Genomic DNA, 113,382 nt, shown 5'->3' on the forward strand with positions numbered 1-113,382 from the left:
CCAGGGCCAGTACGACGGCCATGCCGAGCGACCCGATGCCCTGGACCCGGCCCGTCCGCTCGGCGGTGACGATGCCCGCGTCGGCGGCGGCACGGGAGGCGTCGCGGTACTGCTCGGCCGCCCAGCGCTCCCCGCCCCCGGCCTTGAGCACGCGCAGACCCGTCATGATGTCGGTGGCGCGGCTGCTCGCCATGCCGATGGCCGTCTGCTGGGCGGTGCTGTGCCGGGAGATGACGCGGCTGGGCAGCGCCACCAGCACCAGACTCAACGGGACGCCGATCAGGACGATCAGCCCCACTAATAGATCGGTCCACAGCAGGTAGGCCGAGATGCCCACGATGCCGATGAGCGCGGACCCGCCCAGGGCGATCTGGCGGAACACCAGGGCCGCGACGTCGGCGTCGGCCGAACACACGGACAGCACGTCACCCGAGCTCGCGTCGTCCATGGCGCGGCGCCTGGTCAGCGGCACCCGGGTGGCCTCCACCCGCAGATCGTGCGCCTCGTCCTGCAGGGCCCGGTTGCTGAGCCTGGCGCCGAAGCGATAGCTCAGGCTCAGCACCGTGAACAAGGCGATGAGCCCGAGGACCGACCACAGCATCGCGGTCGCGTCGAGAGGGATGATCGCCCGGTCGACGATCACGCCGATCGCGATGGGTACCAGCGCCTCGCAGAGCTGCCACATCGTCATGAGCACCAGCCCGGGGCCCACGAGGCGCTTTCGACGGCCGATCGCCCGGAGCAGGAGCCCGTTCGCGGTCGACGGGATGCCTGTGTCCTGCCGGCGCGTCGATGTGGGTGCTGACATGCGTGTGGGGCTCCCGCCGATGGTGAAGGGCGTCTGTGGGTCTCGCCGACTCACGACACTAGTTCCACCCGGGAACCCGGCGGTCTACGGTCCCTTCCGGCTGCGGCCTACGCTTCCCCCTACGGCGCCGTGGTCCCCACCGAGTACGCCGCCGCGGAGTCGCGCACATCCATCACGTACTCCCGCGACGCGTTGTAGGCCAGCACGGCCCGCTGCCAGTTCTCGGCAACCGAGAGGTCTCCCCCGTTCTCGCACAGCAACCGGGCGGCGGCCACGGCGGCGTCGTCGATCTGGTTGGGGTCGGCCCGCCCGTCGCCGTTGGCGTCAACTCCGTACTTGCGCCACGACTCGGGGATGAACTGCATGGGCCCCACGGCACGGTCGAACTCCTGGTCTCCGTCCAGTTCCCCGCCGTCGGTGTCCGGGATGTTGGCGAATCCGGGCGAGCCGTCCAACTGGATACCGATGATCGGCGGCAGCGCGTAGCCGTCGTCGTTCAGGGAGGCTCCCCGGTAGCGGCCGTGCCGGGTCTCCACGTGCCCGATCCCGGCGAGGGTCGTCCACGCCAGGTTGCACTCGGGCCGGGTCTGCCGCATGGTCTCGGCGGCGTTGCCGTAGGCGGCCAGGGCGGCGACCGGGATGTTCATCTGCTCGTTGATCCCCTGCGCCCAGGGCCGCAGCTGATCGGAGGTCCGGCCGGGGGCATTGATGTCGACGGCAGGGACGGGAGCTCCGGCGGCGGGTGGGATGCCGGGCGGGATGGCGACCGGGGCTTCACGGGTGGGCCCGTACGAACAGGCTGATGCCACCACGGCCGCGGCGAGGGACAGGGCCACAGCGCAGCCGCGGCGGGGGCGAATAGTCATTGAGTGCCATTCTGCCGAAAACTCGCCACGGCCCGCCTCGGGGGATTCCCTGATCTCACCCGCACCTGCCCTGATCTCACCCGCGCGGGCCGTACCCCCCGGCCAGGGCGGTGAACTCGTCCAACAGGGCCTCCCGGGTGATCCGGGGTTGATCCAGCACCCAGCGCACGGCCACGTTCTCCACTGCCATCACGATCACCCACGCGCGCGCGGCGGGGTCACCGGCCGTGACCCCCGACGCGGAGAGGTAGACGGCGAGGAGTTCACGCACCCGGAGCTCGAGTGCGTGCTGCGCGGCCCGGTGACGCACGGCGGGCAGTTCCTCCCACACGATCCGCAGCAGCCCGGCGTCCACCTCCAGCGCGGTCAGCAGGGCGTCGGCGATGGAGCGGACCGTGCCGGGGTTCTGGACGTCGACTGGACCGGCGCCGGCGAGCGAGGCGGCAACCCGGTCGGAGATCTCCGCCGACCATCGGTCCATGACCTCGGTGACCAGGGCCGATTTGTCCGGGAAGTACTGGTACAGCGAGCCCGGGCTGACCCGGGCCTCGTCGGCGACGCGGTTGGTGGTGAACGAGTCGTAGCCGTCGCGCACGAGCACGACGCGAGCCGCCTCCACGATCCGCTCGACCATCGCCCGGGAACGTGCCTGCTGGGGGACCTTTCTCATGAACGCGAATTGTATGCGAGTAATTACTCGCGTCATAGTTGCACCATGACCACAGCGCCTGAGCGTGACACCGTGACCTCCCCGTACCCCACCCGATACCGCGAGGCCGAGGACCGCTCCCGCCGCATGGGTCGCGCCCTCAAGCACATCGCCCGCGTGGACCAGATCGACGAGCAGCTCATGGACCGCCTGGGCCGCGGATACCTGGAGAAGGACGAGCCCGGCGCCCGCCTGGCCCGCGCCATGCGGCTGCGGTCCGGCGAGCCCGGGGCCGTGAGCCGGCGGCAGCTCGACGAGGCCCTCACGAGCGGCTCGGCGGGTCTGCCCGACGACGCCCCCGAGGTGCTCCGCGAGTACATCGCCCTCCTCGAGGACACCCCGGACTGGGTCGACTGGGACCAGATCGCCCACGGCCAGAAGGTGTACCTGCGCCTGGGCCAGAACGCCGCGGACATCCTGCTCCAACTCTCGCTGATCGGCGGCTACCGCTTCGGCGGACCCACCGACCTCCTGGTGGCCACCGGCGGCCTGACCGGCAACACGACGCTGCGTCGCCTGGCCGAGACCAGCCACTGGACCATGTCCCTCTCGATCCCCGACGGGCTGCGGCCGGGCGGCGAGTCGTGGCGCCTGACCGGGCACGTGCGGGCCATGCACGCCGTGGTCAACGAGGCGATGGAGCCGCGCTGGGACACCGGACGGTGGGGACTGCCCATCAGCCAGAGCGACCTGGCCGCCACCCTCGGCCTCTTCGACGCCGTTGTCCTGCTGGGCGTGCGCACCCTGGGCGTGCCGATGTCCCGCCGGGACTCCGACGCCGTGATGCACGTGTGGCGCTACGTGGGATGGCTGATGGGGGTCGACGACGACTTCCTGGTCAGCCGCGAGAGGGACCGGCACCGGATCAACTATCACATCCTGCTGGCCCAGGCAGGGCTCAGCGAGGCTGGACCGCAACTGACCCAGGCCCTGGTCGCGGCGCAGCGTCAGCGCAAGCGCAGCGGGCCGCTCCCCGGCGTGCAGGCGTGGGTGGGGCACGAGCGACTGCTGAGCATGCTCACGGTGTTACTCGGCCGCGAGTCCATGCGCGAGTTCGGCCTGCCCGTCCGGCCGCCGTGGGCGCATGCCTACCTCGTGACGCTCAACGGCCTGCGATACCGCACCCCGTGGGGCCGCGCCCGGCTCGACTCGTGGGGCGAGAAGGTCCGCGACCGCGAGCGCAAGCAGACCTTCGGCGACGCGGCCGCGGACATCGGCAGGCCGGTCACCACCTGAGGCCCACGAGCCTTAGTCGCCCCCATTAGGCGCTTTCGGCTAATTCGCTGAAATTAGGCATATTCACCTCATGTCGTGCAGATGTGGCAGGATCGCCTCATGTACGTGGTGACGATCGACCAGCGCGGCAGCCGGGTCGCCGAGGACCTGGTGCCGGGCCTGCTCGAAGCCCTCGCGGATATCCCCTGCGCGGCCGCCTTCGAACGCACGGCCGGCGACGAGGTCCAGGGCCTGGTCACGGACCCCGCCGCGGTGCGTTCCGCACTTCTCGTGGCCCTCCGCGGCGGCGAATGGCACTGCGGCGTGGGAGCCGGGGAGGTCGACGACGACTCCTACGCCTCCGGAACACGGGCCGGCCGCGGGCCCGCCTATCTCGCCGCGCGGGACGCCGTCGAGGCGGCCAAGGGACTGAGCAGCTCGGTCGCGGTGCGCGTCCCGGCAGGCGTAGGAGCAGGCGCAGGTACAGGAACCGAATCCGGAGCCGGAACCGGGGCCACGCTTGCGCCCAGGTCTCGGCCCGGGGCTGACGCTGCGGCCTGGGCCGCCGACTGCGAGGCCGTGTGGGGGCTCACCGCCCCCCTCATCCTCGACCGAACCGAGGCGCAGTGGCGGGTGGTGGACGCCGTCGACCGCTCCCACACCCAGGCGGCGGCCGCACTCGAGCTGGACATCACCCCGGCCTCGGTCAACGGCGCGCTGCGGCTCTCACGGATCCGCGAGGAGCGGGCCGCGTACCCCGCGCTCGACCGTCTCCTCGCCGGCGCGCACGCCGCGGCGACGGGGGGCGCACGATGAGTACCTGGCCCGAGTGGATCCCCATCACGATCGTGGTGGTGCTCAGCCTGCTCGCCTCGGCGGGGCTCGGATCGCCGATCGCCTCCCTGGTCCTGAGGTCCGCGCACGTGCCCGACCCGCCGACAGTAGAGGTCAGCGGGGATTCCCGCAGCCCGGTGGTGCAGCGGCGCGAGAATTCCGAACCGCAGGTCCGCGAGGTACTGCGGGGCGGGATGTGGATCGGGATCCTGGAACGCGTCGGGCTCACGGCCGCGATCCTGGCCGGTCGCTTCGAGCTGGCCGCCGTGGTGGTGGCCATCAAGGCCCTGGGCCGCTATCCGGAGATCCGCGAGAACCCCGCGGTGAGCGAGCGGTTCATCATCGGCACGCTCACCTCACTCCTCGTGGCGGCGGCGTGCGGGGCGGCCGGCCTGGTGGTCCTCCACGCCCTCGCTTGACCTCGCCCGCAGCCCTCTGCGCGTCCGAACCCTCAGTACGCTCGCCGGTATGACGTCTGACTTCGCGACCTCCCCCGCAGGCCCCCACGGCGACGCCGCCGACGAATTGGCTGGACATGCCGGCGTCGACGAATCGGCTGGACATGTCGGCGTCGAGCCGGAGGACACCGCCCCCGGCCGGGCTCGCCAGAACGTCATCTACCGGGCGGGCGTCTCGGGAATCACTCCGAAGGTACCGACCAGCGCGGAGAAGCTCGAGGCCGCCGCGCGCCGCGCGCTCATGCGACGGCCCGGCGGCAGACGGGCCTGGGCCTACGTCTACGGCGGAGCCGGCTCCGGGGTGACCATGAGCGGCAATCGCGACGCGCTGGACCGGCGCCAACTGGTCCCCCGCGTCCTGCGCAGCACCGACCGGCGCGACCTCTCGACCGAGGTACTCGGGCAGAGGCTCCCGGCACCGGTGCTGGTCGCTCCGATCGGCGCCGCCGGACTGGTACGTCGTGACGCCGACGTCCACATCGGCCGTGCCGCGGCCGAGCGCGGGTTGCCGTACATCCTGTCCTCGCAGGGTTCGTCGCCCATGGAATCCACTGCCGACGCCATGAAGGACGGCCCACGCTGGTTCCAGCTGTACTGGAGCAGGGACGAGCAGCTGGTCGACAGCTTCATCTCCCGTGCGGAGGACATCGGCGCCGGGGCGCTGGTCGTCACCCTGGACACCACGACTCTGGGATGGAGGCCGTGGGATCTCGACCTCGGTTCGTTGCCGTTCACGCGGGGGGTCGGGATCGCGCAGTACACGTCGGATCCGCGTTTCTCCGAGATGGTGGCCGAGCGGGTCGCACAGGACGCCGGTGCCGCGTCCGGCACCCAGTCCGATTCCGTCAAGGTCACACCGAAGGCGGTTCAGACGCTGTTCGAGATGGCGCGGAATCATCCGGGCGGGTTGCGCAGGAACCTGAGTGCTCCGGAGACCCGCGCCGCCGTCCAGACCTTCCTCGACACGTTCTCGAATCCGGCACTGAACTGGGACCACATCGCGACGCTGCGGGATCGGACGCGACTGCCGGTCGTCCTCAAGGGCGTCCTGCACCCGGAGGACGCCCAGCGGGCCTTCGACATGGGCGTCGATGCGGTGATGGTCTCGAACCACGGAGGCCGCCAGGTGGACGGATCGATCGGCACGCTCGACGCCCTCGTACGGATCCGCGCCGCCGTCGGTCCGGAGCCGACGCTGCTGTTCGACTCGGGAATCCGCAACGGCACGGACGTGGTCAAGGCCATGGCGTGCGGGGCGGACGCCGTGACGATCGGGCGGCCACACATCTACGGCCTGGCCATCGCCGGCCAACAGGGGGTCGGCGAGGTGCTCGACAACCTGCTGGCCGAGATCGATCTCACGATGTCGCTCTGCGGCGCGAGCTCATGGGACGAGGTGGACGCCTCGCTCCTGGCGTGACGCTCCGGGCCGACCCCGTCGCGGCGCCGCCCCGCGGTGTCGTTGGTCACAGTGCGGCACCGGGTTTCGCGGTCGACCAACTCTCCCGTTACGGTAGGTTTCTAACCCTCCCGTAACGGGAGAGTGCGTATTGGCCCTCCGCGGACAGGACACCCCTTCGTGACAGCACCCACCCACGCCGGCTCGCCCGGATCGACCAACCCCGAGCCGACCAACGATGACGACCTGGCCCCGGTCGGCGTTCTCGCCTCGTTCAGGTACGCCTTCTCGTCCCCGAGGCGACTGCGGACCGAGGTGCTGGCCGGGCTGGTGGTCGCGCTCGCGCTGATCCCCGAGGCCATCTCGTTCTCCATCCTCGCCGGAGTGGACCCGAGGGTCGGGTTGTTCGCCTCGTTCACCATGGCCGTGACGATCGCCTTCACCGGCGGACGGCCCGCGATGATCTCCGCCGCGACCGGCGCGATAGCCCTGGTCATCGCACCCGTGGCGCGCGAGTACGGGCTGGACTACTTCATCGCCACCGTGCTGTTGGCGGGCATCATCCAGGTGGTCCTCAGTCTGATCGGCGTGGGCAGACTCATGCGGTTCATCCCCCGGTCGGTGATGGTCGGGTTCGTCAACGCCCTGGCCATCCTCATCTTCACCGCCCAGATCCCCCACCTGCTGGGTGTGCCGTGGCTGGTCTACCCGATGGTGGCGGCCGGGATCGCCATCATGGTGTTCTTCCCCAGGCTGTCCGCCGCGGTGCCCGCCCCACTGATCGCGATCGTGGCGCTCACCGCCCTCGTGGTGCTGTTCGGCTGGAGCATGCCCGACGTCAGCGACCAGGGCGAGCTGCCCGGCTCGCTGCCGTCGCTGTTCATCCCCGACGTCCCGTGGACCCTGGAGACGCTGCAGATCATCGCGCCCTACGCCTTTGCCATGGCGCTGGTCGGGCTCATGGAGTCGATGATGACCGCCAAACTCGTCGACGACATCACCGAAGTGCGCACCGACAAGACCCGTGAGGGATGGGGCCAGGGCGTGGCCAACATCGTCACCAGCTTCTTCGGCGGCATGGGTGGCTGCGCGATGATCGGCCAGACCATGATCAACGTCAAGCAGTCCGGTGCCCGCACCCGGCTGTCCACCCTGCTGGCCGGCGTCTTCCTGCTCATCCTCGTGGTGGCGTTGGGCGACATCGTCGGCCTGATCCCCATGGCCGCGCTTGTCGCGGTGATGATCATGGTCTCGGTGGCCACCATGGACTGGCACTCCATCCATCCCCGCACCCTGCGGTTGATGCCCGTCAGCGAGACCGTCGTCATGGTGGTCACCGTGGCCGCCACCGTGATCACCCACAACCTGGCGATCGGCGTGATCCTCGGTGTCCTCACCGCGATGGTCATGTTCGCCCGCCGTGTGGCACACATGACCAGCCTGGAGAAGGTCTCCGAGCTCGATTCGAACCACGACGGCACCATCGACATCCGCACCTACCGGGTTCGTGGCGAGCTGTTCTGGGCCTCCAGCAACGACCTGGTCTACCAGTTCGACTACACCGGCGATCCCCAGCACGTGGTCATCGACCTGACCGACGCCGACATCTGGGACGCCTCCACCGTGGCCACCCTGGACGCGATCACCCACAAGTACGCAGCCAAGGGCAAGACCGTCGAGATCATCGGCCTGGACGGCTCCAGCCAGGAGCGTCTGGACAAGCTCTCGGGGAACCTCGGCGACGGCCACTGACGATGAGCCGACCCACCACCACGACCCGCGGGCTCAGTGTGGCCGCGGGCCTGACGCTGAGCGTGGCGGTGACTGTCGTGGTCATGACGCAGACGCTGACCGGGTTCATGCTGGACCTGCAGGTGTTCCAGGACGCCGGGAAGGCCATGCTGGCGGGGCGGGACCTGTACTCGGAGGACTTCCCCACCCGCTCGGGGTTCAGGTTCATCTATCCCCCCTTCGCCGCTATCGCCTTCATCCCGCTGGCACCCCTGGCCGCCACGGCCGCCCAGGTCGCCTGGACCGCCGCGACGATCGCGGCGGTGTGGGCGATCCTGGCCATGGTCGCCACCCGCCTGCGACTACACGGGGCCATGGCCCTGGCGCTCGCGCTGACCGGTGTGGCGCTGCTGCTCGAGCCGATCCGCGCGAACCTGGGCTTCGGCCAGATCAACGTCTTCCTGGTCCTGATGGTGACCGCCGACGTCCTGGGGTTCACCCCCCGCCGCGTCCGCGGTGTCCTGGTGGGCCTGGCCGCCGGGGTCAAACTCACCCCGGCCGCGTTCGCCCTGATGTTCCTCGCCCGAAAGGACTGGGCGTCCCTCGTGCGGGCTCTCGGCGCGGCTGTGACCACGATCGTGCTGGGTCACCTCGTCCGCCCGGCCGATTCGGCGTACTTCTGGACCACCGAGTTCTTCCTCACCGACCGCGGTGGGCCACCCGAGTTCGTCCCCAATCAGGCCCTGAGCGGCCTCCTGGCCCGCGCCGGCCTGACCGGTGCCCCGCTGGACCTTGCCGTCTACGGGTTCTTCCTGCTCACGGCCGCCGCGGCGGCCTGGGGCGCCTGTCTGCTGATCCGCGATGACCGTCCCGTGGACGCGTTGATGCTGGTCTCCCTCGGCGTCTTCATCGCCTCGCCGGTGGCCGTAACCCACCACTGGTCCGGGATGTTCATCGCCCTTCCGCTCCTCCTGGCTTCCCGCCGCCTCCCGGTGCGACTGGCGCTGGCGGCCCTCGTGGTGGCGCACCTGATCGGCACCCACCTCGCCTACTCCTTGACACCCCTCGACCCCGCGGCCCACCTGCTGCAGTGGCTGGTCGGAAACGCCCAGGGTCTGACCGGCATCGCCGCATTCGGGATACTTCTCGCAGACGCCGCCAGACAACCCACTCCTACTCGACCCGATCCCGAGGACCCCGATGCGTGACACCGAACTGACCGTCCTGCTCACCGTGTATCACGCAATCGCGCCCTCGCAGCTCCGCGACGCCCTGGACAGCGTGCGGGCTCAGACCGTTCACCCGGCCGAGGTGATCGTCGTGGAGGACGGCCCCCTGCCCGACGCGCTGCGCGAGGTCCTGGACTCCACCGCGGGCCTGCGCCGGTTCGCCCTGCCCCACAACCTCGGGGCCGCCGCGGCCTCGCAACGAGGGTTCGACGAGGTCCGCACCAGCTGGGTAGCCCGTCAGGATGCCGACGACATCTCCCTGCCCGAGCGGTTCGAGCGGCAACTCGACGCCGCACGCACCCTCGGGGTGGATGTCCTGGGTTCGGCGATGCTGGAGTTCGACACCGACCCGGAACACCCGAAGGCCGTACGCGCCCTCCCCACCGACCACGAGGACATCGCCCGGTACGCCCGCATCAACAACCCCGTCAACAACCCGTCGCTGCTGGCCCGCACCGACGCCATCCGTGCCGTCGGCGGCTACCGCCACGTCCCCTATCAGGAGGACTACGACCTGATGATCCGGCTCCTCGGCGCCGGCTACCGCTTCCACAACCTGCCCGAACCGCTGGTGAAGTTCCGCGTCACGCAGGCGCAGTTCTCCCGTAGGAAGAGCCGCGAGCTCACCGCGTCCGAACGCACCATCCAGCGCACCCTCGTCGACGCCGGGATGGTCTCCCGCCCCCGCGCGGTGGCCAACTACCTCATCCGCAATACCTACCGAAGGCTGCCCGCCGCCGCCATGAACGCGGCGTACCGACGGATCTTTCACGGTTGAGGGGCGGCGGTTGAGGAGCCACGGTCGAGGGTCACGGTTGAGGGGCGACGGTTGAGGGGCGCCGGTTGAGCGGTCTCGGCTATGGGCCACGGTTATGGGCCACGGTTGAGCCTGCTCCCGCTGAACGGCAGCGGCCCCGGCCGACCGCGTAAAGCAGCCGGCCGGGGCCGATGTCGAGCTTCTCCCGCCGCCGGGCCTTCTGCTCGGCGGGGGCAGTTCTAGATGATCGGCACGCCATCACGCTTGGCCTCGGCGGCCTCCTTGATGAAGGCGCCCACCAGGACGGCGAGGACGCCGGCCACGATCACGGGCCAGACGAGCACATAGATCGTCAGAAGTATCGGTGTCATGTGCGGTTCCTCTCCTAGACGCGGACGACGTCGTCGTCGTCATCGTTGTTGTTCTCGGCCTTGTTCTGGGCGTCAGCGTCGGCGAGCTCCTGCGCCACCTCGTCGGTGTCGTAGTCGGCGGTGGCCAGCGCGATCTGGTCGAAGTCGTAGTCCATCGAACTGCGGTACGACATGGCCACGCAGACGATCGTGCTGACCGCGTACGCGACGAGCGAGGCCGTGAGCGTGTCGTAGTCACGCAGGAAGCCGAGGATGAACGGCGCGCTGCCGAGTGCCGCGATCACGGCCACGACGAGCGCCGGCCTGAGGCCCAGGAAGCCGAAGACCATCAGGCCCAGGACCACGCCCACGCCCACCACGGCGAGCGCCTCGACGGCGTATGCCAGCACACCGGAGTCCGGGATCAGCCCGAATCGGGTGGGCAGGAAGACCGCCAGGGCAACCAGGACGGAGACGGTGAAGGCGCTGTTGGTGACCTTCTTCCAGTAGAAGCTCGCGATCACCGGGAAGACCAACGCTCCCCACAGTGCGCCAACGAACACCAACAGGTCGAGGATGTTGAACCGGATGTTGGCGAAGAACAACGCGGCCACCGTGGCCAGGACCATGGTGATGCGGCCGACGATGAGCATCACGCGGGGGTTGGGCACCTTGCCGCGGCCGCGCATGCCCTGGCCGTACAGGTCGCTCATCGCGATCGACGACATGGCGGACAGGTCCGAGTCCGCGGTCGAGGAGAGCGAACCGATGATCATGATGAAGAACACCGCCACCAGGACACCGGGCAGGTACTCGGCCGCCACCTGGGGAAGCACGTTGTTCGGGTCGCCGTCGACGGGATCGATTCCGGCGTAGAGGGCGAGCACGCCGACCATGCCGATGCCGATGATCGTGGCGCCGTATCCGATGGTCGCCGTGATGAAGGTCGGCCTGATCAGGTCCTCCCGGACCGCGAACAGACGCTGCGCGATGGTCTGGTTGCCGATCGCGTAGGCGAGGACGGCCGCGATGTACGGAGCACCCTGGTTGAGGAAGGCATCCGACGAGAAGAATGACTGCTGCTGCGGGGTCAGGTTCTGGGCGCCGGTGGTGAACAGCTCGACTCCGCCGAGGAAGAAGAACATCGACGGCACGATGATGATCACCGCGCCGAGCATGGCCAGCACCTGCGCGAAGTCGGTGAGCACCGAGGCGCGGAAACCGGACCACAGGGTGTAGAGCAGGACTCCCGCGGCGATCACGATCACGCCCTGGATGAAGCTGAACGGGCTGAGCATGGAGATCAGCGCGCCGCCGGCGATGAAGTTCGACGTCAACGAGATGACGGAACCCAGGATGTTGGATCCGGCCAGCATGAACTGGGAGGACCTACCGTGGCGGGCGAACATGACCTCGGCCAGGGTGTGCGCCTGCGGGGCGACCTTGCGGATGCGTTTACCGAAGGGATAGATGAACAGGATCATCAGGGCTCCCCAGAAACCGTAGTGGATCGGCCCCGAAATACCGTAGAGGTATCCGGAGTTGACCGAGGCGTACATGGAGGACGCCCAGATCCAGGTGGCGGTCATCGACGCCGCCGAGATCCCGAACCCGATCTTGTGGCCGGCGGTCATGAAGCTGTCGGCGTTCTCTTTCCTCTTCGCGATCCGCGATGACATGAACATGGTGCCGCCGTAGAACAACACCAGAAGTAGAACCACGGCCGTTGCACTCAACGCTGTAGAGCCCAGCAAATCTGCCCCTTTCCCTCTTCTTTTGTCATGTGAACACGCTGAGCCTAGTGAATGCACCGCCTTAACGAAGGATCGATGCGGGGCCGACGTTGTGCGGATGGCCAATCAGCTGGGCCGATATGCACGCTCTTCTGGTGGGTGACCAGGCTTTCGCTGGAGGGAAGCCCCAAACGGCTGAGAGGCACCTTTGAGACAGGGCCCGGTGGGTTCGGCGGACCAGGCGGCGGGGCGACGCGGGGGCAAGCGGGCCAGCGGTCAGCTGGGCCAGGCCGCGCGCCAGTCGGGCCAGCGGTCAGCTGGGCCAGGCCGGGCAGGCGGGCCAGCGGTCAGCTGGGCCAGGCCGGGCAGGCGGGCCAGCGGTCAGCTGGGCCAGGCCGCGCGCCAGTCGGCCGCGGTGGCGTCGGTGGCGGGGACGGGAAGCCGCGACTCGGCCTCGCGGAGATCGCGGGCAAAGCTCCGGACCACCTGCCGGTACGCCACTTCGGCGGACCCGGAACCGGTCCCGTCCTCGCGGCCAGAGCCGTTCTCGCGGCCCGAGGCATCCCCACCGCCAGGGCTGTCCTCGCGGCCAGAGTCGTTCTCACCGCCGGAGCAGTCCTCGCGGCCAGACCCATCATCCCGGCCGCCGGCGGCATGCTCGCGGAACAGGCCCACCGGGTCCACACGGACCACCCTCATCTCCGCGGGAACCAGCTCGTCGGGGACTCCCGCCGAGCTGGCGCGGGCCAGCACCTTCTGCCCCAGGGCGAGGGCCGGCATGTCCCACGGGATGCCGTCGACCACCCCGCGCGGCGGGCGACCGGCGCGTTCGGCGGCCTTGGCCACCTGCCACAGGCGGTCCTGCTCGGCTGCATCGAGGTGAGCTGAACCAACTCCGGCTGAGCCGTCCGGGGTGAACCAGTACGGCGCGCGCCGACGCAGCTTGTCCAACAGTGCGGCGGCAACATCCTGGATGTCGAACGACCCCTCGGCCCGCTCCGCGCCGATCGCGGCGTGGAACAGCACCTGCAGTAGCAGGTCGCCGAGCTCGGAGACCAGCTCGTCGCGGTCGCCGTCGGCCACGGCGTCGACCAGCTCCCACGACTCCTCCAGCAGGTACGGCAGCAGCGAGGCGTGAGTCTGGGCGGACTCCCAGTCACCGTCTCGCCGGATGCGGGCCATCACCTCGACGGCCTCGGCGAGCCGGTCGCCGCCCAGCCGGTCCCCCGCTCCCGTCGAGAAGAGCGTTTCGGACACATCGGCCGAGTGGACTTGTGCGGAACGCTCTTCTCGACGGGGGTCGGGCTCGGGCCGACGGGGGTCCGGGTCGGGTCGACGGGGGTCCGGGTCGGGGCCCGCGCTCATGCCGCCCGCCTCATCCCACGTCCCTCGTCACGCCGAGACCATCTCCGGCTGGATCACCGGGTGCGTGCCCTGCGGATCCCCGGCCATTGCGGTGAGGAAGTCGGCGGCGTACTGCAGCATCTCGTCGTCGCGCGCCTTCTCGGAGCCCGCACCGGCGCGCGCGCCGGCGGCCTTGGGCAGCGGGAGCAGCACGGTCTTCTGCGTTGCCCGGTACTGCGCGGCCGGGTACATGCGCTTGAGGCGGATCTGCTGGGAGTCCAACAGATCGAGCGGGCCCACGCGCAGGCGCGAGCCGGCCAGCACGACCTCGCGGACCTTGTACTTCTGGCACACCAGCCGCAGCCGCGACACGGACACCACCCGCCGGGCCTCGACCGGCATCGGTCCGTAGCGGTCCACCAGTTCCTCGACCACCGCGTCGATGTCCTCGGGCGCCCGCGCCTGCGACAGCTTGCGGTAGGCCTCGAGCCGCAGCCGGTCGCCGTCGACGTACTCGACCGGAATGTAGGCGTCGACGGGCAGCTCGATCCGGATCTCGCCCTGTTCCTCCTCGACCTCTACGGTCTCGCCGTCGGCGATCGCGCGGTACGCCTCCACGGCCTCGCCCACCAGACGGATGTAGAGGTCAAAGCCGACGCCGGCGATGTGCCCGGACTGCTCGGCACCCAGCACGTTGCCGGCCCCGCGCAGCTCGAGGTCCTTCATGGCCACGGCCATGCCGGCGCCCAGGTCGTTGTTCTGGGCGATGGTGGCCAGCCGGTCGTAGGCGGTCTCGGTGAGCGGCTTCTCGGGGTCGTAGAGGAAGTAGGCGTAGCCGCGCTCGCGGGAACGGCCCACGCGTCCGCGCAGCTGGTGCATCTGGGACAGGCCCAGCTGGTCGGAGCGGTCCACGATCAGGGTGTTGGCGTTGGAGATGTCCAGGCCGGTCTCGACAATGGTCGTGCACACCAGCACGTCGTAGTCGCGGTTCCAGAATCCGCCGACGGTCTGCTCGAGTTGCTCCTCCCCCATCTGCCCGTGGGCCACCACCACGCGCGCCTCGGGTACCAGGTCGCGGATCCTCGCGGCGGTGGCGTCGATGGTCCGCACCCGGTTGTGCACGTAGAACACCTGGCCCTCGCGCAGCAGCTCGCGGCGGATGGCGGCCGCGACGTGCTTGTCCGAGTGCGCGCCCACGTAGGTCAGCACGGGCAGCCGCTCCTCGGGCGGGGTGAGGATCTGACTCATCTCGCGGATGCCGGCCAGCGACATCTCCAGCGTGCGCGGGATGGGCGTGGCGGACATGGTCAACACGTCCACGTGGGTGCGGAGCGAGGTGATGTGCTCCTTGTGCTCCACGCCGAAGCGCTGCTCCTCGTCCACCACCACCAGGCCGAGGTTCTTCCAGTGCACCGCGGTGGCCAGCAACCGGTGGGTGCCGATCACCACGTCCACGGTCCCGTCTGCCAGCCCCTTGAGAACCTCCTTCGCCTCGGCGTCGGAGGTGAACCGGCTGAGCCCCTTCACTGTCACAGGGAACCCGGTCATCCGCTCGACGAAGGTCGCCTGGTGCTGCTGCGCGAGCAAAGTGGTGGGCACCAGCACGGCCACCTGGGTGCCGTCCTGCACGGCCTTGAACGCCGCCCGCACGGCCACCTCGGTCTTGCCGTAGCCCACGTCGCCCACCACCACGCGGTCCATGGGGGCGGTCTTCTCCATGTCCCCCTTGACCTCCTCGATCGCCGTCAGCTGATCGACGGTCTCGGTGAACGGGAACGCGTCCTCCATCTCCCGCTGCCACGGGGTGTCGGGTCCGAAGGCACGGCCCGGCGCGGATTGGCGCTTGGCGTAGAGCTGCACCAGCTCGGTGGCGATCTCGCGGACCGCCTTGCGCGCCTTACGCTTGGTGTTCTGCCAGTCGGCGCCGCCCATCTTGCTGAGCGTCGGGGCCTCGCCGCCGACGTAGCGGCTGAGCTGCCCGAGGGATTCCATCGGCACGAACAGGCGGTCGGCGGCGCCACCGCGCTTGCCGGCCGCGTACTCGATCACCACGTACTCGCGGCGACTCGACCCGTCCCCGCCGCGGACCTGCCGCTCGACCATCTCCACGAAGCGGCCGATGCCGTGCTGGTCGTGCACCACCCAGTCGCCGGCCTTGAGGGCCAGCGGGTCCACCTGGTTGCGGCGCTTGGCGTGGCGCGCCTTGGGGCGCGCGGTGGCGCCCAGTCGGTTGCCGGTGAGGTCGGTCTCGGAGACGACGACGAGGTGGTCCGCCTGCTCCCCGGAGTCCGAGGCCAGCGCGAACCCACCGTGCAGGATCGCCTCGTACACCGACACCACACCGGCGGCGGGCTCGGATCCCGCCGGTGCGGCCGTGGCCGGGACCTCCGCCTCGGACAGGCGTTCCAGGACGCGGTCGACGGTGCCGTGGCCCGGGACCACCACCGCGGCCCGGCCGCCGGAGGACATGAGCGTGCGCAACCGGGAGAACATGGCCTGCATCTCCGAGTCCTTGCCACGCGGGGCGGGCGGGTCGCCGGCGGGGGCGTCCACCACCAGGCCGTCCTCGGGGTCCGTCAAGAATCCCGGAGGGACCAGCTGCCACCAGGGCACGCCGGCGGTGGTGGCCTCCTCGCGGACGGTGGAGAAGGTGCGGTAGCCCGAGCCCGACAGGTCCAGGGTCTCGCTGTCCACGGGGGCGTCGCCGCCCATCGTCGCCGCGGTCCACGAGGCCTCGAGGAACTCTCGCCCCGCCTGGGCCAGGTCGGCGGCGCGGCGGCGGACCTTGTCCGGGTCGCACACCACCACGCGGGTCCCGGCCGGCATGAGCATGGGCAGCGTGGCCATCTCCTCCGGGACCAGCACCGAGGTCAGTGCCTCCATGCCGTCGCGGGGGATGCCCTCGGCCAGCGAGTCCAGCAGCTCCGCGAGGGTCGGGTTCTCGCGGTGTACCCGGGCCAGACGCTGCGCGCGCTCGCGGACCTCGTCGTCGAGCAGCAGCTCCCGGCACGGGAACAGCACGGCCGACCCGACCTCGCCCTCGGGTAGTGAGCGCTGGTCGGCCACGGAGAACTCGCGGATCTCGGCGATCTGGTCGCCGTCGAACTCCACGCGCAGCGGATGGTCGGCCGTGGTGGGGAACACGTCAACGATGCCGCCGCGCACCGCCACGTCACCACGACGGGCCACCATGTCCTCGCGGCTGTAGGCGAACTCGGTCAGGGTGGCCAGGAGATCGGACGGGTCGAGCTCGGCGCCGCGGGTCAGCCGGATCGGCTCCCGGCGGGCCGCCCCCGGGGAGATGGGCTGCACCACCGAACGCGCCGCCGCCACCACGATCCTCGGGGCCTGTCCCGCCATCACCGAGTTCAGGACCTGCAGACGGCGGCCGATCGTGTCGGAGGCCGGCGACAGACGCTCGTGCGGCAACGTCTCCCAACTGGGGAACTGCGCCACGGCGCCGTGTGGCAGGCCTGGGCCGTCGAACAGTCCCGCAAGCTCGTCGGCCAGCTCCTCACACTCGCGCTCGGTGGCCGTGACCACCAGCAGCGGCGCGTGCTCGGCCAGGGTCGACACCAGGAACGGTCGCAGCGACTCCGCCGACCGGACCACCGCCGCGTCCCGGTCCAGGCCCGCCCGCAGATCGGCCAGCGCCGGGTTCGCTGCAACCGCACCGGCCAGGCCGGACAGGGCTGCGGTGGTGGGGCTGCTGACAGTGGTGGTCACGCGTGTGGGTCCTCCGGGTGGGGTGAGCGCGGCGGATGTGGCCGCACGGAAAGCACCAGTGTAATCCGCATCCGGCGGCGGAGCGCGGGCGCGACTCACAGGGCCGGGCGGGGCAGGTCCTGGGCCTCCCCAGCGCCGCCCCGGGACCGACCCTGAGCCGACCCAGGGCCGATCAGGGCGGTGACGCCGGATGGCGTGTTACGGCGGCGCCGTTCGCATTTTTCCAATCGCAACCACCCGGTAACGGACCGACACGCAGCGGTAACGCCGCGGGCGTGTACTCGCTGCCATGTCATCGGAACCCCTCCGGTGACCCCTTCCCCCGAGGAGTCCACAGTGCCCGAGTTCGACGCCACCATCACCGAGAACATCGCCACGTCACTCACGGAGATCCCCCACCCGTCGCTGCCCAAGGGCACGAACATCTACGGCGGCACCAAGATCTTCCCGGACTACAAGGCCGAGGAGGGCGAGTCGTACTTCACGCTCGTGCACGGCATCGCGCACGAGTCCTCCGTCTCCTTCGTCGCGGTCCTGCAGGCCACCCGCGCCCTGCGGAAGGGATTCGAGTCGGCCATCTACTTCTACGGGCCCGGCGCGATCAACTGCCTGGCCACTCGTGGCTTCCCGACCACCGGGGACTCCGGCTTCCCCGGCGAGCAGAACATCAACGAGTCCCTCGAGTCGTTCATCTCCGAGGGCGGGACCGTGTTCTGCTGCCGCTTCGGGCTCGGACTTCACGGCGGTCGCGAGGAGGACCTGATCGAGGGCGTGATCCCCGCGCATCCGCTGGACGTCCAGGACGCCCTGATCCACTACGCCCGTAAGGGCGCGATCATCAACTCCACCTACATGGTCTGACGCCATGACCACCATCGGATCGGTCGCGGCCAACTTCACCCGCGACCTCGAGGAGAACTACCGGACCATCGCCCGCTACGCGGAGCTCGCCCGCGAGAGCGGCGTGGACTTCCTGGTCTTTCCCGAGGCGGCCATCGGAGGTTACCTCTCCAGCCTGGGCAATCATGGGGACACCGTGTCCACCGCCGGCTCACTGCCCCCCGCGATCAGGCTCGACGGCCCCGAGATCGCGCGCGTGCAGGAGATCGTCGGTGACCTGGTGGTGGCCATCGGGTTCTGTGAGCTCGACGACGACGGGGTGAGCCGCTACAACGCCGCCGCGGTCCTCGACGGGCACCGCGTCTACGGCACCTACCGCAAGGTGCACCAGCCCCTCGGGGAGAACATGTCCTACGCGTCGGGCGGCGACTACCGGGTGTTCGACACCCCGGTCGGGCGGGTGGGCCTGCAGATCTGTTACGACAAGGCCTTCCCGGAGGCCGCGCGCGTCATGGCCCTGCAGGGGGCCGAGATCATCGCCTCCCTGTCCGCGTGGCCGGCGGCGCGGACCGCGACCGCGGCCAACCTCCAGGAGGACCGCTGGACCTACCGGTTCAACCTCTTCGACTCCGCCCGGGCGCTGGACAACCAGGTGTTCTGGGTCGCCTCCAACCAGGCGGGGACGTTCGGGTCCCTGCGGTATGTCGGCAACGCCAAGATCGTCGACCCCGGCGGGAACGTCCTGGCCACCACCACCCTCGACGAGGGCCTGGCCGTGGCCGAGGTCGACGTGGCGGGGACATTCGCGGCCATGCGCGCCGGGATGTTCCACCTGCGCGACCGACGCCCCGACGTGTACGGGTCGCTGGTCGAGGTCAGCGATCCGGCCGACGAGAGGACTCTCGCCAGTGCCTGAGATGAGCTTCGCCGTCCGGTGGCCCGACGGGACGGTTCGGGACTACTACTCCCCCAGCCTGGTGATCCACGACCACCTGACCGTGGGCGAGCGGCTCAGCGTCACCGAGTTCCACCGCCGGGCCACCGACGCGCTCACCGAGGCCGGCGAGCGGGTCCGCGCCCGATACGGGTTCCTGTGCAGCTCCGCCGCCGACACGGCCGCGCAGGTGGACTCGGCGAGCCGGGCCCACCCCGGGGCCGCCCTCGTCGAGGTCGTCTCCATGCACCCCCCGCTGCCCTCTGCGTCCCAGCCCTCTGCGTCCCAGCCCTCTGCGTCCCAGCCCTCCGCGTCCCCACCCCCCGCGCAGGCCTCCCCCGCCCCGGACCCCCAGGAGAACCCATGAGCACCACGCAGGTCTCCCCCAGCACCCACGTCCCGGTGCTCGTCATCGGCGGTGGGCAGGCCGGGTTGTCGGTGAGCCACCACCTCGGCCGCGCGGGCGTCGACCACCTCGTGGTGGAGAAGCAGACCGCCGTCCACGCCTGGTCCGACACCCGGTGGGATTCGTTCACGCTCGTCACGCCGAACTGGCACTGCCAACTGCCCGGCTACCACTACGAAGGCCCCGACCCCGACGGCTTCATGACCCGCGACCAGGTGGTCGAGTGGCTGCACGGGTGGCTCGACACCTTCGACCCGCCGCTCGCCGAGCACACGGCGGCCACCCGGTTGCGACGGACCGGGACGGGTTTCGAGGTGACTCTCGCCGGCCCGGTCGGCGAGCGGACCGTCACGGCCGACGAGGTGGTCATCGCCACCGGCGGTTACCCGATCCCCGTGATGCCGTCCTACGCCCAGTTCCTCGATCCGCGCGTTGCGCAGCTCCACTCCGAGCAGTACCGCAACCCCGACCAGCTGGCCGAGGGCGCCGTCCTGGTGGTGGGGTCGGGGCAGTCCGGCGCGCAGATCGCCGAGGACCTGCACCTGGCCGGGCGCCGGGTCCACCTGGCCGTGGGCAACGCCCCGCGGGTCGCGCGGTTCTACCGGGGCAGGGACTGCATGACGTGGCTCGCGGACATGGGCCTGTACGACACCCCCGCGCAGCAGTACCCCGGAGGCAAGGCCGCGCAGGAGAAGACCAACCACTACGTCACCGGCCGCGACGGCGGCCGGGATGTGGACCTGCGGCGCTTCGCGGCCGAGGGCATGCGGCTGTACGGGACACTGACCGCCGGAGAGGGCACGGAACTGCGGTTCGACCCCTCACTCACCGAGGCGTTGGACTCCGCAGACCGGGTGTACAACTCGATCTGCGCCGACATCGACCGGCACATCGCAGCGCACGGGATCGACGCCCCTCCGGCCTCGAGGTACGAACCGGTATGGGCGCCCGGGGCCGACCCGACGTCACTCGACCTCGCGGCGGAGGGGATCACCACGATCATCTGGGCGATCGGCTACCGGCCCGACTACCGCTGGATCGAGGCGAGCGCGTTCGACGGCGCCGGCCACCCCATGCAGACCCGCGGCGTGACGGAGGTCCCCGGCCTGTCGTTCGTGGGCCTGCCCTGGATGCACACCTGGGGCTCCGGCCGGTTCCTCGGCATCGACCGCGACGCCAGGTACCTCGCCGAGGGCATCATCGCCCGCCGTCACACCGCTCGAGAGGAACGGGCATCATGACCACCTCCACCACCGGGGCGTCCACCTCGACCCGGGTCGACCTCGCACTGCTCGGCATCCGGGGCACCCCTCCGCTGCACCGCAGCGGGGGCGCGGGCCCCAGCGACGACGGCCACCTGGTCGTCTCCGGTCGCGACGCGGCGATCCCCCGCAACGCCGACAGCCCCTTCGTCTTCGACGGCGACCGGGTCCTGCGCGACGGCGTCGACACCGGCCTGGAGATCTCCGCGATCGGCCGGCCCCGGTTCTACGACCGCCAGACCTCCGACGGGGTGCCCTACGAGAAGATCGCGCGGCTCCACGGCCGGGGCGTCCTGGCCACGACGGTGGTGCAGACCTGCATCCGCTACCGTCGCGACGAGCGCTGCCGGTTCTGTTCGATCGAGGAGTCGCTGCGCGCCGGCACGACCGTTCCGGTCAAGCAGCCGGAGCAGCTGGCCGAGGTCGCCCGCGCCGCCGTGGACCTCGACGGGATCACCCAGATGGTCATGACCACCGGGACCTCGGCGGGCCCCGACCGCGGAGCCGCCCACCTGGCCCGCTGCGTGCGTGCCGTCAAGAAGGCGGTCCCCGAACTGCCGATCCAGGTCCAGTGCGAACCGCCGGCCGACCTGGCGGTCCTCACCGATCTGCGCGACGCCGGTGCCGACGCGATCGGCATCCACGTCGAGTCGCTCGACGAGGACGCCCGCCGACGGTGGATGCCCGGCAAGTCGACGGTGCCCCTCGCGGAGTACCGGGCCGCGTGGGACGAGGCGGTCCGCGTGTTCGGGCGCAACCAGGTCTCGACCTACCTGCTCGTGGGCCTCGGCGAGGACCCCGACGAGATGATCGCCGGGGCCAGGGAGCTGGCCGAGTCGGGGGTCTACCCGTTCATCGTCCCGTACCGCCCCCAGTCGGGGACGCTGGCCGTCGACGTCGACGGGGCCCCCGCCCCGGAACAGCGGCGCGTGGAGTACATCAGCCGCGAGGTGGGCGCGCACCTGGAGCGCATCGGGATGGCCGGGGCCGACCAGCGCGCCGGCTGCGCGGCGTGCGGGGCGTGCAGCGTGCTGCAGTCGGTCGGGGGCTGAGTCGATGCTCGACATCCGCGATCTCACCGGTCCCGCCCTTCCGGGCCGGACCCGCACGGCGGAGTCAGTCCTGGGGGCGGAGTCCGTCCTGGGCTCAGCCGCCGCGTCCCTCCTCGCCGGCGGGCGCCGCGCAGAGCCGGGCCCGGTGGTGCGGATCGCCGAGGATCCACGTACCGTCGCCGCCTACCACCGGCTCCGGCACGAGGAGTTCGTGCTCCGCCAGGGACTGTTCCCGGGCAGCGACCTCGACGACGTGGACGACGACACCCGCACGGTGGTGCTCGTCTCCGTCGCCCCCGACGGCACCGTTCTCGGCGGTGTCCGGATCGCCCCGTGCGCGCAGCCGGACATCGGGTGGTGGTCCGGCAGCCGACTCGTCGTGGCCGACACGGCCCACTCCGGCGGCATCGGCCCGGCCCTGATCCGCTCCGCCTGCGCGCACGTGGAGGCCCGGGGTGTGCTGCGTTTCGACGCCACCGTCCAGGACCGCTACTCGCCGCTGTTCACCTCCCTGGGGTGGGTCGACACCGGGGCGGGGCCGGTCGTCGCCGGTCGCGCCCACCGCCGGATGCGGTGGCCGGTCGACCGGATCCAACGCCTGGCGGACTCCACCAAGTCCCTGCTGTCCGGACTCCTGTCCCCGTTCGCCGGGCAGTCCGGGGGCCTCGGTGCGACCGGGTTCCGCGGTGACGACGGGGCGCCGGTTCCGGGCACCGATCTCGTCGCGGCGTGCGACGCCATCCTGCCCTCGATGGTCGAGCGTGACCCCGAGTGGGCAGGCTGGTGCTCCGTCCTGGTGAACATCGGCGACCTCTCGGCCATGGGCGCCGACCCGGTGGGCTTGCTGGACGCCGTGGCCGCGCCGACCACCTCCCATCTCGAGAGGATCGTCAGGGGCGTGGCCGCGGCCGCCGCGGCCTGGGGTGTCCCCGTTCTCGGGGGCCACACCCAGGTCGGCGTGCCGTCGGCGCTGTCGGTGACCGCGCTCGGGCGGACCACGCGGCCGGTGCCCGCCGGGGGCGGCCGCGTGGGCCATACCCTGTCACTGACCGCGGACCTCGGCGGATCCTGGCGACCGGGCTACCACGAGCGGCAGTGGGACTCCTCCAGCAGCCGGACCTCCGAGGAGCTGCGCCTGCTGGCCGGACACGTTGCGGAGATCGCCCCCGCCGCGGCCAAGGACGTGAGCATGGCGGGGATCGTCGGCACGGCGGGAATGCTGGCCGAGGCCTCCGGGACCGGTGCCCAACTCGACGTCGCGGCGATTCCGCGCCCCCAGGGGGCGAGCGTCGGCGCCTGGCTCACCTGCTTCCCGGGCTACGCCATGCTCACCGCAGACCGGGGCCCCGCCCCGGAACCCGCGGGGCCGGCGGTCAGCGCGGCGTGCGGGCGCCTCACCGCCGAGCCCGGGGTGAGGCTGCGGTGGCCCGACGGCGAGGTGACCGTCGCCGTCGCCGGCACCGTCACCGGGTTCGGCCCCGCCTGATGCCCACGGTGACCCTGGGGGCGCTGGCCGGGAACTTCGGAAGGGACCTCCCGCGATGCGTCGACAAGGCCGTCGGCATCATCGACGCCGCTGCCCGCGACGGCGTGGATCTCCTCGTCTTCCCCCATGCGACCCTCGGCGGCTACCTCGGCGCCCTGCGTGACCCCTCCCCCGAGACCCTCCCGCCGGCGCTCGATCCCGACGGCCCGGAACTGGCCGCCATCGCCGCCGCGGCGGGAGACATGACCCTCTGCATCGGGTACACCGAGGCCGTCGACGGGACGCGGTACAACACCGCGGTCTGCCTCAGCGGCGACGGAGTCCTCGGGGTCCACAGGAAGGTCCATCAACCCGTGGACGAGGGGATCCACTACGGCGCGGGGGACTCGTTCCGCGCATTCGACACCCCGGTCGGACGTCTGGGGATGCTCATCGACTACGACAAGACCTTCCCCGAGTCGGCGCGGTCACTCGCCCTCGACGGCGCCCAGGTGGTGGCCGCGCTGTCGGCCTGGCCCGCCAGTGTGACCGACCGCGCCGCCCGGCTCCCCTCGGACCGCCAGTCCCGACTGTTCGATCTCTACGACTGCGCACGAGCCGCCGAGAACCAGGTGTTCGTGGTGGCCTCCAACCAGACCGGCGTCATGGGGTCCCTCCGGTTCCTCGGCCAGGCCAAAGTCGTGGGGCCCGGTGGCGAGGTCCTCGCGGCCACCCGGTCCAAGGGCGGCCTCGCCAGGGCCGAGGTCGACATCGACACCGAGCTCGCGCGCTCGAGAAGAGTCCTCGACCACCTCCGGGAGCGCCGGCCCGAGACCTACGCGACGGAACCGACACGGTCACCAGCACCGAGAGGGGGTCCACCGTGCGCATAGCCCTGCTCACCTACTCGACCCGACCGCGCGGGGGCGTGGTCCACACCCTGCACCTGGCAGAGGCACTCGCGCGGGCCGGAGCCGCCGTGACGGTGTACTCACTGGCCCGCGGCGCGGACGCCGGCTTCTTTCGCGAGGTCGACCCCGCCGTCACGGTCCGTCTCGCGCCCTTCCCGGATCGTGCCGGGGAGTCCGTCACGGACCGGATCGTGAGGTCGATCGAGACGCTGCGGGCTTTCGTTGATCCGGACGGGTTCGACATCGTCCACGCCCAGGACTGCATCAGCGCCAACGCCGTCGACCGGTGCATCCGCACGATCCACCATCTCGACGACTTCACCACCCCCGTGCTGGTGGACTGTCACGAGAAGGCGATCGCCTCTCCCTACGCCCACGTGTGCGTCTCCCGGGCCGTCGCCTCCGAGGTGCAGCAGGGATGGGGGCTGGCCCCCACGGTGATCCCCAACGGCGTGGACCACGCCCGCTTCGCCGAGGCCGCCGGACCGGGCACGGCGCCCGCCTCCGCCCGCGAGCGGTGGCGCCGTGAACTCTTTCCGTACGTGCTGGCGGTGGGCGGGATCGAACCGCGAAAGGGCAGCATCGACCTCCTCGAGGCGTTCGCGCTGACGCGCCGTACCCGTCCGGATCTTTCCCTGGTCTTCGCCGGCGGTGAGACCCTCTTCGACTACCGCGACTACCGGGCACGGTTCGACCGCCGGTGCGCGGAGCTGGGGATCGACCCCGTCGTCCTCGGCGTTGTCGCGGAGGACGACCTTCCGAGCCTGGTCGCCGCGTGCGACGTCTTCGCGTTCCCCTCCACCAAGGAGGGCTTCGGGTTGGCGGCGATGGAGGCACTCGCCGCGGGCCGGCCGGTGGTCGCGCGCGAACTGCCGATCCTCAGGGAGGTGTTCGGCTCGTCCGTGGAGTACGCCGCCTCGATCCCGGAGCTCGCCGAGCGCCTGGAGTCGGCACTCGTCGCCGATCCCGCGCGGGCCCGGGACGGCAGGGCCCTGGCCGCCTCGCTCACCTGGGACGCCGCGGCAGTGGCCCACCTGGAGTTCTACGCCGAGCATCCCCGCGGCCGTCTCCCATAGCCACCACCGGCACGGTCAGGCCGGGGCGGATCCGCCATCGGTACGCTTACCGCATGCGCGAGACCACAGACGCCGAGAACGTCGACCCCGCGGGCGCCCCCGCCGAGCCGGTGACGATCGCCCCCGCCGCGAGCACCGACGCCGACGCCCACTCCGGCATCGGTTCGCGGGTGTTCAGCGACCGGTGGATCGGCGTGCTGTTGACCCTCGGTTCGGTCATCGCGCTGGTGGCGTCGTTCCAGCTCAGCCTGGACAAGATCCGGCTCCTGGAGAACCCGGACTACACGCCGGCCTGCAACTTCTCCATCCTCATGAGCTGCAAGAGCGTCATCAACTCCGAGCAGGGCGCGGTCTTCGGCTTCCCCAACCCGTTCATCGGGCTGGTGGGCTACGCCGTCCTCATCGCGATCGGCGTCGCCGCCGCCTCCGGCGTGCGCTTCCCGCGCTGGTACTGGGTGGGTGCACTGCTGGGACTGACCTTCGCCGTCGGGATGGTGCACTGGCTGGCCTACCAGTCCATCTTCTCCATCCAGGTGCTGTGCCCGTGGTGCATGGTCGTGTGGGCCGCCACCATCCCGATGTTCTGGTACACCCTGCTGCACGTGCTGGCCAAGCTCACCGGCGCCGGCTGGGTCCGGGCGCTCCAGCGGTGGCACCTGGTCCCGGTGGTCGTGTGGTTCCTGGCCCTGGCCGCGGTCATCCTCTGGGCCTTCTGGGACTTCTACTGGGCGGACTTCTTCGGCAACCTCTGACGGGGGACACCTCGGACGGGAGTGACCTCTGACGAGCGGGGACCGTCGGCCGGCCCACGGCGCGCCCCACCCACCGGCACCGCCCCACCCACCGGCACCGCCCCACCCACCGGCACCGCCCCGCGACCTGAAGGGAGCCCGATGCGCTTCGTGGGAATCGATGTGGTGATCCCGGCCCACGACGAGCAGGAACTGCTCCCCTGGTGCCTGGACTCTCTCGCGGAGTGCGCCGACGCCACCCCGGTGCCGGTGACCGTGACCGTGGTGCTCGATTCCTGCACCGATTCCTCCGCGGACGTCGCACTCGGCCGGGCCCGGATCGTGCGGACCGACGTGCGCAACGTCGGCGCCGCGCGGGCCGTGGGGTTCGACTCCCTCCCCCGCCCCGCCTCGACCCCGCAGGTCGGACAACGCTGGTACGCCACCACCGACGCCGACTCCCGAGTGCCCCGCACCTGGCTGGTCGACCAGCTGGCCCGGGCGCTCGACGGCGCCGACGTGGTCGCCGGGCTGGTCGAGGTGACCGACTGGTCCGGGTGGGACCCGGCCACGCGGGTGCGCTACCTCGAGGGCTACCAGGCCGGTTCCGACCACCGGCACATCCACGGCGCCAACATCGGCATCTCGGCCCGCGCCTACCGCTCCCTGGGCGGTTTCGAGCCATTGCCGGTCCACGAGGACGTGCGCCTGGTGCACCGCGCCGAGGAGGCCGGTCTGGCGATCGCCTGGTCCACGGCGGCGCCCGTGACCACCTCCGCCCGTCGGCACTCCCGCACCCCCGGTGGATTCGCGGGGCACCTGGCTCTGACGGAGCTGGAAGACACCCGTAGCGAGGTCACCCCATGAGCACGGCAGATCGCCCCCGCGGCGCCGACCTCGCCCGCGAATGGCTCCGCGCGGGGAGCGCCGACCTGCCACTGCCCGGCCACGGGGCCACCCGCGCCCGCTGGTCCGGGCTCACCGAGATGTGCGCCCACGACGTCTCGGCGGGCCGCCTGGTCGAGGCCCACGCCGACGCTGATGCGATCCTCGCCGAGATCGAGGGCACCCGCGTTGCGCCCGGCGAGTTCTGGGGCGTGTGGGCCGCCGAGCCGCCGATGCCACGGGTCACCGCCCGGCGCTCCGTGGCCGGCGGCAAGGGGTGGGTGCTCGACGGGGTCAAGGCCTGGTGCTCCGGTGCGGCGGTGTGCACGCACGCCCTGGTCACGGCCCTCGACGACGACGAGCCGCGCCTGTTCGCAGTGGACCTGCGTCACCCCGGTGTGTCAGCCCGGGCAGACGGCTGGGCGCACCCGGGGATGGCGGAGACCGGCACCACCGCCGTGGAGTTCCGGGATGTGCCGGCGCGCACGGTCGGCGACCGGCGCTCATACCTGGACCGGCCCGGGTTCTGGCACGGGGGTATCGGGGTGGCGGCCTGCTGGCTGGGCGCCGGGATCGCCGTGGCCCGGCCGCTCCTGGCCCGCTCGAGCAGGCCCGACGCGGACGAACACGCGCTGGCCCACCTCGGCGCGGTCGACGTGGCGCTCGGCGGGGCGGTGTGGGCGCTCGACGCCGCCGCGCGTGAGATCGACGGCGCGGGCTCGGGCACCGGATCGGACCCGGCTACCGCCTCAGCAGCCGACCCGGCCGATGCCGCCGACCCGGCCGATGCCTCCGACCCGGTCGATGCCTCCGACCCGGTCGCTGTCACCGGCGCCGATCTCGTCGCCGCTCGTCACCGGGCCGTCCGAGTCCGGGCGATCGTGGAGGCCGCGGTCGACGACACCCTCCGCCGGGTCGGACGGGCACTGGGTGCCGGCCCGCTCGCGATGGACCCGCACCACGCACAGGCCGTCCTCGACGCGAGCGTGTACATCCGGCAGTTCCACGCCGAACGCGATCTGGTCGGCCTCGGCCGGACCGCCCGCACCTACGGCGGTTGGGCCCGTGGGTGACGCGCAGATGAACGAGCCAGCGAGCTGGGCAGGCATCGGACCCGGCGACCGCGGCACCCCGGCCGCGGACTGGGCCCGGTGGCTGGCCGAGCGCGCTCCCGATCCGGAGTTCACCGTCCCGGACGGGTGCCGACGGCTCGTCGTCGTCGCTCCCCACCCCGACGACGAGATCCTCGGCGTCGGCATCACCGCCTCCAGGTTCGCGGCCGCGGGCGTGGACGTCACCGTGGTGGCGGTGACCGACGGCGACGCCTCGCACCCCGACTCCCCCACCCTCACCCCGCAGCGGCTTGCCGAGCTGCGGGTCGAGGAGAGTCGGCGCGCGTGCACACTGCTCGGGCTCCCCGAGCCCGTCCGACTGGGACTGCCGGACGGGCGCGTCCGCGAGCACCGGGCCCGCCTCACCGACGCACTCGTCGGGGCCGTCGGCGACCCTGGCCACGACACGCTCGTCCTCACGACGTGGCGCGGGGACGGCCACCCCGATCACGAGGCCAGCGGACGGGCGGCCGCCGACGCCTGCGCCGCCACCGGGGCCCGGCTGGTCGAGTACCCGGTGTGGACCTGGCACTGGGCCCCACCCGGCGACCCGCGGGTGCCGTGGGGACGCCGCCGCCGGGTGGTGCTCACCGATGTCGAGCTCGCCGCCAAGCGGGCTGCGGTGGCCGAGTTCGTCACGCAGGTCGCGCCGCTGTCGGCACTGCCCGGGGACGAGGCGATCCTGCCCGACTGGATCGTCGACCGGCTGGTCACACGAGAGGAGACGGTGTTCTGGTGAGCACTCCCGGCCACTACTTCGAGTCGATGTACGCGGACTCACCGGACCCCTGGGACTTCGCGACGGCCTGGTACGAGCTGCGCCGCTACGGGCTCCTGGTGGCGTCGCTGCCCGAGCAGCGGTACCGGGTGTGCTTCGAGCCCGCGTGCTCGGTGGGCGTGCTCACCGGGATGCTGGCGGCGCGCTGCGACGAGGTCCATGCCGTGGACGTGGTCGACGCGGCCACCGAGCAGGCCCGCCTGCGGATCTCCCGCGCGGGCCTGACCAACGCGCATATCCGTACCGCCGACGCGCTCGACCCGTGGCCGCACGCCACCTGCGACCTCCTGGTCCTCTCCGAGTTCCTCTACTACACGCCGGCCTCGGAGCTGGATGATCTCCTCAGCGATCTGCTGCCACTGGTCGAGCCCGGCGGGACGGTGGTGGCCTGCCACTGGCTGGGCCGATCGTCCGACCACGCCTGCACCGGGGAGGACGTCCACGCCGCGCTCGCCGAGCGCCGGGACCTCACCCTGCTGTCACACCACCGCGAAGAGGGCTTCCTCCTCGAGGTATTCCGCCGCTGACCCCACGATCGCTCGTCTCGCCGCGCCCTCCGATCAGGACCCCGCGGCCTCCGCCTGCTCCACCAGGTGGACGATCGCCTCCGCGTGAAGCCTGAACAGCGCCGCCACGTCGGCGTCGCCGGTCAACGACGCGAGGAAGATCCCGTCGCCCCCGCCCAGTGCGTACGTGGCCAGGAGCCGGGCGTCCGCACCCGCGAGCCCTGGCCGCACCTTCTCGAGCTCCGCCGCGATCCGTTCGATCGCCTCACCCCGCAGCCGGAGGTAGATCTCTCGGGCCACCGGTTCCACGGGACGCCGTTCCAGCGCCAGCATCAGGACCAGCCGCAGGAAATCCGGCGACTCGCGGAACGTCCGGGCCACCCCCAGGCAAAGTTCGGTCACCCGCTCCTCGAGCGACTCCCCTTCGCCCCGGGTCACCTGACCCAGCCACAGTTCGATGCTCTCCTCCACCACCGCCGCCAGGAGCGCGTCCTTGTCGGCGAAATGCCAGTAGATCGAACTGGCGGGAAGCCCACTGACCTTGCTGACCTGAGCGATGGTCGTCCCCTCGTAGCCGCGCTCTCCCGCCACTGTCGCGGCGGCCTCGGTGATCTTCCGTCTGGACTCGCGGCCCCTCGCGCGGGTCCTCCGATCAGTCGTCTCCCCAGCGCCCTGGGTCCTCTCACGCTCTGCCATGCGACCTCCCCGGTCCTGTGTCCAGCGCCTCATTGCCCGGGCACACCCCCGAGACTTACTGTAGTGATCACTACAGTAGCGCGCGTCGGCGAGATGCCGGCGCCCGAAAGGTGGAAGAAATGATCGAATCCCTCACCCGCAACTGGTGGGTGCAGTTGATCCGCGGTGGACTGGCGGCGGCGCTGGGCGCCACCGCGATCGCCGCTCCCGCTTCCGGTATGACGCTCGCCGTGTTCCTCGTGGCCGCGTTCGCGATCGGTGACGGCGCCATGACCGTCACCACCGGGTTGACCCTGCCGGGCGACCAATGGGGGCGGGGCGGTCTGATCGCCACCGGTGCCGGCTTCATCGTGCTCGGCATGGTCGTGCTGTTCTGGCCCGGGCTGTCCGCGACCGCACTCACGGTGCTGTTCGCCGCCTGGCTCGTGGCCTCCGGGGCGCTCGTGGCCTACGGCGCCCAGACTCTGCGTCCGGCCATCTCAGACTCGTGGATCATGGGAGTGCTGGGAGCGGTGCTCATCGCACTCGGCTTCGGCCTCGGGCTGTACGGCCCCTCGTCCATCGACACGTTCGTGACCTTCGCCGGCTGGTTCGGGCTGGCCGTGGGCGCCGTCATGGTCGCGGTCGCGTTCCGGCTGCGAGCCGATGTCGAACGACTACCCGCGCCGGCCGTGGCATGAGCGTGGCGCCGACCGAGATCTGAATCCCGCGCCGGCCGTGGGATGGCGGCGGCACCGGCCGCGCCCCGAGGACGCGTCCGTGTCCCAGTCCGTGTCGGTGTACGGGACCGTGTCGGTGTACGGGTCCGGGTCCGGGTACGGGTCCGGGTCCGGGGACGCTACGGACGACCCGGCCCCGGACGCATATCGCGGCCCACCAACGCGCCCTCCGGGCTGCTCGGGCCGGTGTACTTCTCCCGCACGTCCGCCTCGAGGGTCGGCCTCGGGTCGAGGTGTGAGAGCCCGTTGAAGCACAGGTTGACGATGTGCGCGGCCACCTCCTCCTTGGGCGGGGTGCGCACGTCCAGCCACCACTGGGCGGTACCGGACACCATTCCCACCAGCGCCTGGGCGTACACGCTCGCGGTGACGGGGTCGAAGCCGCGGTTCACGAACTCCTCTTCGAGGATGTACGTCACGCTCGCCGTGGCGTCGTTGAGCAGGGTCGAGTACGACCCCCCGGCGGCCGTCGATGACTCGCGGACCAGGATCCGGAAACCGTCGGTGCGTTCCTCGACGTAGCGCAGCAACGCCATGGCCGCGCGCTCGATCCGCCGACGCGACCCCTCACCCTGGAGGGACTCGGTGATCTCGGCACCCAGATACGCCAGCTCGCGGTCGCACACCACGGCGTAGAGCCCCTCTTTGCCGCCGAAGTGCTCGTAGACCACAGGTTTGGAGACCCCCGCCACGGCCGCGATCTCCTCGACCGTCGCGGAATCGTAGCCGTATTCGGCGAAGATCCGGCGGCCCACCTCGATCAACTGCTGCCGTCGCTTGGCGGCCGTCATTCTGGTCCTCGGAGCCGGAATGCCCTCGCCCGTCATCATCAACCCTTTCGCCGGTCCCCTCCGAGACTAGACGTCCGGATCCCGCACCCCCGACCGCCGCCCCTTCCCCACCGGACGCCCCTTCCCCGCCGGACCGGAACGGGGCCTCACCGGTGCGAGCAGGTCTGCACCAACGGGCCCCGTGTCGTATGCCAGACTATTACCGACCCGGACAGGGTCGTTCCCCCGTGGTGTAATCGGCAACACTTCTGATTTTGGTTCAGATATTCCAGGTTCGAGTCCTGGCGGGGGAGCCACCGTCGATCGCGTACGGGCTCAGCCCATGCCGCCGGAGATCGCAAGCGCCAGGACGAGCAGCAGGATCGCCACTGTCGCCAGGACGGCGAGCACGGGCTGGCGGCGGTTGCGCGGGGGGCGGACCTCTTCCTCCTCCCCCTGTCGGGTCGCGGACTGCGGGTCGGGCTCGTTCGCTCCGGTCATGTGAACCTCTCCTCCTCGATGCGGGCGTACTCCTCCAGCAGTACCAACCCGTGGCCGCCCGCGTCGCCCTCGGCGCGCAGTCCCTCGCGCATGGCGCCCAGCAGCTGTCGGCCGTGGGGGAAGGGCGGCAGTAGCGGGATGTCGGGGTCGGTGACCGCCGCTATCACCGTGGGTCGGTCCGCCGAGAACGCGTCCTCCAGCGCCGCGTCGAGCTGCTCGAGATCCTCCACCCGCACCCCGCGCAACCCCAGCAGCCGGGCGTAGCCGGCCATGTCGAACTCCGGGACGTCCTGCGAGGGCGCGAACCGCGGGGCAGCCTCGGTCTCCCGTTGTTCCCAGCTCACCTCGGCCAGATCGCCGTTGCACAGCACCACCACGACCATCGTGGGGTCCGCCCAGCCGGGCCACGCCTCGGAGACGGTGATCAACTCGTTGATCCCCAGCATCTGCACGGCGCCATCGCCGGCCAGCACCACCACGGGCGTGGTCGGAGCCGTGGCCTTGGCGGCGATCGCGTACGGGATTCCGCACCCCATCGATCCCAGCGTCGACGACAGGTGTGCCCGGACGGAGGTGGGCAGGTCCATCTGCCGGGCGTAGTGGTACACCGAGCTACCCACGTCCACGGCGAGCCGGGAGTCGTGCGGCATGTGCCGACTGAGCCGGCGGGCCACCAGCTCCGGGTTGAGGCCCCGGGCCGGGACCTCGGCGCGCTCGCGCGAGATGTCCCGCCACTGCCCGACCCATTTCTCCACGTCCCCGCGCCACGCGGACCGGTCGCGTTGCGCCACCCGCCCGGTCAGCGCGCGCAGGGCGTTCGCCGCGTCGGAGACCAGACCCACCTCGACCGGGTAGCGGTTGGCCAGGTGCGCCGGGTCCAGGTCGATCTGCACGGCCCGTGCCTGCCCGGGCACCGGGTAGAACTCCGTCCAGGGGTCGTTCGATCCCACGATCAGGAGGGTGTCGCAGTTCTGCAGGATCCGCGCGCTCGCCGTGGTCCCCAGATGGCCCATCGTGCCGCCCACCAGCGCGTGTGACTCGTCGACGTACGGTTTGCCCAGCAGACTCATCGTCACACCGGCGTCCAGGCGCTCGGCCAGGTCCATCAGTTCCTGCTGCGCACCGGCCATGCCGCGCCCGGCAAGGATCGCCACGCGCTCCCCCGCGTCCAGCACCTCCACGGCGCGCGCCAGGTCGCTGTCGCGCGGTGTCACCACCCCGTGGGTCCACTCGGGGGCGGTCACCACCACCCCGTGCTCCTGAAACCCGTGCTCCTGGCCCAGGTCGGGGGCAGGGGCGTTCTGTACGTCGTGGGGGATGACCACGACGACGGGGGTCCGGTGCGTCAGGGCGGTGCGGAACGCCCGGTCGATCACCATGGGCATCTGCTCGGCCGCGGCGACGGTCTGCATGAAGGCCCCGGCGACATCGCCGAAGACGCTGCTCAGGTCGATCTCCTGCTGGTAGCCCGACCCGAGCACGCTCGTGTGCTGCTGCGCGACCAGCGCCACCACGGGCACGCTGTCCAGCTTGGCGTCGTACAGGCCGTTGAGCAGGTGCACGGCGCCCGGCCCCTGCGTGGAGTTGACCACCCCGACCCCGCCCGAGTACTTGGCGTCGGCCACCGCCATGAACGCCGCCGACTCCTCGTGCCGCGCCCGCATGAACCGTGGGGCCACCTCGGATCGCTGCAGCGCGCCGAGCAGCGGGTTGTTGCCGTCCCCGGCGTATCCGTAGATCCGTTCGACGTCCCAGGCCACCAGTCGTTCGACGACGAGGTCGGCCACCGTCTTGTCGTGGGTCATCTGTGTCCCCTCTCCGATGGACGGCCCTCTCGGTGGGCCCCACCGTAGGGGCCGTACCGGCGGGCCTCCACCGGTACCGCGTAAGGACGTGCTCTCGGTCAGACCCACCCCTTATCCTTTCGGGGACGGTCCGCTCGCCGGACGTGTACCTGACACCGGCACCCACGCCGCCATAGGAGACTTGATGACGACACCCGACACCGACCGCGCGCACACCGCGGTGATCGTTCTGGCCGCCGGTTCCGGCACTCGGATGAAGAGCGCGACCCCCAAGATGCTGCACCGGGTGTGCGGGCGGACCATGCTCGGTCACGCGTTGCACGCCGCGGCCGGGATCCGGCCGGAGTCGATCGTGGTGGTGGTGGGTCATCAGCGTGAGCAGGTCGGTGCCGCGGTCGCCGACCTCGCCGTCGACCTGGGTGTCCCGGTGACCACCGCTGTGCAGGAACAGCAGAACGGCACCGGCGACGCCGTGGCCGCCGGTATGGCGGCGCTGCCCGCGGACTTCGTGGGCACCGTGCTCGTCACCACCTCCGACATCCCCCTGCTGGACGCCGACACGCTCCGCGAGGTGGTCACGCGCCACGACATGCGCCCGCGCGCGGCGGTCACCGTCCTGACCTCCACGGCCCCCGACCCCACGGGGTACGGGCGGATCGTGCGGAACGACGACGGAGAGGTGCTGCGGATCGTCGAGCACAAGGACGCCTCGGACGACGAGCGTGCGATCGACGAGGTCAACTCCGGCATCTACGCCTTCGACGCCCGTGTCCTGCGGGAGAAGCTGGGCGAGCTGGGCACCAACAACTCGCAGGGCGAGCTCTACCTGACCGACGTCATCCAGCTCGCCCGGCAGTCCAACGGGCTCATCCGCGGCCACCGCATCGAGGACCCCGATCTGGTGGCCGGGGTCAACGACCGCGTCCAGCTCGCCGGTCTGGCCGCCGAGATGAACCGTCGCCTGTGCGAGAAGGCCATGCGCGGCGGCGCGACGATCGTCGACCCCGGCAGCACCTGGGTGGACGTGGACGTCCGAATGGGCCGGGACGTGACCGTCCTGCCGGGGACCCACCTGACCGGGTCCACGGTGATCGGCGACGGCGCGACCGTCGGGCCGGACACCACCCTGCAGGACACCACGGTGGGCGAGGGCGCGACCGTCGTGCGCACCCACGCCGTCGGCGCCAGCGTCGGGCCCGGGGCCGAGGTCGGCCCGTTCGCCTACCTGCGCCCGCAGGCGGAACTGGGCGAACGCAGCAAGATCGGCACGTTCGTGGAGGTGAAGAAGTCCACGATCGGGGCGCACACCAAGGTGCCGCACCTGACCTATGTAGGCGACGCGACGATCGGCGAGCACACCAATATCGGGGCATCCAGCGTCTTCGTCAATTACGACGGGGTGAACAAGAACCGTACAGTGATCGGCGATCACTGCCGCACCGGTTCGGACACCATGTTCGTCGCGCCGGTGACCGTCGGAGACGGGGCCTATTCGGGCGCGGGTACCGTGATCAAGAACGACGTCCCGCCCGGGGCCCTGGCGGTGTCCGGCGGACGACAGAGGAACATCGACGACTGGGTGATCGAGAACCGGCCGGATTCCGGCTCGGCCGAGGCCGCCCTTCGTACCCGGAACGACTCCTAGAAGGACGGACTCACCGAGTGAGCGAGTGGATCGACAACCAGAAGAACCTGATGTTTTTCGCGGGGCGCGCGCACCCCGAGCTATCTGAGCAGGTCGCCGCCGAGCTGGGGATCGAGGTCACCCCCCAGACCGCACGCGACTTCGCCAACGGCGAGATCTTCGTTCGCTTCGAGCAGTCCGTCCGCGGTTGCGACGCGTTCGTGCTCCAGAGCGCCCCGGCGCCGGTGAACAAGTGGATCATGGAACAGCTCATCATGATCGACGCGCTCAAGCGCGGCAGCGCCAAGCGCATCACGGCCGTCCTGCCCTTCTATCCGTACGCGCGCCAGGACAAGAAGCACCGCGGCCGCGAGCCCATCTCGGCCCGCCTGATCGCGGACCTGCTCAAGACCGCGGGCGCGGACCGCATCATCACGGTGGACCTGCACACCGACCAGATCCAGGGCTTCTTCGACGGCCCGGTCGACCACATGCACGCCCAGGGCCAGCTGTCGGACTACGTGCGTGAGCACTACGGCACGGACAACATCTGCGTGGTCTCCCCCGACGCCGGCCGCGTCAAGGTGGGCGAGAAGTGGGCCGACGCCCTCGACGGCGCCCCCCTGGCCTTCGTCCACAAGACCCGCGACCCCAACGTTCCCAACCAGGTCAAGTCCAACCGGGTGGTCGGTGACGTCGAGGGACGCACCTGCGTGTTGATGGACGACATGATCGACACCGGTGGCACCATCGCCGGCGCCGTCAAGGTCCTCAAGGACGCCGGTGCCGGCGACGTGATCATCGCCTGCACCCACGGCATCTTCTCCGACCCGGCCGCCGAGCGACTGGCCACGTGCGGCGCCAAGGAGGTCATCACCACCGACACCCTGCCGATCCCGCCGGAGAAGCGGTTCGACAACCTCACCGTGCTGTCCATCGCGCCGCTGCTGGCCCGGACCATCCACGAGGTCTTCGAGAACGGCTCGGTGACCAGCCTGTTCAACGGGAACGCCTGACATGTCCGCGGACCCCGCGGGCCGCGCCACGATCTACCACAACCCACGCTGTTCGAAGTCGCGGCAGGCGCTCGAACTGCTCCGGGAGCGGGGGGTCGAGCCGACGGTGGTCAAGTATCTCGACACCCCTCCCACGGTCGAGGAGCTGCGCACCCTCATCTGCGACGCCGGGTTGACGGTGCGGCAGGCCGTGCGGGTCAAGGAGACCGAGTTCACCGAACTCGGGCTGCTCGAGGCCTCGGACGAGGAACTGCTCGCGGCGATGGTGGCCCACCCCCGGCTCATCGAGCGGCCCTTCGTCGTCACCGACAAGGGGACCCGCCTGGCGCGGCCCACCTCCGCCGTCGAGGAGATCCTCTGACGGTCGCGGGGCCCGGCCTGATTTTCTGGTGCCCAGCCTGATTTTCTGGTGCCCGGCATGATTTGGGGCCGGGCCTGATTTGGGGGCCGGGCTCCGCGCCGCTAGGCTGATCGGGTCATCTCGGCGAGGGAGGACCCTGCACGGGTCACTCCGTTATCGACGCGATCATTGTCGGTGTGGTCCCGGTGGACCGCCCCGGGCGATCGTCTCGGTCGCCGGGGAGGTCTCCCGCCCGCAGCGCGCACGCGCGCTCCCCACCGACAGAAGGTTCACCATGGCCAAGGAAATCAACAACCTCAAGACCTCCATCCGCACCGAGTTCGGCAAGGGCTCCGCCCGCCGCGCCCGTCGCGAGGGCCAGGTCCCCGCGGTGCTCTACGGCCACCACACCGAGCCGCGCCACCTGCTCCTGAACTCCCTCGAGTTCGCTGCGGTCCTCCGTGCCCACGGCACCAACTCGCTGCTCACGCTCGACATCGAGGGCGAGGAGCAGCTCGCCCTGCCCAAGCAGATCGACGTGCACCCGCTGACCCGCATCATCGAGCACACCGACCTGCTCGTCGTGCGCAAGGGCGAGAAGGTCACGGTCGAGGTCTCCGTCACGGTCGTCGGCGACGCCTCCCCGGGCACCCTCGTGACCCAGGACGCCAGCTACGTCGAGATCGAGGCCGACGCGACCCTCCTCCCCGAGGGCCTGGAGGTGTCGGTCGAGGACGCCGAGGCCGGCCTGCAGATCACCGCCGCGGACATCGATCTCCCCGCCGGCAGCACCCTGATCTCCGACCCGGAGACGCTGATCGTCAACGTCATCGAGGCGCCGTCCGAGGCCGACCTCGAGGCCGAGGAGGAGGCAGCACCCCAGGGTGAGGCCGCCGAGGACGCCGCTCAGGCCGCCGAAGAGGCGTGATTCCTCGCGCCGCGGCCTGAGCTGCGGTGACCCCGGCCGCGGGCCCGGTTCGACCACTGCGTCGGACCGGGCCCGCGGTCATTGGGAGGAGCCCCAACCGCACAGGAACCCTATCCGTGGAGGAGCCCTATCCGCGGATGAGGCCGACGGCCAGGGCGACCATCATCACGGCGATCCCCGCGTCCAGCACCCGCCACGCCCCGGGCCTGGCGAACACTCCGCGCAGCGCCCTTCCACCGAAGCCGATCAGCATGAACCACGCCGTGCCGGCCAGGAACGCCCCGGCCGCGAACACCCAGCGCAGGTCCCCCGCCTGCTGGTTGGCGAGGGTGCCGAGGAAGACCACGCTGTCGAGGTAGGCGTGGGGGTTGAGCCAGGTGAACGCCGCGCACGCCGCGACCGCGCCCAGGGTCGAGGGGATGCGGGCGTCGTCGTCCACCGCCAACCCGCCGCCGGGGCGGATAGCGCGGGTCGCGGCGACGGCACCATAGGCCAGCAGGAACACCACGCCGAACCACGTCATCACCGTGATCGCGGCGGGCGCGGACTCGACCAGTACCCCCACCCCTGCCACCCCGAGCAGGATCAGGATCGCCTCCGAGAGGATGCAGAACATCACGATCGGCACCATCGCCACGTCGCCTCGGATCGAGCGTTGGAGGATGTAGGCGTTCTGTGCGCCGACGGCGGCGATGAGCCCGAGGCCCATGCCGGCGCCCATGAGAAGGGTGGAAGTGGTGGTCACGCCCTCACGCTAGGTCCGCCGCGTCAGTAGTGCGACTACAGTTTGTCCGCTAGCATTAGATCTACTTATGCATGCACTTCACCTGGACCAGCTGCGGACCCTCGCCGCCGTCGTGGACCTCGGTTCGTTCGACGCCGCCGCCACCCAGCTGCACATCACCCAGTCGGCGGTGTCCCAGCGCATCCGCGCACTGGAGGACTCGGCCGGCCGCATCCTGGTCCGCCGGGACCGCCCGGTCACGGCGACCGAGTCCGGCGAGACGGTCCTCAGGACCGCGCGGCAGATGCTCCACCTGGAGGAGTCACTGTCCCGCGAGTTCGACGGTCCGGACACCCCGGCCGGGCACGTGGTCCTGGCGGTGGCGTGCAACTCCGACTCGCTGGCCACCTGGTTCCTCGACGCGATGACCGAAGTCCACTCCTCCGGCCGGGTGGTCTTCGACCTCCGCCGCGAGGACGAGTCGTTGTCCTCCGATCTCCTCCGGCGGGGCGAGGTGATGGCGGCGGTGACCAGCGAGTCCCGACCCGTCCAGGGGTGCCGGTCGCTACCCCTGGGGTCGATGAGGTACCTGGCCTGCGCCAGTCCCGGGTTCGTGGCCAGGCACCTGAGGGACGGCTCGCCCACGACCGCGCTGGGCCGAGCCCCCATCGTGGACTTCGACCGAAGCGACGCCCACCAGAACCACCACTATCGACGGCTGGCCCGACGCGAACCGACCGGACCCCGCCACTTCGTGCCCAGCTCCCACGACCACGTCAGGGCGATCGCCGCGGGGTTGGGCTGGGGCCTGGTCCCCGAGCGGCTGGCCACCCCCTGGTTGGTCTCCGGTGAGCTCGCCCAGGTCTCCCCCGACCACCCGCTCGACGTCCCCCTGTTCTGGCAGCACTGGAGACTCCAGTCCCCCGACCTCGACTCCCTCACCGCCGCGGTGCTCGAGACGGCCCGGGCGGAACTGCAGGCCCGATAACCCGAGTGTCAGCGGTGTCCGGCTGGACCGGCGACCGGTGTCCGGCGGGAACGGAGACCGGCGGTCCGACGGTCCGGCGGCCGACCCGGTCTGGGACCATGAGTCCGTGAGTACCGCTGACGCCCCCGGACCCAGACTCGTCGTGGGCCTGGCCAACCCCGGTCCCGACTACGAGGGCACGCGCCACAACATCGGCTGGGACGTACTGGTCGAGCTCGCGTCCCGCGCCCTGCCCATGCCGGCGAGCTTCCAGTCGCACAAACGGACCAACTGCGAGGTCGCGCAGACGCGGCTCGCCGACCAGCCCGTGATCCTGGCCCGGCCGCGCAGCTACATGAACCTGTCCGGCGGCCCCGTCGCGGCGGTGGCCAAGTACTTCTCCGTGGCACCCACCGACGTGATCGTGGTGCACGACGAGATCGACATCGACTTCGGCCAGGTCCGCCTCAAGCGCGGTGGCGGCGAGGGCGGGCACAACGGCCTGCGCTCGGTGACCAGCGCCCTCGGCACCCGCGACTACATCCGCGTCCGCGCGGGAGTCGGCCGCCCGCCCGGACGGATGGCGGTGGCGGACTACGTCCTCAAGCGCTTCTCCAAGCTCGAGCAGCCCGACGTGCCGTTCCTGATCCAGGACGCCGCCGACGCCGTCGAACTGCTGCTCAAGCATGGCCTCGACACCGCCCAGAACCAGGTTCACACGACGTGAGTCGGGCAGGACGCACGCGCAGGTTCACGCGCGAGGCCGTCCTGGGCAGCGGGCGGGATCTGCTCGAGCGGGCCGGTGAGGACCTGATGAACTGGGAGATGCACCGACGCGCGGGCCTCGTCGTCGTCGTGGATGGTGGGGTCGCCGTCGGTCGCCGGGTGCGGCTCAGGCCGCGCACCGGACCGGCCGCCTGGCTCCGGCTCACCGCTCCCTGCGAGGTCACCGACGTCGTCCACACCGCGCAGGCCAGGGGCTTCACCTATCGGGCCCTTCCCGGCCACCCCGAGCGCGGCACCGAGACCTTCCTCGTGCACCGCGACCCGGGCACCGACGTGGTCCGACTGCGGATCGACGCCGAATCCGCACCCGCGACGCTACTCGCCACGCTGGGCGCGCCCATCGCCCGCGCAGAACAGGACCGGATCACCCGCCGGTACCTCGCCGCGCTCGGTGGCATGGAACTCGGTGGCAGGGAACTCGGCGGCAGGCAGTAGAGGTCACCAGCTCTGCCGTCCGGCGACGAGCCCGCGCCCCTCCCGGTTCACCGGAAGGGGCGCGGTCGGCTCAGGTGGTGCGGTCCGTTCGCGTCAGCGCACCGGGGCGGGCGCGGTGGCGCCAGCCGTGACGGGCACCGTGATGACGGTCCCCGTGTCGGTAGTGATCGTCAACGCCGTCTCCCCGGCAGGGGTGCCCGCAGGGATCGTCACGGTGATGTCGACGCGGCCGTCGAGCGGGGTGACATGGGCGGCCGGCCCGAAGGTCACGTCATCGATCCCGGACACCGCGTCGAAGGTTCCGAGCGAGGCCCCGCCCAGCTCCACCGTGGCGGTCCGGGTGGTGGGCGCGCCGAGCGAGGTCAGGTCGAGATCGCTGAGGGTGAACGAGTACTCCTGCCCCGCCTGGACCGTGCCGGGCAGGTTCGAGGCGGCCACCGCACTGCGGGCGAAGTCGGGATCGATGCCCTCGACGCGGCGCTCGGCCAGGTAGCCCTGCCACGCCTCCGAGTCCACCAGGCCGGTGTCCCGCACGTCGGTGCCCTCGGCGAACTCCGTGAAGTTGTCGCCACCCGCGGCGAGGAAGCTGGCCGCGGCCACCCGGTAGCTCGCGGCCGGGTCCACGGGGGCGCCGTCGATGGTGATCGAGGTGATCCGGTCGCCCGCGGGACTGGTCGGGTCGAACGTCCACGTGAGGTTGTCCGAGGTCCCCAACGCGAGGAACGGTCGGGACGAGCCCGCAGGCTGCCACTGCTGCTCGAGGACGTTGCGGACCTGCTCACCCGTCAGCGACATGGTGACCAGGGTGTTGGCGAACGGCAGGACCTCGTTGGCCTCGGCCAGAGTGATGTTGCCGTCCTGGTCGGCCGGGTCGTTGAAGAGCTCCGCCCGCAGTCCGCCCGAGTTCATGAAGCCGATGTCCGCGCCGCCGCGGTCTGCCACGGCGTCCTTGACGAACTGGCCCACGAGGTTGCCCAGGGCCGACTCCGAGAGCCGATCGTCGCGGGTGCCGTTCCGGTAGGCCGTGGTGATGTCGCCGGTGACGGTGCCGACGGGCTGGCTGCCCACGATCTCGGCATCCGCCAGGGTGGCGTCGACGATCTGCTTGACGTCGGCCACGACCGGGTTGGACAGGTCGGCACCGGCGGCCGACGAGGGCACCGCCACGTTCTCCTGGGTGAAGCCGATGACCTCGCGCGTCTCCGGGTCGACATCGAACGTCACCCGGCCGATGTGACCGCCGTAGGACCCGGCCTGGAGCACCGGTCGGGTCGTCGGGCCCCCGGTCTCGGTGCCGCCGAGTGACCCGGTGAGCGACCCGAGCGAGCCCCCCGCCAGGCCGGTGCGGTCGACCGAGCCGACCAGGCCGGTGCGCTCACCGGCCGGCTTCTCGCCCTCCCAGGCGAAGAGCTGGTGGCTGTGACCGGTGAAGATCGCATCCACGCTGCCGGCGGTGCGGGTGACGATGTCGTCGAACACCTCGGACTGGGCGCGCGCGACCTCGATCGACCCCGCGGCAGGGGCGCCCTCGTGGTACTCGGCCACGATGATGTCGGCCTCGCCGTTGGAATCGTCGCCGTCGGTCAGCTGGTCGGCGACACGGTTGACCGCGTCCACCGGGTCACTGAACTGGACGCCCACCATGCCACTCGGGCTGACGAGGGTCGGCGTCTCCTCGGTGACCACACCGATCACGCCGACGGTCAGCCCGCTGACCTCGTGGAGCGAGTACTCCTTCATGCCCACGCCGTCGACGGTCACGTTGGCGGCCAGGTAGTCCCAGTCCGCGGCGGGCTCGATGCGCCCCTGGAAGTCCTCGACGCCCCGGTCGAACTCGTGGTTGCCCACGGCCGAGGAGGCGAGCCCCAGCGCGTTGAGCACGTCGATGGTCGGTTGGTCGTCCCTGAACGCCGAGGCGAACAGCGACCCGCCCACGTTGTCGCCCGCGGACAGCAGCAGGCTCGAGTCCGCCCCGGCCTCGGCGCGCAGCGACTCGATCGTGTCCGCGAAGGCCACCGTGGACGGCTGAGCGGCCGAGATGCGTCCGTGGTAATCCGTGATGTTGAGCAGGGTGACCTTGTCGGTCGCGGAGCCATCAGCGGTCTGCGCTGCGACGACGGGCGCGGAGACGAGCGCGCCGGTCGCGAGGGTGCAGACCACGGTCGCGGCGATGTGCCGGGACGTGAGCGAGAACACGTGGATTGTCCGTTCGTCGTAGTTCCGGCACGCCCTTCTGGCAGACCGGTGCGGCACCCACGGTGCCCACGCGGCCGCACGAAACCAATAGTGGCCCTCAGGAGTTAGCGAGCTTGTCGCCCCCGCGTACCGGGTGTCCGCACCCTGTTTGACCTCGACTTTCCATCTGCCACTCCAGCCCCGGGCGTCACACGGCCGGATTGGGAGGTGGAGCGGGAACGCACGTACTCTGAGAAGACGACGGCAAGGGCCGCCGGAGCACCGAGGAGGACGCGTGACCGAGACCGCCGAGGACACCGGGACGACCGGACGGCAGGCAGGTCCCGATGCGTCACGACACGTCGCCGCGGAGGTCTCGCGCCGCCGCACCTTCGCCGTGATCGCCCACCCCGATGCCGGCAAGTCCACGCTCACCGAGGCGCTCGCACTCCACGCGCGGGTCATCACCGAGGCCGGTGCCGTCCACGGCAAATCCGGTCGTCGGGCCACCGTCTCGGACTGGATGGAGATGGAGAAGGCCCGCGGCATCTCCGTCAGCTCCACGGCGTTGCAGTTCACCTACAAGCCGGCCGGGTCGCCGGAGGACGACGACCCCTACGTCATCAACCTCGTCGACACCCCCGGTCACGCCGACTTCTCCGAGGACACCTACCGGGTCCTCACCGCCGTGGACGCAGCGGTCATGCTCATCGACGCCGCCAAGGGCCTCGAGCCGCAGACGCTCAAACTGTTCCGGGTGTGCAAGCACAACGGCCTGCCCATCATCACGGTCATCAACAAGTGGGACCGACCGGGGCAGGCGCCGCTGGAACTGTTGGACGAGATCACCGAGCAGATCGGCCTGGTCCCCACCCCGCTGTTCATGCCGGTGGGCATCGCCGGCGACTACCGGGGCCTGCTCCGCCGCGGCGACGACGGGGCGCCCGAGGAGTACATCCACTTCACCCGCACCGCCGGTGGCTCGACCATCGCCCCGGAGGAGCACTACGACCCGGCCACAGCCGCCGAGCGTGAGGGCGATGTCTGGGAGACCGCCGTCGAGGAGTCCGAGCTGCTCTCGGCCATGGGGCAGGACCACGATCAGGAGCTGTATCTGGCCGGCGAGACCAGCCCGGTGATCTTCGCCTCGGCGATGCTCAACTTCGGCGTCCACCAGATCCTCGACGCACTGGTCGAGCTCGCCCCGCCGCCGCACGCGTGGGACACCGTCTCCGGCGTCCCGCGCGAGACCTCGGACCCGTTCTCCGCCGTCGTGTTCAAGGTGCAGGCCGGAATGGACGCCGCGCACCGCGACCGGCTCGCGTTCATGCGCGTGGTCTCGGGCGAGTTCGAGCGCGGCATGGTGGTCACGCACGCACAGTCCGCCAAGCCGTTCACCACCAAGTACGCGCTCACCGTCTTCGGCCGCGACCGCACCACCGTCGAGACCGCCTACCCGGGAGACGTCGTAGGCCTGGTCAACGCCACCGCCCTGGCCCCCGGCGACACCCTCTACACCGGTAAGAAGGTGCAATTCCCCCCGATCCCCCAGTTCGCACCCGAGCACTTCGCCGTGGTCCGCGCGCAGTCGCTGGGCAAGTACAAGCAGTTCCGCAAGGCGATCGACCAGCTGGCCGCCGAGGGCGTGGTGCAGGTCCTGCGCAACGACATCCGCGGCGACGCCAACCCCGTCATGGCGGCGGTCGGTCCGATGCAGTTCGAGGTGGTCACCGCCCGCATGAAGACCGAGTTCAACGTCGAGGTGGTGGTCGACAATCTGCCGTACTCGATCGCCCGCCGCACCGACGCGGCCTCCGCGGACGAGCTCGGCCGCCAGCGCGGGGTCGAGGTGTTCCAGCGCACCGACGGCGAGCTGCTGGCACTGTTCGGCGACAAATGGCGCCTGCAGTACATCAGCAAGGAGATGGAGCACCTCACCATCGAGCCACTCGTCGCCGACACCGCCTGACACTCGCGCCACCCAGGCCCCATCGGCCCCGAAAGAGCTCTGAACAGCTGTCCAGAAATAGCCGGGATAGGCCCTGCGACGGCCGGTTCGTGGTTAAGCTCCCTTTCACGCCGACGCCCCCGCCGACCCACGGCGGGTGCCGTCTGAGAGGGGCACGGGCATGGGACGCAGCAGGTCGACCGCGGGGAGAACGATCACAGGCGAGTGGCCGCGCGCAGCGTTGGCCCTGTTCATGGCAGTGATGGTGGTTGTTCCACTGACCGCCGCACCGACCCGCGCCGCCGCCCCCATCAGAGGCATGGTGGACGCCCACGCCCACATCGCCGCGTCCCAGGCGTTCGGCGGCGCGCTGCGGTGCGGTGAGCCGTTCGCCCCCGGCGGGATGGCGCAGGCCTTGGCGGACTGCCCCACCCACTCGGACTTCGGTCACTTCTCGCTGCTCGAGTCGATCCTCGGCGGTACCCCGGTCCCCGGCGGCACGCAGGGCTACCCCACCTTCGCGCAGTGGCCGGCCCACGATTCGCAGCTCCACGAGCAGGCCTATTACACCGGCATCGAGCGGGCGTGGCGGGGCGGACTGCGGGTGCTCAACAACCACCTGGTGGCCAACCGAGTGCTGTGTGAGGCGCTGATCGGCTCGCCGAACCCGTGCGACGAGATGGACCAACTACGCCGGCAGGTCGACTACATGAACCGGATGGAGGCCCACATCGACGCCGAGCACGGCGGTCCCGGCCAGGGGTGGTTCCGGATCGCGCGGTCTCCCGGGGAGGTTCGTGCGGTCGCGGCGCAGGGCAAGCTCGCGGTGACGCTGGGCGTGGAGGCGTCCGAACCGTTCGGGTGCCGGATGGTGAACGACGTGCCGCTCTGTTCGGCCGAGGACATCGACCGCGGCCTGGACGAGTTCGCCTCGTGGGGCGTGTCCACCGTGTTCCCGGTCCACAAGTTCGACAACGCCCTCGGGGGCGCCCGCATGGACGAGGACCTGGCGGGCCTGGCCGTGAACATCGGCAACAAGATCGGGACCCAGCGATTCTGGGAGACCGAGCCGTGTACGGGCCCCGACGCGGACCACGAGCAGCCGATCGCCAGCACCGCGGTCGCGGACGGACTGGGTGCGGCGTCGTCGGGTGCGCCCGCGGGAGCAGCGCTGCCCGTGTACCCCGAGGCGCCCCTGTGCAACGTCCGCGGCTTGACCCCGCTCGGCGAGCACGCGGTCCGCGGGATGATGGCGCGCGGCATGGTGATCAACATCGACCACATGGGTGTCAAGACCGCGAACCGCACGCTCGACATCGCCGCGGAGACGCGGTATACGGGCCTGGTCGTGGATCACACCTGGGCCACCCCGGGCATCACGCGCCGCGTGCACGAACAGGGCGGGTTCGTGGCCGCGTTCGCCTGGCCCGCCGACCCCACCGAGAACTTCGAGACCAGTTTCCTCGAGGCGTGGCGGGCCAACACCGCCGGCGCGACCCGGCCGTTCGACGGCTACGGCTTCGGCTCCGACGTCAACGGCCTGGCCCCGCTCGCGGACCCCCGTCCCAGCGCGGCCACCGACCCGCTGGTCTACCCGTTCACCGCGCTCAGCGGCGAGGTGATGGACCGCTGGCAATTCGGTGACCGGGTTTACGATCTCAACGTCGACGGCGTCGCCCACTACGGCCTCTACGCGGACTGGGCGGCCGACCTGCTGCACCGGGCCGGACCGGACCGCCCCGAGCTGGAGCGCCAACTCATGGGCGGCGCCGAGGCGTGGACGGCCAACTGGGAACGCGTGCGGTGACCCGACCCGCCGACCGCGTCGGCCCGCTGTGGATCCTGGCGCTCACACTCGGCGTCGTGGCGGTGTTCGCCTCGTGGTTCGGCCCGCTGCAGATCCTCCTGCCCGTACAGACCGACAGGATCGGCGGGCCGGGAGGACGGGAGGCGCTACTCGGACTGGTCGTCGGTGTCGGGGCGGCCGTCGCCCTGGTGGCCAACCCGATCTGGGGACTGATCTCCGACCGGTGCCGTGCGAGGCTCGGCACCCGCATGCCGGTGGTGTACGTGGGCACGGCGATCGGTGTGGCGGGCCAGGTGGTTCTCCTGACCGCCGACTCCGGCCCGGCCACTGTCGCGGGGTGGGTCCTCGTGCAGTTGGGGTTCAACGGACCGTTCGCGGTGCTGGCCGCCCTGATGGCCGACCGCGTGCCCGAGCAGCAGCGGGGCGTGGTGGGGTCACTGTTCGGGGTGGGCCAGATCGTCGGCGTGATCAGCGGCGTCGTGGTGGCGGAGTCCGTCGGTGGTAGCGCGATCGGATACCTGGTGCTCGCGGTGCTCACGCCGGCGCTGCTCTCGGCGATCGTGGTGGCGGGGCGTGCGGCACCGGTCGCGTCCCCGGCCCACGCGGTCACAGGTGGTGGCGGGGTCGGCGATGACGCGGGAGCCGGGGCCGGAACGGGAGTCGACGGCCAGGCGGGAACCGACGCCGTCGCACGTTCCAGGGTCGCCCTCGCGGACTTCCGTCCGACCCGTCAGTACGCGTGGGCGTGGCTGCTGCGGTTCCTCATGAACCTCACCAACGCCATCCTGCTGGTGTACCTGTTCTTCTTCCTCGACTCCGTGGTGGGGGCGCCCGACCCCGGCAGTTCTGTCCTCGTGGTCACCGTCATCACGCTCGTCCTCTCCGCGGTCTGTGCGGCGATGGCCGGGTCGTTCTCCGACCGGCTCCACCGGCGCCGCGAGTTCGCCGCGGCCGGGGCCCTGATCACCGCCGGCGGATTGCTCGGCCTCGCGGCGTCGACCACCATGCCCGCCGTGCTGGCCGCCGCAGCCGTGCTCGGCGTGGGCTGGGGACTGTTCATCGCGGTCGACATGGCGATCATCACCGGCTCCCTGGCGACTTCCGGCACCGCGGGCACCCTGCTGGGCGTGGCCAACATCGCCACCTCATTGCCGCAGGTGGTCGCACCCGCGATCGCCGTGCCGCTGGTCACCTCGGCGGCCGGTTACCCCGCCCTCTACTGGGCGGGAGCCGGCATCGCCGTCGCCGCCGCCCTGTGCACCCTGCCGCTCCGCGGCGTCCGCTAGCACCCACCTGGAAGGACCCCTTAGTTGCGCTCCCGAGACCCGATCCTGCCCCCCGGATTCCGCCTGGGCACGGCCACCGCCGCCGCCCAGATCGAGGGCGGGGCCGACGCCGACGGGCGCGGCCCGAGCATCTGGGACACCTTCGCCGCCGAGCCCGGCCGCATCCGCGGCGGCGACACCCCGGCCGTGGCGTGCGATCACTACCACCGTCATGCCGAGGACGTCCGCGACCTGGCCGACCTGGGCGTCGACGACTACCGGTTCTCGATCTCCTGGTCGCGGATCCTGCCCACTGGGCGCGGGCAGGTCAACGGGCCCGGCCTGGACTTCTACTCACGGCTCGTCGACGACCTCCTGGCGGCCGGCATCCGCCCGGTGCCCACCCTCTACCACTGGGACCTGCCGCAGGCCCTGCAGGACGAGGGCGGCTGGCTGGCGCGGGACACCTCGCAGGCTCTGGCGGACTACGCCGCCGTGGTGGTGGAGGCCCTGGGCGACCGCGTCACCCGCTGGCTCACGCTCAACGAGATGAACGTCCACACCCTCTACGGCCACGGACTCACCGATCACGCGCCCGCCCTCGGGTTGGGGTTGGACTGCCTGCCCGTGGCCCACAACCTGCTCCGCGCACACGGGCTGGCGGTCCGGGCGATCCGCGCCGCCGGCCCCCATCACGAGGTGGGGGTGGTGCAACAGCACTTTCCCGTCACGGCCGCCACCGACGCCCCCGAGGACGTGGAGGCCGCCGACCTCTTCCGCATCCTGACCAACTGGCTGTTCTCCGATCCCGTCCTCCGCGGCGCCTATCCGCAGGACTGGGTGGCCGAGCTCGTCATGAACTCCGCGGGCCTGACCCCCGCGCAGCTCGAGCAGGACCTCGTCGTCATCGCGAGCCCCCTCGACCACTACGGCGTGAACTACTACGAACCCACGGTGATCGAATCCCCCCGACCGGACACGGACTATTCCGGGGTGCTCGAGGTGGACTTCCCGGAGGACATGCCGTTCCGCCCGGTGCGTACCGAGGGCGTCGAGCGGACCGACTTCGACTGGCCCGTCGTGCCGTCGGGACTCACCGACATCCTCGTGGCGCTCCACGAGCGCTACCCGGGGCTGCCGCCGGTGACGGTCACCGAGAACGGGTGCTCGTACCACGACAGCCCCGGTGCGGACGGCGCGGTCCACGACGAACGTCGGATCGACTACCTGCGCGCGCACCTGGCCGCCGTCGCGGACGCCGTCGACGCCGGCGTGGACGTGCGCGGGTACTACGTGTGGTCGGCGATGGACAACTTCGAATGGGCCGCCGGGTACGCCGAGCGCTTCGGCCTGGTCCACGTAGACCACACCACCCAGACGCGGACCCGCAAGGACTCCTGGTACTGGTACCGCGACCTCATCGCCAGGCATCGGAACCGGGGCGCCGGGTTTGGTCCGACACGGGCCTCCGGGGCGCATCCGGCGGACTAAGCTGGGCGGATGACCACCGATTCGACCCCCGGGCGCCGTCGAACTCTGGGCATCCTCAGCGTGTGCGCGTCCGTCGCGCTCCTCGGTTCGGCGTGCGGGACGCCGGTGGCCACGCCCGGGCCCGACGAGAGCCCGGCCGCCTACTCGGGGCTCGAGGTCAACGAGGACCGGATCGACTACGCGGTCGGGAAGGTCACCGACATCGTCGAGCAGGAACTGGAGGCCTCCGGCATCCCGGGCGCGGCCGTGGCCGTGGTGCACGGCGGCGAGGTGGTCCTCGCGGAGGGTTTCGGCGTCCGCGACACCGCGACCGGCGCGGCGGTGGACGAGCGCACCGTCTTCCCGCTGGCCTCGATCTCCAAGTCGGTCAGCGCCACGGTGGTGGCGGCGGAGAGCGCGAACGGCGAGGTCGACTGGTCCACGCCCGTCACCGAGTACCTGCCGTGGTTCGAGCTCTCCGATCCCCGGTTGTCGCCCTTCGTGACCGTCGGCGACGTCTTCTCGCACCGCTCCGGGTTGCCCGAGCACGCCGGTGACGACCTCGAGGACCTGGGTTACGACCGGCCGGCGGTCCTGCACGGACTGCGTCATCTGCCGCTGACGCCGTTCCGCGCCTCGTACGCGTACACCAACTTCGGGTTGACCGCCGGCGCCGAGGCGGTGGCGGTCGCGGCGGGGACGCCGTGGGACGAGCTCGGCCGCGAGCGGATATTCGACCCGCTCGGCATGGACGACACCTCCTTCTCCCACGCCGAGCTGCTCGAGCGGGACAACCGGGCGGTCGGCCACGTCCACGCCGACGCCGATCAGGGCGATCCGAACGGGGACTGGGTGCCGGCCGACCCGCAGCGCGACCCCGACCCCCAGGCCCCGGCGGGTGGCCTGAGTTCGTCGGTGACCGACATGGCCGGGTGGATGGCGATGGTGCTGGACGACGGCAAGGGGCCCGACGGCTCGCAGATCGTCCCCGTCGAGGCGCTGCGCGAGGCCCTCACCCCGCAGATCGTCTCCTCGCCGCCGCAGGCCGCGGTGGACCGCCCCGGCTCATACGGCTACGGGTTCAACATCGGCACCAGTTCCTCGGGGCGGGTCCAGTGGAGCCATTCGGGGGCCTTCGCGCTGGGCGCGGGCACGGCGATGCTCATGATGCCCTCGCTCGACGTCGGGATCATCACGCTCACCAACGCCTCGCCGAGCGGGGTGGCGGAGACGATCAACGCCCGCTTCGCCGACTACGCCCAGTACGGGGACCCCACGCTGGACTGGCGGGAGCTGTTCGGCGGGGCGTTCGCACCACTACTCGATCCCGTCGGCGACCTGGTGGACGCGCGGCAGCCCGCCGATCCGGCTCCGCCGCGGGACCCGGCCGAGCTCATCGGGACCTACCGCAACGACTACTTCGGGACCATCGAGGTGCGCGGTTCAGGGGACTCGCTGGAACTGTCTGTGGGCCGCGGCGCCGCCCCCTGGCCGCTCGAGCACTGGGATGGCGACACGTTCGCCGTCGAACCGGTCAGCGAGAACTGGCCGCCGGGCTCTCGGGGTTCCGTGACGTTCGACGACGACGAGGTCACCGTCGAACTCCTGGACGGCAACGGTCTCGGGACCTTCACCCGCGCGCCCGCCGACGACGAACCCGGTGCCACCGCGGACACCGACGAACCCGGCCCGACCGGCGCCTGACCTCCCCCGCCCCTGCATTCGGACCGCGGGGCGTTCAGGCCGCCCTGCGTCCGGACCGCGGGGCGTTCGGGCCGCCCTGTGTTCGGGCCGCCCTGCGTTCGGACCGCGCTGCGTTCGGACCGCGCGGTGCGTCAGTCCGGCGCCGGCAGCTTGCCGGCGCGCCGCCGGTCGCGCTTGGTGTCGGCGTCGGGGGTGGTCAAGAAGGTCGAGAACCACCGCATCCGCGGGTCGGCGTCCACCAGGAAGGCCTTGACGGCGAGCGTCAGCGGCACCGCCAGGATCGCGCCCAGCGCGCCCGCCACCGAGGCCCAGAACACCAACGACAGGAACGTGACGGTAGGGGTGAGCCCCACGGCATCGCCGGTGAACTTGGGCTGGATGAAGCTCTGGATGACCAGGTTGACCACGCTGTAGATCACCACCACCCAGATGGCGTCGACCGGTCCCCCGGTCAGCAACGCGAAGAGCACCGGCGGTACGAGGCCCAGGACGAAGCCGATGTTGGGGATGTAGTTGGTGACAAAGGCGAGGACGCCCCACACCAGCGCCAGCGGCACCCCGATGATCAGCAGCGCCACCACGTCGATGACCGCCACGATGAGACCGAAGATCGTCGAGACGATCCAGTACGACTTCACGCCATGGGTGAACGAGCTGAGGGCGTCCGCCAGGCGGGGCCGCTGGCGGGCGATCACGGCCCGACGACGGGCGATGCCGGGGATATCGAACACCAGGAAGGTCAGCGCGATCACCAGGACGGTGAGCTGGCCGCCCGCCGAGGACAGTTGCCCCGCCACGTTCTGGACGGTGCCGATGATCGTGCCGGGGTCCACTCCGGCCAGGCTCGAGGAGACCTGGTCCTCATTCACCCCGAACCGGCCGAGGAACTCGATGGTCTGGTTGTACAGCTCGACGAACCTGTCCTGGTACTGCGGGATCTCCTCGGCGGCGATCCACAACGCCCACACGAGCATGCCGACGAGCGCTGCCAGCAGGAGATAGAGCACCAGCAGGACGATGATCATCCCGCCCCACCTCGGCATGCCTGCGCGATCGAGCAGCCGCTGGAGCGGCTGGGCGGCGATCACCAGGTTGAGGGCGAGGAAGGCGGGCATGACCATGTTCGCGTGTTGGGAGATCCCCCAGAGCACCACGAACGCGGCGGCCACCGACACCACGGTGACGGCGGCGATCCCCCAGCTCTTGGGCTCTTCGTGCGGGGCGACCAGATCGGGTTCGCGCTCGCCGTCACCGGTGGTGGTCATGGTCCCTCCTCGACCCGCGCCCCGTGCGCTGGACGCGGATCAGAGTAGACCCTGTCAGCTCCCGGTCAGAGCCGAACGGATGGCGTCGACGTGAACGTCGTCGAGGTCGGACGGATCCCAGGTGGGATTGCGGTCCTTGTCGATCACCACGGCCCGCACACCCTCGACGAAGTCCGGGCGGGCGGTGATCCATCCACCCAGTGCCAACTCGTTGTCCAGGCACTCACGCAGATCGGCCGCCGCGGCCCCCGCGCGGAGCAGCTCGATGGTCGCGATGACCGACGTCGGGCAGTGCGACCGCAGCATCTCCAGGGTCGCGGTGGCCCACTCGTCCTGCTCACCGGATTCCAGGGCTGCGACCATCTCCTGCACGGTCCCGCGGGAGAAGACGTCCTCGATCCGGTCGATGTGGTGCTCCACGGCGGACTCCCCCGCCGCCGAGTGCTCGAGGCCGAACCGGTCGAGGGCGGCGTCCAGGCCGACCTCGCCGATGGCGGTGACGAAGGCGTCGCGGTCCTCGTCGTCGATCAGGTGGGTGGCCAGACCCGTGTACAGCGCGTCGGCGGAGTTCATCCTGACCCCCGTGGTGCCCAGGTAGATGCCCACCGCGAGGCCCCGGGTCCCTCCGCCGCACAGGCGGGGCAGGAAGTGGCTGGCGCCGACGTCGGGGATGAACCCGATGGCCGTCTCCGGCATGGCCATCATGACCTTCTTGGTGACCACGCGATGCGAACCGTTGATGGAGACCCCGAGCCCGCCGCCCATCGCGACGCCGTGGATCACGGCGACCGTCGGCACGCGGTGCGTGTGGTACGCGAGATCCATCGCGTACTCCTCGGAGAAGAACTCCCGGTTGGTCTGGTGCTCCCCCGCGGCCGCGGCGTCGCGCAGCGCGCGGATGTCGCCGCCCGCACAGAACGCCTTCTCCGAGGTGCTGGTGGTGACGACGGCCTCCACGCCCGCGTCCTCCGCGGCGGCATCCAGGGCGGAGTGCAGGGCCCGGCACATGGGGAGGTCGAGGGAGTTCAGGGCCTTGGGGCGGTCCAGGACGATGTGCTGCATCCGGCCTTCTCGCCGGGTGGTGACGAATTCGCTCATGTTCCCAGTGTGTCAGGCCGGCCTGACACCGTCGCCCGGATACTAGGAATTCCTACCTAGACCGCCCCCGCAATCGGGCCGCGCCCCACCTCTCGTCAGAGCAGCTCCGACGCCACGTCCGGCACGTACTTGAACTCCTCGCGCGGCGGCCGCTCGTAGCTGGCGCCCTCGGGCCGCTCCGGGATGTCGAACGACGGCGGCTCCAACTTCTCCCACGGCACGGTGGAGAGCAGGTGCGAGATCACGTTGATCCGCGATCGCTTCTTGTCCTCCGACTCGACCGTGTACCAGGGCGCCTCGGGGATGTCGGTGTGGATGAACATCTCATCCTTGGCCCGGCTGTACGCCTCCCACCGATTGATGGACTCCAGGTCCATCGGCGAGAGCTTCCATCGACGCATGGGATCGGAATGGCGGTCCCGGAAGCGGCGCTCCTGCTCCTCGTCGGAGACGGAGAACCAGTACTTGCGCAACATGATCCCGTCCTCCACCAGCAGGCGCTCGAAGATCGGCGCCTGGTGCAGGAAGCGGCGGTACTCGTCGGTGGTGCAGAAGCCCATCACGCGCTCCACGCCGGCCCGGTTGTACCAGGAGCGGTCGAAGATCACGATCTCCCCGGCCGCGGGCAGGTGCTCGATGTAGCGCTGGAAGTACCACTGGGTCTTGTGCACCTCGTTCGGCGCGGGCAGCGCGACCACACGGGCGTGCCGGGGGTTGAGGTACTGGGTCATGCGTTTGATCGCCGAGCCCTTGCCGGCGGCGTCCCGGCCCTCGAACACCACCACCAGCCGGTTGCCGGTCTCCTTGAGCCAGGCCTGCATCTCCACGAGCTCGGCCTGCAACCGCTCGAGTTCGGCCTCGTAGGCCTTCTTGGGCAGTTTCTCCAGGCCGCTGGGGAGCACGTCCTTCTTCTTGGACCCGCTCTTGCCGCCGCTTCCCGAGGACTTGCTCTTGCCGCCCTTCGGGGTGGCCTTCTTGTCGTCCTTCTTGCCGCTCATGGTCGCGATCCTACGGCCCCGGGCGCACCCACCCGGGCCGATCCGGGTGCAGCCGGCACCCGGCTCGCGCGACAATGGCGTGCGTGAGGTCCCGAGACGCCATCCTGGAAGCCACCCGATCGGTGATCGGGGAGGTCGGCTTCGACGGGGTGAACATCGCGGCCGTGGCCAAGCGGGCCGGGGTGAGCCGGCAGACGGTGTACTCGATCTTCGGCACCCGCGAGGACCTGGTCTCCCAGGCCGTCTCCGACCGGTTGACCACGCTGAACGGTGCCTTCACGGACTTACTCGAGTCGGCCGCCACCCCGCTGGAACTGTTGGTGGAGATCATCGTCCAGGCCCGCCACCGCATCCTGGGCGACCCGATGCTGCGTGTCCTCACGCTGTCCGGCAGCGGCAACCCGGTCTTCGATCCCGGTGCCGCCGAACGCGCCCTCGCGTACTGCGTGGGCCTGCTCGCGCCCGCCGTCGACCGATTCCCCGAACTGTCCGGCCGCGTCGAGTTCCTCGCCGACATCGGAGTGCACGTGGGCTGGTCGGTGCTGTGTCTCGACGACCCCGACTCCCGGTCCGACGCCGACCTGCGCGAGTTCCTCACCGCCTGGCTCGCGCCGCTAGTGGGAGCGCGAGCCGGGTGAGCGCGGGCCGGGTGAGCGGAACCGCACTGGTCCTGTGGGACCTCGACCTCACGCTGCTCGACCCCGCCGGGTTCGGCTCGCGGATGATCGCTCCCGCACTCAGCGAGATGCTGGGCCGCGACCCCGTCATGGGAGCGTCATTCGCCGGGCGGACCGACCGGGCGATCCTCACCGACCTGCTCGAGAGAAACGGGATAACCCGGCCCGACGACGAGGACATCACCCGCCTGATGGACGCGGTCGCCGAGCGGTGCGAGGCCCACGGGCAGAACCTCCTCGACGCCGGAGGCGGAGCGCTTCCGGGAGCGCACGAGGCGGTGACAGCGCTCGCCTCGGTCGAGGGGCTGCATCAGGGGATCGTCACCGGCAACATGCGTCGCACCGCCCTGCTCAAGCTGCGACTCTGCGGGTTCGACGGCCTGCCGGATCCGGGGCTGGGGGCGTTCGGCGATCATCACACCGACCGCGCCGACCTCGTCCGTGGGGCTGTCGACAGGGCCCGCGGCCGCGGGCTCGACGTGGCCGCCACCGGTGCGGTGGTGATCGGTGACCATGTCCACGACGTCCGTGGCGCACTCGACGCGGGGGTCCGCTGTGTGGCCGTGGCCACCGGCCGGGTCCCCGCTGACGAGCTCCACGCCGCCGGTGCCCATGCTGTCCTCCCGGACCTCACCGATCCCCACGCCCTACTCGCCGCTATGCACGACGCACTCCTCGCCCCCTCCTGACTCCAATCCACGCGTTCTTGACCCCGCCACCGCGCCCGTCCGCCCCCTCTCAGGCCCCCAGCCGCACCGCCCAGTGGTCGCAGCACCGCGCAGACCCCCAGCCGCACCGCCCAGTGGTCGCACTCTCCGTGCCGCAAGTCGCGACTACCGTGCCAGAAGGGCCAATTCACCACGGTGGTTGCGACCACGGGCCCCGGCTGCCTGGCGGAGGCGGCCACTCACGGTGCACAACGCCCTCGAACGAGAGCCGCTCTGATCTGTCGCACGACCGCCGACGGGTTGCGCAACATCTGAGCGGTTATCCGCACCACCTGCCAGCCCAGTTCTGCGAGTTCGGCGTTGATGCGGGAGTCTCTCTCCCACGTAGAACGGCTGCTGTGGACTCTGCCGTCATAGAAGATCGCCACCTTCTCTCGCGAATAGCCGAAGTCGGCGGTCGTGACGATCACCCCGTGCTCGCTGTAGATCGTCACCTGCGCCTCCGGATCGGGTAGATCGGATCGCCAGAGCAGCAGTCTCAGCCTGGTCTCCGGTGGGGAGTCCGCCCGCCTATCGCAGTGGCTAAGCAGGCCCCGCACTCTGGGGAGCCCGCGCACACCGCTCAGCTGTAGCGCCAACTCGCTCACTTCAGACACGTCGGTCCCGGTCCGATTGCACAGTGCGTCGACCTTCGCAATTGCGCGCTCGTCGTCGTCATCCCACCGTGCCACGTCGATTGCCGTGCGGGACACGGCCGTCATCTGCACGCCGTGCCGGGTGGTGAGTTGACCCGCGGGTAGGGGGCTTCGTAGTCGGCGTAGCCGCACGCCGACGGGAGCATGCGGAGTCCCGGGCGCATATATCTCGACCTGTCGAGTGATCGACTCCGGGGCGTACCAGCGCTCACCGTGTAGATGGGCCGCGGCCATCCCGCACACCACTGACCCTGGTGGTGCCCAGAGAGCCGCGGCACGCACGAGGATAGTTGGAACGAGAGGCATCGGGGCGCTCACATAGACATCTGGGAACACCCGGTGGTGCGCGGTACGGAGTCTGTGCTCGGAAACTCGGCCAGATGCGAGCGCAGCGCTACCGAGGAAAGGCTCGCCGGGTTCAGGTGCTGTCACCCAACGATCATCTGTCTACCGAGGCGAGACTAGCGCTTGGACTAGCCCGACTGTGGATGAGGTGGACGATCATCCACAGCCCGCCACGACGGCGGCGACCGGAATGCACCGACGGCCCCGGAAACAGCCCAGCTACTGGTCGCACTCACCGTGGAATCTCGCCAGATCTGGCACGGAAGCTACGACCCGCGGCACGGTGGGTGCGACCAGCGGAGGGGGCGGACGGATGGGACGGGGGCGAGAGCCCGAGGGGTGCAAGGCCGGGGCGAGAGGACGTATGGACGGAGGCGGCGCGGGGCTGATCACTGGGCGCAGGCGCGGAGGCGCCGCGCCGGCGGGGCGGGTCAGCCCTCGACGCGCTCGCCCAGCTCCATCCAGCGCTCCTCGAGCTGCTCCTTCTCGGCACCGACGTCTTTGAGATCGCGGTCCAGAGAGGCGAGCTTCTCCGTGTCCACGGCCTCACCCGCGGCGGCGGTGAGTGCGTCGTGGAGGGTGGCCTCCCGCTGATCGAGTTTGACCATCTGGCGCTCGATCTTGGACATCTCCTTGCGCAGCGCCCGCTCGTCCACCGAGCTCAAGCCGGAGCCCCCGCCTGAGCCGGTTGCGCCGCCCGACGCAGAGGACCCCGAGGCCGAGCCGACCGACGTGGCAGCCTCGCGCAACACCTTGCCCGAGTCGCCCGCCGCCCCGGCCTTCTTGCGGCGCTCGAGGTACTCATCGATGCCCCGCGGCAGGTTGGTGAGCCCGCCGTCACCGAACAGCGCCCACACCGAGTCGCAGATGCGCTCGACGAGGTAGCGGTCGTGGGAGATCACGACCATCGTGCCGGGCCAGCCGTCGAGCAGGTCCTCGAGCTGGCGGAGGGTGTCGATGTCCAAGTCGTTGGTGGGCTCGTCGAGGAGCAGCACGTTGGGCTCGGCCATGAGCACCCGCGTGAGCTGCAGGCGCCGCCGCTCGCCGCCGGAGAGGTCGCCGACCGGGGTGCGTTGCCGGGCCGGTGTGAAGCCCAGCCGCTCGGCCAGCTGCGAGGCGCTGAGCTCGATGTCGCCGAACGCCACGCGCGCGGCCACGTCCTCGATCGCCTCGAGCACCCGCTGGTTCAGCGGCAGGTCGTCGAGCTCCTGCCGCAGCCAGCCGATCTTCACCGTCTTGCCCTCCTTGCGGCGGCCCGACCCGAGCGGGGCCTCACCGGCCAGCGCACGCAGCAGGGTGGTCTTGCCGGAGCCGTTGACGCCCACCAGACCCAACCGCTCGCCGGGGGCGAGACGCCAGGTGAGATCCTCCACCAGGGTGCGGCCGTCGGGGGCGTCTAAACGCGCGTCCTCGAGCTCGATCACGACCTTGCCCAGACGCCGGGCCGCGAAGCTCGACAGGCGTAGCGAGTCGCGGGGCGGCGGCACGTCCTTGATCAGCGACTCCGCGGCCTCGATACGGTATCTCGGCTTGGACGTCCGAGCCGGTGCGCCGCGACGCAGCCAGGCCAGCTCCTTGCGCATGAGGTTCTGCCGGCGCGACTCGCTGGCGGCGCTCTGCCGGTCCCGCTCGGCGCGCGCGAACACCCAGTCGTTGTACCCGCCCTCGAACTGCTCGACGCGGCCGTCGACCACCTCCCAGGTGTGGGTGGCGACGGTGTCGAGGAACCACCGGTCGTGGGTGACGACGATGAGCGCAGACGACCGGGAGCGGAGGTGATCCGCGAGCCACTGGACCCCCTCGACGTCGAGGTGGTTGGTCGGCTCGTCGAGGACCAGCAGGTCTAAGTCCTGGACCAGGGCCGCGGCCAGGGAGACCCGCCGCCGCTCGCCGCCGGACAGATCGTCCACCGGGGTGTCCAAGCCCAGGTCGTGGATGCCGATGCCGTCGAGCACCGCGCGGATCCGCGAATCGCCCGCCCATTCGTGGGTGGCCACGCCGAGGCCGCCCAGCACGGACTCGCCCACGGTGTCGGCGGCCAGCTCGGTGCGCTGGGTGACCACGGCCAGTCGTAGGCCGCTCACCCGCGAGACGCGTCCGGTGTCCGGCTCGGCCACCCCGGTGAGGATCTCGAGCAGCGTGGTCTTGCCACCCCCGTTGAGGCCGACCACGCCGATGCGGTCGCCGGCGTTGACGCCCAGGGAGACGTCGTCGAGCACCTGTCGGATCCCGAAGGACACCGACCCCTGCTCGAGGTTGATGAGGTTGGTGGGGGCCATTACTGCTCCGGTGTCTGTTGCGGTGTCTATTACAGGGTGTGTTGCGGGGTCTTCTACGGCGTCTTTTGCGGGGTCTGCTGCGGGTTGTCGATGACGTGGGCTCCGCCGACCGGGCCGTGCGTGAGTCGGACCTCGCGCGCGACGCCGGTCTCGCTCACCTCCGCGGCCACCGCGATCGCCTGCTCGCGGTCGGCGCAGAAGAACAGGCAGGTGGGACCGGAGCCGGAGACCATGCCGTGCAGCGCACCGGCCTCGGCGCCGGCCCGCAGGGTCTTGCGGAGAGCGGGCATCAGCGAGAGCGCGGCGGGCTCCAGGTCGTTGGCGAGCAGCCCGGCCACGCGCGCCGGGTCCTGGCCGGCCAGCGCCTCGACCAGTGCCTCCACGCCGCCGCTGCGGGGCAGGTCGCGGCCGGTCTCGGAACGTTCGGCGCGTAGGCGGTCGAGTTCGGCGAAGACCACCGGGGTGGACAGCCCGCCGTCGGCGATGGCCACCACCACGTGCTGCTCGGCGCGGGCGTGCAGCAGCGGTGCGAGAGTCTCACCCCGACCGGTGCCGAGGGCCGTGCCACCGCGGATGCAGAACGGCACGTCGCTGCCCAGTCGCGCGGCCCGCTCCTCGAGCGCCGCCCGGCCCAGGCCGAGGCCCAGCAGTCGATCGGTGGCCACCAGCGCGGCGGCGGCGTCCGCGCTCCCGCCCGCCATCCCACCGGCCACGGGGACCCCCTTGACGATCCGGATCGCCAGGCGGGCCCCGGACCCGGCCTCGCCGCGGAGCAGATCGACCGCCTTCGCCGCGAGATTGGTCCGGTCCGTGGGCACCTGAGCGGCCCCCGGCCCGGAGACGACCACCACGTCGGGATCGTCGTCGTCGACCAGCGCAACGGTGACCTGTTCCCACAGGTCCACGGCCCGGTACACGGTGAGCAGGTCGTGGAAACCGTCCGCGCGCAGATCGCCGACTCCCAGGTGGAGGTTGATCTTGGCGGGGGCGACGGCCGTCACGGCGCGCGCGCCGGCGGGGGTGGAGACGTCACGGGGCACGCCGACCAGCCTACGGCTCGCGGTGCGCCGGCCCTATCCCGAGCCGCCGCGCCGCCTCCGCGATGCGCACGTAGTCGGCGGTGGTGAGCTGCTCCCCACGCGTCTTGGGGTCCACACCCGCCTCGACGAGCGCGAACTCTGCCTCCGCGGCGGATCCCGCCCACCCGGACAGCGCCGCGCGCAGGGTCTTGCGCCGTTGGGCGAAGGCGGCGTCGGCCACCGCGAACACCCGCTTGCGGTGCGCCTCGCCCAGGTCCCACGGCGGGGTCTCGTACGCGTCGATCCGCACCAGACCCGACTCGACGTTGGGCACCGGCCAGAAGACGTTGCGCCCCACGGTCCCGGTGCGCCTGACGGTGCCGAAGAACCCGGCCTTGACGCTCGGCACGCCGTAGACACGGGATCCCGGGGGTGCGGCCAAGCGGTCGGCCACCTCGAGTTGCACCATCACCAGCGCCGTCCGCAGCGTGGGCACCTCGGCGAGCAGGTGCAGCAGGACCGGGACGGAGACGTTGTAGGGCAGGTTGGCCACGAGTGCGGTCGGCCCGGTCTCGCCGAGGTCGGCGCGGTGAGGATCGGCACCGTGAGGATCGGCGCCCTGAGGATCGGCACCCTGCAGGTCAGCCCCGCGCACGTCGAGCGCGTCGGCGGTCACCACGGTGAGGTTCCCCGCGAGCTCGGGCGCGCGCTCGGCGACGGTCCGGGGCAGCCGCCCGGCCAGGACGGGATCGATCTCGATCGCCACCACCCGACCCGCGGCGTCGAGCAGCGGCAGGGTCAGGGAGCCCAGCCCCGGGCCCACCTCCACGACGGTGTCGCCGGGCCCCACCCCGGAGACGGTGACGATCCGGCGGACCGTGTTGGCGTCGTGGACGAAGTTCTGCCCCTTGGATTTGGTGGGCTTGAGGTCCAGTTCTTCGGCGAGCGCGCGCACCTCCTGGGGGCCGAGGAGATCGGCCTGCCCGCGGAAGGTCGCGTCCGGACCGGTCAGCGTAGGCCCAGCTTCGAGGTGCAGGCGGGCCAGGCGCCCCAGCCCTGCGAGGCCCGGACCTTCTCGGCGATCGCGATCTGCTGCTCACGCGAGGCCAGGTGGGCGCTGGGTGCGTACTGGCCGCCACCGTGTCCGGTCCACGTGCTGGGGGCGAACTGCAGTCCGCCGGAGTATCCGTTGCCGGTGTTGATGCTCCAGTTGCCGTTGGACTCGCACTGGGCGATCGAGTCCCAGACGCCGCCGTTGGAGACCGCGGGGGCGGAGGGGCGGGGTTTGGTACCCACGCGGACGACCGCGGGGCGGGGCTCGGTGAGCACCTTCTCCTCGCCGCGCGTGCGCTCGGTCTCCACGCCGTTGACCAGGGTCACGGTGTACCGGACCTCGCGCTCGCCGGGGGCGCCGGGCTCGACCACGGTGCGCTCCCCCTCGGTCGCCTCGGGGTCCTCGGTGGCCTGCTCGGGAGCGGTGAACGGCTCGACCACGGTCTGCTCGGACGTGGCCACGCGGGTGATGGTCACCTCGGTGCCGGGGGTCGCGGGCGCGTCGGCCGCGGGCTCGACCGTGTCGAGGGGGCCGAGGGCGATGCCGGCGCGCTCGAGGTAGTCGCCCACGGTGTCTCCGGGCGAGGCCAGCGGGGCGGCAGGGGCGCCGTTGTCGGACAGCAGCAGCTCGCGGGGCGTCACCACCGAGATGGTCGCGCCGTCGAGGGGGACCTCGGCGTCGATGCGGGGGGTGATGTAGCTGCGGGGCGGGACGTCGCCACGCTCGGAGATCAGGTCGGCGACGGTGGCGGCGGTGGTCCACACCTGCTCGGAACGCCCGTCCACCTCCAGGGTCACGGGCCGGGCGCGGAGCAGGGTCACGGTGTCGCCGTCGTCGATCCGGCCGCCGGGGGCCACCACCACATCGCGCTCGTCCACGCTGTAACCGGCCTCCTCGAGCGCCGTGCGCACGTCGGAGGTGAAGGTGACCAGTTCGACCGACGAACCGTCGACCTCGAGGGTGTATTCGGTGCGCTGGTCCAGCGCGGCGACCCCGCCCACGACCAGGGTGGCGAGCATCCCGGCCACGGACACCCGCAGCATGGTCGAGCGGGACCTGTGGATGCGGTGGATCGGGGCGAGTACGCCCTTGGCGCCCGTGGGGGTGTCGGTCCGTGAAGCTTCAACCACTGGTCAGTTCTCTCCTCGCATCGCCCGCGCTCGCCCATACGGGCGTCCGCGATTCATCACAAGAGCGTAACGACTCACCCGCCCCGGGGCAATGTGACACCCCTGACGTGCGACGACGACGAGTTGGACAGATCACGTTTTGTTACATAAATCCCGGCAGGCGCATGAGTCACACGCGCCACACGGCGGGATGCAGCGGTGGGCAGCGGGGCCGGGCAGCGGAGGCGGACTCGCTCCCGGCCGTGATCTCAGACGGTCAGGCCGAAGACACCGCGGGCCGTGTCGGCGGCCTCGGCGACGAACTCTGCCGGCGACTGACCGCGGACCTCGGCCACGACCCGGGCGGTGTAGCCCACCAGTCCCGGCTCGTTGCGGGCTCCACGGAACGGTTCGGGCGCCATGTAGGGGGCGTCGGTCTCCACGAGCAGCTGACCCGCGGGGGCCAGGCGGGCGGCCTCGCGCAGGTGGTCGTTGGCCTTGAAGGTCACGTTCCCGGTGAACGACAGCACGTAACCGCGGTCCAGCGCCTCCCGGGCCACCTCGAGCGGCGAGGAGAAGCAGTGCAGCATGACGGACGGGATGCCCGAGTCCGGGCCGGCCACCTCGCCGAGGACCCGCATCAGGTCGTCGTCGGCCTCCCGGTTGTGGATCATCAGACACTTGCCCACCTCGGCGGCGAGCCCGGCGTGCCAGCGCAGTGACTCCTCCTGCTCGGCCGGGTCGGCGCAGCCGTCCATCTTCCCCACCCAGTAGTGGTCGAGGCCGGTCTCCCCCACCGCTACCACCCGGGGGTGCGCGGCGAGCTCGCGCAGCCGTTCCCGGACGGCGGGGCCACTGTCCGGGTCGGTGAGCTCCCGTGCCCGCGTGGGGTGCACCGCGACGGCGGCGTACACCCGCTCGTCGGCCTCCGCGGCGGCCACCACGGCTTCCGACTCGGCCAGGTCGTCGCCCACGGTCACCATCGCCGCCACCCCGGCCAGGGCGGCCCGGTCGGCGGCGGCGCGAACCTCGTCCGCCGTGCGGTGGCCGCAGGAGTACAGGTGGGTGTGGGCATCCACCAGCCCGGGGAGCAGCTCGGGGAGGACGGGGGTCGGACGGGGCTTGCGCTTGGCCATCGGGAGATCAGTCCTCGCGCCGGATCGGCGCCCATTCGGGCCCGGTCTCGGCGAGTTCGGGGTCGACCTTGGCGAACAGCGGGCTGGGTTTGGCCAGCGGGGTCCCGGGAGTGAGCTCGGTGCGCGCCCACGTGGCCTGCTCGGAGGCGTAGTCGCCCATGATCACCGGGTAGCTGCGTCCCGCCTCGGGTAGGCCCGTCCCGACCAGGTCAACCGGCATGTCGTCGGTCACCTCGTGCACCTGGGGCGACGCGGCCCACACGCCCTGCCCGCCGATCGCGCCGTGGATCTGCTGCGCGGCCGACGGCATGTACGGGGTGAGCAGGGTGTTGGCGTCGGAGACCACCTGCAGCGCGGTGTGCAACACGGTGCCCAAGCGCTCGCGCTGGTCCGGTTCCTTGGCCAGCTTCCACGGCTCGGTGGCCGCGATGTAGCGGTTGGCGGCGCCCACGACCCGCATGGCCTCGGTCACGCCCGCCTTGAACCGGGAGCGCTCGAGATGCCCGCCGATGGTGGCGAAGGCCGATTCGGCATCGCGCAGCAGCTCGGCGTCCAGGTCGGTGAGGGTGCCGGGTCGCGGGATCTCACCGAAGTTCTTGTGTGCCATGGACACCGTGCGGTTGACCAGGTTCCCCCAGCCGCCCACCAGCTCGGCGTTGGTGCGGCGCACGTACTCGTCCCAGGTGAAGTCGGTGTCCTGGTTCTCCGGCCCGGCCACCGAGATGAAGTACCGCAGTGCGTCCGGGCCGAACTCGGCCAGGAAGTCGCGGACGTAGATCACCACGCCCCGCGAGGACGAGAACTTGGACCCGGACATCGTGAGGAATTCGGACGAGACCACCTCGGTCGGCAGGTTGAGCGCGCCCAGTGCGCCCGGCTCGCCGCCGTGGGCTCCCCGGCCGTCGTACCCGATGAGCTCCGCAGGCCAGATCTGCGAGTGGAAGGTGATGTTGTCCTTGCCCATGAAGTAGTGGGAGACCGCGTCCGGGTCCGTCCACCAGCGCCGCCACGCCTCGGGCTCGCCGGAACGCCACGCCCACTCGATCGAGGCGGACAGGTAGCCCACCACCGCGTCGAACCACACGTAGAGCTTCTTGTCGCCCCGGTCCTGCCATCCCTCTACCGGGATCGGGATGCCCCAGTCGATGTCGCGGCTCATCGCGCGCGGGCGCAGGTCCTCGAGCAGGTTGAGCGAGAACTTCAGGACGTTGGGCCGCCAGTCCTCGCGGCCCTTGAGCCAGTCCCCCAGCGAGTCCGCGAGCGCGGGCAGGTCGAGGAACCAGTGCTCGGTCTCGATGAACTTCGGGGTCTCCCCGTTGATCTTGGAGACCGGGTTCTTCAGGTCGGCCGGGTCGAGCTGGTTGCCACAGTTGTCGCACTGGTCGCCCCGGGCGCCGTCGTCACCGCAGATCGGGCAGGTGCCCTCGATGTACCGGTCCGGCAGCGTGCGGCCCGTCGAGGGACTCACCGCCCCGGTGGTGGTCTTGGCCACCATGTACCCGTTGCGGTGCAGTCCCTTGAAGAGCTCCTGGACCACCGAGTAGTGGTTCCGGGTGGTGGTGCGGGTGAACAGGTCGTAGCTCAGCCCCAGACCGGCGAGGTCGTCGACGATCACCCGGTTGTACCGGTCGGCGAGGGACTGGACCGACACCCCCTCCTTCTCGGCCTGCACGAGAAGCGGGGTGCCGTGCTCGTCGGTACCCGAGACCATCAGCACGTCATTGCCGGCCATCCGCTGGTACCGGGAGAAGACGTCCGACGGCACCCCGAACCCCGAGACGTGTCCGATGTGCCGGGGGCCGTTCGCGTACGGCCATGCGACCGCGGTCAGGACTGTCTTCGCCATGGGCCCCAGAGTAGTGGTCGCGTCCACGGCAGCCGTGCCGGGAGTCCCCCGGCCCGCGTCAGGCGTTCTCGGCCGCCGGATCGTGCGAGAGCGACTTGTGGATCGACACGCACAGGGCTATCAGCACCAGGACGAACGGCGACGCCGCGATGATGGTCATGTTCTGCAGACTCGACAGCGCGTCACCGCCACCGTCGCCGGCCACGAGCATGATGATCGCGACCGCGGCCGTGAAGGTACCCATCAGCATGACGATCCACCGGGACGGCTCCTCGACGCCGTGCTGGGCCATTCCGCCCATGACGATCGACGCCGAGTCGGCCGAGGTGATGAAGAAGACGGCGATGAGCACCATGGCGACCACCATCAGCACCGGCGCGAGGGGCAGTTCGCGGAGCAGGTTGAACAGCTGGGGTTCGAGAGCGCCGTCACCGAAGACGCTCCGCCCGGCGTCCTCGAGGTACAGGGCGAACCCGCCGAAGATCGAGAACCACAGCACCGACAGGGTGCTGGGGATCAGGACCACACCGATGATGAACTCGCGGACCGTGCGGCCCCGGCTGATCCGGGCGAGGAACATGCCCACGAAGGGCGACCAGGAGATCCACCAGGCCCAGTAGAAGACCGTCCAGCCGGACAGCCACTCGGCCGCCTCGCCGTTCTCGCTCACCGCGGTGCGGGAGGCCATGTCGAAGAAGTCGGAGAAGTACGCACCGACCGTGGTGGGGACCAGGTCGAGCATGAAGAACAGCGCACCGGAGAAGATCGCGACGAACAGGGCGAGCGAGATCGCCAACACCAGGTTGATGTTGGACAGGATCCGGATGCCGTTGCCGATGCCGGAGGCAGCCGAGGCGAGGAACACCAGGCCCAACACCACGATGACGCCCACGACGAGCGCGATGCCGCCGCCGCTGACCGCGCCGGTCTCGTTGAGACCGGCCCGGATCTGGAGCGCGCCGAGGCCCAGGGAGGCGGCGGTGCCGAAGATGGTGGCCACGACCGTGGCGATGTCCAGGACCTTGCCAATCCATCCGTTGGCCCGCTTCTCGCCGATGAGCGGGACGAACGCCTGCGAGATCAGGTGGCCGCGCTTGAAACGGTAGGCGGCCAGCGCGAGCGCCAGCCCCACCACGGCGTACATGGACCACGGGTGGAGGGTCCAGTGGAAGGCGGTGGTGGCCATGGCCACGTCGTACTGCTGCTCCTGGCCCGGGGGCGGGGTCTGGAAGTGGGTGAGCGGTTCGGACACGCCGTAGAACATGAGCCCGATGCCCATGCCGGCGGCGAACATCATGGCGATCCAGGACCGGGTGCTGTACTGCGGCTTCTCGTCATCGCCGCCCAGGCGGATGCCGCCGAAGCGGGAGAACGCGAGGTAGATGGTGTAGGCCACGACGGTGGTGGCCACGACGATGAACAGCCAGCCCACCGTGTGGACCACCACGTCGAAGGCCCTGCCCGCGGCGCTCTCGAACGAGACCGTGTAGAACAAGCCCCACACCACCACGATCAGGGCGATCACGGCGGCGGGGATGATTACCGCGAAGTCGGCGCGTGGCCGTGTTGTCGGCGTGGTCCCGGGGTCACTTTTCTGTTCGTTGGCACTGGACATTCATGAAACCTTGTCAACAACTCCGGCGGAGTGCAAGATAATAAGTTCTTCACCGGCACAGGTGCGTGTAAGCATGAACGGGTGCCCGACCGTCTGATAGCCGTCCCGGAACTGCTGCGCGCGTTGCGCGACCGGGCGCGGTCACTGGGACTCGCGCCCCCGGCCGCCTTCCTCGGCGACTGGCGGGACCGTCGTGCCGTGGTGGTCCCGTCGGTCGACCTCCGGCCCGTGGCGCAGGAGGCGGCGTTCGCGGAGAGCGACCACCTCGTCGTCGTCTACCGGTCCTTCCCCGACACCGTGCCCGGCGCCGCTCCCCCGCTCCCGGCCGCGGTGCGCGGCGAGGCCTCCGGGTGGCTCACACTCGAGGCCGACGGCCGGTGGTCACGCCACGGCGACGCCCCCGACCCGGAGCAGGTGGTGCGCGACCACGGTCGCGGCCGCCGACACGACCGCGCCGCCGCCGGACACAACAACGACGACCACGACGGCAACGACGGCAACGACAACACCGACAGGGAGGCCGGCCGTCTCCCGGACTGGGCTGCCCCGGACCGCGCCGCGCACCGCGCGGCCGTCTCGGATTGTCTCGAGGCGATCCGCGCCGGCGAGGTCTACCAGGCCTGTCTGAGCACGAGGCTGCACGGCACGCTCCGCGCGGACCCGCTCGAGACTTTCCTCGCGATCACCGGCCACGCCCCCGCCGCCCGCTCCGCCTACCTCGAGGGCCCGTGGGGGGCCGTGCTCGGCTTCTCGCCGGAGGAGTACCTGGTGCGCCGCGGCCAGGTGGTCCGGTCCAGCCCCATCAAGGGCACACTCTCGGCGGACCGGGACCCGGCTCTGCTGTTGCAGTCCGCCAAGGACATCGCGGAGAACATCATGATCGTCGACCTGGTCCGCAACGACCTCGGACGCGTGGCCGACGTCGGGTCGGTGACCGTGACGGACCTGCTCGCCATCCGCCCGGCACCGGGCGTGCACCACCTGGTCTCCACCGTCACCGCCCGCACGACCGCGGACAACACCGCACTGGTGGAGGCCACCTTCCCGCCCGCCTCGGTGACCGGGACCCCCAAGTCCCGGGCCCGGGAGCTCATCGCCGGGTGGGTACCGGTCTCGCGGGGTCTGCACTGCGGGGCGTACGGCTTCGCCCTGGGACGGGACCTCGAGCTCGCCGTGGCCATCCGCACCCTGGAGGCCACCCACGACGGCCGGGTGGAGCTGGGCGTGGGCGGCGGCATCACCATCGACTCCGACCCCGACGCCGAGTGGGACGAGTGCGTGCACAAGGCCGCCTTCACCTGGGGTGGCGGACCGGCGCCGTGGGGGCCGGGCTGACGGGACTACTCGTCAGCGGTGTCCTCAGCCGTCTCGTCGGCCGTCTCGTCGGCCGTCTCGTCGGCCGTGCGCGCGTCGATCACCGCCTGGTAGAGGTCCCGCTTGGTCATCGACGACCCCTCGGCGACCGCCGCGCACGCGTCCTTGAGCCGCTCGCCGGCCTCGACCCGTTCCTCGACGATCTCGACCAGGTCCTCCGTAGTGGCGGAGGAGTCGGCGGAGTCCGCCCCCTCGATCACCACCACGATCTCCCCGAGCACCCCGCCGGCCGTCCGTTCCGCCAGCTCGCCGAGGGTGCCCCGCAGGACCTCCTCGTAGGTCTTGGTGAGCTCGCGACACACGGCCGCGCGTCGGTCGGCACCCAACACCGCGGCGGCGTCGGAGAGCGTGTCGGCGAGCCGGTGCGGCGACTCGAAGAACACGCACGTGCGCTCCTCGGCGGCCAGGCGCGCCAGCCAGGTCCGGCGGCGGCCCGCGCGGCGCGGCGGGAAACCGTCGAAGCAGAACCGGTCCACCGGCAACCCGCTCAGAACCAACGCCGTGGTCACCGCCGACGGGCCGGGTAGACAGGTCACCGCGAGTCCGGCCTCGATGCACGCGATCACCAGCGAGTACCCCGGATCCGACACCGCGGGCATCCCGGCGTCGGTCACCACGGCCACCACGTCACCGGCGCGGACCAGGTCCAGGAGCTGCGGCACGCGGCCGGCCTCGTTGTGCTCGTAGAAGCTCATGACCCGGCCCGGGATCGTGATCCCGAGCGCGGTCGCGAGCCCACGCAGGCGCCGGGTGTCCTCCGCGGCCACCACGTCGGCGGTGGCCAGAAGATCCCGGAGTCGGGTGGAGGCGTCGCCCGGGTTCCCGATGGGGGTGGCGGCCAACACGACACGTCCGGACGTCATGCGCTCCACCCTATCCCCGGTCGCCGTGGTCTCACCTCGCCCGTGCCCTCGCCCGCCCGTGTCCCCGCGTGCCCGGATCCCCGACGCCCGTGTCCCCGGCGCCCGGCAGGCCCCCATTATGCTCGCGGTGTGACCTCGACCCCAAGCGTGCGCTCCCCGGGCCGCCCGCTTCCGGAACCGGACACCGGGCCGGTCGACACCACCCGGGACTGGATCGTCACCGGCGTCATCCTGGTCCTGGCCTTCGTCTCACGCTTCTGGGGTCTGACCTCTGCCACGGACAAGGGCACACCGGTCTTCGACGAGAAGCACTACGCCCCCCAGTCGTTCAGCATCGCCCAGCTGGGAATCGAGGAGAACCCGGCCTACGGTCTGGTGGTCCACCCGCCCGTCGCCAAACAGATCGAGTCGCTCGGCGGGCTTCTCTTCGGCTACACGCCACTGGGCTGGCGGTTCACCGCGGCGATCTGTGGCGTGCTCGTGGTGCTCATGGTCATGCGGATCACCAGGCGGCTGACCCGGTCCACCCAGCTCGGTCTGATCGCGGGCCTCCTGCTGTGCCTGGACGGGGTCACCTTCGTGACCTCACGCATCGGCATGCTGGACATCTACCAGGTCCTGTTCGTCACCGCCGCCGCCGGCGCCCTGCTCGTCGACCGCGACCAGATGCGCGGCCGAATGCACCGCGCCGCGCTCGCCGGCCGGCTCCACCTGTCGGATTTCGGGCCGCGCCTCGGCTTCCGCTGGTGGCGGTTCACCGCCGGCGTCATGCTCGGGCTGGCCCTGGGTGTCAAGTGGTCCGGCCTGTACTTCATCGCCTTCTTCGGCCTCATGACCGTGGCCTGGGACTGGGCGTTGCGCAGTCGCTACGGGGTGCGGCGGCCCCTGGCGGGCGCGTTGATCCGGGATTCCGTCCCGGCCTTCATCACGCTGGTCATCTGGCCCGCGCTGATCCACATGTTCACCTGGCTGCCGTGGTTCGCCGGCGAGAACTCGGTGTACCGGCACGCGGTGGGTTCCAAGGTCGACGACAACTGGCTTCCCGATTCTCTCCAGTCGTGGCTCTACTACCAGTCGTCCGTGCTGGACTTCCACTCCTCGCTCACCACCTCGGCGGGCAACCGACACCCGTGGGAGTCCAAACCGTGGACCTGGCCGATGAGTCTGCGGCCGATGCTCTACTACGTCGAGCAGGGCGAGGACGTGACCGGCTGCGGCCAGGACTCGTGCGTCCGCGCCATCATGCTCCTGGGGACTCCCGCGATCTGGTGGCTCGCGGTCCCGGTGCTCGGCTGGGCGTTCTGGCGCGCGGTGATCTGCCGCGACGGCCGGTACGCGTTCCCGCTCGTCGGCTACATGGCGGGCTACCTGCCGTGGTTCTTCCAGCACGACCGCCAGATGTATTTCTTCTACGCCTCGGTGATGGTGCCGTTCTTCGTGATGATGGTGGCGCTGGTCCTGGGCGAGATCGCCGGCAAGTCCACCGACTCCCCACAGCGACGAACCACCGGCCTGGGGATCGTGTGTCTCTACCTGGCACTGGTGGTGGCCAACTTCATCTACATGCTGCCCATCCTGTCGGGGATGCCGATCACCCCGACGGAGTGGAACGAGCAACTCTGGCTGCCGTCCTGGCGCTGAGCCTCCCCGCCGTCGACCCTCCCGGGCACAGCGGCACCCCCTGACGTGGAGTCACTCCGTCAGCCGCATGGCACGATCGACCTGCGGAAACATTGCAGGCAGTGACTCCACCAGAGAGGCGGATCCGGTGGGCCCTGGCGCGATCACCCTCCCAGCGCCCTGTCGATGCTGAACCGGCCCGCCCCGACCGCGGCGACGAGTAACACGCCCACCCCCAGCGCCACCACGAGCTCCCAACCGTTCTGGGTGACGAAGGGACCGTTGGTGGCGTGGACGAAATACAGAGCGCCCGCCATGTCCACGGCCAGCAGGATCCCGGCCAAGGGCGTGAGGATGCCCGCGATGAGCGCGATCCCGGCGATCAGCTCGACCCCCGCGACGATCGCGGCGGTGACCTCGGGCTGCGGGATGCCGTAGCCGGCGAACTGCTCCCCCACCCGGCCCAGTCCCAGCGTGAAGAACTTCTGCCACCCGTGGGCCACGAACACCGCCCCGAGCCCGATCCGGGCCAGCAGGATGGCGGCGTCGTTGAGGGTGTCCATCCCCCTCACGGGAGGATTCCCTCGCCGGCCTTGTTGATGCGACGGCTCAGGAACTTCATCGCGAGCATGTAGAGGGGCGGGGCGAATTTCTGGGCGGCGAAGCCCAGTCGGATGTCCGGCGAGGTGTAGACGATGTAGCGGCCCTTACGCACGCCCTCGAGCGTCTTCTCGGCCGCGACCTCCGGGGTGACGGCGTGGCGCCGGAACTGGTCCACGGTCTTGGCCACCTCGGGGTCCGAGCGGTCCACGCCCGCGATCTCGACGGTCTCCACCAACGGGGTGTCCACGCCTCCCGGGCAGACCAGGTGCACACCGATCCCGTACGGCGCCAGATCGAACCGCAGCACCTCGGCGATGCCACGTATGCCGAACTTGGCGGCGCTGTAGGCGGCGTGCCACGGCAGACCCAGCAGACCGGCGGCGGACGAGACCATGACCAACGCCGCGGGCCGCCTGGCGGCCATCATCGCCGGGATGAACGCCTCGATCACGTGGATGGTGCCCATGAGGTTGACCTCGACCATGGACCGCCACACGCGGTGTTCGAGCAGGTCAGGCCGGCCCCAGGCCGAGTTGCCCGCGACGTGGAAGACCGCGTGCGGGGCACCGTGCGTGGCACTCACGCTCTCGCCGAACTCCCGCACCGCCTCGTACTCGGTGATGTTCAGGACCTCGGAGACCAGCACCGCGGCGCCCTCGTCCCGGCAGGCCTGCGCAGCGGTCTCCAACCCGGCGGCATCGCGGTCCGTCAGCACCAGCCGGGCACCCTCGCCCGCCAACCGGATCGCCACGGCGCGGCCGATCCCGCTGGCCGCGCCGGTGACCACACAGGTCTTTCCGCGATAGTCGGTGATCCGTCGCCTCGACATGTGGTTCCCTTCCGGCCCGGGTCGTCAGGAGCGGGCCTCTCGGAGTCCCACCGTAGCGGCCCGCCGGCGTCAGGCAGGCGGTCTGACGCCGGTCCGCGTCACCCGCGCGCCGGGATGGGCGGCACGTAGTCGCGCAGGACGCAGCGGCTCCCGCTGTAGATCGTGGCCATGCAGCGGTTGCAGTGCACGCACAGGGAACGGCGACGGTCGTCGGCCATCAGCTTGTTGGGCAGGTCCGGCTCGCGCAGCAGGCCCCGGCCCATGGCCACGAACTCGAAGCCGGCGCTCATCGCCTTGTCGATCGACGGACGGTCGACTATCCCGCCGAGCAGCATCATCGGCAGGCTGACGGCCTCGCGGATCTGACGGGCGTCGTCGAGCATGTAGGCGTCCGTGTAGGGGTACTCCTTGAACATCCTGGGGCCGACGACCTTCATACCCAGCTTGATGACCGGCGGCTGGGTGGCGGCGAACTCGTGCAGCGGCGCGTCGCCCTTGAAGAGGTAGATCGGGTTGAGCAGTGAGCTGCCCACGGTCATCACCAGAGCATCCGCCGAGCCGTCCTCCTCGATCCACCTGGCCACCTGCACGGCCTCGTCGATCCAGAAGCCGCCGGGCACGCCGTCGTCCATGTTGAGCTTGATGGTCACCGCGATCCGGTCGCCCATCGCGTCGCGGACGGCGCGGCCGATGCGTCGGGCGAACCGCGCGCGGTTCTCGAGGGACCCGCCGTAGGCGTCTTTGCGCTTGTTGAGCTTGGGGCTGAGGAACTCGCTCACCAGGTAGTTGTGCCCGAAGTGCACCTCGATGGCGTCGAACCCGGCCTCCGCCGCACCGCGGGCTGCGCGGACGTGGTCCTCCACGATCCGGTCGATGTCCGCCTCGGTGCAGGCCTTGGTCAACGACATGCCCGTGGGGGCCGGGATCCGGGACGGCCCCATCGCCGGCATCTTGTTGGAGGTGGAGTTGGCCACGGCGCCCGCGTGGCCGACCTGCGCGGAGACGGCCGCTCCCTCGGCGTGCACGGTGTCGGTGAGCTTGCGCAGCATGCCTCCGTCGTCCATGCCCCAGTGGTACTGGTGCCGGTCGGTGCGGCCCTCCGGCGAGGTGGCCAGGTAGGCGACGGTCGTCATGCCGACGCCGCCGCGGGCGTATTCGGCGTGGAACTCGATGAGCTCGTCGGTGACCCGACCCTCGGGGCAGCGGCCCTCGAACGTCGCCGCCTTGACGATGCGGTTGCGCAGCGTCACGTTTCCGATCTTCGCCGGACTGAAGACGTCGGGGACAGGGCTACCGGGTGCGAGGGTCATGCGCGAACTATAACGCGTTCCATTCGGCTGTTCACGCACTTTGGCCAGCACTTTTGCACTCAGTGCACGCAGCTCCGGCCACTGCCCGGCCACTGCCCGGCCGCCTCCCGCCGCGGGTCGGCCTCCCCGGCCCGCTCGGCCTGCTCAGCCCTGGGGGTTGAGCGATGTGGAGTCGATACCCGAAAGCGCCTGATCCGCCAGGTCTGCCGCCGAGTCCGTGGGGACCACCCTCTCCAGTACGCTCCCCACGCCCGGAACGCCACCGACGAGGGCGGAGACCGAACCGTTGGTGTCCCCGGCGAGCAGGTGGTCGATCGACTCGCCGAGTGCCGGAGCGATCACGCAGACCACGCTCGTCGGGAGGCCCGCGCCGGCGAGGTTGGCCACGCTACCGGCGTTGCAGGCCGCGGTGGCGGCCGAGCCGACCGGACCGCTGGTGGATCCCGGCAGCGAGCCGGTGACTGAGCCGAGCTGCGCGGACGCCGTTCCGGCGCCCGCGAGGAGGGTTACGGCGGCGACGCCGCACACGATGAGAAGCCTTCCGGACATGTCGCTCTCCCTGGAGTCGTTCGGGGGCGGCAGTCGCCGCCTGCAGACCAGCACATCAGAGTTCGCTTACCTGAAGATGAACAATGCGCGGAATCCGGACGCGCCCACGGCCAACTGGCCCTATCCGGATCCCGGGCGCCGATCCGTGTGGGCGGATCCGTGCTGATCGTCGGCGGGCGCGACCCGGTCGGCGTGGCCGAGTGACTTCCCCGGTGCCACGAGGTCTCGTACGGCTCGCTTCAGCTCGGTGATCTCGGGGAATCCGCCGTCCCTCTTGCGATTCCAGACCTGCTCGTCGTCGACGTCGATGCGGAACGTGCCGCCGGTCGCCGGCACCAGGGCGACCTCTCCGATCTCACCCTCGAAGGTCTGGAGCAGCTCGCCCGCGTACCACTGGGCCCGAAGCATCCACCGGCACTGCGTGCAGAAGGTGATGGCGATCCGAGGGGATGGCATATCGCCCACAGTGCCACAGCCGAGTTCGTCAGTTCCGCGCGGCGAGCTCGGGTGGCCCCGGGTGCTCGTCGCCGAACATCGAGTCGATGTCCTCGACGCTCTTGCCGGTGGTCTCGATCCGGAACGTCCAGGTGATGACGGCGCCGAGCAGTGAGGTACCCACGAGAATCGCCAGCACCGTGCTGGTGCCCCACGAGACGAGGAGAATCGGGAACAGGAACGAGGTGAGCACCGCGCCGACCTTCGCGAAGGAGGCCGCCATGCCGGCCCCCATGCCGCGGAGAGAGGTGGGGAACACCTCCCCGGCCACGACGTAGGTCATCGAGTTGGGGCCGAGGTTGGTCATGAACTGGAACAGGATGAATCCGCCGAAGATGAGCACGGTCTGCACCGTCCCGGTGGCGTACGTCGACGCCGCCGCGATCGCCAGTCCGACTGCGCACCCGACGAACCCGATGATCTGCAAGCGCATGCGGCCCAGTCGGTTGACGAGCAGGATGGCCACCACGATGCCGACCAGGAGGAAGGTGTCGATGAAGGCGGCCCCCTCGGCGCCGAGCAGGTCGTTGTGGATGATCGCCGACGACGACGAGGCGTTGTGGTCGACATCCCCGAGAGTGGTCGCGATGATCGTCGGCGTGAAGATGCCGATTCCGTAGGTGCCGAGATCCTGCAGGAACCACGGAACGGACGCCAGGATCGTCGATCTGCGCCACGGTCTGCGGAACAGCGATCCAAGCTTCTGCCCCTCGGCCGCTTCCGTGCTGCGTTCCGTTGCCAGCGAGACCACCGAGGGGTACCGGGGGGTGCGGTCGAGCAGCTTCTTGAGTTCGACCTGGGCCTCGTCGACCCGGCCGACGTTCGCGAGCCAGTGCGGGCTCTGCACGATGAACAGTCGGCCGACGGCCACGAGTGCCGCCGGCACCACCACGACGCCGAACATCAGTCGCCAGGAATCGAGCGAGTCGGTGTTGGTGAGGATCGCGACGCCGACAAGCGTGCCCGCCACGGCGCCCACCGCCTGGAACGCGAACGCCGACAGGACCTTTTGCCCCCGGGACGCCGTCGACTGTGTCTCGGAGATCATCGTGTGCGCGGTGGGGTAGTCGCAACCGAGAGCGATGCCCATTCCGAGTAGACAGATCAGGAAGACGACGAATCCCGGCGCCACCGTCGCGCCCAGGACGAACAGGGTGAACAGCACCATCTCGATGAGAAACATCTGCCGTCGACCGAACCGGTCCGACAGCCCGCCGAGCGCGGTCGCGCCGACCATGATGCCCGCGAGGGGTGCCGCGGTGAGGAGGCCGGTCTCGACCGTCGAGAGGGACCAGTAGGCGGTGATGAGCGGCAGGGCGACACCGATGAGGAACACGATCAGGCCCTCGAAGAACTTGCCCGCGGAGGCGAGCCACCAGATCCTGCTCTGCATGCTCGTCATGCCGCCCGCACCCGCCGGGGTGCCGTCGCGCCACTGCGGGGTCTCGTCGATATATCGCTGCACCGTCGACGGGACCTCGGGAACGCCGTCGCCCTCACTCGCGCGTGTCGCCATGGTGCAGAACGGTACTCATGCACGACCCGGGTCACCGCACTGCTGGTGAACCTCGTGTAAATGATCGGGGGCGTCGCCCTCAGGCGCCCGCGCCCAGTTCCACGAGCAGGACCCCGCCGGCGATCAGCACGATCCCGGCCCCCATCAACGGCGTGAGGGGTTCGCGGAAGAGCAGCCTGCTCAGGACCGCGGCCAGGGCCACGCCGGCGGCAGTCCAGATACCGTAGGCGACCCCAAGTGGCATCCCCTCGGCCAGGGCCAGAGAGAGGAAGACGAAGGCCACCAGGTAGCCGGGGACGACGGCGGCGTACCACCGCGCGTTGTCGACGGCCATGCGGAGCGAGAGCGTCGCGGCGAGTTCACAGCAGATCGCGACGGCGAGGTAGGCCCAGGCCATCAGCCGGTCCCCTCAGCGCGTGCCCGGGCGCGCTGGGATCCCAGTTCGACGCACAACACCCCGGCGATGATCACCGCGATGCCGGCGACCATCAGCGGGGTCAGCGGCTCGTGGTAGATCAGGGACGACAGGCCCGCGGTCAGCGCGACGCCGGATGCCCCCCAGATGCCGTACGCCACCCCGAGCGGGACGCCCGCCCGAAGGGTCAGAGCGAGGAAGGCGAACGCGCCCACGTACCCGACGGCCACCATCGCGTACAGCGCGGGCGTCGTGAGCGCTCCCTTCAGCGAGAGCGAGCCCGCCACCTCGAGTGCGATCGCTGCGGCGAGGAACAGCCACTTGCCGCCCACATCGGTCTTCATCTGTCGCGGTTCCTCCAGCAAATGACGGATGTCCCGGGCCATCTGCGGAGATGGTCCGGGACATCACATTGTGGAGCTAAGGGGAATCGAACCCCTGACCTTCTCGATGCGAACGAGACGCGCTACCAACTGCGCTATAGCCCCCCGGCACCCTCGCGGGCGACGGTGCCGCCCTTTCGGGAAGCGGTGCCACCCTCTCGAGCAGCGAGGGATACCTTACCAGCACGTCCGGGCGAGCGACCAAACCGGGAGCTCCGGTGGCCTCACGAGCTCGCCGTGTGCGTGTGCATCCGCACCCCGTCGTCGTTGAAGATGCTGATCACCTGCGCGGGCCGCGCACCGGCTGCAGACAGGCTGTGGGGGACCCTGGTGTCGAACTCGGCCGCCTCGCCGCGGGTCAGGATCAGCTCCTGGTCGCCCAGGACCAGCCGCAGCTTCCCGGAGAGCACGTAGAGCCATTCGTAGCCGTCGTGGACCCGGGGCTCGGGCGCCGTGCTCGCGGGCGGGTAGGTGATCTTGTAGGTCCCGATCGACGACCCCTCGGGAGCCAGCGGCGCGATCACCATGCCGTCCCGGTGGATCACCGGACGCCTCACCCTGGGGTCGACCGTCGCCGGGGCCACCAGGTCGTCGAGGTTGATCCCCAGTTGGCGCGTGAGCGGCAGGAGCAGCTCGAGGCTGGCCTGACGTTTGCCCGACTCGAGCCGGGACAGCGTGCTGGCCGACATCCCCGCCCGCTCTGCCAGCTCGTCCAGCGTCCACCCCTTGCTGTGCCGGTACGCGCGCAACCGCATCCCGACCTGCTTCAGTTCCCCGGACATCGCCCAACCCCTTGCCAATAGTGCAAACCTGCTTGCAGTTTACGCACACGAGGCGTGAACTACTGCCATGAACACGAAACGGGAGTCAGACGAACACTGGGACGCCATCGTGGTCGGCGGAGGGGCCGCCGGCCTGTCGGCGGCGCTGATGCTGGGCCGGGCACGCCGCCGCGTGCTGGTGGTGGACGCGGGCGAGCCGCGCAACCGCTTCGCCGCGCACATGCACGGCGTCCTCGGCCACGAGGGGATGGACCCGCTCGACCTGCTCCGCCGGGGTCGCGAGGAGCTGCGGGAGTACGACGTGACGGTGCGGACGGGGTCCGTGACCGTGGTCCGTGACAGCGGGGTCGACGACACGGGGAACGACGAGGCCGGGGCCGGCCTGACCGTGGAGTTCGCCGATGCGGCGCCCGCGACCGCACGCGCCCTGGTCGTCGCGTCCGGACAGACCGACGAGTTGCCGGACGTCCCCGGCCTGCGGGAGTTCTGGGGCACGAGCGTGCTCCACTGCCCCTACTGCCATGGGTGGGAGGTGCGCGGCCGCAGGATCGCGGTGCTGGGCACCTGCGCGATGTCGGCCCACCAGGCGCAGCTCGTGCGGCAGTGGTCCGATGACCTGGTGTTCTTCACCGCCGGCATGCGCGAAACCGGTACCGAGCTCGACGCCGAGGTCGCCGCCCGCCTCGGCGCCCGCGACGTCACGATCGAGGAGACCCCCGTCGTGCGGGTCCTGTCCGAGCACGGCCGCCTGAGCGGCGTCCGTCTCGAGGACGGCCGGGAGATCGCGCTCGATGCGATCTTCGCCGCCCCCACCGCGCGGCCCCACGATCAGTTCCTCGACGGCCTCCACCTGGAGCGGTCCACCACCCCGATGGGCACGGCTCTGGCAGTGGATCAGTTCGGCGCGACCGGCCACCCCCGCATCTGGGCGGTGGGCAACGTGGCCAACCCGGGCGCGACCGTTCCCCTCTCCATGGCCGCGGGGTCGATGGCCGGGGGGATGGTCAACATGATGCTGGTGAACGAGGACTTCGACCGTGCGGTCGCTGCACCACCCTCGTCCGGCTCATCGGTCTCGAGCGGTGCGCCCGACTCGACCGGCACACCCGCCGAGTACTGGGAGGGGGCCTACTCGGACAACGGGCACCAGTGGTCGGGAGCCGTCAACGCCACCACGGCCTCGGTGGTCGCGAACCTCCCCGTGGGTGCCGCCCTCGACCTGGGTTGTGGTGAGGGTGGGGATGCGCTCTGGTTGGCCGAGCAGGGGTGGGACGTCACCGCGGTGGATCTGTCCCCCACCGCGGTCTCCCGGGGAGCGGAGGCGGCGGCCGCCCGAGGTGTGGCCGACCGAATCGACTGGGTGGCCCACGACCTCACCACGTGGTCCACCGAGCGGCGCTTCGACCTGGTCGCGGCCAGCTTCTTCCACTCCCCCGTCGACCTGCCCCGGACAGAGGTCCTGCGCGGTGCGGCCGAGTGGATCCGGCCGGGCGGCCACCTGTTGCTGGTATCCCACGTGTTCGAGAGCGAGGCGGACGTCCCGCCGTGGGCGCACCGCCCGGACCCCGAGGATCAACAGGTGCACGACGATAATCCAGAGCACGGCGAGCGCCCGGGCCACCTCGACCTGCCGACGCCCACCGAGGAGGCCGCCGAACTCGCCCTGGACCCGTCGGTGTGGGAACTCGTCCTCGCGGAGATCCGCCCACGGGAGGCGGTCGGGCCGGACGGGCGTCAGACGGCCACGCTCAAGGACGGAGTCGTCCTGTACCGGCGACGGTCCTGATCACCGGGTGACGGGTCAGCCGACCGCGCGCCTCAGCGGCTCGCGGTGGGCTGTGCGCCGGCCGGCACCGTGCTGGTGTCGACCGGGGTCGGAGTCCTGCTCGCGGTCGAAGCTGTCCAGCATGTCGAAGGCCGGGTCCTCGTCGTCGACCTCCAGCACCACCGCGCCGGGTCGGCGTAGCCGGGGCGGCACCACGGAAAGCTCGTCGTCCTCGCGAGACTCCACGCCGAGCCGGGCGCGACGCATCCGCTCGACGCGGCGGCGACGCAGGCTCTCCTCGAGTCGCACCTGGCGGCGCAGGTAGGTCAGGTAGGAGGAGAGCAGCAGTACCGCCCCTCCGGCGAACCACCAGACCGCGGGAACGGTCAGCAACGCGGCGACGACCGCCACCACGGCCAGCGCCACCAGGATGAGCGCGGTCCGCTGACGCGCGTGGGCGCGCTGCTCGGCGGCCTGACGGTCGGCCATGGGGTCGTACGCCCCGCGGCCACGCCTGCGCTCGGCGAAGTCCAGGTCCGCATCGGTGAGCTCCACCTCGGGCTCGGCGGGGCGCCGACGGCCGCGGTGGACGAGCACGGCCTCGGCGTCGATCCCCGCCGCGTCCTCGGCGTGGCCGGCTCGAGCGGAGGTCCGGTCCCCCTCGGGGGTCTCGACCAGCTCGCCGTCGACGACGTTCGGCCGTCGGCTCTCCTCCACCGATCCGACGCCCGCGGCGACGGCCGACGAGTCGGTCCCGGTGGCGGCCCCGACCGACGTGGCCGCAACGGCGTCGGCGGCCACGACGACCGCCGGGATCTCGGTGGTGACCTCCTCGGCAGCGGCGTCGTCTCCGGACCCGGCGTGGCCGAACTCCGAGTGCTGACGCTCCTCCATGACCCGGCGCACGGCGTCCCCGCGCCTTCCGGCGGCCTCCCGGCGCAGGGTCTGCTCCAGCAGGTGCTCCCACGTGTCGGTGTCCAACAGTTCGGCGTCGGTGGCTCCCGCGCCGGAGGGCAGCCCGAAGAGCGACTCATCGGACTCGACCCGGACCGGGTCGCCGGACGCGCGCCCTCGACTGGGCACGAGGCGACCGGATCCCCCGGAGTACAGGGTGCGGGTCTGGGCCAGTGCGTCACCGGTCCGGCGGATGGGGTTGCGCGAGCGGATGAGCATCGGCGCGAGGACGAACAGCCAGACCACCACCAGCAGGATGATCAGCAGCGAGCTGGACATCGATCAGGCCTCCTCGAGCGTCTACCCCGACACTCGGCGTCGTGGTGAGGTCCCAACCGTAACGGCGGCCGGGCCCCGCCCCGTGGCGGCGCGCCGCTGGTCACGATGCTCAGGACATCCTCAGACGCGTCGGGCGAAACCCGAGGCCACCAGAGCCGCTGCGGCTCCCCTGCCATGCTCATCACGGGTACGTGCGACCAGCAGGTGATCGCGCCACGCCCCGTCCACGTGGAGGTAGCGCTGCAGCAGCCCCTCCTCGCGGAAACCGCACCGCTCGAGCACCACCCGGCTGGCCGTGTTCTCCGGCCGGACGGTCGCGTCGATCCGGTGCAGGGCCCCCGGCCCCAGGGCATGATCCAGCCCCAGTGCGAGTGCCGCGGTGGCCACCCCGCCCCCACCGAAGGGGCGGCCCACCCAGTAGCCGATCCACCCCGAGTGCAGGGCGCCGCGCACTATCCCACCGACGGTCAGCTGCCCGCAGAACCGGCCGTCCACCTCGATGGCGGCCGGGAGCGACGCCCCGGCGCGGGCGTAGCGCCTGAGCTGGGAGTGGATCGGAGGCCAGGCGCGTGCGGTGTTGTTGTCCCGCCACTGCCCGTCGACGGTCGGCTCCCACGGTTCGAGGTGGTCGCGCTCGCCGAGTCTCAGTGCGGACCAGTCACGGCCGTCGCGCCGCTGCACCGGTCGGAGGGTCACCACGCCGGCGCGCACGCGGAGCGGGCCCGCCTCGATCGGCCACCCCGGGTTGGCCACGGCATCGGTCCCGAGGACGTTCCACATCGGCTCAGCCGCGCTGGGCTAGGAACATCACGTCGACCTCGTCGCCCGCCCGGACGGCGGAGACGTCGGGGTCGATCACCACGAGGCAGTTCGCCTCCGCGAGCGAGGCGAGCAGATGCGTGGAGGAGCCCTGCGCGCCGCCGAGGGCCCGCACCAGGTATTCACCGGTGTCGGTGTCCCGCATGAGCTGCCCGCGCAGGTAGCCGCGCCTGCCCTCCACGGAGGAGATGGGGGCCACGGTGCGGGCGCGGACCGTCCGGCGCATGGGCTGGCGTTTGCCCAGCGCGATGCGGATCAGTGGCCGGACCATGATCTCGAAGACCACGAGCGCGCTCACCGGATTGGACGGAAGCAGAAAGGTGGGGACCTCGTCGCGACCCAGCCGCCCGAAACCCTGCACCGATCCGGGGTGCATGGCCACGCGGTTGACCTCGATCTGTCCGAGCTCCTCCATGACCTGGCGGATCCGCGTGGTGGCCTCACCGCCGGCGGCGCCGGAGACCACCACGAGTTCGCTCCGGACCAGCTGCCCCTCGAGTACCTCGCGGAGCCTCGACGGCTCGGTGCTGGCGATGCCCACCCGGTGCACGTCCGCGCCGGCGTCGCGGCCGGCCGCCGTGAGCGCGTAGGAGTTGACGTCGTAGACCTGGCCGGTACCGGGATTGCCGTCGACGTCGAGGAGTTCGTCGCCCACCGAGATCACGGACATCCGCGGCTTGGGGTGCACCAGGACCTTGGCTCGCCCCACCGAGGCGAGTAGACCCACCTGGGCCGGGCCGATGATGCTCCCGGCGCGCACCGCGACGTCGCCCGGTTGTACGTCGTCGCCCACGCGGCGGACGTAGTCGCCGCTGCTCACGGTGCGGGTCGGGGTGATGCGCTGGCCCTCGGCGACGGCCCAGCCGACCGGGAGGACCGCGTCGGCCAGGGTCGGCAGGGGTGCTCCCGTGTCCACGCGGACGACCTGGCCTGGTTGGAGTCGGGTCGGCTGACGGGATCCCGCGGTGATCCGCCCCACGACGGGCAGTCCGGCAGGCCCTCCGGGCGCGTCCGCGGAGTCATCTGCCGGGCCACCGACCCGGATGTCGACGCTGCGTACCGCGTAACCGTCGATGGCGGACTGGTCGAACGAGGGCAGCGGGCGCTCGGCCACCACCTCCTCGGCGCACAACAGGCCCTGCGCCTCGGAGATCGACACGCGTACCGGTCGCGGGGCGACCGCGGCCGCCGTCACCAGTGCGAGCTGTTCCTCGACGGAGCGCACCAGGTGTCCCCTTCCCGTACGAATGTCGCTGACCGTGCGGCGGTCCCCCGCCACAGCGGGCGGGCCGACCACCGGGTCCCTGTGGGAGAGGGTAGCGGCCGGGAGGTGTCATTCCGCGGCGGCGCCGCCGTCAGGAGCCGAGCCGGCCTTCCAGCCACTCCCGGAGCTCGTCGGCGTACGCCGGGTTGTCCAGGGCGAAGTCCACGCAGGCCTTGATGTACCCGCCGGGATTGCCCAGATCGTGCCGGGTGCCGTCGTGCACCACCACGTGCACCGGGTGTCCCTCGCGGATCAGCAGGTCGATCGCGTCGGTGAGCTGCAGTTCTCCGCCGGCGCCCGGCTCGATGCGCCGGAGGGCGTCGAAGACGGCGCGGTCGAGCACGTAGCGTCCGGCCGCCGCGAGGTTCGACGGCGCGTCCTCGGCGGCGGGCTTCTCGACCATGCCGAGCACCTTCTTCACGGCCGGGTCGTCGGTGTCGGAGACCTCGAACACCCCGTAGGAGGAGACCTCCTCCGGGCTCACCTCGAACGCGCACAGGACACTTCCGCCCCGCGCAGCGCGGACCGCTGACATCCGACCCAGGATCCCGAACGGCAGCACCAGATCGTCCGGCAGGAGGACGGCCACGGCCTGCTCGTCCGCTCCCAGTACCGACTCGACCTGCGCCACGGCGTGCCCCAGACCCAGCGGCTCCTCCTGGCGCACGTTGACCACCTCGATGAGGCCGGGGGCGCGCCTGACCTTGTGCAACAGGACATCCTTGCCGCGATCCTCCAGCGTGTCCTCGAGAACCTGGTCGTCGGAGAAGTGCGCCATCACGCCGACCTTGCGCTCGGACGTCACGATCGCCAACCGACCCGCACCCGCCTCGGTCGCCTCCTCCGCGATGAGCTCGATCCCCGGGGTGTCCACCACGGGGAGCAGCTCCTTGGGGACGGTCTTGGTGGCGGGCAGGAACCGGGTCCCGAGGCCGGCGGCCGGGACGACCGCGGTCCGGAACTGCGGATCGGGCGAGGCGTGGGACGTCATGCCGTACACCATAGACGGCGGACCGGGCCGCGACCTCCGCACCACTGACGGCACACTGGGGTGATGGATCAGGACAAGTCCGCGGTACGCCGCGCGGTGCGGCTGCGTCGCGCCGCGGTCCCCGCGACGGTGCGCGCCGGGCGGGATCAGGCGATACGCGAGCGCCTCGCCGCCCTGGTGACGGAGGGGATGGTGGTCTGCGCGTTCGTTCCCGACGACGACGAGGCCGGCGGACCGGAACTGCCCGAGGCGCTCACCCTGGCGGGGGCCCGGGTGCTCCTGCCGGTCTCCCCCGCCGTCGGCCCGCTCGGCTGGGCGGAGTACGCCGGGCCGGCGGACCTGCGGCCGGGCCGGTTCGGCATCCCCGTACCGTCTGCGCCCCCGGCGGGACCGGACCGGATCTCCGACGCCGATCTCGTGCTGGTGCCCTCGGTGGCCGTCGACCGCTCCGGCACCAGGCTCGGCCGCGGGGGCGGGTACTACGACAGGTCGCTCGCTCTGGCCCGGCCGCACACCCGGTTGCTGGCGGTCCTGGACCCGGAGGACGTGTTCGACCACCTTCCCGCCGAGCCGCACGACCGGCCCGTGAACGGGGTCGTCACCCCTCATGGAGTGCTCGACTTTTAATACCTGGCACTCGGGAAGGTAGAGTGCCAGTCGATATCCGACTCTGCCCCGGAGGCCAGATGCCCACCTATTCGTACCGGTGCCGCGACTGCGACGTCGCCTTCGACATCCAGCAGTCCTTCACCGAGGACTCGCTCACGGTCTGCCCGCAGTGCGACGGTGGTCTGCGCAAGCTGTTCAACACGGTCGGTGTGGTCTTCAAGGGCTCCGGCTTCTACCGCACCGACAGCCGCGCCGCCGGCTCGGGTTCGACCACCGGGGGCGGCGGCGGTAAGTCGGGTTCCGGCACGTCCGACTCCGGCTCCTCCAGCTCCAGCTCCAGCTCCTCCAGCTCGGGATCCTCCGGCTCGGGTTCAGGTTCAGGTTCGTCGGGTTCAGGTTCAAGCTCGTCGGGTTCGGGCTCGGGCTCGGGCTCGGGCTCGTCGAAGAGTTCATCCGGCTCGGGCTCGTAGACGGGTTCATAGTCCAGCTCGTCGTTGTACCGGTTCTCCGGCCCCTTCCCCTTCCACAGGGTTCCGCGCCTCCACAGGCGCCCTCCCCGCCCCCCTCGCGCGGCGCGGCCCACGCCCGGCGCGCCGATACGGTCTCACCGACACCACGCTCACCGGCAGCGTGCCGACCGACGGGGGACCCCTATGCGCCGACTCCTCACGTCTCCGACGGCCCCGCGACGATGGCGACGCCGACGCACCGCACGGATCGCCGTAGCCGCCGCGTTGGTATTGGCAGCGCCTATCGTCGGCCGCCCGGACCACGATGAGATGCCAGTGCCACCGCCCGCCGACGCGCGTCACTTACCCGACCTCAGGCCCGACCACGGGAACGTGCGGGTCGTCCCGGTCCCGCTGGCGGACCCGGCCGTCGCCGATCTCCTGAAACCCGGCGATCTCGTGGATCTGGTCGGCACGGCGGAACCGGATTCGCCCGCCGGGCCCGCGGTGGTGGCCCGCGCGGCGCGCGTCAGGGACACCCCGACCGGACGGTCCGGGAGTCGGTCGATCCTCGTGGAGGTCCCCGAATCGGACGCCGCCCGGTTGGCCTCGACCGCGGCCGGGACACCGCTGGCGGTGCTGGTGCACGGGTGATGGGGGTTGAGAGGCAGAGCGGCGGGTCGAATCGTGCTGGTAACGTCCCTGCTGTTCAGTCCGGAACGTACGGACACGCACGTGGTGGACCACGCCGCGTCTCCAGGGAGGGGTGCAGGATGCTCAAGGGCTTCAAGGACTTCATCATGCAGGGCAACGTGATCGATCTCGCGGTCGCCGTGGTGATCGGCACGGCGTTCGCGTCGATCGTCGACGCCTTCACCAGCGCGATCATCAACCCCCTCATCGCCCTGCTCGGCGGGAACAGCGAAATCGGGTTCGCCGTCCAACTCCTGGACAACAACCCCGAGACCAGGATGGACTTCGGGCTCCTGATCACCGCGATCATCAACTTCCTGCTGATCGCCGCGGTCATCTACTTCATCCTGGTGGGGCCGATGAACAAGATGAAGGAGGCCGCCGCCAAGCGCAAGGGCATCGACGCACCCGCCTCGGACAACGACCTCCTGGTGGAGATCCGCGATCTTCTCGCGGGACGTCCGCTCACCCATCCGTCGGACCCGCAGAGCCCGTCCGGCGAGTCCTGACTCACCGCGCCGACGCACCCGGCGCTCCGGAGTCCCGAGACCCCGCATCCTCCGGAGGATGCGGGGTCTCACCCGTGGTGGGGAGGGCGTTGCTCCATCCACCAGTCGTCGCCGAGCCGGACGTCCCGATCACGGGCCTCGTCGGACGTGGTCTCCGGCAGGGTCTCGCCGAACACCTCGTCTATCCGGGCCCTGTCAATCCGGGCCCTGTCGGTGCGGGCCCTGTCGGTCACAGCTCGTCGACCGCCGACAGCTGCGCCACCACGTACGAGACCAGCGGACACAACGTCGCCATCCCATCCCGGATTGCGGCGCGACTCGGCGCGAGGTTGGCGACCACCGTGCTGCCGGACACCCCGACGAGCCCGCGGGAGACGATCGAGTCGACAGCGCCGGCCGTGAGGCCCGACGACCGGATGGCCTCAGCGATGCCGGGCAGCCGCTGGTCGAGGATCTCCTCGGTGACCTCAGGGGTGATGTCCCGTGGACCCACCCCGGTGCCACCCACGGTCACGACGAAGTCGAACCCGCCGACCACCGCCGTCTCCAGGGCCTTGCGCACCTCGGACTCGTCGGACGCCACACCGACGACGCCGCCCACCAGGAAGCCCTCCTCCTCGAGCAGTTCGGTGACCAACGGACCTATCGAGTCCTCACGCTCGTCCAGCCGGTCGGTGACCACCACGACCATCGCCCGACCGGCGATGGGGGTGTCCGCCGGAACGGCGGCCGCGGGGTCGAAATCCACGTCTGTCTGGATCTTGCGACCACCGGGCAGAGACCTCGGGTCAAATCTGGTGCTCATCTCGCCTCTCCCAGTACCACGTCGACAGTCGTCGGCTGTTCGCCCACACGAGCAGCATAGGTGACGGAGATCGTCTCCCCCGGAGCCCTCGAACGGATCGCGGCGACCAGCGCGTCTCCGCCCTCGATAACCCGCTCCCCGACCTTGGTGATCACCGCGCCCTCCTCGATGCCCGCCTGCTCGGCCGGTCCCCCCACCTCGGTGGTGCGTACCAGCGCACCGTCGGTGTCGGGCTGGTCGCTCACCGAGACGCCGAGAACGGCACGGGTGGCGAAGCCCTGCTTGATCAGCTGGTCAGCGATCCGCCGGGCCTGGTCGACGGGGATGGCGAAGCCCAGACCGATCGATCCCGAGTTCCCCGAGCCCAGCGAGGCGATGGCCGAGTTGATGCCGACCAGCTCGCCGTTCATGTTGACCAGCGCACCACCGGAGTTACCCGGGTTTACAGCCGCATCGGTCTGGATGGCGTCGATCACCGTGTTCTGGTCGGATTGTGCACCTCCCGCCCGAACCGGCCTGTCGAGCGCGGAGACGATGCCCGTCGTCACGGTCCCGGACAGTCCGAGCGGGGAACCCACCGCCGCGACGGCCTGTCCCTCGTCGAGAGTCGAGGAGGACCCCAGGGCGATCGGGGTGAGCGATCGGTCGGTGTCCGCCCTGATCACGGCGATGTCCGTGGCCGGGTCGGTGCCGACGACGGTCGCCGGGGCAGTGGACCCGTCGTCGAAGCGCACCTGGATCTGGCCGCCGGTCGCCGCCATACCGATGACGTGGTTGTTGGTGATGATCAGGCCGTCCTGGGTCAGCACCACCCCGGAACCCTCACCACGCCCGGCCTGCCCGCGGACATCGATCGAGACCACGCTCGGCAGGACCTTGTCGGCGACCGCCTCGACGGTGCCGTCCGGGGCCTGACCCTCTGGCTGCTCGGATGCGATCGGTGAGGTCAGCCTCGGGCCGTCGCCACCGCCGGCCACCGTGGCGCCTATCCACCCACCCAGGCCACCCGAGATGAGCATCGCGGCCACCAGCCCGGCGACCACCAGGCCCCGTCCCGACTTGCGGGATGTGGTCGTATCCGGGTCTCCGCCGCTGTATGGGGAGTGCGGGGGCATAGCCGTTGTCGGTTGTCCCGGACCGCCCCAGCCCTGGTTGGGCTGTGCTGAACCGGCCTGCACGTGCCCGTACTGACCAGGCTGTGCGGGACCGTACTGACCGGGACCGGGACCGGGACCGGCCTGTGCCGGACCGTGACCGGGCGGGTCGTCGTTCGCGGGGCCCGGTTGCCGGCCCGCATCGTGGGCACCGTACGGGTTCTCCCCGGCGGGCCGCTGTCCGTATCCACCCGGCCCGTATCCACCCTGTCCGTATCCACCCGGTCCGGCGCCCGGACCTGATGCCCACTCGTCGCCGGGCCGGGGAGCACCCGTACCCCGATCGTTCTCGTTCTCCATACCCGACATGGTTCCTCACCGCGCTGTGCGCCCGCTGAGACAACGGGGATCCCCGGTTCAGTTCGGGGGGAGTTCGCAACCGGGGATCGTCATCCGCACCTCGGTACCACCGCCGTCGGCGTCGTGGATCTCCACCGTCCCACCGTGCCGGGTCACCACCTGACGGACGATCGCCAATCCGAGCCCCGAGCCCGGCATCGCCCGCGCCTCCCGCGAGCGGTGGAATCGTTCGAAGACCAGTTGCCGGTCCGCTTCCGGGATTCCCGGCCCCTGGTCGGCGACGGTCAACTCCACGACCGATTCCGAGACCGGATTCATCCGGACCGTGACCGTGCCCCCGGTGGGGCTCCACTTGGCGGCGTTGTCGCAGATGTTCAGCACCGCACGCTCGATCCCCGCGTTGTCGCCGAACGAGTACCAGGGCGCCAGGTCGACGTCGAACTGCACGTCGTGGCGCCGCCGACGAACCCGCTCGAGGGCCCGCTCCACCGCCTCGGACACCGCGACCGGCTCGAGCTCGACATCCCCGGAATCTTCGCGCGCGAGCTCGACGAGGTCCCCGACCAGCTGGCTGAGCTCGGAGATCTGACCGATCACATCGACCTCGAGGGCCCCCCTGTCGGCAGCCGGGATGGTGGGAGCGCCCGGGCGGCTCGCGGCGATCAGCAGTTCCACGTTGGTCCGCAGACTGGTCAGGGGTGTCTTGAGCTCGTGTCCGGCGTCGGCCACGAGCCTCGATTGTCGCTCCCTGCTCTCCCCCAGCGCGACGAGCATCTGGTTGAAGCTCGCGGTGAGTCGGGCGATCTCGTCGTCCCCCGTCACCGGGATGGGTCGAAGGTCGTCGGTCCGGGCGATCCGCTCCACCGCCCTCGTCAGCCGGGCGACCGGGGCAAGTCCCGTGCGCCCCACCGCCGTACCGGCCACCGCCGCGAGCGCGATTCCCGCGGCACCCACCAGTGTCAGGACGATCGCGAGGCGATTAAGGGCCGCCCTGGTGGGGCTCAGGTCCTGCGCCAGGATGAGTGTGGACCCGTCGCGGACCCCCACCGCGTAGATCTGCTTGCCGCCGGCCGTCCGCAGACTCGACTCGGCCTCGCCCCGCACCACCGCGATCTCGGGGCTGCCGATCTGGAACGGTTCACCGGTGGCGGTCCGGACGCCGGAGGGTGCGACGATCTGCGCGTCCAGATTGGGGTTGAAGGCCCGCAGAGCGATCAGCGTGCTGCGGGACTGGAGAGCGAACTCCGAGGCGAGCTGACTGTTGACCAGTTGATCGGCCTGTTGCTGGAGTCGGTTGTTGACGTCGCTGTACATCGACCCGGACACGACGAAGTACGCCGCGACGGCCATCAAGGCCACCGCTACGCCCACCGAACTGGCCGCCAACAGGGTCACCCGCTGGTGCAGGGAGATCGGTGTGGAGCCCCACCCCACCGTGCGGGCTGGCACTACGGCGTCTCGCGCAACACGTATCCCACGCCACGAACGGTGTGGATCAGACGACTCTCGCCGTCGCCTTCGGTCTTACGGCGGAGGTAGCCGATGTACACCTCGAGAGCGTTCCCCGAGGTGGGGAAGTCATAGCCCCACACCTCCTCCAGGATGTGACTCCGGGTGAGGACACGGCGGGGATGGTGCAGGAGCAACTCGAGCAGGGAGAACTCGGTGCGGGTCAGCTGGATCCGGCGCTCACCACGGGTGACCTCGCGGGTCGCCAGGTCCATCCGCAGGTCCTCGAACTCCAACACCTCGTCGACGTCCTCCGCCTCAGGTCCCCGACGGCGCAGCAACGCCCGCAGCCGGGCAAGCAGCTCCTCCAGGGCGAAGGGCTTGGGCAGGTAGTCGTCGGCACCCGCGTCCAGGCCCGCCACCCGCTCCGACACCGCGTCCCGGGCGGTCAGCATGAGCACAGGGAGGTCATCCCCCCGGCTACGCAGGATCCGGCACACCTCGAGGCCGTCGCGGCGGGGCATCATCACGTCGAGGATCACCGCGTCCGGACGGTTCGCGTCCAGTCGCTCGACAGCCTCGATTCCGTCCCCCGCGAGCTCCACGGAGTAACCGTTGAACGTGAGGGAGCGGCGCAGGGATTCACGGACGGCCTGGTCGTCGTCCACAACGAGGATCTTCATAGGGGGAAGTCTCTCGCACACGCCTGAACCACGGCTGAGGAATTCCCCGACGGATCACCGACGCCGCCCCTCGCAGACCGACGCCGACGAGCCCGGTGGGTCCGTGGGGACCCACCGGGCTCGTGACCGGGCGTGTGCGTGCGACGCTCAGGCGTCGCCGGGCTCAGTTGTCTCGGCGCTCGGCTCTCAGCTGCGCAGAGTCAGCGGTCGAGGTCGACGAGGCCGAGCTTCGCGGCCTTGACCAGTCGACGCGGCAGCACCACGGCGCGGCCGTCGATCTTGGTCTCCTGGAGGGCCGGGTTGTCGGCCTTCCACTGCGAGCGGCGGGAATGGGTGTTGGCGCGCGAGAGGCGACGCTTCGGAACTGCCATGACTATTACGTCCTCAGGGTCTCGGGTGTGGGTGTGGGCCGGTGGCGAACCGCCGGCCCGCGGCTCACTTGGTGCGGCGGGTGCGGTTGCCGTAACGGCGCTGGAACTTCTCGACACGGCCGGCCGTGTCCATGACGCGCTGCGCGCCGGTCCAGAACGGGTGCGACTCGCTGGTCACGTCCACGACGATGAGCGGGTAGGAGTTGCCGTCCTCCCACTCGACGGTGCGCTGGCTGGTCGCGGTGGAACGGGTGAGGAACTTGGTGCCCGTGCCCGCGTCCTGGAAGACCACCGGGTGGTAGTCGGGGTGGATGTCGTTCTTCATACTTGGATCCCTCTAGCTCGGTAGAAGTCTTGGGTCTGGCGCCCGCCCCGTCAGGAGCGTGCAAATGCCAGTGGCCGAACCGGGGATCCCGGTATCAGCACACGCATCGGTAGATCGTACCCGTACGATGACCGGGTACTCAATTCGTGGTCTCGGGGTGCGCTCCGTGCGCGCTCCTTACCGGCGCTGACGTGCTGATTACCGTTTCCCGCGGTCGGGCCGTAAACTAGACCATCGCTGTTGTCTGCACGTTTGCTATCGCCTCTCACGGTGCCCGCGACGTGATGATCCGCTGCTGCTCGGCCTAGGCCGACCGGGAGCTCCGACCATCACGCGCCACCGTACGAGGAGGCGGAAGGAGAACCACGCCATGTCGGCGCATTGCCAGGTAACGGGACGGAAGCCGGGTTTCGGCAAGTCCGTCTCGCACTCACACCGCAGGACCAACCGTCGCTGGAACCCGAACATCCAGCGCCGTAGCTACTTCGTGCCCTCCGAGGGTCGTCGCGTCACGCTGACGGTCTCGACCAAGGGCATCAAGACCATCGACCGCGATGGCATCGAGGCCGTCGTGGCCCGTATCCGCGCCCGTGGGGAGAAGATCTGAGATGGCACGTAACGACGTTCGACCCATCATCAAGCTCAAGTCCACGGCCGGGACCGGGTTCACCTACGTGACCCGCAAGAACCGCCGTAACAACCCGGACCGCATCGTCCTCAAGAAGTTCGACCCGGTCGTCCGCAAGCACGTCGAATTCCGAGAGGAGCGCTGACCCGTGGCCAAGAAGTCAAAGATCGCGCGTAACGAGCAGCGCAAGGCCAAGGTGGCCCGATTCGCCGAGCGGCGCGCCGAGCTCAAGGCTGTCATCAAGAACCCCGAGAGCACGGACGAGGCGCGTATGGACGCCCAGACCGCGCTCAACAAGATGCCGCGTGACGCCTCGCCCGTGCGGGTGCGTAACCGCGACGTCGCCGACGGCCGCCCGCGCGGCTACCTCCGTAAGTTCGGTCTCTCCCGCGTCCGGATGCGCGAGATGGCCCACCGTGGCGAGCTGCCCGGTGTCACGAAGTCGAGTTGGTGAGTAGGTAATCATGGCTAAAGCGCGTAGCACTCCGTCCAAGAAGGTCCGGGCCCAGGAAGGCCGTCGTCCCAAGAAGAACCCGTTGAAGGTCGCGGGTATCGAGACGGTCGACTACAAGGACGTCAACACCCTCCGCACGTTCATCTCCGATCGTGGCAAGATCCGTTCACGCCGCGTCACCGGCCTCACGCCGCAGCAGCAGCGTCAGGTCGCCGTCGCGGTCAAGAACGCCCGCGAGATGGCTTTGCTGCCGTTCACCAGTCGCTGAGCCACTGCTCGGCGCGGTCGAACCGCACCGCCCGTCCCGCCCGCGGTAGCTAGCCGCCGACCGGACAACAGCAACCCGATCGGGGTCGCGCCTCCTGCCCGCAGGAGTGCTCGGCCCCGATCGGCGTTACCGCTCCCCCTCCCCCGAATCCGAGGAGTCCGCAGTGGTCGGCGTCCTTAACGGCTTCGCCGTGATCGTCGCTCTCGTCGCACTGGGTTGGCTGCTCGCCCGCTCCCGGGTCCTCGGCACCGACGCGCGCCTAGTGCTCAACCGGCTCGTGTTCTTCGTCGCCACCCCGGCCCTGCTGTTCGACGCCCTCGCCCGCACCACGCTCGACCAGGTCTTCACCGGCGTCTTCGTGGTCTCCGCCGGTACGGCGCTCGTGATGGCGCTGGCCTACGTTCTCATCGCGAAAGTGTGGCTCCGACGACCGGCCGCCGACCTCGCCGTCGGCGCCCTGGCCGCCAGCTACGTCAACTCCGCCAACCTGGGTATCCCCATCGCCGTGTACGTCCTGGGGGACTTCGGGTTCGTCATGCCCCTCCTGCTGTTCCAGGTGGCGGTGCTGCAGCCGGTCGCCATTGCCGTCCTCGAGCGCGCCGCCCGGACGGAGGGCACGACGGACGGCCGTGGAGGTGCATTCGCCTCGGCGCTCCAGGCAGCCCGGACCCCCCTCGTCCTGGCCGCTCTCGCCGGGGTGGTGGTGGCCGCCCTGCCCTGGACACCGCCCGACCCTCTCCTCGAGCCCGTTCACCTGGTGGGTCAGATCTCGGTCCCCGGCGCGCTCCTGGTGTTCGGCATGTCCCTCTACGGCGTCAAGGTGCTCGAGGCCGGCGCCTCGCCGCGCCGGGAGATCTGGCTGGCCAGCGTGCTCAAACTGGTGGCGCACCCTCTGCTCGCCTACGCCATCGGCAGCGGCCTCATGGGCATGCGGGGTCACGAGCTGCTCACCGTGGTGGTGGCCGCCGCCCTGCCCACCGCGCAGAACGTCCTCGTGGTGGCCACCCGCTACGGACACGGGACGCTGCTCGCCCGCGACTCGGCGGTCCTCACCACCCTCGGTGCCCTCCCCGTTCTGCTGCTGGTGTCGGCACTGCTGGCCTGATCCCCCCGCTCGTTGTGGTGGAGTAGATCGTATGGCGCCGAAGAGCAGGACCACGTTGCGCGACGTCGCGCAGGCTGCCGGCGTCTCCGTCCCGCAGGCCAGCCTGGCGCTCAACGGACAGGGTCGTGTCGCAGCCGGCACGGTGCGCCGTGTGCGTGACGCCGCCGACAGGCTGGGGTACCGCCCCAACCCGGCCGCGCGCGCCCTGCGGCTGGGTCGTGTGGACGCCGTGGGACTCATCACCAGAAACCTCTCCAACTCCTATTTCCTCGATGTGCTCCGAGGGATGGAGGCCGTCACCTCCTCGCGGGGTTCGCACGTGGTCGTCATGGACTCCGGTTACGATTCCGCGACCGAACTGGCGGCGGTACGCCGCATGGCCGACGGACAGGTGAGCGCCCTGGCGATCGCCCCGGTCGGCGGGACGGAGGCGGTCGACTGGTGGCGGGCCAACCGCCCCGAACTGCCGATCGTCCAGATCAACACATCGCCCTCCCCCGTGGTCACCACGGTGGGCCCGGACAACACCAGGGCCGTGACCCTGGCGGTCGACCATCTCGCGGGCCTGGGCCACCAACGGATCGGCTTCGTCTGCGCGCCGGCGGCGGACGCCGCCGATCCGGACCGCACCCAGGCCTACCTCGTTCGTGCGGGAGAACTGGGACTGAGCCCGGAGATCCTGCCCTGCCGACTGCGTTTCGACGACGTGCGGGATCTCGTCGCCGACCAGCTCGCCGACCCGGGAGGCATGCGCACCTTCCTCATGAACTCCGACTACACCGCCTCCGCGGTGTACCGGGCCGCTCGGGACGCGGGGGTCGAGGTGGGGCGCGACGTGAGCGTGCTCGGACACGACGACCTGCCCACGTCGGGGCTGCTCGCGCCGGCCATGACAACGGTTGCCTTCGACCGCCGGCTCGTCGGGCAGATCGCCGCGACCGAACTCCTCGAGCCCGGGCCGGCGCCCCGCACCGCGATGGTCCCCGTCCACCTGATGGTCCGCGACTCCGTCGCCGACCTCCGCCGCTGACCCACTCGACCGGGCGGATCGGTAGCCCGAGAACATCCAGGACGCGGGTGAACGGTCGGCGAACAGTGCCCGAAGTGGCCGCCCCACCCATTGCCAAACCGATTTGGCACGCGTTTGCTGATACCCGGCTCGGCGCCCGCCGCGGCCAACGGCGCTGACAGGTTCGGGCCGACAACGACCACGGATCAGACGACCAAGGATCAGACGATGACTCTCTCACGCACCCTGCGCACGCTCGCTGCGACCGCCGCAGCCGGACTCGCCCTGACCGCCTGCGGCAACGCCGACACCGCTGGCGAGGAAGCCCCGTCGACCGCGGCCGGGGACTCCGGCACGGTCATCACCTACAACAGCCCCTCGGAGTGGGGGAACTTCGGCGAGGTGCTGGCGGCCTTCTCGGACGAGACGGGGATCTCCGCCCCGAACGACCCCAAGAACTCGGGACAGACGCTCGCCGCTCTCCAGGCCGAGGCCGCCTCCCCCGTCGCCGACTCCGCCTACGTCGGCATCGCGTTCGCCGACCAGCTGGTGCAGGCGGATCTGCTCAGCGCCTACACCCCCGAGGGAGTGGAGTCGATCGACGAGGACCTCCGCGATCCCGACGGCCGGTGGCACACCCTGCACACCGGCGCGGTGGCGTTCATCGTCAACAAGGATCATCTCGGGGACGCCGAGGTGCCGCGGACGTGGGAGGACCTGACCAAGCCCGAGTACCGCGGCAAGGTGGGATACCTCGACCCGACCCAGGCCGCGGTCGGCTACTCGGTCGCCACCGCCGCCAACGAGGCGATGGGCGGGGACCTGGACAACTGGGAGCCCGGTCTGGAGTACCTCAGCCGACTCAAGGACAACGGCGCCGTGACGCCGGCCCAGACCGCGACCGCGCTGGTGGGCCAGGGCGAGATCCCGATCCTCATCGACACGGATTTCAACGGCTACAAGCTGCAGGAGGAGGGGATCGACGTCGAGGTCGTGATCCCCGAGGAGGGCAGCCTCCTCATCCCCTACGTCGTGGGGATCGTCAACGGCGCGCCCAATCGGGACAACGCGGAGGAGCTCCTCAACTTCTACTTCTCCGAGCAGGGTCAGCAGCTCTTCGCCCGCGGGTTCATGCGTCCGGTGATCGGGTCGATCCCGGACGATATGGCCGCCAAGATGCTCCCGGACGCCGACTACGAGCGGGCCCGCACCGTCGACTACGTCAAGCAGGGTGCGGTCCAGGAGGACTTCATCGCCGCCTTCACCGCCGAGGTCGGTCGTTGACCGTCCGCACCCGGGTGTCCCCCACCGCGGCGGGTGGTCCCCGCTGGGGATGGCTCGCCGCGGTCCCGGGGGTCGTCTTCCTCCTGGCGTTCGCTCTGTACCCACTGGTCTCTCTGATGCAGAACGCCGTCGGGCTCGGACGTACCGGGCTGCGGGAGGAGTCGGGGCTCACCGCCGACTACCTCGTCGCCGCCCTCAGTTCGGAGGCGATCCAGCGCGCGGTGGTCAACTCGCTCGCGGTGTGTGTCTCGGCGGTGGGGATCGCCATCGCCCTGTCGATCCCGCTGGTCCTGCACCTGGCGGCCCGCTCGCACGCCGGACGCAACACCTCACCGGTGGATTCAGCCTTCACGCTTCCCGTCGCCCTCCCCGGGACGATCATCGGGTTCTTCGCCGTGGTCCTGCTGGGCAACACTGGTCTGCTCGGCCTGTGGTTCCCGCAGCTGGCGGGCACCGCCTACATCATCCCCGGACTCGTGGTGGCCTACACCTACTTCTCCCTACCGAGAATCATCGGACCGCTCCGAGGTGCCGCGGAGAACCTGGATCCGGCGATGCCCGAGACCGCGCGTTCACTGGGCGCCGGACGCGCCCGGGTCTTCGTCACCGTCACCCTTCCCCTGCTGCTGCCGGCGATCATCGAGGCGTCGGGGACCGCGCTGGCGGTCGCGCTCGGGGGATACGGCACGATCGCCGTCCTCGCCCGCGGCGACCGACTGCTCCCGCTCGAGGTGGTGGACGGTCTCAGCTCCGCCGGGTTCAACATCGCCACCGCGTCCGCCAACGCCCTGATCCTGGCGGTCCTGGCCGCCGCGTTCCTGCTCGCCGGCCGGGCGGTCGCCCGGATCACCGAGAGGATGGTCGCCCGATGACCGCGTCCCGCGTCTGGCTGTGGCTCATGCTCGGCGTCGTCCTGGTCCCCATGATCGCGACATTGGTCGTCGCGACCAGCGTGAGCTTCATCGCGGGCCCGTACACCGGCGGGTTCACACTGGACTGGATGGGCCTCGGGTTCCGGCTGCTCTCCCCCACCCTCCTGCACAGCGCCACCGTCGGGGTGGCCGTCGCAGTGATCAACCTCGTCGTGGGCGGCCCGCTCGCGTGGTGGTCGTCCCGCTCCTCCTCCTTCACGGCCCGCGCGGTCGGCTACCTCGCCACGGTCCCGCTGGCCGTCCCGGGTATCGCCATCTCGGTCGCGTTGATCGGCACGTACGCCGAGCTGCGGCCGAGCGGGCTGCTGCTGCTCATCGGCCACGTCGTGTTCACGCTGCCCTTCACCCTGGCCGCGCTGGTCCCCGTCCTCGCCTCCGATCGGTTGGACGAGTGCGAGCAGGTCGCGCTGAGCCTCGGTGCCTCCCGGGTGCGGCAGGTCCTCACCATCACCATCCCGTGGTGCCTGGTCGCGATAGTCCAGGCCGCGGCGATGTCGTACGCCCTGAGCTACGGCGAGTTCAACATCAGCTTCTTCGTCAACGCCCCGGCTAATCCCACGGCGCCGTTCGCCCTGTTCGACGCCTATCAGACGCGGCGGCTCGAACTGGCGTCGGCGATGTCCGTGTGGTTCATCGTCTCCCTGCTCCCGGTGTTCGCGGTTCTCGTCGCGCTGCGCGCCCGCATGCACGAAAGGTCCCTGTCATGAACACCTCGGCCATGAGCACCTCCGTCGCGAGTACCTCCCCCGGTCTGGCCCTCGACGACGTCTCCGTCCGGTACGGCGACACCCTCGCCGTCGACGGAGTCACGATCGACGTCCGCGAGGGTGAGATCCTCGCCCTGGTCGGCCCCAGCGGGTGCGGAAAGACCTCCGTCCTCCGGTCGATCGCCGGCATGGTCCGTCCGTCCACCGGACGGATCCGCATCGGGGGCACCGACGTCACCTCCACGCCACCCGCTCGCCGCAACATCGGACTGGTCCCCCAGTCGTACGCGATGTTCCCGCACATGTCGGTGCGCGGGAACGTCGAGTACGGGTTGCGGGCGCGCGGGGTGAACCGGGCCGAACGGACCCGTCGCACCGACGAACTCCTCGAACTGGTCCACTTGTCGGAGTACGCGGGACGGCGGCCCGGTGCACTCTCCGGTGGCCAGCGCCAACGGGTGGCCCTGGCCCGGGCACTGGCGATCGACCCCACGGTTCTCCTCCTGGACGAGCCCCTCTCCGCGCTCGACCCACAACTACGGGCAGGTCTGCGCCGGAGCCTGTCCGCGAACCTCGCCCAGGTCGGGTGCACCACGGTGATCGTCACCCACGACCAGCAGGAGGCGCTGGCGCTCGCCCACTCGATCGCGATAGTCCGGGACGGCCGTGTGATCCAGCACGGGACGCCTGATGACCTCTGGAACCACCCGGTCGACGAGTTCGTGGCAGATTTCCTGGGTTCGGGCCGAATCCTCGAGACCTTGCGCACCCCGGACGCGGTCGAGGTGCTGGGCGGCCGGTGGCGGATCCCGGAATCCGGCATCGACGTCACCCGCGTGGAGCGTGATTCCCCGGGTTCCGGTGGCCGGGTACTCGTCCGCCGCGACTCCCTGCGGATCGCTGACGCGGACACTCCGGGATCCACCACCGCCCGCGTACTCCACGCCGAGTTCGCCGGCACCGTCACCCGGCTGCGCATCGATGTGCACGGCACGGAACTCGACATGGACCACGTCGGGCCCGCCGACCTCGGTCCGATCGTCACCGTGGCCGCCAGAGACGAAGGGATCGTGTTGCTGTGACCACCGTCGAGGTTCTCGGCTGCAACGCCACCGCCCCCGGCCGGACCGGAGCCGCGTCGAGCTACCTGGTCCGGGAGGAGGCGACCGCCGTGCTCGTGGACGCCGGACCCGGATCCCTGCTCAGCTTCGCGCGCACCCACGACCTGTCCGAGCTGAGCGGCATCGTGGTGACCCACCTACACGCGGACCACAGCCTCGACCTCATGGCCTGGGCGTACCGCTGGACGTTCCCCGACGTACTCCCGCGGATCCCGCTCTACGTACCGGCGGAGGAGATGGGCCGTCTCGAGCGATTCGACGAGCTCTTCGGGATACCCACCCTGCCGACCATGGTCTCCCCCATCCGGTCCGCCTTCGACGTGCGCGGACTGGAGCTCGACTCAAGGACTCCCGTCGGGATCGGCAGCTGGACGATCACCCCTCATCGCGCGCTGCACTCGGTGCCGTCCGCCGCACTGCGGTTCGCGGGCGCGGACGGGGTGGTCTGCTTCTCCTCGGACACCGGCCCGTGCCGCGGAGTCGTCGACGCAGCCACCGGGGCGGACGTGTTCGTGTGCGAATCCACCGTCCTGGCCGCCGACGACGACGTGATCCACGGCCACGGGCACCTCACGCCGGAACTCGCCGCCGGGATCGCCTCCGAGGCCGGGGCACGTCATCTCGTCCTCACCCACTTCGCGCGGCCGGAGGAGGCGCAGGAGATGGGACGGATCGCGTCACGCCACTTCGACGGCCCGGTGACGGTGGCGCGAGAGGGCGCGACCGTGTCTGTGGACGCGCGGTAGCCCAGCAGCCGGGGCACCGCGGCAGGACAGCAGCCGCTCAGGCCGCCCCCGCCGCGACGATCCCGGCGAACACCACCGCGTTGTTGACCCCGTGCAGCACGATCCCGGGCACGATCGACCGGTACCACTGCGCCATCACACAGAGGGAGATCCCCACCACCAGCAGGTACGGCAGCGCGGGCGGGATCAGGTGTACGGCCGCGAAGACCGCTCCCGCGAGGGCGATCCCCGGGACTGCCCGGAACCTCGCACGCAGCGCGGGCAGGACGATCCCCCGGAAGACCACCTCCTCGGCCACGGGCACGAGCGCCGCCACGGCGAGCAGCCCCAGGAGGACGAACGCCGGCCCACCGGTGGCGAGGTCCTCGAGCCCGTCGTCGGAGCCCTCCGGCCCGGTGCCCAGTGGTATGAGCACGATCATGGAGGCCACGACCCCCGCGATCATCACCGCCGGGATCTGCCACAGCAGGTGCATCGGCGAGCGCGCCGGCGGGCGCAGCCCCACGTCGGCCCAACCCAACCCGCGTCGGCGCAACAGATGGACCCGCACGGCGACCAACGCGGCCACCGCCGTGCCGCCGAGCACCACGAGGGCGAGCAGGGCGGTGTCGGGGCGGGCGGTGTCCAGGGTGCTCGCGGCGAGGAGGCCGAGGAGTACGACGACGACGAAGCCGACCACGTACCCCACGACCCATGCCAACGCCGAGAGCGCCGCCCGACCCCGGACCGGTGTGGTCCAGAGTCCGGCGGCGCCGGTGCCTGGTGCCGTGATTACCGCAGGTCCTCGGCCACGCGGTACGGGGCTCCCGTGGCGGCGGCGATCTGCTCGAGGGTCACCCCGTCGACCAGCTCGATCAGGGTCAGCCCGTCGGAGTCGCGGTCGAATACTCCCAGTTCGGTGATGATCCGGTCCACGCAGCCCAGGCCGGTGAGCGGGAGCGAGATCTCGGAGACGATCTTGGACGAGCCGTCCTTGGCCACCTGGTCCATCACCACGACGATGCGGCGGGCGCCCACGACGAGGTCCATCGCGCCGCCCATGCCCTTGACCATGGCTCCGGGCACCATCCAGTTGGCGATGTCGCCGGCCGGGTTGACCTCCATCGCACCGAGGATGGCCACGTCGATCTTGCCCGAACGGATCATCCCGAAGCTCATCGCGGAGTCGAAGATCGACGAACCGGGGAGCGTGGTGACGGTCTCCTTGCCGGCGTTGATCAGGTCCGGGTCGACGTCGTCCAGGTGCGGGTAGGGGCCGATCCCCAGCAGCCCGTTCTCCGACTGCAAGGTGACGTTGACGTCCTCGGGGACGTAGTTGGGGACCATCGTCGGGAGCCCGATCCCGAGGTTGACGTACTGGCCGTCCGAGAGTTCGAGGGCCGCGCGGGCGGCCATCGCCTTGCGGTCGCGTCCGATCCTGCTCATCAGCGCTGTCCTTCCGAGGGCGGGTTGGTGGTGGTCTTCTCGATCCACTTGGTCTGCTCCACCTGCTGCGGCGTGAGTTCGACCAGGCGGTGCACGAAGATGCCGGGCAGGTGGATGTCGTCGGGGGCCAGCTCGCCGACCTCGACGATCTTCTCCGCCTCGACGATGCACACGCGGCCGGCCATGGCGGCCAGCGGCGAGAAGTTGCGGGCGGTGAGGTTGAACCGCAGATTGCCGCTGCGGTCGGCGACCGCGGCACGCACCAGCGAGAAGTCGGCCTCGATGGCCTGCTCGAGCACGTAGGTCTCGCCGCGGATCTCCCGGGTCTCCTTGGGGGGTGAGGCCAGTGCGACGCCACCGTCGGAGTCGTACTTCCACGGCATCCCGCCGTCGGCGACGTAGGTACCGACACCGGTGCGCGTGTAGAACGCCCCGATCCCGGAGCCGCCGGCGCGCATCCGCTCGGCGAGGGTGCCCTGCGGCGTGAGCTCCACCTCGAGCTCACCGGACAAGTACTGGCGCGCGAACTCCTTGTTCTCGCCCACGTACGACGAGACGATGCGCCGGAGCTTTCCGGACTCGAGGAGCATGCCGAGGCCCTTGCCGTCGACACCGGCGTTGTTGGAGAACACCTCGAAGTCCCCGACGTCGCGGGCCGCGAGGGCCTCGATGACGACCTGCGGGATCCCGCACAGTCCGAACCCGCCGGCGGCGATCGACGCCCCGTCCGGGATATCCGCGACGGCCTCCGCCGCGGTCATGATCTTGCTGGACATACACATACTCCTTGTCAGGTCTGGGGAGGTCGTCAGGCGATGCCGAGGATCTCGATGGCCGTCTTGCGCATGTCGACCTTGCGGACCTTGCCGGTGACGGTCATCGGGAACTCGTCCACCACGTGGACGTACTTCGGGATCTTGTGACGTGCCAGCTTGCCGGTGGCGAAGTCGCGGACCTCGTCGGCCGTGAGGTCGTCGCGCCCCGGCTTGAGGCGGACCCACGCCATGAGCTCCTCGCCGTACTTCGGATCCGGGACCCCGATCACCTGGGCGTCGAGGATGTCGGGGTGCGTGTAGAGGAACTCCTCCACCTCACGCGGGTAGATGTTCTCGCCTCCGCGGATCACCATGTCCTTGATGCGGCCGGTGATCTTGACGTAGCCGTCGGCGTCCATCTCCCCGATGTCACCGGTGTGCATCCACCCGTCGGCGTCGAGCGCCTCGGCGGTCTTCTCCGGCTCGTTCCAGTACCCGACCATCACGCTGTAGCCCTTGGTGCAGAACTCCCCCGCCTCACCGCGCGGCAGGGTCTGGCCCGTCTCGGGATCGACGATCTTGATCTCCAGGTGCTGACCGACCCGCCCGACGGTGGCGACGCGGCGGTCGAGTGAGTCGTCGGCGCGGGTCTGGGTGGACACCGGGGAGGTCTCGGTCATGCCGTAACAGATCGACACCTCCTCCATGTTCATCTGGTCGATCACCTGACGCATGGTCGCCTCCGGGCACGGCGAACCCGCCATGATCCCGGTCCGGAGGGACGACAGGTCGTAGGAGTCGAAGTCCTCGAGCGCGAGCTCGGCGATGAACATGGTCGGCACGCCGTAGAGGCTCGTGCACTTCTCCTGCGCCACCGCCCGCAGCGACGCCGCGGGGTCGAATGCCGGCGCGGGGATCACCATGCACGACCCGTGGGTGGTGCAGGCGAGGTTGCCCATCACCATGCCGAAGCAGTGGTAGAAGGGCACCGGGATGCAGACCCGGTCGACTTCCGAGTAGTTGATCGTCTCGCCCACGAAGTATCCGTTGTTGAGGATGTTGGTGTGCGAGAGGGTGGCGCCCTTGGGGAATCCCGTCGTGCCCGAGGTGTACTGGATGTTGATGGGGTCCCCGGCGCCGAGTCCGGCGCGGATCCCGGCCAGCTCCTCGGCATCGGTGGGCCCCGACATCATCGACTCCCACTCCTCGTCGCCGAAGAGCACGACCACATCGAGGTCCGGGCAGCTCGGCTGGACCTGCGAGAGCATGCCGGTGTAGTCGGAGTCCTTGAACTGGGGCGCCGCGACCACTGCTTTGATCCCGGCCTGCTTGAGGACGTACTCAAGCTCGTGGACGCGGTAGGAGGGGTTGATGTTGACCAGCACCGCACCGATCTCGGCGGTGGCGTACTGGATCATCACCCACTCCCACCGGTTGGGAGACCAGATGCCCACGCGGTCGCCGGTCCGGATCCCGAGGCGCAGCAGGCCCGAGGCCAGCCGGCGGACGTCGGCGTGGAACTCCGTGTAGGTCCAGCGGCGTCCGGCCTGCACGTCGACGAGGGCGTCGCGGTCGCCGAAGCGCTCGACCGTGGCGGCCAGGTTGTCGGCGATCGTCTGCGTGAGCAGCGGGACGTCGGCGTCCCCACGGGTGTGGGACAGGGCGGGGTCCAGTGGGGTGGAATCGAGATCGGTGGTGGTCATCCCGGTGCTCCTTGAGGGTGGGGTCGGACGGCCCACGAAGTGGGGGTTGCAGTGTCAGGTGGCGGCGTATCAGGTGGTTGCGGCCGCGGCGCGACGCATCGTCGCCTCGGCCTGACGGAAGACGGGGCCGTCGACCATGCGGCCGTCCAGCCGGAAGACGCCCTGGTTGCTCTCGGCGGCGTCGAGGACCTTCCGGGCCCAGGCCACCTCGTCGTCGTCGGGCGCGAAGGCCTGCCGGACCACCGCCACCTGGGACGGGTGGATACAGGCGGTGGCCACGAACCCCAGGGCGACGGCGTCGAGCGCCTCGGCGCGCTGACCAGCCTCGTCGGCGATGTCGAGGTGGACCGAGTCCACCGCCCACCGACCGAACGCGGCCGCCGCGAGCGCGACCTGCGCACGGGCGTGACGCGGGACGTCGCGGTACTCCCCCGCGACCCGGGGGCCGCCGGCCTCGACGCCCGAGAAACGGCTGGTCGAGCCGCCCATCGCGGCGAGCAGGTCCTCGGCGCCCCACATCATCCCGGCGCATCCGGGTGCGGCGGCGATCTCCGCCGCGCGGATCACGCCGAGGGGCGTCTCCACCAGCGCCAGGACCGCCGCGCCGGTGGCGGCGTGGACGTCCGCGACCTGTGCGGCCGACTCGGTCTTGGCCAGCATGACGCACCGGTAGTCGGTGTCGGCGAGAGCCTCGAGGTCGGCGGCGTGGTCGTCGGTGCCCATCGGGTTGACGCGGACGATCGTGCGCTCCGGGTCCAGGTCGGAGGCCCGCAGCGCCTCCCGGGCTGCTGGTCGGGCGTCCGGCGCGACCGCGTCCTCCAGGTCCACGATCACCACGTCCGCCCGCTCGGCCGCCTTGGTGTAGCGCTCCGGGCGGTCGGCCGGGCAGAACAGCAGTGCCGGGCCGGGCGGGATCCAGGCCGGGGTCATGCCGATCCCTGTCCCGTGGACTCGGCGGGGCGCTTACGGACCAGGGTCTTGCGGACGGCCTTGGCCACGATGTCGCCGTGCTGGTTGCGTCCGATGTGCTCGAGGGTCACGATCCCCTCGCCCGGACGCGACTTCGATTCCCGCTTCTCGGTGCACACGGTCTCGGCGTAGAGGGTGTCCCCGTGCAGCATCGGCTTGGGGAAGCTGACCTCGGAGAAGCCCAGGTTGGCCACGATGGTGCCCTGCGTGAGCTGGGCGACCGACAGTCCGACGAGGGTCGAGAGCGTGTGCATGGAGTTCATGAGCCGCTCCCCACCGAAGCCCGACTGCTCGGCCGACCACGCCGCGTCCAGATGCAACGCCTGGGTGTTCATGGTCAACGTGGTGAACAGGACGTTGTCCGTCTCGGTCATCGTGCGGCCGGGGCGATGGAGGTAGGCGGTACCGACCTCGTACTCCTCGAACCACAGACCACGCTGGAGAACCTCTTTGCGCGTCTCGGTTCCGTGCTGCTCAGACATCTCTACAGCCCCAGACCGCGCGCGATCAGCATGAGCTGCACCTCGGTGGTGCCCTCGCCGATCTCGAGGATCTTGGAGTCCCGGTAGTGCCGGGCCACCAGGTACTCGTTCATGAACCCGTAGCCGCCATGGATCTGGGTGGCGTCCCGGGCGTTGTCCATGGCCGCCTCCGAGGAGACCATCTTGGCGATGGCCGCCTCCTTCTTGAAGGGCTTGCCGGCCAGCATGAGACGCGCGGCCTCGTAGTAGGCGCAGCGCGCGGTGTGGGCGCGGGCCTCCATGCGGGCGATCTTGAAGGAGATCGCCTGGAACGAGCCGATCTTCTGGCCCATGGACTCGCGTTCACGCGCATACCTGACCGACTCGTCGACGCAACCCTGGGCGGCGCCGGTGGCCACCGCGGCGATCGCGATGCGGCCCTCGTCGAGGATCGACAGGAAGTTCGCGTAGCCGCGCCCCTCCTCGCCGAGGATGTTCTCCGCCGGGACCCGCACGTCCGCGAAGGTCAGCGGGTGCGTGTCGGAGGAGTTCCAGCCGACCTTGTCGTAGGCCGGTTCGACCGTGAAGCCGGGGGTGCCCGACGGGACGATGATGGTGGAGATGGCCTTCTTGCCGTTATCCCGGATCCCGGTCACCGCGGTGACGTTGACCAGCGAGGTGATGTCGGTCCCCGAGTTGGTGATGAACTGCTTGTTGCCGTTGACCACCCATTCGTCACCGTCACGCTTGGCGGTGGTCTTGGTTGCTCCGGCGTCCGAACCCGCACCGGGCTCGGTGAGGCCGAAGCCGGCGAGCTTCTTGCCCGCGGCGAGATCGGGGAGCCACGTGTTCTTCTGCTCGTCGGTGCCGAAGTGGTAGATCGGCATCGCGCCCAGGCCCACGCCGGCCTCGAGCGTCATGGCGGTCGACTGGTCGACACGGCCCAGTTCCTCGAGCGCCAGGGAGAGGGCGAAGTAGTCGCCGCCCATGCCACCGAACTCCTCGGGGAAGGGCAGGCCGAACAGGCCCATCTCGCCCATCTTGGCGACGATCTCGTACGGGAACGTGTGGTTGCGGTCGTGCTCGGCCGAGGCGGGGGCGACAACCTTGTCGGCGAACTCGGCGACCGTGACCTTGAGGTCCTGGTAGTGCTCTTCCAACTCAGGCATCGGTTTCTCCTTGTGCTTCCTCGGTGGAGGGGTGGGGCTCGACGGTCGCGAGCAGGTGGTCGGCGGGCACCTGCTCGCCGGTGGAGACGTTGAGGCGGACCACGCCGTCGATCGGCGCGGTGAGCGCGTGCTCCATCTTCATGGCCTCGACGGCCAGGACGTTCTGTCCGGCCGTCACCTCGTCGCCGTCGGCGACGAAGCAGGCGATCACGGAACCGGGCATGGGGCTGAGGATCTGACCGTCAGACATCCCGGCGTCGTGGATCCGGGAGTCGATGAGCGGCAGCAGCCGCAGGTCCCAGGTGCCCCCGTCGCCGGCCACCCAGTAGGTGTCCGCCGCCCTGTGGTCATGGGAACGGACGACGGTCCAGCGCTGCTGGGTGCCGTCGACGGTCAGTCGGAGCGACGCGCCGTCCCGGGCCACGCGGGCGTGGTGGCGCGCGGAGACGGTCGCCTCGGCGGTGGAGCCGATCGTCGCGTCGGTGATGGTCACCTCGGCGTCGTCGGGGGTGCCCCTGAGGCCGACGGTGACGGCGTCCGAACCCGGACCGGAGTCCAACCGGGTCCACACCTCGGCGCGCCCACCGACCCGCCAGCCGTTGGGCACATCCCACGGGCCCCGCCGGTTGGCCGGCACGCGGGCCCAGCGCTCCTCGGTGCGGTGCATGGCCACCGCCACCAGTGCACCCCCGGGCGCCGGGGTGGCGGTGTAGTTGTCGACGGTGCGGTCGAGCAGACCCGTGTCGAGGTCTCCGGCCACGACCTCCGGCTGCGAGAGCAGGAAGCGACAGAAGTCGATGTTGGTCCGCAGGCCCAGCACGTGGGTACCGGCCAGCGCCGCGTCGAGACGGGCCAGCGCCTCACCGCGGTCGGCACCGTGGGCGATGACCTTGCCGAGCATCGGGTCGTAGTCGCTGCCCACGACCGTGCCGACGCGCAGGCCGGAGTCGACCCGGATGCCGTCACCGGACGGTTCCTCGAGCCCGAGCACGGTGCCGCCGGTCGGCAGGAAGCCCTTTGCCGGGTCCTCCGCGTAGACGCGCGCCTCGATCGCGTGGCCGGTGAGGGTGATGTCCTCCTGGCGCAGCGTCAGCTCCTCACCCGCGGCGATGCGGACCTGCCAGTCCACCAGGTCCACGCCGGTGACCATCTCGGTGACCGGGTGCTCGACCTGCAGTCGGGTGTTCATCTCCATGAAGAAGAACTCGTCCGGGGCTTTGGCCGAGACGATGAACTCGACGGTGCCGGCGCCCACGTAGCCCACCGAGCGGGCGGCGTCGCACGCGGCGGTGCCGATGCGCTGCCGGGTGATCTCGTCGAGCAGCGCGCTGGGCGCCTCCTCGATGACCTTCTGGTGGCGGCGCTGCAACGAACACTCACGCTCGCCCAGGTGGATGACGTTGCCGTGGGTGTCGGCGAGGACCTGCACCTCGATGTGGCGCGGGGTGTCGACGAACCGCTCGAGGAACAGCGTGTCGTCGCCGAAGGCTCCCGCCGACTCACGGCGGGAGGAGTCGAGCGCGGCGCGCAGGTCCTCCGCCCGCTCCACGCGGCGCATGCCCTTGCCGCCCCCGCCCGCGGACGGCTTGACGAGGACCGGGTACCCGACCTCCTCGGCACCGGCGACCAGGTCGTCGTCGGTCAGTCCCGGCCGGGAGATCCCGGGCACGGTGGGTACGTCCCGGGCCGAGACCGCGGCCTTGGCCGTGATCTTGTCGCCCATGGTCTCGATCGCGGTGGCCGGCGGCCCCACGAAGATCAGGCCCGCCTCCTCGAGTGCCCGCGCGAAACGCGAGTTCTCGGACAGGAATCCGTAGCCGGGGTGGACGGCCTGCGCGCCGGTCTGGCGGCACGCGTCGATCACCTTCTCGAAGTCGAGGTAGGACTGCGAGGCCTGGGCCGGGCCCAGGCGGACGGCGGCGTCGGCCATGCGCACGTGCAGGGCGTCCGCGTCGGCGTCGGAGTAGACGGCGACCGAGCGGATACCCGCTGCCCGCAGCGAGCGGATCACGCGGCACGCGATCTCACCGCGGTTGGCCACCAGAACGGTGTGGAGTTTCTGGGACAGTTCTTCTGACATGGGGCTTCTCACATCCTGAAGACGCCGTTGTTGACCGGCTGGAGGGGGGCGTTGGCCGCGGCCGCGAGGGCCAGACCGAGGACGGTGCGGGTGTCGGCGGGATCGATGATCCCGTCGTCCCAGAGGCGGGCCGTGGAGTAGTACGCGGTGGACTGCTCCTCGAACTGCTCTCGGATGGGCGCGGTGAACTCCGCCTGCTGCTCGTCGGTCCACTCCCCGCCCGACTTGGTCACCTGTGCGGCACGGACCGATGCGAGGGTGTCGGCCGCCTGCGGTCCGCCCATCACGGCGATCCGGGCGTTGGGCCACATCCACAGGAAGCGCGGCGAGTACGCACGGCCACACATCGAGTAGTTGCCGGCGCCGAAGGAGCCGCCCACGACCACCGTGAACTTGGGGACGCGCGCGCACGCCACGGCGGCGACCATCTTGGCACCGTTCTTGGCGATGCCGCCCGCCTCGTACTGGCGGCCGACCATGAATCCGGTGATGTTCTGCAGGAAGATCAACGGGATCTTGCGACGGTCGCACAGCTCGATGAAGTGGGCGCCCTTGAGGGCGGACTCGGAGAAGATGACGCCGTTGTTGCCGATGATCCCCACCGGATGGCCGTGGATCCGCGCGAACGCGGTGACCATCGACGTGCCGTAGTCCTTCTTGAACTCGGTGAACTCGCCGCCGTCGACGACGGTGCCGATGATGTCGCGCACGTCGTACGGTTGCCGTGAGTCGACGGGCACCAGGTCGTAGAGGTCGGTCTGCGGGCGAACGGGCTCGCGGGGCTCGAGCACCTCCCAGTCCGGCTCGGGCGCCGGCGGGCAGGTCGCGATGATCTCGCGGACCTTCATCAGGGCGTCGTAGTCGTCGTCGGCCAGGTGGTCCACCACGCCCGAGGTCTTGGCGTGCAGATCGCCACCACCGAGCTCCTCGGCGGTGACCTCTTCACCGGTGGCAGCCTTCACCAGCGGCGGACCGGCGAGGAAGATCGTGCCCTGGTTGCGGACGATGATGGCCTCGTCGCTCATGGCCGGGACGTAGGCACCGCCGGCCGTGCACGAACCCATGACGGCGGCGATCTGCGGGATCCCCTGGGCGGACATGGTGGCCTGGTTGTAGAAGATGCGACCGAAGTGATCCCTGTCCGGGAAGACGTCGTCCTGTTGGAGCAGCATCGCGCCGCCCGAGTCCACCAGGTAGATGCACGGCAGGTTGTTGGCCAGAGCCACCTCCTGGCCGCGGAGGTGCTTCTTGACGGTCATCGGGTAGTAGGTGCCGCCGGACACGGTCGCGTCGTTGGCGATCACCAGGCATTCGCGCCCGGAGACGCGCCCGATCCCGGCGACGACGCCGGCGCCCGGTGCCTTGCCCCCGTACATCTCCTCAGCGGCCAGCGGGGAGAGCTCGAGGAACGGGCTACCAGGGTCTAGTAGGACGTCCACGCGCTGGCGGGCGAGTAATTTGCCCCGCTCGAGGTGACGGGCACGGGCCTTCTCCCCGCCGCCCAGCGCGGCCCGCTCGAGGCGGTCGCGGAGGTCGACGAGGAGTTCCTCGTGCGCCTGACGGTTGGTGGTCGAACGATCGGTGGTCGCGGAAGTCATCAGCGCCGCTCCCTTTCAGTTAAGTCGGATTAACTGAGTTCGACCATAGTGCCATGGCTCACAGAAGTCCAGAGGGGATCGCGGACAGCCCCCGCCCCCCGGTGACGAACGGACGCCGCGGCACACCGGGCCCCGGAAGGGGCATTACGGAGAAAATGCAGGTCAAGTGCTTAGGCTAACCTGACGTAGCAGAGCCTTTCCTTGCTTGCAAGTCGAGGCGATCGGGGGTTGACTCGGTGACACCCGAACGGACCGACACAACCGGTCCACCACCAGCTGGATCACGACAACCGATACGAGGAGCAACCGCCATGGCCACTCTCACCGGAATCAGCAACTGCACCGTCACCACGTGCTCGTTCAACGCCGACGCGGACTGCACGGCCCCGGCCATCACGGTCGCGGGATCGCCCGATCACGCCGAGTGCGGGACGTTCATCTCACTGGACGTCCGCGGCGGCCTGCCCACCGCGAGCGCGCACGTCGGCGCGTGCCAGCGTGTCGAGTGCACGCACAACAAGGACCTGCTCTGCTCCGCGGAGTCCGTGGAGATCGGCTCCGGCGCCGACACAGCCGATTGCCTGACCTACTCCGCGGCGTAGGTCACCGCAGGCGGAGGGGACGGGTTCAACTCGCGCGGGCCACGTACTGGCCCATCTCGCGGACCACGTCCCCGACACACTCCGCCCGGGTCATGAACGGCAGGTGCACGACATCGGCGTCGCGCCCCAGAGCGGTCAGCAGATGGAGACCGTCCGGGTCGACGCCCAGCACGAACGGCGGCCGAGTCGGGTCTCCCGACCCGGCCAGAATCGCCAGGTCCTCCCCGAAGCGTGCCCGGATCTCGTCCGCGAGACCGGGCGCCTCGGCGGCCAGGGGATCCGGGGGCACCGAATCCAGGTCGCGGGCGAGGACGGTTCCCTCGTGCCCGAGTCGACGCACCTGCAGCTCGCCGAGTTCGATCTCGACCTCGACGACCCACCCCTCGCCCTGACGCGCGGCACGAGCCACACCGAAGCCGTAGAGGCTGGCGACGTGCACCTTCGCCTCGACGATCGGGGCGAACTCGTCGATCATCACGACCACCTCGACGGAGGAGCCCGGCTCGACGATCAGGCCTGACCACGGTGCGGGGGCCCCGGTGACGACGACGGAACCGCCGCCGATCCAACGGTGCTGCGCGGAGACCATGACATCCGAGCGGTCCCGGGTCCCGCGGACGGCGATCGTGGCGATGCCCGCCCCGTCGAGTAACCGTCGAGCGCCCGTGACGACAGGATCCGACACGATCGGGTGCACTGCCATCGTTTGCCCTCCACGGGTCGCCCGCTACACAGCGGTGAAGCTGCAGCGAGGATAAGGTGACGCTCGCCTAACTAAGGTACACCTAACATGCAGGAGAACCCCGGCCGTTGTCAAGGGGGGAGCCCTACAGTGGGGGCGTGACCGACACCACAGCCGACGCCGCCGCCGACATGACGCCCGCCGCGAGCCCGCGCCGCGTCCACGCCTTCCGGGACGATGCGCTCGGGTACGACGACGCCACCGCCCTCGCCGAACGCATCCGCACGGGGGAGGTCTCGCCCACCGAACTGGTCGAGGCGGCGATCGACCGTTGCGCCGCGGCGGACCCTGTCCTGGGCGCCCTGGTACATACCGACTTCGACCGCGCGCGACGCCGCGCGTCCTGGGTCGAGGACTCCCGGCTCTCCGGTCCGCTCTCCGGTGTGCCGTCGGCGTTCAAGGACGCGGTCCGGGTGGAGGGACTGCCCATGACGCTCGGCTCGTCAGCGATTCCCGCGCGACCCGCCCTCCACGACGGCCCCTACGCACCGCTCTTCCGCGCCACCGGCCTCATTCCGGTGGGGACCACCGCGATGCCACCGTTCGGCTGGACCGCCGCCACCGAGCGGCAGGGCGGCCTGGTCACCCGCAACCCGTGGGACACCGACCGCACCAGCGGCGGGTCGTCGGGTGGATCCGCGGCGTTGGTGGCCGCCGGCGCGCTGCCGATCGCCCACGCCAACGACGGCGGTGGGTCGATCCGGATCCCCGCGGCGGTGACAGGTCTCGTGGGGTTCAAGCCGAGTCGCGGCAGGCACCCCGACGAGAAGTTCGCGGCGAACATGCCGATCCCGATCATCTCCCAGTCCGTGGTCACCCGGTCAGTTCGCGACACCGTGGCGTTCCTGACCGCCTTCGAATCCGGATACCGCCCGGTCGGGGTCCCGCCACTGAGTTCGGTCGCCCCGGCCCCGGAGCGGCGGCTGCGGATCGGCCTCGTCGAGCACAGTCCTGCGGGCGAACCGACCGATCCGGCGACCCTGGCGGTGTTGCGAGAGACCGCCGAGCGGCTGGCCGCGCTGGGTCACGAGATCGTCCCGACCCACGCGCCGGTCCCGGCCTCGTTCCGGGAGGACTTCATCGCGTACTGGGGCCTGCTCGCCCTGGCCACGTCCTCCGTTGGCCGGAGCACCTTCAGTCCGGAGTTCGACGCGGGGCGGCTCGACCCGTTCACGATCGGCCTCGCCGGGATGGCCAGGCGAGGCCTCCCCACGCTCCCGCTACATCTGTACCGCCTGTATCGGACCAGGCGTCGGTTCGACTCCGCGTTCGGGGACCTCGACGTGTACCTCAACCCGGTGGTCAACCACGAGACCCCGGAGGTCGGGTACCTGGACGCCGACCTGCCCTACGAGACCCACCTCGAGCGGGTGTCCGACTGGGTCACCTTCACCCCGCTCCAGAACATCGCCGGCTCACCCGCCGTCTCGCTGCCCACCGGCCGGGCGCCGGACGGTCTGCCCATCGGGGTGCACCTGTCGGCGAGGATCGGCCACGACCGTCTGCTGCTCGAACTCGCCTCCGAGTACGAGGCGGCGTACCCCTTCGCCCGCATCTGGGAGTAACCCTCACTCATCCAGCAACTGGGCGACACGCGGGCCGACCCGCCGTCGCAGCACCACCTCTGTACGGGTCCGCAGGACTCCGGGTGTGGCGATGATGGAACTGAAGACCTCCTCGAGATGCGAGTGGTCCCGGGCCACCACGCGGCAGACGATGTCGAACTCCCCCGCCACGCTCATCACCTCGAGGACCTCGCGCACGTCCGCCAGGCCGGTACAGGTCGCCTCCAGCTTCGCCTGCGCCACCTGGATGTGGACCAGCGCGGAGAGCGGATACCCGAGCGCCGCCGGATCAAGGGCGGGCGCCCACGAGGCGATCACGCCACGGGCCTCGAGTTTGTCGAGCCTGGCCTGCGCGGTCCCGCGGGCCACCCCGAGGCGGCGGGAGAACTCACGCACCCCGACTCGTGGACCCGCCAGGACGATCTTCAGGAGCCGACGGTCGGTGGCATCCAGGCCGGGGCTTATTTCCATGTGTACATAGTATGTCGAGTCTGACTGGACAACTGGCCCATTCCTCTGGGACTTTGCCGCGTCGTTCTGTACACGATGCGCTGCGCAGCGCTGACCACGTGACGCACATCACCTACGCGCCTAGCCTGGAGATACAGTTCTCGTCTTTCGAAGGCCAGGTGCGACCGATGACCTCTCTTCTCGGCCCCCCGAGCGGCACCCACGACGATCTACCGCGTACCGCACAGGCGGACGCCGCATCGTTCTCGCTCTCCGACCGCTACACCCGCGAGAGTGGCACGGTCTTCCTCACCGGGATCCAGGCCCTGGTGCGCACGGTCCGCGACCGCGCGCGACTGGACCGCAGGCAGAACCTGCTCACCGCCAGTCTCGTCAGCGGCTACGAGGGCTCTCCCCTCGCCGGCTACGACCTGGAACTCGCGAGGCGAGCGGCGTTCCTCGACCCGTTCGACGTGGTCCACCGCCCCGCCCTCAACGAAGAGGCCGCAGCGACGGCGGTCATGGGTTCGCAGCTCGCCCGACGCACGGGCACCCTGCGCGCGACGGCCCACACCGGTACCGCACCGCTGCAGGGTGTCGTCGGGTACTGGTACGGGAAGGCTCCCGGCCTGGACCGTGCGACGGACGCGATCCGTCACGCCAACCTCATCGGCACCGACCCCTGCGGCGGTGCGGTGGCGTTGGTCGGCGACGATCCCGGCGCCAAGTCCTCGACGGTGCCGTGCTCGTCCGAGCTCGCGCTCGCGGACCTCTACCTCCCGACGCTCTACCCTGCCGATTCCCAGGACGTCCTGGACTTCGGCGTCCACGCGGCGATCCTCTCGCGCGT

The 113,382-nt window shown here is 70.5% G+C and carries 113 protein-coding genes and 2 tRNA genes (2 of these 115 cut by a window edge); 57 read left to right on the top strand and 58 right to left on the bottom strand.

The features are described 5' to 3' along the window. The 3 genes from A6048_RS11560 to A6048_RS11570 all read right to left on the bottom strand — a co-directional run. Positions 1–808 carry the 5' end (the start) of an ABC transporter ATP-binding protein gene (locus A6048_RS11560; protein WP_235027372.1) on the bottom strand. Its footprint begins 980 nt before the window's first position, so the window shows 808 of its 1,788 coding nt (coding positions 1–808); it begins with the start codon at positions 806–808; its stop codon lies beyond the left edge, outside the window. 119 nt (positions 809–927) lie between these two features. After that, on the bottom strand, positions 928–1,674 hold the full coding sequence (locus tag A6048_RS11565; RefSeq protein ID WP_107746541.1) for a lytic transglycosylase domain-containing protein: 747 nt from the start codon (positions 1,672–1,674) through the stop codon (positions 928–930). Between the two features lie 76 nt (positions 1,675–1,750). Beyond that, on the bottom strand, positions 1,751–2,344 hold the full coding sequence (locus A6048_RS11570; RefSeq protein WP_235027373.1) for a TetR/AcrR family transcriptional regulator: 594 nt from the start codon (positions 2,342–2,344) through the stop codon (positions 1,751–1,753). A gap of 45 nt (positions 2,345–2,389) precedes the next feature. Between A6048_RS11570 and A6048_RS11575 the strand changes: the two genes are divergently transcribed. From A6048_RS11575 to A6048_RS11605, 7 genes are all read left to right on the top strand, one after another. Beyond that, positions 2,390–3,619 carry an oxygenase MpaB family protein gene (locus A6048_RS11575; protein WP_107746539.1) on the top strand — a complete coding sequence of 410 codons (1,230 nt, stop codon included), beginning with the start codon at positions 2,390–2,392 and terminating at the stop codon, positions 3,617–3,619. Positions 3,620–3,718: 99 nt separating this feature from the next. Then, positions 3,719–4,414 carry a hypothetical protein gene (locus tag A6048_RS11580; RefSeq protein WP_107746538.1) on the top strand — a complete coding sequence of 232 codons (696 nt, stop codon included), beginning with the start codon at positions 3,719–3,721 and terminating at the stop codon, positions 4,412–4,414. Next, positions 4,411–4,851, top strand: coding sequence for a hypothetical protein (locus A6048_RS11585; protein WP_107746537.1), 441 nt, complete (start codon positions 4,411–4,413; stop codon positions 4,849–4,851). Before A6048_RS11580 ends, A6048_RS11585 begins: the two co-directional genes overlap by 4 nt. Before the next feature lie 49 nt (positions 4,852–4,900). Next, complete coding sequence (locus A6048_RS11590) at positions 4,901–6,310, top strand: alpha-hydroxy-acid oxidizing protein (protein ID WP_107746536.1); 1,410 nt, start codon at positions 4,901–4,903, stop codon at positions 6,308–6,310. Positions 6,311–6,535: 225 nt separating this feature from the next. Further along, entirely contained in the window at positions 6,536–8,041 is a 1,506-nt protein-coding gene (locus tag A6048_RS11595) for a SulP family inorganic anion transporter (RefSeq protein ID WP_107746677.1), read from the top strand. A gap of 2 nt (positions 8,042–8,043) precedes the next feature. Then, positions 8,044–9,228 carry a glycosyltransferase 87 family protein gene (locus A6048_RS11600; protein WP_107746535.1) on the top strand — a complete coding sequence of 395 codons (1,185 nt, stop codon included), beginning with the start codon at positions 8,044–8,046 and terminating at the stop codon, positions 9,226–9,228. Then, positions 9,221–10,027 (top strand): glycosyltransferase, encoded by an 807-nt coding sequence (locus tag A6048_RS11605; protein WP_107746534.1) that lies wholly within the window; start codon positions 9,221–9,223, stop codon positions 10,025–10,027. Before A6048_RS11600 ends, A6048_RS11605 begins: the two co-directional genes overlap by 8 nt. Before the next feature lie 218 nt (positions 10,028–10,245). Here the strand turns inward: A6048_RS11605 and A6048_RS18510 are convergent, their stop codons facing one another. The 4 genes from A6048_RS18510 to mfd form a co-directional block, all read right to left on the bottom strand. Further along, positions 10,246–10,377 (bottom strand): putative transporter small subunit, encoded by a 132-nt coding sequence (locus A6048_RS18510; RefSeq protein WP_211310049.1) that lies wholly within the window; start codon positions 10,375–10,377, stop codon positions 10,246–10,248. 14 nt (positions 10,378–10,391) lie between these two features. Beyond that, positions 10,392–12,041 (bottom strand): sodium:solute symporter family protein, encoded by a 1,650-nt coding sequence (locus tag A6048_RS11610; RefSeq protein ID WP_412523670.1) that lies wholly within the window; start codon positions 12,039–12,041, stop codon positions 10,392–10,394. Between the two features lie 429 nt (positions 12,042–12,470). Next, a complete protein-coding gene (locus A6048_RS11615; RefSeq protein ID WP_235027374.1) occupies positions 12,471–13,346 on the bottom strand; it encodes a MazG nucleotide pyrophosphohydrolase domain-containing protein in 876 nt (291 codons plus the stop codon). Positions 13,347–13,481: 135 nt separating this feature from the next. Beyond that, entirely contained in the window at positions 13,482–17,159 is a 3,678-nt protein-coding gene (gene mfd, locus A6048_RS11620) for a transcription-repair coupling factor (RefSeq protein ID WP_107746532.1), read from the bottom strand. Positions 17,160–17,495: 336 nt separating this feature from the next. On the opposite strand from mfd, the gene A6048_RS11625 reads away from it, so the two are divergent. From A6048_RS11625 to A6048_RS11685, 13 genes are all read left to right on the top strand, one after another. Beyond that, complete coding sequence (locus A6048_RS11625; protein WP_107746531.1) at positions 17,496–18,020, top strand: MSMEG_0572/Sll0783 family nitrogen starvation response protein; 525 nt, start codon at positions 17,496–17,498, stop codon at positions 18,018–18,020. Between the two features lie 4 nt (positions 18,021–18,024). Further along, positions 18,025–18,915: a carbon-nitrogen hydrolase family protein gene (locus A6048_RS11630; RefSeq protein WP_107746530.1), complete on the top strand. Its 891-nt coding sequence runs from the start codon at positions 18,025–18,027 to the stop codon at positions 18,913–18,915. 1 nt (position 18,916) lies between these two features. Next, a complete protein-coding gene (locus A6048_RS11635) occupies positions 18,917–19,300 on the top strand; it encodes an MSMEG_0570 family nitrogen starvation response protein (protein WP_244911070.1) in 384 nt (127 codons plus the stop codon). Beyond that, complete coding sequence (locus tag A6048_RS11640) at positions 19,297–20,580, top strand: MSMEG_0569 family flavin-dependent oxidoreductase (RefSeq protein WP_107746529.1); 1,284 nt, start codon at positions 19,297–19,299, stop codon at positions 20,578–20,580. The genes A6048_RS11635 and A6048_RS11640 overlap by 4 nt, the downstream gene beginning before the upstream one ends. After that, complete coding sequence (locus tag A6048_RS11645) at positions 20,577–21,653, top strand: MSMEG_0568 family radical SAM protein (protein ID WP_107746528.1); 1,077 nt, start codon at positions 20,577–20,579, stop codon at positions 21,651–21,653. The genes A6048_RS11640 and A6048_RS11645 overlap by 4 nt, the downstream gene beginning before the upstream one ends. 4 nt (positions 21,654–21,657) lie before the next feature. Further along, entirely contained in the window at positions 21,658–23,139 is a 1,482-nt protein-coding gene (locus tag A6048_RS11650) for an MSMEG_0567/sll0787 family protein (RefSeq protein WP_107746527.1), read from the top strand. Continuing rightward, entirely contained in the window at positions 23,139–24,011 is an 873-nt protein-coding gene (locus A6048_RS11655) for a carbon-nitrogen hydrolase family protein (protein ID WP_107746526.1), read from the top strand. The genes A6048_RS11650 and A6048_RS11655 overlap by 1 nt, the downstream gene beginning before the upstream one ends. After that, positions 24,002–25,105: an MSMEG_0565 family glycosyltransferase gene (locus tag A6048_RS11660; protein WP_107746525.1), complete on the top strand. Its 1,104-nt coding sequence runs from the start codon at positions 24,002–24,004 to the stop codon at positions 25,103–25,105. Before A6048_RS11655 ends, A6048_RS11660 begins: the two co-directional genes overlap by 10 nt. Positions 25,106–25,158: 53 nt before the next feature. Next, positions 25,159–25,857 carry a vitamin K epoxide reductase family protein gene (locus tag A6048_RS11665; protein ID WP_107746524.1) on the top strand — a complete coding sequence of 233 codons (699 nt, stop codon included), beginning with the start codon at positions 25,159–25,161 and terminating at the stop codon, positions 25,855–25,857. Positions 25,858–25,998: 141 nt separating this feature from the next. After that, positions 25,999–26,703: a glycosyltransferase family 2 protein gene (locus A6048_RS11670; RefSeq protein ID WP_107746523.1), complete on the top strand. Its 705-nt coding sequence runs from the start codon at positions 25,999–26,001 to the stop codon at positions 26,701–26,703. Continuing rightward, positions 26,700–27,794, top strand: a complete 1,095-nt coding sequence (locus A6048_RS11675; protein WP_107746522.1) for an acyl-CoA dehydrogenase family protein — start codon at positions 26,700–26,702, stop codon at positions 27,792–27,794. The genes A6048_RS11670 and A6048_RS11675 overlap by 4 nt, the downstream gene beginning before the upstream one ends. A gap of 7 nt (positions 27,795–27,801) precedes the next feature. Beyond that, positions 27,802–28,572 carry a PIG-L deacetylase family protein gene (locus A6048_RS11680; protein WP_107746675.1) on the top strand — a complete coding sequence of 257 codons (771 nt, stop codon included), beginning with the start codon at positions 27,802–27,804 and terminating at the stop codon, positions 28,570–28,572. Beyond that, positions 28,569–29,138 carry an SAM-dependent methyltransferase gene (locus A6048_RS11685; RefSeq protein ID WP_107746521.1) on the top strand — a complete coding sequence of 190 codons (570 nt, stop codon included), beginning with the start codon at positions 28,569–28,571 and terminating at the stop codon, positions 29,136–29,138. The genes A6048_RS11680 and A6048_RS11685 overlap by 4 nt, the downstream gene beginning before the upstream one ends. Before the next feature lie 33 nt (positions 29,139–29,171). Here the strand turns inward: A6048_RS11685 and A6048_RS11690 are convergent, their stop codons facing one another. Further along, positions 29,172–29,813, bottom strand: coding sequence for a TetR/AcrR family transcriptional regulator (locus tag A6048_RS11690; protein WP_107746520.1), 642 nt, complete (start codon positions 29,811–29,813; stop codon positions 29,172–29,174). Between the two features lie 119 nt (positions 29,814–29,932). Here A6048_RS11690 and A6048_RS11695 point away from each other — a divergent pair, with 119 nt between their 5' ends. Beyond that, complete coding sequence (locus A6048_RS11695; protein WP_107746519.1) at positions 29,933–30,493, top strand: HdeD family acid-resistance protein; 561 nt, start codon at positions 29,933–29,935, stop codon at positions 30,491–30,493. 158 nt (positions 30,494–30,651) lie between these two features. Here the strand turns inward: A6048_RS11695 and A6048_RS11700 are convergent, their stop codons facing one another. Continuing rightward, positions 30,652–31,323: a TetR/AcrR family transcriptional regulator gene (locus A6048_RS11700; RefSeq protein WP_107746518.1), complete on the bottom strand. Its 672-nt coding sequence runs from the start codon at positions 31,321–31,323 to the stop codon at positions 30,652–30,654. A gap of 221 nt (positions 31,324–31,544) precedes the next feature. Between A6048_RS11700 and A6048_RS11705 the strand changes: the two genes are divergently transcribed. Continuing rightward, positions 31,545–31,619: transfer RNA gene (locus A6048_RS11705), tRNA-Gln, on the top strand. Positions 31,620–31,638: 19 nt separating this feature from the next. Here the strand turns inward: A6048_RS11705 and A6048_RS18290 are convergent. Both A6048_RS18290 and A6048_RS11710 read right to left on the bottom strand, forming a co-directional pair. Further along, the gene (locus A6048_RS18290) at positions 31,639–31,803 is read right to left on the bottom strand and encodes a hypothetical protein (RefSeq protein WP_159110298.1); all 165 of its coding nucleotides are present in this window, start codon (positions 31,801–31,803) and stop codon (positions 31,639–31,641) included. Further along, complete coding sequence (locus A6048_RS11710) at positions 31,800–33,608, bottom strand: thiamine pyrophosphate-requiring protein (RefSeq protein ID WP_107746517.1); 1,809 nt, start codon at positions 33,606–33,608, stop codon at positions 31,800–31,802. The genes A6048_RS18290 and A6048_RS11710 overlap by 4 nt, the downstream gene beginning before the upstream one ends. Positions 33,609–33,792: 184 nt before the next feature. Here A6048_RS11710 and glmU point away from each other — a divergent pair, with 184 nt between their 5' ends. The 4 genes from glmU (at position 33,793) to A6048_RS11730 (ending at position 37,516) form a co-directional block, all read left to right on the top strand. Continuing rightward, positions 33,793–35,253: a bifunctional UDP-N-acetylglucosamine diphosphorylase/glucosamine-1-phosphate N-acetyltransferase GlmU gene (gene glmU / locus A6048_RS11715; RefSeq protein WP_107746516.1), complete on the top strand. Its 1,461-nt coding sequence runs from the start codon at positions 33,793–33,795 to the stop codon at positions 35,251–35,253. Between the two features lie 17 nt (positions 35,254–35,270). Beyond that, on the top strand, positions 35,271–36,248 hold the full coding sequence (locus tag A6048_RS11720) for a ribose-phosphate diphosphokinase (protein WP_107746515.1): 978 nt from the start codon (positions 35,271–35,273) through the stop codon (positions 36,246–36,248). Position 36,249: 1 nt separating this feature from the next. Beyond that, complete coding sequence (arsC, locus tag A6048_RS11725) at positions 36,250–36,609, top strand: arsenate reductase (glutaredoxin) (RefSeq protein ID WP_107746514.1); 360 nt, start codon at positions 36,250–36,252, stop codon at positions 36,607–36,609. Positions 36,610–36,883: 274 nt separating this feature from the next. Further along, positions 36,884–37,516 carry a 50S ribosomal protein L25/general stress protein Ctc gene (locus A6048_RS11730; RefSeq protein ID WP_107746513.1) on the top strand — a complete coding sequence of 211 codons (633 nt, stop codon included), beginning with the start codon at positions 36,884–36,886 and terminating at the stop codon, positions 37,514–37,516. Positions 37,517–37,643: 127 nt separating this feature from the next. Here A6048_RS11730 and A6048_RS11735 read toward each other — a convergent pair whose 3' ends face one another. Then, positions 37,644–38,261, bottom strand: coding sequence for a LysE/ArgO family amino acid transporter (locus A6048_RS11735; protein ID WP_107746512.1), 618 nt, complete (start codon positions 38,259–38,261; stop codon positions 37,644–37,646). Between the two features lie 67 nt (positions 38,262–38,328). Here A6048_RS11735 and A6048_RS11740 point away from each other — a divergent pair, with 67 nt between their 5' ends. From A6048_RS11740 to A6048_RS11750, 3 genes are all read left to right on the top strand, one after another. Then, complete coding sequence (locus tag A6048_RS11740; RefSeq protein WP_107746511.1) at positions 38,329–39,228, top strand: LysR family transcriptional regulator ArgP; 900 nt, start codon at positions 38,329–38,331, stop codon at positions 39,226–39,228. A gap of 106 nt (positions 39,229–39,334) precedes the next feature. Continuing rightward, positions 39,335–39,934: an aminoacyl-tRNA hydrolase gene (gene pth, locus A6048_RS11745; RefSeq protein WP_107746674.1), complete on the top strand. Its 600-nt coding sequence runs from the start codon at positions 39,335–39,337 to the stop codon at positions 39,932–39,934. Continuing rightward, a complete protein-coding gene (locus A6048_RS11750; RefSeq protein WP_107746510.1) occupies positions 39,931–40,428 on the top strand; it encodes a DUF1990 domain-containing protein in 498 nt (165 codons plus the stop codon). Before pth ends, A6048_RS11750 begins: the two co-directional genes overlap by 4 nt. A gap of 93 nt (positions 40,429–40,521) precedes the next feature. On the opposite strand, the gene A6048_RS18295 is transcribed toward A6048_RS11750, so the two are convergent. Continuing rightward, positions 40,522–42,624, bottom strand: coding sequence for a bifunctional metallophosphatase/5'-nucleotidase (locus A6048_RS18295; RefSeq protein ID WP_146166332.1), 2,103 nt, complete (start codon positions 42,622–42,624; stop codon positions 40,522–40,524). Positions 42,625–42,898: 274 nt separating this feature from the next. Here A6048_RS18295 and A6048_RS11775 point away from each other — a divergent pair, with 274 nt between their 5' ends. Next, positions 42,899–44,572, top strand: a complete 1,674-nt coding sequence (locus tag A6048_RS11775) for a peptide chain release factor 3 (RefSeq protein ID WP_107746506.1) — start codon at positions 42,899–42,901, stop codon at positions 44,570–44,572. Positions 44,573–44,677: 105 nt separating this feature from the next. Here the strand turns inward: A6048_RS11775 and A6048_RS18805 are convergent, their stop codons facing one another. After that, positions 44,678–44,806: a hypothetical protein gene (locus tag A6048_RS18805; RefSeq protein WP_268817324.1), complete on the bottom strand. Its 129-nt coding sequence runs from the start codon at positions 44,804–44,806 to the stop codon at positions 44,678–44,680. Between A6048_RS18805 and A6048_RS11780 the strand changes: the two genes are divergently transcribed. From A6048_RS11780 to A6048_RS11795, 4 genes are read left to right on the top strand one after another with little or no spacing between them, the layout of a single operon-like run. Beyond that, entirely contained in the window at positions 44,805–46,358 is a 1,554-nt protein-coding gene (locus A6048_RS11780; RefSeq protein ID WP_235027476.1) for a hypothetical protein, read from the top strand. The genes A6048_RS18805 and A6048_RS11780 overlap by 2 nt on opposite strands. Then, positions 46,355–47,644 carry an MFS transporter gene (locus tag A6048_RS11785; RefSeq protein WP_235027475.1) on the top strand — a complete coding sequence of 430 codons (1,290 nt, stop codon included), beginning with the start codon at positions 46,355–46,357 and terminating at the stop codon, positions 47,642–47,644. Before A6048_RS11780 ends, A6048_RS11785 begins: the two co-directional genes overlap by 4 nt. Before the next feature lie 24 nt (positions 47,645–47,668). Beyond that, the gene (locus A6048_RS11790; RefSeq protein ID WP_107746504.1) at positions 47,669–49,114 is read left to right on the top strand and encodes a GH1 family beta-glucosidase; all 1,446 of its coding nucleotides are present in this window, start codon (positions 47,669–47,671) and stop codon (positions 49,112–49,114) included. Between the two features lie 9 nt (positions 49,115–49,123). Continuing rightward, entirely contained in the window at positions 49,124–50,797 is a 1,674-nt protein-coding gene (locus A6048_RS11795; RefSeq protein WP_107746503.1) for a serine hydrolase, read from the top strand. 131 nt (positions 50,798–50,928) lie between these two features. On the opposite strand, the gene A6048_RS11800 is transcribed toward A6048_RS11795, so the two are convergent. From A6048_RS11800 to ppk2, 3 genes are all read right to left on the bottom strand, one after another. Then, positions 50,929–52,062: an AI-2E family transporter gene (locus A6048_RS11800; RefSeq protein ID WP_107746502.1), complete on the bottom strand. Its 1,134-nt coding sequence runs from the start codon at positions 52,060–52,062 to the stop codon at positions 50,929–50,931. Positions 52,063–52,116: 54 nt separating this feature from the next. Then, positions 52,117–53,160 carry an enoyl-CoA hydratase/isomerase family protein gene (locus tag A6048_RS11805; protein ID WP_107746501.1) on the bottom strand — a complete coding sequence of 348 codons (1,044 nt, stop codon included), beginning with the start codon at positions 53,158–53,160 and terminating at the stop codon, positions 52,117–52,119. Between the two features lie 95 nt (positions 53,161–53,255). Beyond that, positions 53,256–54,158, bottom strand: coding sequence for a polyphosphate kinase 2 (ppk2, locus tag A6048_RS11810; RefSeq protein WP_235027474.1), 903 nt, complete (start codon positions 54,156–54,158; stop codon positions 53,256–53,258). A gap of 83 nt (positions 54,159–54,241) precedes the next feature. Between ppk2 and A6048_RS11815 the strand changes: the two genes are divergently transcribed. Then, entirely contained in the window at positions 54,242–54,796 is a 555-nt protein-coding gene (locus A6048_RS11815) for a TetR/AcrR family transcriptional regulator (RefSeq protein WP_107746671.1), read from the top strand. 11 nt (positions 54,797–54,807) lie between these two features. Then, complete coding sequence (locus tag A6048_RS11820; RefSeq protein ID WP_235027473.1) at positions 54,808–55,524, top strand: HAD family hydrolase; 717 nt, start codon at positions 54,808–54,810, stop codon at positions 55,522–55,524. A 218-nt stretch (positions 55,525–55,742) separates the two neighbouring features. Here A6048_RS11820 and A6048_RS11825 read toward each other — a convergent pair whose 3' ends face one another. From A6048_RS11825 to A6048_RS11860, 8 genes are all read right to left on the bottom strand, one after another. Further along, entirely contained in the window at positions 55,743–56,255 is a 513-nt protein-coding gene (locus A6048_RS11825; RefSeq protein ID WP_159110297.1) for an endonuclease domain-containing protein, read from the bottom strand. Between the two features lie 719 nt (positions 56,256–56,974). Then, on the bottom strand, positions 56,975–58,822 hold the full coding sequence (locus A6048_RS11830; RefSeq protein ID WP_107746499.1) for an ABC-F family ATP-binding cassette domain-containing protein: 1,848 nt from the start codon (positions 58,820–58,822) through the stop codon (positions 56,975–56,977). 53 nt (positions 58,823–58,875) lie between these two features. Then, positions 58,876–59,862 carry a 4-(cytidine 5'-diphospho)-2-C-methyl-D-erythritol kinase gene (locus A6048_RS11835; RefSeq protein WP_107746498.1) on the bottom strand — a complete coding sequence of 329 codons (987 nt, stop codon included), beginning with the start codon at positions 59,860–59,862 and terminating at the stop codon, positions 58,876–58,878. A gap of 10 nt (positions 59,863–59,872) precedes the next feature. Beyond that, positions 59,873–60,853, bottom strand: a complete 981-nt coding sequence (gene rsmA / locus A6048_RS11840) for a 16S rRNA (adenine(1518)-N(6)/adenine(1519)-N(6))-dimethyltransferase RsmA (RefSeq protein WP_107746497.1) — start codon at positions 60,851–60,853, stop codon at positions 59,873–59,875. Continuing rightward, on the bottom strand, positions 60,850–62,025 hold the full coding sequence (locus tag A6048_RS18810; RefSeq protein ID WP_107746496.1) for a resuscitation-promoting factor: 1,176 nt from the start codon (positions 62,023–62,025) through the stop codon (positions 60,850–60,852). Before A6048_RS18810 ends, rsmA begins: the two co-directional genes overlap by 4 nt. A 248-nt stretch (positions 62,026–62,273) precedes the next feature. Next, positions 62,274–63,140, bottom strand: a complete 867-nt coding sequence (locus A6048_RS11850) for a TatD family hydrolase (RefSeq protein WP_107746495.1) — start codon at positions 63,138–63,140, stop codon at positions 62,274–62,276. Between the two features lie 7 nt (positions 63,141–63,147). Further along, positions 63,148–64,986, bottom strand: coding sequence for a methionine--tRNA ligase (metG, locus tag A6048_RS11855; RefSeq protein WP_107746494.1), 1,839 nt, complete (start codon positions 64,984–64,986; stop codon positions 63,148–63,150). Positions 64,987–65,044: 58 nt separating this feature from the next. Then, positions 65,045–66,601, bottom strand: coding sequence for a BCCT family transporter (locus tag A6048_RS11860; RefSeq protein WP_107746493.1), 1,557 nt, complete (start codon positions 66,599–66,601; stop codon positions 65,045–65,047). Positions 66,602–66,682: 81 nt separating this feature from the next. Here A6048_RS11860 and A6048_RS11865 point away from each other — a divergent pair, with 81 nt between their 5' ends. Then, positions 66,683–67,936 (top strand): aminodeoxychorismate synthase component I, encoded by a 1,254-nt coding sequence (locus A6048_RS11865; RefSeq protein ID WP_107746492.1) that lies wholly within the window; start codon positions 66,683–66,685, stop codon positions 67,934–67,936. Positions 67,937–67,941: 5 nt separating this feature from the next. Here the strand turns inward: A6048_RS11865 and rsmI are convergent, their stop codons facing one another. After that, entirely contained in the window at positions 67,942–68,838 is an 897-nt protein-coding gene (gene rsmI, locus A6048_RS11870) for a 16S rRNA (cytidine(1402)-2'-O)-methyltransferase (protein WP_107746491.1), read from the bottom strand. Between the two features lie 129 nt (positions 68,839–68,967). Between rsmI and A6048_RS11875 the strand changes: the two genes are divergently transcribed. Continuing rightward, a complete protein-coding gene (locus A6048_RS11875; RefSeq protein WP_107746490.1) occupies positions 68,968–70,479 on the top strand; it encodes a dolichyl-phosphate-mannose--protein mannosyltransferase in 1,512 nt (503 codons plus the stop codon). Positions 70,480–70,622: 143 nt separating this feature from the next. Here the strand turns inward: A6048_RS11875 and A6048_RS11880 are convergent, their stop codons facing one another. The 10 genes from A6048_RS11880 to A6048_RS11925 all read right to left on the bottom strand — a co-directional run bounded on the left by A6048_RS11880 (position 70,623) and on the right by A6048_RS11925 (position 77,340). After that, on the bottom strand, positions 70,623–71,021 hold the full coding sequence (locus tag A6048_RS11880) for a DoxX family protein (protein ID WP_107746489.1): 399 nt from the start codon (positions 71,019–71,021) through the stop codon (positions 70,623–70,625). 5 nt (positions 71,022–71,026) lie between these two features. Further along, positions 71,027–71,890: an SDR family oxidoreductase gene (locus A6048_RS11885; protein WP_107746488.1), complete on the bottom strand. Its 864-nt coding sequence runs from the start codon at positions 71,888–71,890 to the stop codon at positions 71,027–71,029. Positions 71,891–71,988: 98 nt separating this feature from the next. Next, complete coding sequence (locus tag A6048_RS11890) at positions 71,989–73,200, bottom strand: NADH:flavin oxidoreductase (protein WP_107746487.1); 1,212 nt, start codon at positions 73,198–73,200, stop codon at positions 71,989–71,991. A gap of 144 nt (positions 73,201–73,344) precedes the next feature. Beyond that, positions 73,345–73,749, bottom strand: coding sequence for a hypothetical protein (locus tag A6048_RS11895; RefSeq protein WP_107746486.1), 405 nt, complete (start codon positions 73,747–73,749; stop codon positions 73,345–73,347). A 120-nt stretch (positions 73,750–73,869) separates the two neighbouring features. Then, the gene (locus A6048_RS11900) at positions 73,870–74,205 is read right to left on the bottom strand and encodes an Rdx family protein (RefSeq protein ID WP_107746485.1); all 336 of its coding nucleotides are present in this window, start codon (positions 74,203–74,205) and stop codon (positions 73,870–73,872) included. A 28-nt stretch (positions 74,206–74,233) separates the two neighbouring features. Next, entirely contained in the window at positions 74,234–75,760 is a 1,527-nt protein-coding gene (locus A6048_RS11905) for an MFS transporter (RefSeq protein ID WP_107746484.1), read from the bottom strand. A 79-nt stretch (positions 75,761–75,839) separates the two neighbouring features. After that, the gene (locus tag A6048_RS11910; protein ID WP_107746483.1) at positions 75,840–76,157 is read right to left on the bottom strand and encodes a DMT family transporter; all 318 of its coding nucleotides are present in this window, start codon (positions 76,155–76,157) and stop codon (positions 75,840–75,842) included. Continuing rightward, the gene (locus tag A6048_RS11915; RefSeq protein ID WP_107746669.1) at positions 76,157–76,519 is read right to left on the bottom strand and encodes a DMT family transporter; all 363 of its coding nucleotides are present in this window, start codon (positions 76,517–76,519) and stop codon (positions 76,157–76,159) included. Before A6048_RS11915 ends, A6048_RS11910 begins: the two co-directional genes overlap by 1 nt. 71 nt (positions 76,520–76,590) lie before the next feature. Then, positions 76,591–76,663, bottom strand: a tRNA-Ala gene (locus tag A6048_RS11920). Between the two features lie 119 nt (positions 76,664–76,782). Then, a complete protein-coding gene (locus A6048_RS11925) occupies positions 76,783–77,340 on the bottom strand; it encodes a helix-turn-helix domain-containing protein (RefSeq protein ID WP_107746482.1) in 558 nt (185 codons plus the stop codon). A 67-nt stretch (positions 77,341–77,407) separates the two neighbouring features. Here A6048_RS11925 and A6048_RS11930 point away from each other — a divergent pair, with 67 nt between their 5' ends. Next, positions 77,408–79,126, top strand: coding sequence for an FAD-dependent oxidoreductase (locus A6048_RS11930; RefSeq protein ID WP_107746481.1), 1,719 nt, complete (start codon positions 77,408–77,410; stop codon positions 79,124–79,126). Positions 79,127–79,141: 15 nt separating this feature from the next. Here the strand turns inward: A6048_RS11930 and sepX are convergent, their stop codons facing one another. From sepX to A6048_RS11950, 4 genes are all read right to left on the bottom strand, one after another. After that, positions 79,142–80,338, bottom strand: a complete 1,197-nt coding sequence (gene sepX, locus A6048_RS11935) for a divisome protein SepX/GlpR (protein WP_107746480.1) — start codon at positions 80,336–80,338, stop codon at positions 79,142–79,144. Positions 80,339–80,458: 120 nt separating this feature from the next. Further along, the gene (locus A6048_RS11940) at positions 80,459–81,118 is read right to left on the bottom strand and encodes a GNAT family N-acetyltransferase (protein ID WP_107746479.1); all 660 of its coding nucleotides are present in this window, start codon (positions 81,116–81,118) and stop codon (positions 80,459–80,461) included. Positions 81,119–81,122: 4 nt separating this feature from the next. Further along, complete coding sequence (glp, locus tag A6048_RS11945; RefSeq protein WP_107746478.1) at positions 81,123–82,382, bottom strand: molybdotransferase-like divisome protein Glp; 1,260 nt, start codon at positions 82,380–82,382, stop codon at positions 81,123–81,125. Positions 82,383–82,512: 130 nt separating this feature from the next. Continuing rightward, the gene (locus tag A6048_RS11950) at positions 82,513–83,412 is read right to left on the bottom strand and encodes a UTP--glucose-1-phosphate uridylyltransferase (RefSeq protein WP_107746668.1); all 900 of its coding nucleotides are present in this window, start codon (positions 83,410–83,412) and stop codon (positions 82,513–82,515) included. Positions 83,413–83,475: 63 nt separating this feature from the next. Between A6048_RS11950 and A6048_RS11955 the strand changes: the two genes are divergently transcribed. The 4 genes from A6048_RS11955 to mscL all read left to right on the top strand — a co-directional run bounded on the left by A6048_RS11955 (position 83,476) and on the right by mscL (position 85,672). Then, positions 83,476–84,039: a 5-formyltetrahydrofolate cyclo-ligase gene (locus tag A6048_RS11955; protein WP_107746477.1), complete on the top strand. Its 564-nt coding sequence runs from the start codon at positions 83,476–83,478 to the stop codon at positions 84,037–84,039. A gap of 59 nt (positions 84,040–84,098) precedes the next feature. Continuing rightward, the gene (locus A6048_RS11960; RefSeq protein ID WP_107746475.1) at positions 84,099–84,491 is read left to right on the top strand and encodes an FmdB family zinc ribbon protein; all 393 of its coding nucleotides are present in this window, start codon (positions 84,099–84,101) and stop codon (positions 84,489–84,491) included. Positions 84,492–84,806: 315 nt separating this feature from the next. Next, positions 84,807–85,124, top strand: coding sequence for a hypothetical protein (locus A6048_RS11965; RefSeq protein WP_235027461.1), 318 nt, complete (start codon positions 84,807–84,809; stop codon positions 85,122–85,124). 119 nt (positions 85,125–85,243) lie between these two features. Then, positions 85,244–85,672: a large conductance mechanosensitive channel protein MscL gene (mscL, locus tag A6048_RS11970; protein WP_107746471.1), complete on the top strand. Its 429-nt coding sequence runs from the start codon at positions 85,244–85,246 to the stop codon at positions 85,670–85,672. Between the two features lie 68 nt (positions 85,673–85,740). On the opposite strand, the gene A6048_RS18415 is transcribed toward mscL, so the two are convergent. The 7 genes from A6048_RS18415 to A6048_RS12000 all read right to left on the bottom strand — a co-directional run bounded on the left by A6048_RS18415 (position 85,741) and on the right by A6048_RS12000 (position 90,759). After that, complete coding sequence (locus A6048_RS18415; protein ID WP_162845657.1) at positions 85,741–85,905, bottom strand: hypothetical protein; 165 nt, start codon at positions 85,903–85,905, stop codon at positions 85,741–85,743. After that, the gene (locus A6048_RS11975; protein ID WP_107746469.1) at positions 85,902–86,477 is read right to left on the bottom strand and encodes a MogA/MoaB family molybdenum cofactor biosynthesis protein; all 576 of its coding nucleotides are present in this window, start codon (positions 86,475–86,477) and stop codon (positions 85,902–85,904) included. The genes A6048_RS18415 and A6048_RS11975 overlap by 4 nt, the downstream gene beginning before the upstream one ends. Next, positions 86,474–87,931: a S1C family serine protease gene (locus A6048_RS18815; RefSeq protein ID WP_107746467.1), complete on the bottom strand. Its 1,458-nt coding sequence runs from the start codon at positions 87,929–87,931 to the stop codon at positions 86,474–86,476. The genes A6048_RS11975 and A6048_RS18815 overlap by 4 nt, the downstream gene beginning before the upstream one ends. 57 nt (positions 87,932–87,988) lie before the next feature. Then, the gene (locus A6048_RS11985; RefSeq protein ID WP_107746465.1) at positions 87,989–89,380 is read right to left on the bottom strand and encodes a sensor histidine kinase; all 1,392 of its coding nucleotides are present in this window, start codon (positions 89,378–89,380) and stop codon (positions 87,989–87,991) included. Beyond that, positions 89,380–90,063, bottom strand: coding sequence for a response regulator transcription factor (locus A6048_RS11990; protein ID WP_107746463.1), 684 nt, complete (start codon positions 90,061–90,063; stop codon positions 89,380–89,382). The genes A6048_RS11985 and A6048_RS11990 overlap by 1 nt, the downstream gene beginning before the upstream one ends. A gap of 200 nt (positions 90,064–90,263) precedes the next feature. Further along, entirely contained in the window at positions 90,264–90,434 is a 171-nt protein-coding gene (rpmF, locus tag A6048_RS11995; protein ID WP_107746461.1) for a 50S ribosomal protein L32, read from the bottom strand. A gap of 64 nt (positions 90,435–90,498) precedes the next feature. Continuing rightward, positions 90,499–90,759, bottom strand: coding sequence for a type B 50S ribosomal protein L31 (locus A6048_RS12000; RefSeq protein ID WP_107746459.1), 261 nt, complete (start codon positions 90,757–90,759; stop codon positions 90,499–90,501). Between the two features lie 370 nt (positions 90,760–91,129). Between A6048_RS12000 and rpmB the strand changes: the two genes are divergently transcribed. The 11 genes from rpmB (at position 91,130) to A6048_RS12055 (ending at position 99,013) form a co-directional block, all read left to right on the top strand. Then, positions 91,130–91,366, top strand: coding sequence for a 50S ribosomal protein L28 (gene rpmB, locus A6048_RS12005; RefSeq protein ID WP_010542299.1), 237 nt, complete (start codon positions 91,130–91,132; stop codon positions 91,364–91,366). A gap of 1 nt (position 91,367) precedes the next feature. Beyond that, positions 91,368–91,532, top strand: coding sequence for a 50S ribosomal protein L33 (gene rpmG, locus A6048_RS12010; RefSeq protein ID WP_017836290.1), 165 nt, complete (start codon positions 91,368–91,370; stop codon positions 91,530–91,532). A gap of 3 nt (positions 91,533–91,535) precedes the next feature. Continuing rightward, positions 91,536–91,841, top strand: coding sequence for a 30S ribosomal protein S14 (rpsN, locus tag A6048_RS12015; RefSeq protein ID WP_107746457.1), 306 nt, complete (start codon positions 91,536–91,538; stop codon positions 91,839–91,841). A gap of 10 nt (positions 91,842–91,851) precedes the next feature. Continuing rightward, positions 91,852–92,109: a 30S ribosomal protein S18 gene (rpsR, locus tag A6048_RS12020; RefSeq protein ID WP_017836288.1), complete on the top strand. Its 258-nt coding sequence runs from the start codon at positions 91,852–91,854 to the stop codon at positions 92,107–92,109. Positions 92,110–92,272: 163 nt separating this feature from the next. Then, positions 92,273–93,214 carry an AEC family transporter gene (locus tag A6048_RS12025; RefSeq protein WP_107746455.1) on the top strand — a complete coding sequence of 314 codons (942 nt, stop codon included), beginning with the start codon at positions 92,273–92,275 and terminating at the stop codon, positions 93,212–93,214. Positions 93,215–93,245: 31 nt separating this feature from the next. Next, positions 93,246–94,244 carry a LacI family DNA-binding transcriptional regulator gene (locus A6048_RS12030; protein ID WP_107746453.1) on the top strand — a complete coding sequence of 333 codons (999 nt, stop codon included), beginning with the start codon at positions 93,246–93,248 and terminating at the stop codon, positions 94,242–94,244. A gap of 207 nt (positions 94,245–94,451) precedes the next feature. Next, on the top strand, positions 94,452–95,507 hold the full coding sequence (locus A6048_RS12035; protein ID WP_107746451.1) for an extracellular solute-binding protein: 1,056 nt from the start codon (positions 94,452–94,454) through the stop codon (positions 95,505–95,507). After that, positions 95,504–96,379 carry an ABC transporter permease subunit gene (locus tag A6048_RS12040; protein WP_200837354.1) on the top strand — a complete coding sequence of 292 codons (876 nt, stop codon included), beginning with the start codon at positions 95,504–95,506 and terminating at the stop codon, positions 96,377–96,379. Before A6048_RS12035 ends, A6048_RS12040 begins: the two co-directional genes overlap by 4 nt. After that, a complete protein-coding gene (locus A6048_RS12045) occupies positions 96,376–97,146 on the top strand; it encodes an ABC transporter permease (protein ID WP_200837353.1) in 771 nt (256 codons plus the stop codon). Before A6048_RS12040 ends, A6048_RS12045 begins: the two co-directional genes overlap by 4 nt. After that, positions 97,143–98,228: an ABC transporter ATP-binding protein gene (locus A6048_RS12050; protein WP_107746449.1), complete on the top strand. Its 1,086-nt coding sequence runs from the start codon at positions 97,143–97,145 to the stop codon at positions 98,226–98,228. The genes A6048_RS12045 and A6048_RS12050 overlap by 4 nt, the downstream gene beginning before the upstream one ends. Further along, a complete protein-coding gene (locus A6048_RS12055; protein ID WP_107746447.1) occupies positions 98,225–99,013 on the top strand; it encodes an MBL fold metallo-hydrolase in 789 nt (262 codons plus the stop codon). The genes A6048_RS12050 and A6048_RS12055 overlap by 4 nt, the downstream gene beginning before the upstream one ends. 37 nt (positions 99,014–99,050) lie before the next feature. Here A6048_RS12055 and A6048_RS12060 read toward each other — a convergent pair whose 3' ends face one another. The 9 genes from A6048_RS12060 to A6048_RS12100 all read right to left on the bottom strand — a co-directional run bounded on the left by A6048_RS12060 (position 99,051) and on the right by A6048_RS12100 (position 109,173). Continuing rightward, on the bottom strand, positions 99,051–99,713 hold the full coding sequence (locus tag A6048_RS12060; protein ID WP_235027460.1) for a CPBP family intramembrane glutamic endopeptidase: 663 nt from the start codon (positions 99,711–99,713) through the stop codon (positions 99,051–99,053). A gap of 71 nt (positions 99,714–99,784) precedes the next feature. Beyond that, positions 99,785–100,438, bottom strand: coding sequence for a 3-oxoacid CoA-transferase subunit B (locus A6048_RS12065; RefSeq protein WP_107746445.1), 654 nt, complete (start codon positions 100,436–100,438; stop codon positions 99,785–99,787). After that, complete coding sequence (locus A6048_RS12070) at positions 100,438–101,214, bottom strand: CoA transferase subunit A (RefSeq protein ID WP_107746443.1); 777 nt, start codon at positions 101,212–101,214, stop codon at positions 100,438–100,440. The genes A6048_RS12065 and A6048_RS12070 overlap by 1 nt, the downstream gene beginning before the upstream one ends. 32 nt (positions 101,215–101,246) lie before the next feature. Beyond that, positions 101,247–102,896, bottom strand: coding sequence for an AMP-binding protein (locus A6048_RS12075; RefSeq protein WP_107746441.1), 1,650 nt, complete (start codon positions 102,894–102,896; stop codon positions 101,247–101,249). Between the two features lie 69 nt (positions 102,897–102,965). Further along, on the bottom strand, positions 102,966–103,826 hold the full coding sequence (locus A6048_RS12080; protein WP_107746439.1) for an HpcH/HpaI aldolase/citrate lyase family protein: 861 nt from the start codon (positions 103,824–103,826) through the stop codon (positions 102,966–102,968). Further along, the gene (locus A6048_RS12085; RefSeq protein WP_107746437.1) at positions 103,823–104,347 is read right to left on the bottom strand and encodes a MaoC family dehydratase; all 525 of its coding nucleotides are present in this window, start codon (positions 104,345–104,347) and stop codon (positions 103,823–103,825) included. The genes A6048_RS12080 and A6048_RS12085 overlap by 4 nt, the downstream gene beginning before the upstream one ends. A gap of 2 nt (positions 104,348–104,349) precedes the next feature. After that, positions 104,350–105,495, bottom strand: a complete 1,146-nt coding sequence (locus A6048_RS12090; RefSeq protein WP_107746435.1) for an acyl-CoA dehydrogenase family protein — start codon at positions 105,493–105,495, stop codon at positions 104,350–104,352. Then, a complete protein-coding gene (locus tag A6048_RS12095) occupies positions 105,488–107,575 on the bottom strand; it encodes an acetyl/propionyl/methylcrotonyl-CoA carboxylase subunit alpha (protein ID WP_107746433.1) in 2,088 nt (695 codons plus the stop codon). Before A6048_RS12095 ends, A6048_RS12090 begins: the two co-directional genes overlap by 8 nt. Positions 107,576–107,583: 8 nt before the next feature. Next, on the bottom strand, positions 107,584–109,173 hold the full coding sequence (locus A6048_RS12100; RefSeq protein WP_107746431.1) for a carboxyl transferase domain-containing protein: 1,590 nt from the start codon (positions 109,171–109,173) through the stop codon (positions 107,584–107,586). A 311-nt stretch (positions 109,174–109,484) separates the two neighbouring features. Between A6048_RS12100 and A6048_RS12105 the strand changes: the two genes are divergently transcribed. After that, positions 109,485–109,775: a DUF1540 domain-containing protein gene (locus A6048_RS12105; RefSeq protein ID WP_107746429.1), complete on the top strand. Its 291-nt coding sequence runs from the start codon at positions 109,485–109,487 to the stop codon at positions 109,773–109,775. A 25-nt stretch (positions 109,776–109,800) separates the two neighbouring features. On the opposite strand, the gene A6048_RS12110 is transcribed toward A6048_RS12105, so the two are convergent. Beyond that, complete coding sequence (locus A6048_RS12110; protein WP_107746426.1) at positions 109,801–110,478, bottom strand: hypothetical protein; 678 nt, start codon at positions 110,476–110,478, stop codon at positions 109,801–109,803. Between the two features lie 137 nt (positions 110,479–110,615). On the opposite strand from A6048_RS12110, the gene A6048_RS12115 reads away from it, so the two are divergent. Further along, positions 110,616–112,082, top strand: coding sequence for an amidase (locus A6048_RS12115; RefSeq protein WP_107746424.1), 1,467 nt, complete (start codon positions 110,616–110,618; stop codon positions 112,080–112,082). A 3-nt stretch (positions 112,083–112,085) separates the two neighbouring features. On the opposite strand, the gene A6048_RS12120 is transcribed toward A6048_RS12115, so the two are convergent. After that, complete coding sequence (locus tag A6048_RS12120) at positions 112,086–112,553, bottom strand: Lrp/AsnC family transcriptional regulator (protein ID WP_107746422.1); 468 nt, start codon at positions 112,551–112,553, stop codon at positions 112,086–112,088. Positions 112,554–112,720: 167 nt separating this feature from the next. Between A6048_RS12120 and A6048_RS12125 the strand changes: the two genes are divergently transcribed. Next, a protein-coding gene (locus A6048_RS12125; RefSeq protein WP_107746420.1) for an indolepyruvate ferredoxin oxidoreductase family protein crosses the window boundary here: on the top strand, positions 112,721–113,382 show its 5' end (the start). The gene runs 2,962 nt beyond the window's last position; 662 of the gene's 3,624 nt are visible here — the first part of the coding sequence; its start codon is at positions 112,721–112,723; its stop codon lies off the right edge, out of view.

Origin of the sequence: Dietzia psychralcaliphila (assembly GCF_003096095.1) — a bacterium.
Lineage (GTDB): Bacteria > Actinomycetota > Actinomycetes > Mycobacteriales > Mycobacteriaceae > Dietzia > Dietzia psychralcaliphila.

Bases quoted from the DNA above. Each gene is read 5' to 3' on its own strand.
- A6048_RS11565 (WP_107746541.1), bottom strand. From the start codon at position 1,674: ATGACTATTCGCCCCCGCCGCGGCTGCGCTGTGGCCCTGTCCCTCGCC.
- A6048_RS11570 (WP_235027373.1), bottom strand. From the start codon at position 2,344: ATGAGAAAGGTCCCCCAGCAGGCACGTTCCCGGGCGATGGTCGAGCGG.
- A6048_RS11575 (WP_107746539.1), top strand. From the start codon at position 2,390: ATGACCACAGCGCCTGAGCGTGACACCGTGACCTCCCCGTACCCCACC.
- A6048_RS11580 (WP_107746538.1), top strand. From the start codon at position 3,719: ATGTACGTGGTGACGATCGACCAGCGCGGCAGCCGGGTCGCCGAGGAC.
- A6048_RS11585 (WP_107746537.1), top strand. From the start codon at position 4,411: ATGAGTACCTGGCCCGAGTGGATCCCCATCACGATCGTGGTGGTGCTC.
- A6048_RS11590 (WP_107746536.1), top strand. From the start codon at position 4,901: ATGACGTCTGACTTCGCGACCTCCCCCGCAGGCCCCCACGGCGACGCC.
- A6048_RS11600 (WP_107746535.1), top strand. From the start codon at position 8,044: ATGAGCCGACCCACCACCACGACCCGCGGGCTCAGTGTGGCCGCGGGC.
- A6048_RS11605 (WP_107746534.1), top strand. From the start codon at position 9,221: ATGCGTGACACCGAACTGACCGTCCTGCTCACCGTGTATCACGCAATC.
- A6048_RS18510 (WP_211310049.1), bottom strand. From the start codon at position 10,377: ATGACACCGATACTTCTGACGATCTATGTGCTCGTCTGGCCCGTGATC.
- A6048_RS11610 (WP_412523670.1), bottom strand. From the start codon at position 12,041: ATGTTCATGTCATCGCGGATCGCGAAGAGGAAAGAGAACGCCGACAGC.
- A6048_RS11630 (WP_107746530.1), top strand. From the start codon at position 18,025: ATGACCACCATCGGATCGGTCGCGGCCAACTTCACCCGCGACCTCGAG.
- A6048_RS11635 (WP_244911070.1), top strand. From the start codon at position 18,917: ATGAGCTTCGCCGTCCGGTGGCCCGACGGGACGGTTCGGGACTACTAC.
- A6048_RS11640 (WP_107746529.1), top strand. From the start codon at position 19,297: ATGAGCACCACGCAGGTCTCCCCCAGCACCCACGTCCCGGTGCTCGTC.
- A6048_RS11645 (WP_107746528.1), top strand. From the start codon at position 20,577: ATGACCACCTCCACCACCGGGGCGTCCACCTCGACCCGGGTCGACCTC.
- A6048_RS11650 (WP_107746527.1), top strand. From the start codon at position 21,658: ATGCTCGACATCCGCGATCTCACCGGTCCCGCCCTTCCGGGCCGGACC.
- A6048_RS11655 (WP_107746526.1), top strand. From the start codon at position 23,139: ATGCCCACGGTGACCCTGGGGGCGCTGGCCGGGAACTTCGGAAGGGAC.
- A6048_RS11665 (WP_107746524.1), top strand. From the start codon at position 25,159: ATGCGCGAGACCACAGACGCCGAGAACGTCGACCCCGCGGGCGCCCCC.
- A6048_RS11670 (WP_107746523.1), top strand. From the start codon at position 25,999: ATGCGCTTCGTGGGAATCGATGTGGTGATCCCGGCCCACGACGAGCAG.
- A6048_RS11675 (WP_107746522.1), top strand. From the start codon at position 26,700: ATGAGCACGGCAGATCGCCCCCGCGGCGCCGACCTCGCCCGCGAATGG.
- A6048_RS11680 (WP_107746675.1), top strand. From the start codon at position 27,802: ATGAACGAGCCAGCGAGCTGGGCAGGCATCGGACCCGGCGACCGCGGC.
- A6048_RS11690 (WP_107746520.1), bottom strand. From the start codon at position 29,813: ATGGCAGAGCGTGAGAGGACCCAGGGCGCTGGGGAGACGACTGATCGG.
- A6048_RS11695 (WP_107746519.1), top strand. From the start codon at position 29,933: ATGATCGAATCCCTCACCCGCAACTGGTGGGTGCAGTTGATCCGCGGT.
- A6048_RS11700 (WP_107746518.1), bottom strand. From the start codon at position 31,323: ATGACGGCCGCCAAGCGACGGCAGCAGTTGATCGAGGTGGGCCGCCGG.
- A6048_RS18290 (WP_159110298.1), bottom strand. From the start codon at position 31,803: ATGACCGGAGCGAACGAGCCCGACCCGCAGTCCGCGACCCGACAGGGG.
- A6048_RS11710 (WP_107746517.1), bottom strand. From the start codon at position 33,608: ATGACCCACGACAAGACGGTGGCCGACCTCGTCGTCGAACGACTGGTG.
- glmU (WP_107746516.1), top strand. From the start codon at position 33,793: ATGACGACACCCGACACCGACCGCGCGCACACCGCGGTGATCGTTCTG.
- arsC (WP_107746514.1), top strand. From the start codon at position 36,250: ATGTCCGCGGACCCCGCGGGCCGCGCCACGATCTACCACAACCCACGC.
- A6048_RS11730 (WP_107746513.1), top strand. From the start codon at position 36,884: ATGGCCAAGGAAATCAACAACCTCAAGACCTCCATCCGCACCGAGTTC.
- A6048_RS11740 (WP_107746511.1), top strand. From the start codon at position 38,329: ATGCATGCACTTCACCTGGACCAGCTGCGGACCCTCGCCGCCGTCGTG.
- A6048_RS11780 (WP_235027476.1), top strand. From the start codon at position 44,805: ATGGCAGTGATGGTGGTTGTTCCACTGACCGCCGCACCGACCCGCGCC.
- A6048_RS18805 (WP_268817324.1), bottom strand. From the start codon at position 44,806: ATGAACAGGGCCAACGCTGCGCGCGGCCACTCGCCTGTGATCGTTCTC.
- A6048_RS11795 (WP_107746503.1), top strand. From the start codon at position 49,124: ATGACCACCGATTCGACCCCCGGGCGCCGTCGAACTCTGGGCATCCTC.
- A6048_RS11800 (WP_107746502.1), bottom strand. From the start codon at position 52,062: ATGACCACCACCGGTGACGGCGAGCGCGAACCCGATCTGGTCGCCCCG.
- A6048_RS11805 (WP_107746501.1), bottom strand. From the start codon at position 53,160: ATGAGCGAATTCGTCACCACCCGGCGAGAAGGCCGGATGCAGCACATC.
- ppk2 (WP_235027474.1), bottom strand. From the start codon at position 54,158: ATGAGCGGCAAGAAGGACGACAAGAAGGCCACCCCGAAGGGCGGCAAG.
- A6048_RS11830 (WP_107746499.1), bottom strand. From the start codon at position 58,822: ATGGCCCCCACCAACCTCATCAACCTCGAGCAGGGGTCGGTGTCCTTC.
- A6048_RS11850 (WP_107746495.1), bottom strand. From the start codon at position 63,140: ATGGCCAAGCGCAAGCCCCGTCCGACCCCCGTCCTCCCCGAGCTGCTC.
- metG (WP_107746494.1), bottom strand. From the start codon at position 64,986: ATGGCGAAGACAGTCCTGACCGCGGTCGCATGGCCGTACGCGAACGGC.
- A6048_RS11860 (WP_107746493.1), bottom strand. From the start codon at position 66,601: ATGTCCAGTGCCAACGAACAGAAAAGTGACCCCGGGACCACGCCGACA.
- rsmI (WP_107746491.1), bottom strand. From the start codon at position 68,838: ATGACGTCCGGACGTGTCGTGTTGGCCGCCACCCCCATCGGGAACCCG.
- A6048_RS11880 (WP_107746489.1), bottom strand. From the start codon at position 71,021: ATGGACACCCTCAACGACGCCGCCATCCTGCTGGCCCGGATCGGGCTC.
- A6048_RS11885 (WP_107746488.1), bottom strand. From the start codon at position 71,890: ATGTCGAGGCGACGGATCACCGACTATCGCGGAAAGACCTGTGTGGTC.
- A6048_RS11890 (WP_107746487.1), bottom strand. From the start codon at position 73,200: ATGACCCTCGCACCCGGTAGCCCTGTCCCCGACGTCTTCAGTCCGGCG.
- A6048_RS11895 (WP_107746486.1), bottom strand. From the start codon at position 73,749: ATGTCCGGAAGGCTTCTCATCGTGTGCGGCGTCGCCGCCGTAACCCTC.
- A6048_RS11900 (WP_107746485.1), bottom strand. From the start codon at position 74,205: ATGCCATCCCCTCGGATCGCCATCACCTTCTGCACGCAGTGCCGGTGG.
- A6048_RS11905 (WP_107746484.1), bottom strand. From the start codon at position 75,760: ATGGCGACACGCGCGAGTGAGGGCGACGGCGTTCCCGAGGTCCCGTCG.
- A6048_RS11910 (WP_107746483.1), bottom strand. From the start codon at position 76,157: ATGGCCTGGGCCTACCTCGCCGTCGCGATCTGCTGTGAACTCGCCGCG.
- A6048_RS11915 (WP_107746669.1), bottom strand. From the start codon at position 76,519: ATGAAGACCGATGTGGGCGGCAAGTGGCTGTTCCTCGCCGCAGCGATC.
- A6048_RS11925 (WP_107746482.1), bottom strand. From the start codon at position 77,340: ATGTCCGGGGAACTGAAGCAGGTCGGGATGCGGTTGCGCGCGTACCGG.
- A6048_RS11930 (WP_107746481.1), top strand. From the start codon at position 77,408: ATGAACACGAAACGGGAGTCAGACGAACACTGGGACGCCATCGTGGTC.
- sepX (WP_107746480.1), bottom strand. From the start codon at position 80,338: ATGTCCAGCTCGCTGCTGATCATCCTGCTGGTGGTGGTCTGGCTGTTC.
- A6048_RS11940 (WP_107746479.1), bottom strand. From the start codon at position 81,118: ATGTGGAACGTCCTCGGGACCGATGCCGTGGCCAACCCGGGGTGGCCG.
- A6048_RS11950 (WP_107746668.1), bottom strand. From the start codon at position 83,412: ATGACGTCCCACGCCTCGCCCGATCCGCAGTTCCGGACCGCGGTCGTC.
- A6048_RS11955 (WP_107746477.1), top strand. From the start codon at position 83,476: ATGGATCAGGACAAGTCCGCGGTACGCCGCGCGGTGCGGCTGCGTCGC.
- A6048_RS11960 (WP_107746475.1), top strand. From the start codon at position 84,099: ATGCCCACCTATTCGTACCGGTGCCGCGACTGCGACGTCGCCTTCGAC.
- mscL (WP_107746471.1), top strand. From the start codon at position 85,244: ATGCTCAAGGGCTTCAAGGACTTCATCATGCAGGGCAACGTGATCGAT.
- A6048_RS11975 (WP_107746469.1), bottom strand. From the start codon at position 86,477: ATGAGCACCAGATTTGACCCGAGGTCTCTGCCCGGTGGTCGCAAGATC.
- A6048_RS18815 (WP_107746467.1), bottom strand. From the start codon at position 87,931: ATGGAGAACGAGAACGATCGGGGTACGGGTGCTCCCCGGCCCGGCGAC.
- A6048_RS11990 (WP_107746463.1), bottom strand. From the start codon at position 90,063: ATGAAGATCCTCGTTGTGGACGACGACCAGGCCGTCCGTGAATCCCTG.
- rpmF (WP_107746461.1), bottom strand. From the start codon at position 90,434: ATGGCAGTTCCGAAGCGTCGCCTCTCGCGCGCCAACACCCATTCCCGC.
- A6048_RS12000 (WP_107746459.1), bottom strand. From the start codon at position 90,759: ATGAAGAACGACATCCACCCCGACTACCACCCGGTGGTCTTCCAGGAC.
- rpmB (WP_010542299.1), top strand. From the start codon at position 91,130: ATGTCGGCGCATTGCCAGGTAACGGGACGGAAGCCGGGTTTCGGCAAG.
- rpmG (WP_017836290.1), top strand. From the start codon at position 91,368: ATGGCACGTAACGACGTTCGACCCATCATCAAGCTCAAGTCCACGGCC.
- rpsR (WP_017836288.1), top strand. From the start codon at position 91,852: ATGGCTAAAGCGCGTAGCACTCCGTCCAAGAAGGTCCGGGCCCAGGAA.
- A6048_RS12030 (WP_107746453.1), top strand. From the start codon at position 93,246: ATGGCGCCGAAGAGCAGGACCACGTTGCGCGACGTCGCGCAGGCTGCC.
- A6048_RS12035 (WP_107746451.1), top strand. From the start codon at position 94,452: ATGACTCTCTCACGCACCCTGCGCACGCTCGCTGCGACCGCCGCAGCC.
- A6048_RS12045 (WP_200837353.1), top strand. From the start codon at position 96,376: ATGACCGCGTCCCGCGTCTGGCTGTGGCTCATGCTCGGCGTCGTCCTG.
- A6048_RS12050 (WP_107746449.1), top strand. From the start codon at position 97,143: ATGAACACCTCGGCCATGAGCACCTCCGTCGCGAGTACCTCCCCCGGT.
- A6048_RS12065 (WP_107746445.1), bottom strand. From the start codon at position 100,438: ATGAGCAGGATCGGACGCGACCGCAAGGCGATGGCCGCCCGCGCGGCC.
- A6048_RS12070 (WP_107746443.1), bottom strand. From the start codon at position 101,214: ATGTCCAGCAAGATCATGACCGCGGCGGAGGCCGTCGCGGATATCCCG.
- A6048_RS12075 (WP_107746441.1), bottom strand. From the start codon at position 102,896: ATGACCACCACCGATCTCGATTCCACCCCACTGGACCCCGCCCTGTCC.
- A6048_RS12080 (WP_107746439.1), bottom strand. From the start codon at position 103,826: ATGACCCCGGCCTGGATCCCGCCCGGCCCGGCACTGCTGTTCTGCCCG.
- A6048_RS12085 (WP_107746437.1), bottom strand. From the start codon at position 104,347: ATGTCTGAGCAGCACGGAACCGAGACGCGCAAAGAGGTTCTCCAGCGT.
- A6048_RS12090 (WP_107746435.1), bottom strand. From the start codon at position 105,495: ATGCCTGAGTTGGAAGAGCACTACCAGGACCTCAAGGTCACGGTCGCC.
- A6048_RS12095 (WP_107746433.1), bottom strand. From the start codon at position 107,575: ATGTCAGAAGAACTGTCCCAGAAACTCCACACCGTTCTGGTGGCCAAC.
- A6048_RS12100 (WP_107746431.1), bottom strand. From the start codon at position 109,173: ATGACTTCCGCGACCACCGATCGTTCGACCACCAACCGTCAGGCGCAC.
- A6048_RS12105 (WP_107746429.1), top strand. From the start codon at position 109,485: ATGGCCACTCTCACCGGAATCAGCAACTGCACCGTCACCACGTGCTCG.
- A6048_RS12110 (WP_107746426.1), bottom strand. From the start codon at position 110,478: ATGGCAGTGCACCCGATCGTGTCGGATCCTGTCGTCACGGGCGCTCGA.
- A6048_RS12120 (WP_107746422.1), bottom strand. From the start codon at position 112,553: ATGGAAATAAGCCCCGGCCTGGATGCCACCGACCGTCGGCTCCTGAAG.